General features: G+C 59.8%; 106 protein-coding genes, 2 tRNA genes and 1 pseudogene. 53 read left to right on the top strand and 56 right to left on the bottom strand.

What is annotated here, in order from left to right; translation table 11 throughout:
• Nucleotides 1–27: 27 nt before the first annotated feature.
• Nucleotides 28–699 carry a Bax inhibitor-1/YccA family protein gene (locus D8U69_RS04360; RefSeq protein ID WP_008006561.1) on the bottom strand — a complete coding sequence of 224 codons (672 nt, stop codon included), beginning with the start codon at nt 697–699 and terminating at the stop codon, nt 28–30.
• Between the two features lie 123 nt (nt 700–822).
• Between D8U69_RS04360 and D8U69_RS04355 the strand changes: the two genes are divergently transcribed.
• Both D8U69_RS04355 and D8U69_RS04350 read left to right on the top strand, forming a co-directional pair.
• Nucleotides 823–910, top strand: a tRNA-Ser gene (locus D8U69_RS04355).
• Between the two features lie 184 nt (nt 911–1094).
• Nucleotides 1095–1535: a TspO/MBR family protein gene (locus D8U69_RS04350; RefSeq protein WP_056856521.1), complete on the top strand. Its 441-nt coding sequence runs from the start codon at nt 1095–1097 to the stop codon at nt 1533–1535.
• A gap of 83 nt (nt 1536–1618) precedes the next feature.
• On the opposite strand, the gene D8U69_RS04345 is transcribed toward D8U69_RS04350, so the two are convergent.
• The 5 genes from D8U69_RS04345 to D8U69_RS04320 form a co-directional block, all read right to left on the bottom strand.
• Nucleotides 1619–2074, bottom strand: a complete 456-nt coding sequence (locus D8U69_RS04345; protein ID WP_056856522.1) for an Hsp20 family protein — start codon at nt 2072–2074, stop codon at nt 1619–1621.
• Nucleotides 2075–2742: 668 nt separating this feature from the next.
• Nucleotides 2743–4869, bottom strand: a complete 2127-nt coding sequence (locus D8U69_RS04335) for a TonB-dependent receptor (RefSeq protein WP_130906757.1) — start codon at nt 4867–4869, stop codon at nt 2743–2745.
• Nucleotides 4870–5521: 652 nt separating this feature from the next.
• Complete coding sequence (locus tag D8U69_RS04330; protein ID WP_130906793.1) at nt 5522–7000, bottom strand: DUF1254 domain-containing protein; 1479 nt, start codon at nt 6998–7000, stop codon at nt 5522–5524.
• 245 nt (nt 7001–7245) lie between these two features.
• Nucleotides 7246–8481, bottom strand: a complete 1236-nt coding sequence (locus D8U69_RS04325; protein WP_056856524.1) for a saccharopine dehydrogenase family protein — start codon at nt 8479–8481, stop codon at nt 7246–7248.
• A gap of 30 nt (nt 8482–8511) precedes the next feature.
• Nucleotides 8512–9609, bottom strand: a complete 1098-nt coding sequence (locus D8U69_RS04320) for a carboxynorspermidine decarboxylase (RefSeq protein ID WP_056856525.1) — start codon at nt 9607–9609, stop codon at nt 8512–8514.
• A gap of 340 nt (nt 9610–9949) precedes the next feature.
• On the opposite strand from D8U69_RS04320, the gene D8U69_RS04315 reads away from it, so the two are divergent.
• The 6 genes from D8U69_RS04315 to D8U69_RS04290 all read left to right on the top strand — a co-directional run bounded on the left by D8U69_RS04315 (nt 9950) and on the right by D8U69_RS04290 (nt 15273).
• Nucleotides 9950–10915 (top strand): amino acid ABC transporter permease, encoded by a 966-nt coding sequence (locus D8U69_RS04315; RefSeq protein ID WP_056856526.1) that lies wholly within the window; start codon nt 9950–9952, stop codon nt 10913–10915.
• Nucleotides 10916–10930: 15 nt separating this feature from the next.
• The gene (locus D8U69_RS04310; RefSeq protein ID WP_130905707.1) at nt 10931–11701 is read left to right on the top strand and encodes an amino acid ABC transporter ATP-binding protein; all 771 of its coding nucleotides are present in this window, start codon (nt 10931–10933) and stop codon (nt 11699–11701) included.
• Nucleotides 11702–11761: 60 nt separating this feature from the next.
• Nucleotides 11762–12601 (top strand): transporter substrate-binding domain-containing protein, encoded by an 840-nt coding sequence (locus D8U69_RS04305; RefSeq protein ID WP_130906756.1) that lies wholly within the window; start codon nt 11762–11764, stop codon nt 12599–12601.
• Between the two features lie 91 nt (nt 12602–12692).
• Nucleotides 12693–14000, top strand: a complete 1308-nt coding sequence (locus D8U69_RS04300) for an FAD-binding oxidoreductase (RefSeq protein WP_130906755.1) — start codon at nt 12693–12695, stop codon at nt 13998–14000.
• A gap of 20 nt (nt 14001–14020) precedes the next feature.
• Complete coding sequence (locus D8U69_RS04295; protein ID WP_056856897.1) at nt 14021–14491, top strand: Lrp/AsnC family transcriptional regulator; 471 nt, start codon at nt 14021–14023, stop codon at nt 14489–14491.
• Nucleotides 14492–14622: 131 nt separating this feature from the next.
• Nucleotides 14623–15273, top strand: a complete 651-nt coding sequence (locus D8U69_RS04290; protein ID WP_130906754.1) for a glycosyltransferase family A protein — start codon at nt 14623–14625, stop codon at nt 15271–15273.
• On the opposite strand, the gene D8U69_RS04285 is transcribed toward D8U69_RS04290, so the two are convergent.
• From D8U69_RS04285 to D8U69_RS04205, 17 genes are all read right to left on the bottom strand, one after another.
• Nucleotides 15274–15873, bottom strand: a complete 600-nt coding sequence (locus tag D8U69_RS04285; protein ID WP_130906753.1) for an SAM-dependent methyltransferase — start codon at nt 15871–15873, stop codon at nt 15274–15276. It abuts the gene before it with no gap.
• Nucleotides 15870–16586 (bottom strand): PIG-L family deacetylase, encoded by a 717-nt coding sequence (locus tag D8U69_RS04280; protein ID WP_241668637.1) that lies wholly within the window; start codon nt 16584–16586, stop codon nt 15870–15872. Before D8U69_RS04280 ends, D8U69_RS04285 begins: the two co-directional genes overlap by 4 nt.
• 53 nt (nt 16587–16639) lie before the next feature.
• Complete coding sequence (locus D8U69_RS04275) at nt 16640–17668, bottom strand: acyl-CoA dehydrogenase (RefSeq protein WP_130906751.1); 1029 nt, start codon at nt 17666–17668, stop codon at nt 16640–16642.
• Between the two features lie 161 nt (nt 17669–17829).
• A complete protein-coding gene (locus D8U69_RS04270; RefSeq protein WP_241668542.1) occupies nt 17830–18564 on the bottom strand; it encodes a DUF72 domain-containing protein in 735 nt (244 codons plus the stop codon).
• Between the two features lie 48 nt (nt 18565–18612).
• Nucleotides 18613–19614, bottom strand: coding sequence for a cytochrome d ubiquinol oxidase subunit II (gene cydB, locus D8U69_RS04265; RefSeq protein WP_130905712.1), 1002 nt, complete (start codon nt 19612–19614; stop codon nt 18613–18615).
• Between the two features lie 12 nt (nt 19615–19626).
• Nucleotides 19627–21003 carry a cytochrome ubiquinol oxidase subunit I gene (locus D8U69_RS04260; RefSeq protein WP_130906750.1) on the bottom strand — a complete coding sequence of 459 codons (1377 nt, stop codon included), beginning with the start codon at nt 21001–21003 and terminating at the stop codon, nt 19627–19629.
• A gap of 36 nt (nt 21004–21039) precedes the next feature.
• Nucleotides 21040–22281 carry a zinc-dependent alcohol dehydrogenase gene (locus D8U69_RS04255; RefSeq protein WP_130906749.1) on the bottom strand — a complete coding sequence of 414 codons (1242 nt, stop codon included), beginning with the start codon at nt 22279–22281 and terminating at the stop codon, nt 21040–21042.
• A 140-nt stretch (nt 22282–22421) separates the two neighbouring features.
• On the bottom strand, nt 22422–22868 hold the full coding sequence (locus D8U69_RS04250; protein ID WP_130906748.1) for a YetF domain-containing protein: 447 nt from the start codon (nt 22866–22868) through the stop codon (nt 22422–22424).
• A gap of 7 nt (nt 22869–22875) precedes the next feature.
• On the bottom strand, nt 22876–23394 hold the full coding sequence (locus tag D8U69_RS04245; protein WP_130905715.1) for a hypothetical protein: 519 nt from the start codon (nt 23392–23394) through the stop codon (nt 22876–22878).
• 6 nt (nt 23395–23400) lie between these two features.
• On the bottom strand, nt 23401–23901 hold the full coding sequence (locus tag D8U69_RS04240; RefSeq protein ID WP_130905716.1) for a CinA family protein: 501 nt from the start codon (nt 23899–23901) through the stop codon (nt 23401–23403).
• A 65-nt stretch (nt 23902–23966) separates the two neighbouring features.
• A complete protein-coding gene (locus D8U69_RS04235; protein WP_130905717.1) occupies nt 23967–24215 on the bottom strand; it encodes a hypothetical protein in 249 nt (82 codons plus the stop codon).
• A 124-nt stretch (nt 24216–24339) separates the two neighbouring features.
• Nucleotides 24340–25158: a DUF3618 domain-containing protein gene (locus D8U69_RS04230; protein WP_130906747.1), complete on the bottom strand. Its 819-nt coding sequence runs from the start codon at nt 25156–25158 to the stop codon at nt 24340–24342.
• Nucleotides 25155–25583 (bottom strand): phage holin family protein, encoded by a 429-nt coding sequence (locus D8U69_RS04225; protein WP_130905719.1) that lies wholly within the window; start codon nt 25581–25583, stop codon nt 25155–25157. Before D8U69_RS04225 ends, D8U69_RS04230 begins: the two co-directional genes overlap by 4 nt.
• Nucleotides 25583–26230: a hypothetical protein gene (locus tag D8U69_RS04220; RefSeq protein WP_056856540.1), complete on the bottom strand. Its 648-nt coding sequence runs from the start codon at nt 26228–26230 to the stop codon at nt 25583–25585. The genes D8U69_RS04225 and D8U69_RS04220 overlap by 1 nt, the downstream gene beginning before the upstream one ends.
• A 154-nt stretch (nt 26231–26384) precedes the next feature.
• Nucleotides 26385–28175: a sulfate permease gene (gene sulP, locus D8U69_RS04215; RefSeq protein WP_130906746.1), complete on the bottom strand. Its 1791-nt coding sequence runs from the start codon at nt 28173–28175 to the stop codon at nt 26385–26387.
• A 48-nt stretch (nt 28176–28223) separates the two neighbouring features.
• A complete protein-coding gene (gene ppk2 / locus D8U69_RS04210; protein ID WP_130906745.1) occupies nt 28224–29042 on the bottom strand; it encodes a polyphosphate kinase 2 in 819 nt (272 codons plus the stop codon).
• Nucleotides 29043–29177: 135 nt separating this feature from the next.
• Entirely contained in the window at nt 29178–29951 is a 774-nt protein-coding gene (locus D8U69_RS04205) for an AraC family transcriptional regulator (protein WP_130906744.1), read from the bottom strand.
• A gap of 301 nt (nt 29952–30252) precedes the next feature.
• On the opposite strand from D8U69_RS04205, the gene D8U69_RS04200 reads away from it, so the two are divergent.
• The 3 genes from D8U69_RS04200 to D8U69_RS04190 all read left to right on the top strand — a co-directional run bounded on the left by D8U69_RS04200 (nt 30253) and on the right by D8U69_RS04190 (nt 33606).
• Nucleotides 30253–31179 (top strand): 4-hydroxyproline epimerase, encoded by a 927-nt coding sequence (locus D8U69_RS04200; RefSeq protein WP_130906743.1) that lies wholly within the window; start codon nt 30253–30255, stop codon nt 31177–31179.
• Nucleotides 31180–31240: 61 nt separating this feature from the next.
• Entirely contained in the window at nt 31241–32188 is a 948-nt protein-coding gene (locus D8U69_RS04195; protein ID WP_130906742.1) for a dihydrodipicolinate synthase family protein, read from the top strand.
• Nucleotides 32189–32232: 44 nt separating this feature from the next.
• The gene (locus D8U69_RS04190; RefSeq protein WP_241668636.1) at nt 32233–33606 is read left to right on the top strand and encodes an FAD-dependent oxidoreductase; all 1374 of its coding nucleotides are present in this window, start codon (nt 32233–32235) and stop codon (nt 33604–33606) included.
• A gap of 27 nt (nt 33607–33633) precedes the next feature.
• Here D8U69_RS04190 and D8U69_RS04185 read toward each other — a convergent pair whose 3' ends face one another.
• Nucleotides 33634–34257, bottom strand: a complete 624-nt coding sequence (locus D8U69_RS04185; protein WP_130906741.1) for an NIPSNAP family protein — start codon at nt 34255–34257, stop codon at nt 33634–33636.
• A gap of 277 nt (nt 34258–34534) precedes the next feature.
• Here D8U69_RS04185 and D8U69_RS04180 point away from each other — a divergent pair, with 277 nt between their 5' ends.
• From D8U69_RS04180 to D8U69_RS04170, 3 genes are all read left to right on the top strand, one after another.
• Nucleotides 34535–34966: a hypothetical protein gene (locus tag D8U69_RS04180; protein WP_056856899.1), complete on the top strand. Its 432-nt coding sequence runs from the start codon at nt 34535–34537 to the stop codon at nt 34964–34966.
• An 85-nt stretch (nt 34967–35051) separates the two neighbouring features.
• Nucleotides 35052–35330: a hypothetical protein gene (locus tag D8U69_RS04175; protein ID WP_056856547.1), complete on the top strand. Its 279-nt coding sequence runs from the start codon at nt 35052–35054 to the stop codon at nt 35328–35330.
• Nucleotides 35331–35500: 170 nt separating this feature from the next.
• The gene (locus D8U69_RS04170; RefSeq protein WP_130906740.1) at nt 35501–37621 is read left to right on the top strand and encodes a TonB-dependent receptor; all 2121 of its coding nucleotides are present in this window, start codon (nt 35501–35503) and stop codon (nt 37619–37621) included.
• Between the two features lie 119 nt (nt 37622–37740).
• Here D8U69_RS04170 and D8U69_RS04165 read toward each other — a convergent pair whose 3' ends face one another.
• A complete protein-coding gene (locus D8U69_RS04165) occupies nt 37741–37965 on the bottom strand; it encodes a hypothetical protein (RefSeq protein WP_056856549.1) in 225 nt (74 codons plus the stop codon).
• A 618-nt stretch (nt 37966–38583) separates the two neighbouring features.
• Between D8U69_RS04165 and D8U69_RS04155 the strand changes: the two genes are divergently transcribed.
• The gene (locus tag D8U69_RS04155) at nt 38584–39501 is read left to right on the top strand and encodes a bifunctional helix-turn-helix transcriptional regulator/GNAT family N-acetyltransferase (protein WP_130906739.1); all 918 of its coding nucleotides are present in this window, start codon (nt 38584–38586) and stop codon (nt 39499–39501) included.
• Between the two features lie 20 nt (nt 39502–39521).
• On the opposite strand, the gene D8U69_RS04150 is transcribed toward D8U69_RS04155, so the two are convergent.
• Together D8U69_RS04150 and D8U69_RS04140 are read right to left on the bottom strand one after the other, a co-directional pair.
• The gene (locus D8U69_RS04150) at nt 39522–40286 is read right to left on the bottom strand and encodes a tetratricopeptide repeat protein (RefSeq protein ID WP_130906738.1); all 765 of its coding nucleotides are present in this window, start codon (nt 40284–40286) and stop codon (nt 39522–39524) included.
• An 889-nt stretch (nt 40287–41175) separates the two neighbouring features.
• The gene (locus tag D8U69_RS04140; RefSeq protein ID WP_130906736.1) at nt 41176–42132 is read right to left on the bottom strand and encodes an AraC family transcriptional regulator; all 957 of its coding nucleotides are present in this window, start codon (nt 42130–42132) and stop codon (nt 41176–41178) included.
• Nucleotides 42133–42332: 200 nt separating this feature from the next.
• Here D8U69_RS04140 and D8U69_RS04135 point away from each other — a divergent pair, with 200 nt between their 5' ends.
• Entirely contained in the window at nt 42333–43286 is a 954-nt protein-coding gene (locus D8U69_RS04135) for a diiron oxygenase (RefSeq protein ID WP_130906735.1), read from the top strand.
• An 82-nt stretch (nt 43287–43368) separates the two neighbouring features.
• Nucleotides 43369–43803, top strand: coding sequence for an MAPEG family protein (locus D8U69_RS04130; RefSeq protein ID WP_056856901.1), 435 nt, complete (start codon nt 43369–43371; stop codon nt 43801–43803).
• 123 nt (nt 43804–43926) lie between these two features.
• Here D8U69_RS04130 and D8U69_RS04125 read toward each other — a convergent pair whose 3' ends face one another.
• The 17 genes and pseudogenes from D8U69_RS04125 to D8U69_RS04045 form a co-directional block, all read right to left on the bottom strand.
• Nucleotides 43927–45069 (bottom strand): acyl-CoA dehydrogenase, encoded by a 1143-nt coding sequence (locus tag D8U69_RS04125; protein ID WP_130906734.1) that lies wholly within the window; start codon nt 45067–45069, stop codon nt 43927–43929.
• Between the two features lie 13 nt (nt 45070–45082).
• Entirely contained in the window at nt 45083–46276 is a 1194-nt protein-coding gene (locus D8U69_RS04120) for an acyl-CoA dehydrogenase family protein (protein ID WP_056856556.1), read from the bottom strand.
• A gap of 171 nt (nt 46277–46447) precedes the next feature.
• The gene (locus tag D8U69_RS04115; RefSeq protein ID WP_056856557.1) at nt 46448–47530 is read right to left on the bottom strand and encodes a Zn-dependent alcohol dehydrogenase; all 1083 of its coding nucleotides are present in this window, start codon (nt 47528–47530) and stop codon (nt 46448–46450) included.
• A 29-nt stretch (nt 47531–47559) separates the two neighbouring features.
• The gene (locus D8U69_RS04110) at nt 47560–48912 is read right to left on the bottom strand and encodes a coniferyl aldehyde dehydrogenase (RefSeq protein ID WP_130906733.1); all 1353 of its coding nucleotides are present in this window, start codon (nt 48910–48912) and stop codon (nt 47560–47562) included.
• A gap of 132 nt (nt 48913–49044) precedes the next feature.
• Nucleotides 49045–51219 (bottom strand): LuxR C-terminal-related transcriptional regulator, encoded by a 2175-nt coding sequence (locus D8U69_RS29925; protein WP_130906732.1) that lies wholly within the window; start codon nt 51217–51219, stop codon nt 49045–49047.
• 136 nt (nt 51220–51355) lie between these two features.
• Nucleotides 51356–52723 carry a DUF1329 domain-containing protein gene (locus D8U69_RS04100; RefSeq protein WP_130905736.1) on the bottom strand — a complete coding sequence of 456 codons (1368 nt, stop codon included), beginning with the start codon at nt 52721–52723 and terminating at the stop codon, nt 51356–51358.
• A 26-nt stretch (nt 52724–52749) separates the two neighbouring features.
• A complete protein-coding gene (locus D8U69_RS04095) occupies nt 52750–54582 on the bottom strand; it encodes a DUF1302 domain-containing protein (protein ID WP_056856561.1) in 1833 nt (610 codons plus the stop codon).
• A 167-nt stretch (nt 54583–54749) separates the two neighbouring features.
• On the bottom strand, nt 54750–55538 hold the full coding sequence (locus tag D8U69_RS04090; RefSeq protein ID WP_056856562.1) for a crotonase/enoyl-CoA hydratase family protein: 789 nt from the start codon (nt 55536–55538) through the stop codon (nt 54750–54752).
• 9 nt (nt 55539–55547) lie between these two features.
• Entirely contained in the window at nt 55548–56549 is a 1002-nt protein-coding gene (locus D8U69_RS04085) for an acyl-CoA dehydrogenase family protein (RefSeq protein WP_056856563.1), read from the bottom strand.
• Between the two features lie 21 nt (nt 56550–56570).
• Nucleotides 56571–57728, bottom strand: coding sequence for an acyl-CoA dehydrogenase family protein (locus tag D8U69_RS04080; protein ID WP_130906731.1), 1158 nt, complete (start codon nt 57726–57728; stop codon nt 56571–56573).
• Nucleotides 57725–58933 (bottom strand): lipid-transfer protein, encoded by a 1209-nt coding sequence (locus D8U69_RS04075; RefSeq protein ID WP_130906730.1) that lies wholly within the window; start codon nt 58931–58933, stop codon nt 57725–57727. Before D8U69_RS04075 ends, D8U69_RS04080 begins: the two co-directional genes overlap by 4 nt.
• A 31-nt stretch (nt 58934–58964) precedes the next feature.
• A complete protein-coding gene (locus D8U69_RS04070) occupies nt 58965–60104 on the bottom strand; it encodes an acyl-CoA dehydrogenase family protein (protein WP_130905740.1) in 1140 nt (379 codons plus the stop codon).
• A gap of 186 nt (nt 60105–60290) precedes the next feature.
• Entirely contained in the window at nt 60291–61814 is a 1524-nt protein-coding gene (locus tag D8U69_RS04065) for a long-chain-fatty-acid--CoA ligase (protein ID WP_056856567.1), read from the bottom strand.
• Entirely contained in the window at nt 61805–62221 is a 417-nt protein-coding gene (locus tag D8U69_RS04060) for a PaaI family thioesterase (RefSeq protein WP_056856568.1), read from the bottom strand. Before D8U69_RS04060 ends, D8U69_RS04065 begins: the two co-directional genes overlap by 10 nt.
• Nucleotides 62221–63780 (bottom strand): annotated as a pseudogene (locus D8U69_RS04055) (long-chain fatty acid--CoA ligase); the annotation flags it as partial. The pseudogene D8U69_RS04055 and the gene D8U69_RS04060, both read right to left, overlap by 1 nt.
• Before the next feature lie 57 nt (nt 63781–63837).
• Nucleotides 63838–64641 carry an enoyl-CoA hydratase-related protein gene (locus D8U69_RS04050; RefSeq protein ID WP_130906728.1) on the bottom strand — a complete coding sequence of 268 codons (804 nt, stop codon included), beginning with the start codon at nt 64639–64641 and terminating at the stop codon, nt 63838–63840.
• Between the two features lie 35 nt (nt 64642–64676).
• Nucleotides 64677–65831 carry a CaiB/BaiF CoA-transferase family protein gene (locus D8U69_RS04045; protein WP_130905743.1) on the bottom strand — a complete coding sequence of 385 codons (1155 nt, stop codon included), beginning with the start codon at nt 65829–65831 and terminating at the stop codon, nt 64677–64679.
• Nucleotides 65832–66028: 197 nt separating this feature from the next.
• Here D8U69_RS04045 and D8U69_RS04040 point away from each other — a divergent pair, with 197 nt between their 5' ends.
• From D8U69_RS04040 to D8U69_RS03970, 14 genes are all read left to right on the top strand, one after another.
• On the top strand, nt 66029–68848 hold the full coding sequence (locus D8U69_RS04040; RefSeq protein ID WP_130906727.1) for a LuxR C-terminal-related transcriptional regulator: 2820 nt from the start codon (nt 66029–66031) through the stop codon (nt 68846–68848).
• 315 nt (nt 68849–69163) lie between these two features.
• A complete protein-coding gene (locus D8U69_RS04035; RefSeq protein ID WP_236708514.1) occupies nt 69164–70264 on the top strand; it encodes an acyl-CoA dehydrogenase family protein in 1101 nt (366 codons plus the stop codon).
• 28 nt (nt 70265–70292) lie between these two features.
• Nucleotides 70293–71477, top strand: coding sequence for a lipid-transfer protein (locus D8U69_RS04030; protein ID WP_056856574.1), 1185 nt, complete (start codon nt 70293–70295; stop codon nt 71475–71477).
• 29 nt (nt 71478–71506) lie between these two features.
• Nucleotides 71507–71947, top strand: coding sequence for a MaoC family dehydratase N-terminal domain-containing protein (locus D8U69_RS04025; protein WP_130905745.1), 441 nt, complete (start codon nt 71507–71509; stop codon nt 71945–71947).
• 14 nt (nt 71948–71961) lie between these two features.
• Nucleotides 71962–72378 carry a MaoC family dehydratase gene (locus tag D8U69_RS04020; protein WP_130906726.1) on the top strand — a complete coding sequence of 139 codons (417 nt, stop codon included), beginning with the start codon at nt 71962–71964 and terminating at the stop codon, nt 72376–72378.
• A 30-nt stretch (nt 72379–72408) separates the two neighbouring features.
• Nucleotides 72409–73233: an SDR family oxidoreductase gene (locus D8U69_RS04015; RefSeq protein WP_056856577.1), complete on the top strand. Its 825-nt coding sequence runs from the start codon at nt 72409–72411 to the stop codon at nt 73231–73233.
• 139 nt (nt 73234–73372) lie between these two features.
• On the top strand, nt 73373–74020 hold the full coding sequence (locus D8U69_RS04010; RefSeq protein WP_130905747.1) for a TetR/AcrR family transcriptional regulator: 648 nt from the start codon (nt 73373–73375) through the stop codon (nt 74018–74020).
• Complete coding sequence (locus D8U69_RS04005; protein WP_130905748.1) at nt 74017–74649, top strand: SDR family NAD(P)-dependent oxidoreductase; 633 nt, start codon at nt 74017–74019, stop codon at nt 74647–74649. Before D8U69_RS04010 ends, D8U69_RS04005 begins: the two co-directional genes overlap by 4 nt.
• Nucleotides 74650–75363: 714 nt before the next feature.
• A complete protein-coding gene (locus tag D8U69_RS03995) occupies nt 75364–76950 on the top strand; it encodes an arylsulfatase (RefSeq protein WP_056856580.1) in 1587 nt (528 codons plus the stop codon).
• 252 nt (nt 76951–77202) lie between these two features.
• On the top strand, nt 77203–77478 hold the full coding sequence (locus tag D8U69_RS03990) for a metal/formaldehyde-sensitive transcriptional repressor (RefSeq protein WP_056856581.1): 276 nt from the start codon (nt 77203–77205) through the stop codon (nt 77476–77478).
• Nucleotides 77479–77497: 19 nt separating this feature from the next.
• Nucleotides 77498–78454 carry a CDF family Co(II)/Ni(II) efflux transporter DmeF gene (gene dmeF, locus D8U69_RS03985; protein WP_130906724.1) on the top strand — a complete coding sequence of 319 codons (957 nt, stop codon included), beginning with the start codon at nt 77498–77500 and terminating at the stop codon, nt 78452–78454.
• Between the two features lie 39 nt (nt 78455–78493).
• The gene (locus D8U69_RS03980) at nt 78494–78850 is read left to right on the top strand and encodes a hypothetical protein (RefSeq protein ID WP_056856583.1); all 357 of its coding nucleotides are present in this window, start codon (nt 78494–78496) and stop codon (nt 78848–78850) included.
• A 2-nt stretch (nt 78851–78852) separates the two neighbouring features.
• The gene (locus D8U69_RS03975) at nt 78853–79035 is read left to right on the top strand and encodes a DUF1289 domain-containing protein (RefSeq protein ID WP_056856584.1); all 183 of its coding nucleotides are present in this window, start codon (nt 78853–78855) and stop codon (nt 79033–79035) included.
• Between the two features lie 209 nt (nt 79036–79244).
• Nucleotides 79245–79805, top strand: coding sequence for a lipid-binding SYLF domain-containing protein (locus D8U69_RS03970; protein ID WP_130906723.1), 561 nt, complete (start codon nt 79245–79247; stop codon nt 79803–79805).
• Between the two features lie 46 nt (nt 79806–79851).
• On the opposite strand, the gene D8U69_RS03965 is transcribed toward D8U69_RS03970, so the two are convergent.
• The 3 genes from D8U69_RS03965 to D8U69_RS03955 form a co-directional block, all read right to left on the bottom strand.
• Nucleotides 79852–80547, bottom strand: a complete 696-nt coding sequence (locus D8U69_RS03965; protein ID WP_130906722.1) for a tRNA (adenine(22)-N(1))-methyltransferase TrmK — start codon at nt 80545–80547, stop codon at nt 79852–79854.
• A 66-nt stretch (nt 80548–80613) separates the two neighbouring features.
• Entirely contained in the window at nt 80614–80772 is a 159-nt protein-coding gene (locus D8U69_RS03960; RefSeq protein ID WP_082557668.1) for a DUF2986 domain-containing protein, read from the bottom strand.
• A gap of 119 nt (nt 80773–80891) precedes the next feature.
• Nucleotides 80892–81818 carry a Gfo/Idh/MocA family oxidoreductase gene (locus D8U69_RS03955; RefSeq protein WP_130906721.1) on the bottom strand — a complete coding sequence of 309 codons (927 nt, stop codon included), beginning with the start codon at nt 81816–81818 and terminating at the stop codon, nt 80892–80894.
• Between the two features lie 304 nt (nt 81819–82122).
• On the opposite strand from D8U69_RS03955, the gene D8U69_RS03950 reads away from it, so the two are divergent.
• Entirely contained in the window at nt 82123–83190 is a 1068-nt protein-coding gene (locus D8U69_RS03950; RefSeq protein WP_130906720.1) for an alpha/beta hydrolase, read from the top strand.
• A gap of 42 nt (nt 83191–83232) precedes the next feature.
• Here the strand turns inward: D8U69_RS03950 and D8U69_RS03945 are convergent, their stop codons facing one another.
• Both D8U69_RS03945 and D8U69_RS03940 read right to left on the bottom strand, forming a co-directional pair.
• Nucleotides 83233–83625 (bottom strand): GFA family protein, encoded by a 393-nt coding sequence (locus tag D8U69_RS03945; protein WP_130906197.1) that lies wholly within the window; start codon nt 83623–83625, stop codon nt 83233–83235.
• A 154-nt stretch (nt 83626–83779) separates the two neighbouring features.
• Nucleotides 83780–83854 (bottom strand) — tRNA-Gln (locus tag D8U69_RS03940).
• A gap of 394 nt (nt 83855–84248) precedes the next feature.
• On the opposite strand from D8U69_RS03940, the gene D8U69_RS03935 reads away from it, so the two are divergent.
• The 20 genes from D8U69_RS03935 to D8U69_RS29420 all read left to right on the top strand — a co-directional run bounded on the left by D8U69_RS03935 (nt 84249) and on the right by D8U69_RS29420 (nt 106941).
• The gene (locus D8U69_RS03935; RefSeq protein ID WP_130906719.1) at nt 84249–85655 is read left to right on the top strand and encodes an aldehyde dehydrogenase family protein; all 1407 of its coding nucleotides are present in this window, start codon (nt 84249–84251) and stop codon (nt 85653–85655) included.
• A gap of 61 nt (nt 85656–85716) precedes the next feature.
• Nucleotides 85717–86484 (top strand): metallophosphoesterase, encoded by a 768-nt coding sequence (locus tag D8U69_RS03930; RefSeq protein WP_130906718.1) that lies wholly within the window; start codon nt 85717–85719, stop codon nt 86482–86484.
• A gap of 335 nt (nt 86485–86819) precedes the next feature.
• Nucleotides 86820–87638, top strand: coding sequence for an alpha/beta hydrolase (locus tag D8U69_RS03925; protein ID WP_130906791.1), 819 nt, complete (start codon nt 86820–86822; stop codon nt 87636–87638).
• 37 nt (nt 87639–87675) lie between these two features.
• Nucleotides 87676–88800, top strand: coding sequence for an ATP-binding protein (locus tag D8U69_RS03920; protein ID WP_241667772.1), 1125 nt, complete (start codon nt 87676–87678; stop codon nt 88798–88800).
• Between the two features lie 17 nt (nt 88801–88817).
• A complete protein-coding gene (locus D8U69_RS03915; protein ID WP_130906200.1) occupies nt 88818–89006 on the top strand; it encodes a hypothetical protein in 189 nt (62 codons plus the stop codon).
• A gap of 22 nt (nt 89007–89028) precedes the next feature.
• Nucleotides 89029–89985: an MBL fold metallo-hydrolase gene (locus D8U69_RS03910; protein ID WP_056856902.1), complete on the top strand. Its 957-nt coding sequence runs from the start codon at nt 89029–89031 to the stop codon at nt 89983–89985.
• 109 nt (nt 89986–90094) lie between these two features.
• On the top strand, nt 90095–90394 hold the full coding sequence (locus D8U69_RS03905; RefSeq protein ID WP_056856594.1) for a hypothetical protein: 300 nt from the start codon (nt 90095–90097) through the stop codon (nt 90392–90394).
• 161 nt (nt 90395–90555) lie between these two features.
• On the top strand, nt 90556–92295 hold the full coding sequence (locus D8U69_RS03900; RefSeq protein WP_130906717.1) for a dipeptidase: 1740 nt from the start codon (nt 90556–90558) through the stop codon (nt 92293–92295).
• A 211-nt stretch (nt 92296–92506) separates the two neighbouring features.
• Nucleotides 92507–93961 carry a DUF3300 domain-containing protein gene (locus tag D8U69_RS03895; RefSeq protein WP_130906716.1) on the top strand — a complete coding sequence of 485 codons (1455 nt, stop codon included), beginning with the start codon at nt 92507–92509 and terminating at the stop codon, nt 93959–93961.
• 26 nt (nt 93962–93987) lie between these two features.
• Nucleotides 93988–94908, top strand: coding sequence for a DUF2950 domain-containing protein (locus D8U69_RS03890; RefSeq protein WP_130906789.1), 921 nt, complete (start codon nt 93988–93990; stop codon nt 94906–94908).
• Between the two features lie 116 nt (nt 94909–95024).
• Nucleotides 95025–96323 carry a sialidase family protein gene (locus tag D8U69_RS03885; protein ID WP_130906715.1) on the top strand — a complete coding sequence of 433 codons (1299 nt, stop codon included), beginning with the start codon at nt 95025–95027 and terminating at the stop codon, nt 96321–96323.
• Nucleotides 96320–96937, top strand: a complete 618-nt coding sequence (locus D8U69_RS03880; protein WP_130906714.1) for a hypothetical protein — start codon at nt 96320–96322, stop codon at nt 96935–96937. The genes D8U69_RS03885 and D8U69_RS03880 overlap by 4 nt, the downstream gene beginning before the upstream one ends.
• Before the next feature lie 32 nt (nt 96938–96969).
• Nucleotides 96970–99006, top strand: coding sequence for an alkaline phosphatase family protein (locus D8U69_RS03875; RefSeq protein WP_056856599.1), 2037 nt, complete (start codon nt 96970–96972; stop codon nt 99004–99006).
• 122 nt (nt 99007–99128) lie between these two features.
• Nucleotides 99129–100301, top strand: coding sequence for a GGDEF domain-containing protein (locus tag D8U69_RS03870; protein ID WP_177434545.1), 1173 nt, complete (start codon nt 99129–99131; stop codon nt 100299–100301).
• Between the two features lie 192 nt (nt 100302–100493).
• Nucleotides 100494–101867, top strand: a complete 1374-nt coding sequence (locus D8U69_RS03865; RefSeq protein ID WP_130904455.1) for a glutamine synthetase family protein — start codon at nt 100494–100496, stop codon at nt 101865–101867.
• 7 nt (nt 101868–101874) lie between these two features.
• Nucleotides 101875–103266, top strand: a complete 1392-nt coding sequence (locus tag D8U69_RS03860) for an aldehyde dehydrogenase family protein (protein ID WP_130904454.1) — start codon at nt 101875–101877, stop codon at nt 103264–103266.
• Nucleotides 103267–103269: 3 nt separating this feature from the next.
• Nucleotides 103270–104430 (top strand): iron-containing alcohol dehydrogenase, encoded by a 1161-nt coding sequence (locus D8U69_RS03855; protein ID WP_130904453.1) that lies wholly within the window; start codon nt 103270–103272, stop codon nt 104428–104430.
• Between the two features lie 88 nt (nt 104431–104518).
• On the top strand, nt 104519–106084 hold the full coding sequence (locus D8U69_RS03850) for an amino acid permease (protein ID WP_130904452.1): 1566 nt from the start codon (nt 104519–104521) through the stop codon (nt 106082–106084).
• Complete coding sequence (locus D8U69_RS03845) at nt 106084–106707, top strand: DUF4157 domain-containing protein (protein WP_241667771.1); 624 nt, start codon at nt 106084–106086, stop codon at nt 106705–106707. The genes D8U69_RS03850 and D8U69_RS03845 overlap by 1 nt, the downstream gene beginning before the upstream one ends.
• A 93-nt stretch (nt 106708–106800) precedes the next feature.
• A complete protein-coding gene (locus D8U69_RS29420; protein ID WP_177434356.1) occupies nt 106801–106941 on the top strand; it encodes a hypothetical protein in 141 nt (46 codons plus the stop codon).
• 4 nt (nt 106942–106945) lie between these two features.
• Here the strand turns inward: D8U69_RS29420 and D8U69_RS03840 are convergent, their stop codons facing one another.
• The 7 genes from D8U69_RS03840 to D8U69_RS03810 all read right to left on the bottom strand — a co-directional run bounded on the left by D8U69_RS03840 (nt 106946) and on the right by D8U69_RS03810 (nt 114223).
• Nucleotides 106946–108067 carry a carboxylate-amine ligase gene (locus D8U69_RS03840; RefSeq protein WP_130904451.1) on the bottom strand — a complete coding sequence of 374 codons (1122 nt, stop codon included), beginning with the start codon at nt 108065–108067 and terminating at the stop codon, nt 106946–106948.
• Between the two features lie 14 nt (nt 108068–108081).
• The gene (locus D8U69_RS03835; protein ID WP_130904450.1) at nt 108082–109026 is read right to left on the bottom strand and encodes a class I SAM-dependent methyltransferase; all 945 of its coding nucleotides are present in this window, start codon (nt 109024–109026) and stop codon (nt 108082–108084) included.
• A 17-nt stretch (nt 109027–109043) separates the two neighbouring features.
• On the bottom strand, nt 109044–110426 hold the full coding sequence (locus D8U69_RS03830) for an iron-containing redox enzyme family protein (RefSeq protein WP_130904449.1): 1383 nt from the start codon (nt 110424–110426) through the stop codon (nt 109044–109046).
• Nucleotides 110427–110779: 353 nt separating this feature from the next.
• Complete coding sequence (locus D8U69_RS03825; protein ID WP_056856608.1) at nt 110780–111022, bottom strand: hypothetical protein; 243 nt, start codon at nt 111020–111022, stop codon at nt 110780–110782.
• A gap of 106 nt (nt 111023–111128) precedes the next feature.
• A complete protein-coding gene (locus D8U69_RS03820; RefSeq protein ID WP_130906713.1) occupies nt 111129–112172 on the bottom strand; it encodes a nitronate monooxygenase in 1044 nt (347 codons plus the stop codon).
• 34 nt (nt 112173–112206) lie between these two features.
• Nucleotides 112207–112596, bottom strand: coding sequence for a tautomerase family protein (locus D8U69_RS03815; protein WP_130906712.1), 390 nt, complete (start codon nt 112594–112596; stop codon nt 112207–112209).
• 109 nt (nt 112597–112705) lie between these two features.
• Nucleotides 112706–114223: a CoA-acylating methylmalonate-semialdehyde dehydrogenase gene (locus tag D8U69_RS03810; protein WP_130906711.1), complete on the bottom strand. Its 1518-nt coding sequence runs from the start codon at nt 114221–114223 to the stop codon at nt 112706–112708.
• A gap of 561 nt (nt 114224–114784) precedes the next feature.
• Here D8U69_RS03810 and D8U69_RS03805 point away from each other — a divergent pair.
• Nucleotides 114785–115144, top strand: a complete 360-nt coding sequence (locus D8U69_RS03805) for a DUF6124 family protein (protein WP_130906710.1) — start codon at nt 114785–114787, stop codon at nt 115142–115144.
• Nucleotides 115145–115343 lie beyond the last annotated feature (199 nt).

Raw genomic sequence — 115343 nt, 5'->3', positions numbered from 1 at the left:
AAGCGGGTTTTTCGTTAGTGCCGACTTTTAGTCATCGCGGCTCATGATGCCGAACAGCTGCAACAAGCTGACGAACAGGTTGTAGATCGATACATACAGGCTGATGGTCGCCATGATGTAGTTGCGCTCGCCGCCATGGATGATGGCGCTGGTCTGGAACAAAATGCAGACCGAGGAGAACAGCACAAAACCTGCGCTGATCGCCAGTTGCAGGCCGCTGATCTGGAAGAAGAAGCTCGCCAGCGTCGCACCCAGCAGCACGAAGAAGCCTGCAGTGATGAAACCGCCGAGGAAGCTCATGTCCTTGCGGGTGATCAGTACGTAGGCCGACAAGCCGCCGAACACCAGTGCCGTCATCGCGAAGGCCGAGCTGACGACTTCAGCACCGCCCTGCATGCCAAGGTAACGGTTGAGGATCGGGCCGAGCAGGAAACCCATGAAACCGGTCAGGGCAAATGCCGACACCAGACCCCACGCGGAATCACGAAGTTTGTTGGTAAGGAAGAAAAGACCGTAGAAGCCGATCAGCACCACGAAGATGTTCGGGTAGCCAACACGCATCTGCTGGGCAACGAAAGCCATTACACCGCTGAAAGCGAGGGTCAGGGCGAGCAAGCCGTATGTGTTGCGCAGGACGCGGCTAACCTCTAGCTGCTCAGCCTGCACGCTGTTATTAACTGCGTAATCCTGTTCGCGCATGGCGACACTCCTGTTGGTTTGAAACGTTCAGTCGCAAAGATCATAACAGACGCCCTGTAACAAGCTATGCAGAGAGTTTGACAGTGTGTTTCATTCAGGTATTATGGCGCCCGCAACGCAAACGGAGGTGTGGCCGAGTGGTTTAAGGCAACGGTCTTGAAAACCGTCGACTGTAACAGGTCCATGAGTTCGAATCCCATCGCCTCCGCCATCTTTATACGACAAAGCCCTGATTATTCAGGGCTTTGTCGTTTCTGGGGTTTGGCAAAATCCATCAGCCCATACTTCAGCCCATCGACCCGTCCTTAAATTTCATCGCCCATCCAAACTTTTCGCATCACCAGGCGTCCTTTTCTTATAACTTCCCATCGGCTGGCTTCAGCCAAGGACTGGCAATGACATTTTTCATTTTTCTTCTGGCCTGCGCAGCAGCAGCAAGCACCGGCGTCATGTTCAAGCCGGGTGCATGGTACGAAGCGCTGAACAAACCTGGCTTCACCCCGCCCAACTGGGCGTTCCCGCTGGCCTGGACAACTATTTACCTGTTGCTGGCCTGGGCCGGTTACCGCTTGAGCCTGATCCCGGGCAGCCAGACAGTCCTGGCGTTGTGGGCGGCACAGATTGCATTGAACACACTGTGGACGCCGGTTTTCTTTGGCGCGCATCAGGTGTTGGCGGCGATGGTGATTCTGCTGGTGCTATGGTTGGTAGTCGCGGCGATGGTGGTGTTGGCGCTGCAGCTCGATGTAATTACGGGGTTGATCCTGTTTCCGTATCTGGCATGGCTGTGCGTCGCGGCCGCGTTGAATTTTTCGATTTTGATCAAGAATCGCTGATACCCCATCAAACCGCCTCGACGAGGAGGCTCAATCTGGGTAGATAAAAAAAGGCGCTCCGAAGAGCGCCTTGTTCTTGGCTATCAATTGAGTTGTTTCATATCCGCGTTACCCGAACCATCTATGTTGATGCGCTTAGGCTTGGCCTCTTCCGGCACAACTCGCAACAGATCAATACTCAATAGCCCATTAGATAACGATGCACTTTTGACCTCTATGTGATCCGCCAAACGGAAGGACAGTCTAAATGCACGCTGCGCGATTCCCTGATGAAGGTAAATCGCTTCCTTATCGCTTTCTCGCTTGCCGCCAGCGATGGTCAAAACCTCCTTCTCGACTTGTATCTCAAAATCCTCCTCCGTCAGACCCGCCGCCGCTATGACGATTCGATAATGATCGTCACCATGCTTTTCGACGTTGTGTGGAGGATAGGTAGTCGATGCCGCCTCGCTGCGAAGCGCGGATTCAAAAAGGTCGTTGAAACGATCAAAGCCTACCGACTGACGAAACAGTGGGGCCAACGAAAAAGTAGTAGCCATAGCTAAATCTCCTGAGTTTTCTCCAAGTGATTTATGACGCGGCCCGGTTTCGGCACCGCGTAAAAAATATATAGCGATGCCGGAAATACGATTCAAGAGGTTCAAAAATAATTTTTTGTTCTCAAGAAACAATGCAAAAAAATGCGATCTTCTAACTGTTGCGCTTTGCTGAAAACGCATTTCACTGGACTACTTCGTACGCCTTGAATGCAAGTCAGCAAAGCAATCCCGCCGTAGAAACTGGCCACAGAGCATGAGGTACACGTAAAGCCTTTTTCATGAGAACCCATGTGCTACGACGGTTCACCGCTGTCGCGTCGAAGGCGGCTGGCGTTCACCCTCTCGTCACGCGCCTTTGCTGGTTGCGGCAGGCGCGGCGCTGTTGCTGGGTGGCGCCCTGTTTGCAATCAACCGACCCCATCGCCAACCTTTCAAAAAAATACGCTAGTCACCCTCCAGAGAGTGCAAAAAGGCCCTCGATGGAGGTAATGCGTTGGCATCCTGTGACGAGGGAGCTTGTCGGATCGCCGCACCGTCCCGCGGGGCTGCGCAGCACTTCCTTTTAGGGCCGCTTCGCGCCCCAGCGGGACGGTGCGGCGATCCGACAAGCTCCCTCGCCACGGGTGTTTGTCCTTGAGAAAACAGCATTGCGCTCAAACACAACTCGATTACAACGTATATGAAATACCGACCTGTACCGTTCTTGGGGCTCCCGGATAGGCGTAAACGTTGCCGAACGCCCCTTCCTCATAGTCTTCATCCGTCAGGTTCTTCACATCCAGGTTGAGCCTGACCTTTTCATTGATTTTGTAATAGCTGAGCAGGTCGACGACGGTATAGCTGCCCATCGTGAAAGCCGTGTTGGCTGTCTGCCCTGCGCGCTCATCGACGTACTTCAGACCCGTGCCCAACCCCAGGCCCTTGAGTGCGCCATCCTGAAACTCGTAGACGTTGAGCAGGCTGAAGCTATTCTGCGGAATGTTCATCAGTCGGGTGCCGGACTTGATGACGTTGTCCTTGGTCACCTCGGCATCGACATAGGCATAACCGCCAATCATCCGCCATTGCGGAGTCAGGTTACCGGCCACGTTGAGGTCGAACCCACGGCTGCGCACATCGCCTGCCGCCACGCTGAACGTCGAGTCCAGCGGATCGGTGGTGAGCACATTGCGCTTTTCAATCTGGTAGATCGCCGCCTCGACGCTCAATTGGCTGTCCAGCGCATCCCACTTGATCCCAAGTTCATAGGACTTGCCCTTTTCCGGATCAAACCCTCCGCCCTGGCGACTGGCTCCGGTGTTGGGCTTGAACGAACGCGCCGTGTTGGCGTACAGCGCCACGGTCTCGGTCAGATCATAGGTGAAACCCAGGCGCGGGGTGACTGCATTGTCGCTGGCCTCCCAGCTCCTGCCGCCCGGGACAAACGTTTGGTAGTCATGCTCGAAGCGCTCGAAACGCGCGCCGGCCAACAGTTTTAAACGCTCGGTCAAGGCCACCTGATCCTGAACGAAAGCGGCGTAGGTCTTGAGGTTTTCCTTGTCATCCGTCGGTGTTCGGGTCAGGGCTGGGCGAGGCTGACCATACACCGGATCGAAGATGTCGATCGGGTAGGCACTCACCGCCCCGCTGGAGCGCTGAATGATCGACGTGTAGTCGTAGTCCTCGTACTCGACCCCGGTCAACAAGGTGTGATCGAAACCGCCGGCGGTGAAGTGGCCGGTGAGGTTGAGTTGGGTGTCCTTGTCGGTCCACTCCAGCTTGCGGTAATTAAAGTTGCGCCCCAGCGTGCGACCGTCTGCGGCGACGCCGTTGGCCTCGACGGCATTCCCCTGCAACGTGCCATCAAGCCATTGGAACCCGCCTCCCAACGTCCAGTTGTCACTTAACAGATGCTCGAACCGCAGTTGCGCCATGTTGTTGTCGTTGTGCAATTTGCCAACGTCTTTTTCGCCGAAAAAAGTGTCGCGAGACGCGGTGCCGACCTGGTTGGGATATCGCGTCAGGCCACGATCAAGCGGATGATTGTTGCGCATGAAATCGCCTTCGAAGATCACCTTGGTCTCATCGGTGACCTGCCAGCTCAGCACCGGCGTCACGCCGTAGCGCTCGGTTTCAACATGATCACGAAAGGTATCACCGCCCTCACCCACCACATTCAGGCGATAGGCCAGGCGGCCTTCTTCGTCCAGCGGGCCGGAGGCATCCAGCGTGCCGCGCTGCATTCCCTGGTCGTCGAGTTGACTGCCCAGCGTGACGGTGGGCTCGGCCAGAGGTTGCTTGGAAATGACGTTGAAAGTGCCACCTGGATCGCCTCGACCATAGAGCATGGTCGCCGGCCCTCGCAGCACCTCAAGCCGCTCGATGGTATTCGCATCGGGCATATTCGGGTAACCACGGTTGATGGGAAATCCGTTGCGATAGAACTCGCCGGTGGTGAATCCACGCACAGTGAAGGTGGTCAGGCCCTGGCCACCGAAATTGTTCGCCCGCCCCACACCGCCGGCGTAATCGAGCGCGTCCTGCAAACGAGTGGCACTGATGTCCTCCACGACATCCTTGGGCACCACGGTGATCGACTGCGGTGTCTCGTGGATCGACGTGTCGGTGCGCGTGGCACTGGCCGAGCGCGTCGCACGGTATCCATCCACCGGCCCCAACGCCGTTTCAAAGTCAGCGCTGCCAACGATGTCGGTCGCTTGCAACTCCAGACCGGGCTGATGGGTAGTCGCTTGTTCTGCCCAAGAGGAAGCGGAAAACGCCTGAAGCATGCAGATAGAAACCAGGGTACGACGCATTTAGGGAGCCTTGATAAACCAGCCAAATGGGGTGGCATACGTGCCAACAAATTGCGGCGCATGGTATATCAATTTTTTAGTGTTTGATACGTATTCGCATTTATATCTTTGTTTGGTGCTGTCTGATCAGGGTTTTCTGAGCTTGCGGATGACCTGCCGTCACACTACGTACTTGCAAAGTGGGTCGAGGTTTGTGGAACGGAACGGGAAAGCAAAGTGTCATTCCTTATAGACACATTGAGTTCGCCCATCCCGCTGAGATTGAGAGGTCATCTTCATGAACAACATCATCTACATCGTTGGCGCAGTCGTGATCGTCTTGGTGATCCTGTCGTTTGTCGGTCTTGTCTAGCTGCGCTTGGTAGACATTCCATCTCGTGAAGCGCCGGACATTCAGGCTTTGTGTCTTGCGCTTTTTTGCGATTCGATGCGCATCCCAATAATCTCGCAATGGCCGAAAACCAACGCCCCGGCAAATACCGTAATGTTGTTCACTCAGGGACAAACACTGAACTTGTAGCGAGGGAGCTAGCTCTCGCTCCGGCGCGAAGCGGCCCTAAAAGGGGCTGCTGCGCACTCCAGCGGGACGGTGCGGCGATCCGACAAATCCTCGCCACAGTTTGCTAACGGTGTACATGCATGCAGCCAGGTTTTATTTCGATACCACGACACCCGCCGGTTTCCAGCTGCCTTCACCCGCCGGCAGGACTGAAGGCGGTGTTTCTTTAGGCCAATAGAGGCGCATCACCAGATAAATCGGACCGTTGGGCGCTGGCAGCCAGTTGCTTTCGAGCGCCTTGCCGGGCGAGTTTTTCTGTATATAGAGCGTCAGCGACCCATCGGCATTCTTTTTCATGCCGGGCAGCATCGGCGAGTTCAACAGATAACGGTCGATCGGGTTTTTGATCAACAGCTGTGTTTTACCGTCATACATCGTCACCGACCAAAAGGCATTCACTGGCGGCAGTTGCCCCGCCGGGAACGTGAGCTTGTAGTCATGTTTGCTGCCGTCCAGTGGCTCGCCGGTCATGGTTGTGCGCGTAATGGGATAAGTGGCTTCCACTGAATCGTTCCCGTAGATGCCCCCCTTGGCGGCGCCTGCCCGCTTCAACCAGTCGCCGTTATAAAAATGGCGATCGCCAAAGTACGAGCCAATGCCCCATCCGTTGACATTCTTGAGCCCGCCGGCCAACCACTTGTCGACCTTTTCGTTCCCCTCCTTCATGCCGAGCAGGACTGCGGCCTTGTGCTCGAGCGAAAGCTCCTTGAACTCAAAACTTTTGCCCGGACCGATGCCGATTCGCGCGATTCGAGTCCGGATGCCCTTGTCTTCCGGCGTTACCGGCACGTACTGCAACGCGGTATCAAGATAATCAAAGAAGTTCTCTTTGATCCCTGTCGTGCTGATTGAAGTGAAATTGATGACGGGTGATGCAGGCGGTGCCGGCTGTTTCAAAAATGCCGACAGCGGCTGGACTTTATAGCCCGACTGCACCTTGACCACATTCGGCATGTCCTTGGGGTTGAACAGCTGGGTCCGGTAGCCCGCCAACGTGAAGGGCGTAGTCGAATAGAAGACTTTGTTGATGCCTGGCGGGGTGGTGCCCTTCCAGTCAGGTCCGACAACCATGTAGTTACCCGGACCATTACCCGTGGTGCGGCTGCCGATGTAACCGTAGTTGTAGGTATTGCCGTCAATCAATTGAACCGAGTAGTAACGCTTCTTCTCCACGGCCGGAACCGTGAGAACCATGGGCTCAGTGCGCAAATCCATCCAGAGGAACGAATAAGGGGTATCACTGTTGGGGGTGACAATAGCCGTGTCCTGGTAAGTGAAGACCCGGGGTTCACTCTTGATCTGGTTGAAAGGAGCCTTGAACTGCGGACTGCTTTTGTCCACGGCGTACTCATACATCACCGCGTGGTTCATCACGATGGGCAGCCCATAGATGAAGGCTTCTTCGGCAATGGCTTTCGTTTCGGCCAGGCTGGGTGCCGCAATGCCCTTGGCTGCATCGGCGGTCTCGGCCTGGGTCACAGGATCATTCTTGCTGGAACAGCCCGCTAAAAAAGCCACCGAAGCGGCAGCGATGGCGATCCATTTCATGCGGGTTGAATATTCCGATTTCATCATTCGTCGCTCCCGACCAACATCAACTTTGCCCTGGATGTCTTGATCAGATACGCAAATGTAGAGACACCCGCCGGTTTACTGCCGCGTTTGAGCGTAGGTCATTTAGCAGCCTCCTGCTATCAGGCGTCGGGCAGTGAACCTGAGCATGGGATTGCCACACACAAAAACGCCGCTCAAAGAGCGGCGTTTTTTGTAGGGAACCAAAGACCAGACTCACCTGTGTTCAGGGAGTCTCTGGCGTTTCAGTTCCAGGGACGGTCACCCTTTTCGTCCTTGATGCGGGTCGGCAAGCCCATTACATCCAGCGCCTTGAGGAACGGCTCAGCCGGCAGCTCTTCGACGTTGGCCATGCGCTGCACGTCCCACTCGCCGCGGGCGACCAACAGGGCTGCAGCGACAGGCGGCACGCCAGCGGTGTAGGAAATGCCTTGGCTGTCGGTTTCTGCGAAGGCTTCCTCGTGGTCGGCGACGTTGTAGATGAACACTTCGCGCGGCTGGCCATCCTTGGTGCCCTTGACCAGGTCACCGATGCAGGTCTTGCCGGTGTAGCCCGGCGCCAGCGAACTCGGGTCAGGCAGCACGGCCTTGACCACTTTCAGCGGCACGACTTCCAGGCCTTCGGCGGTCTTGACCGGTTGCTCGGACAGCAGGCCGAGGTTCCTGAGGACGGTGAACACGTTGATGTAGTGCTCGCCGAAGCTCATCCAGAAACGCACGTTCGGCACGTCGAGGTTCTTCGACAGAGAGTGCACTTCATCGTGACCGGTCAGGTACAGGTTCTGCGACCCTACGACCGGCAGGTCGTCGGTGCGCTTGACTTCGAACATGGTGTTGCTGGTCCACTGGCTGTTCTGCCAGCTCCACACCTGCCCGGTAAATTCGCGGAAATTGATTTCCGGATCGAAATTGGTGGCGAAATATTTGCCATGGGAGCCGGCATTGACGTCGAGGATGTCGATCGAATCAATGCGGTCGAAATACTGTTGTTGCGCCAGCGCTGCATAGGCGTTGACCACACCCGGGTCGAACCCCACGCCGAGAATGGCGGTGATGTTCTTCTCTTGGCATTCTTCGAGGTGGTTCCACTCGTAGTTGCCATACCACGGCGGCGTCTCGCAGATTTTGCCCGGTTCTTCGTGAATGGCGGTGTCGAGGTAAGCCACGCCGGTATCGATGCAGGCACGCAGCACCGACATGTTGAGGAAGGAAGAACCGACGTTGATGACAATCTGTGATCCGGTTTCGCGGATCAGCGTCTTGGTCGCTTCCACATCCATGGCGTTCAGCGCGAAGGCCTGGATTTCGGCGGGCACTTTGAGACTGCCCTTGGCCTTGACGCTTTCGATGATGGCCTGGCATTTGGAGATGTTGCGCGACGCGATAGCAATACGACCGAGTTCATCGTTGTGCTGCGCGCACTTGTGGGCCACCACCTTGGCGACACCTCCTGCACCAATGATAAGAACGTTCTTTTTCAATTGCTTGAGCTCTCCTTCAAATTGTCCGCTTTACGAAAGGCTGGACAGGTAGTCTTCATAACCAAATTCGCGAACCACTTCGACTGTACCGTCGAGTTGTTTCACTACGATGGACGGCATTTTCAGGCCGTTGAACCAGTTTTTCTTGACCATGGTGTAACCCGCGGTATCGATGAACGACAGTCGATCGCCGATGGCCAGCGGACGCTCGAACTGGTACTCGCCAAAGATGTCGCCGGCCAGGCAGGACTTGCCGCACACCATGTAGGTGTGATCACCCTCGCTCGGTGCCAGTTTGGCGTTGAGGCGATAGATCAGCAGGTCGAGCAGGTGAGCTTCGATGGAACTGTCCACCACCGCCAGGTGCTTGCCGTTGTACAGGGTGTCGAGCACGGTCACTTCCAGCGAAGCACTGTTGGTGATCGCCGCTTCGCCCGGCTCCAGGTAGACCTGCACGCCGTACTTTTGCGAAAAGGCCTTGAGCCGCGCGCAGAATGCATCCAGCGCATAGCCTTCGCCGGTGAAATGAATGCCACCACCCAGGCTGACCCAGCTGACCTTGTGCAACAGCGGACCGAAGCGCTCTTCGATAGTGCCGAGCATCTGGTCGAACAGGCCGAAGTCGCCGTTCTCGCAGTTGTTGTGGAACATGAAGCCGGAGATCTGCTCGATCACGCCTTCGATCTTCACCGGGTCCCACTCGCCCAGTCGGCTGAACGGACGCGCGGGATCGGCCAGCAGGTAATCGGAGCTGCTCACTTGCGGGTTGACCCGCAGGCCGCGGGTCTTGCCTTGCGAGCGTTCGGCAAAGCGCTGCAGCTGGCTGATCGAGTTGAAGATGATCTTGTCGCAGTTATCGAGCATCTCCTCGATCTCATCATCGGCCCAGGCCACGCTGTAGGCGTGGGTTTCACCGACGAACTTGTCGCGACCGAGCTTGAGCTCGTACAGCGACGAAGACGTGGTGCCGTCCATGTATTGCTGCATCAGGTCGAACACCGACCAGGTGGCAAAACACTTGAGTGCCAGCAAGGCTTTGGCCCCGGAATGCTCGCGCACGTAGGCAATCTTCTGCATGTTGAGCAGAAGCTTTTGTTTATCGATGAGGTAGTACGGTGTCTTGATCATTTCGAGGCCTCCGGCAAGGCCAGCCAAAAAAGGATGCGCATTGTGCCTTCACTGGCCGCATATCGAAAGAGCAGTGAGCAAAAGCTGCCTTTAACGGTCATTCGGTGAACGAGGTTCATGGCGCACTCTCGCCGCTGAAATTGACAGTCCCCTGGTGTTGACCGGCCTGGTCCCTGGCCCGCTGTAACTGTCGTTGGTTTCCGTCAGATGTAGGGGTGACACCCGCTGATATGCCAGTAAATACCGATAACTCCAGCATTTTGCAGGGTCCCGCCCGGCATTTCGCACACCCATAATTGGCTTACAACAATAAAGGGACTCACCCTGAGGTACGTAAGCCATGTACAAGGACCATATCGTCAAGGCCCGCATGACTGACAGCGCGCTATTCATGGGCGCAGTCGCAGCGGTCATCTTCATTATCACGCTGGTCTGCGGCGTCGGTGAAAGCCGGCTGTCCAATTTGATGGGGCCGATCGTCCTCGACTTGCAAGCACCTCTGGCGCGAGACATCGCGGTGGGCGGCACCTTCACCCTCACCGTTGTACTGAATCTGTTCATCCTTGGCCGGTTTCCGTTGCGGGCGCAGATCATTACGGTCTGGTGCGAACTGCTGGTGCTGTTCCTTTTATTCTTCGATACCTTCAATCTTTCCTACAGTTTCATCGCCACCAAAGTGGGCTTCATGATTACCCAAGGGGTATTCACCACGGTCTACGTGTCGGCGATTTCCATTGCCATTGCTTTTGTCCTGGCATTGTTGGGCGCTACAGCCCGCTTGTCTTCCAACGGCTTCGCCATCGCCATCGCGAGTTTCTACACCTCGTTTTTCCGCGGCGTTCCGCTGCTGATCCAGATCTATCTCATTTATCTGGGCATTCCACAGCTTGGTTATGTGGTGGGTGCCGTCCCGGCAGGGATTCTGGCGCTCTCGCTGTGCTATGGCGCCTATATGACGGAGATCTTCCGCGCGGGTATCAGCAGTATCTCGCGGGGACAGTGGGAAGCCTCCCGGGCGATTGGCCTGAACCCGTTTCAAACGATGACCCGGGTGATTCTCCCGCAGTCCATGCGCCTGATCATCCCGCCGACCGGCAACCAGTTCATCTCGATGCTCAAGGACAGTTCGCTGGTCTCGGTGATCGGCGTCTGGGAGCTGATGTTCCTGGCACGAACCCAGGGCCGCGCCGAGTTCCGTCACCTGGAAATGCTCATCACCGCAGCAGTGCTCTACTGGCTGCTTTCGATCGTGCTGGAAACCGTCCAGGCCCGCCTGGAAAAGCACTTCAATCGCGCCCACCGCTGAATCAGGAGCATCAGGATGAATCAGCCGTCAGCTTCCGCCGTCATTGCCCCATATCCCGCTGTATCGATTCACGAGATGCATAAATGGTATGGCGATTTTCATGTGCTCAAGGGCATCGACCTGCACATTGCCAGCGGCGAGATCGTGGTCGTGTGCGGACCGTCTGGTTCCGGCAAGTCGACATTGATTCGCTGCCTGAACCTGCTCGAAGACTTCCAGAAAGGCCAGGTGTTCATCGACGGCGTCGAGTTGACCCGCAATGCCGCCTGTGTGGCGAACATCCGGCGCCAGGTCGGCATGGTCTTCCAGCAATTCAATCTGTTCCCGCACATGACGGTGCTGGAGAACCTCATGCTCGGACCGCGTCTGGTGAGCAAACTCAGTCAGTCCGAGGCGCGCGAACTGGCTTGCGAATACCTTGATCGGGTGCGGATCGGCAACCAGGCGGACAAATACCCCGGCCAACTCTCGGGCGGTCAGCAGCAACGCGTTGCCATCGCCCGCGCCCTTTGCATGCGACCACGCATCATGTTGTTCGACGAACCCACCTCCGCGCTGGACCCGGAAATGGTCAAGGAAGTGCTGGATGTGATGGGTGAACTGGCCCACGACGGCATCACGATGGTGTGCGTCACCCACGAAATGGGCTTTGCCCGACGGGTTGCCGACCGAGTCATCTTCATGGATCAGGGCTGCATCCTCGAGCAAGCCAAACCCACCGAGTTTTTTGAGAACCCGCAGCACGAACGCACCCGGGAATTTCTCTCACAGATTCTCAGCCACTGAGAAGCATCGTCGTACCGACAAAAACAACAAGAAACGCACTCAAGCTACCTGGAGGCTTACATGATCTCGATTACACGCTTGTTCACCGCCGCCGCTGTCACTACCGCCGTTACGCTCAGCGCAGGCGCCGCCTGGGCAGGCTCGACCCTCGATCGCATCCATGAAACCAAGGTGATCAAAGTGGCCACCGCGGCAAACTGGCCACCGCAGTCGTTCCTGGGACCGGACAATAAACTGCAAGGTTTCGATATCGATGTCGCCACTGAAATCGGTCGACGGCTGGGAAGCAAGATCGATTTCGTGACCCCCGAATACGGGATCATCACCGCAGGTCGCTGGTCGAATCGCTGGGACTTGTCGGTCGGTTCGATGACGCCCACCACCGAGCGTTCCCGAGTCCTCGACTTCCCCGCAATCTATTACTACACGCCCTATGTATTCGCAGTGCACAAGGATGCGGCCGGAACGAAAGCGGCGGATTTGAACGATAAGGTTATCGGCGTCGAAGCCGGCACGACTTCGGAGGACTACATCAATCATCGGCTCAAGATCGACGCCGCCGATGTGCCGGCCTTCACCTACGATGTCACCGCCGGCGAGGTGAAAACCTATGGCGACAGCATGGGTCCACTCGATGACCTGCGCATGGGCAACGGGGTCAGAATCAACGCCACCCTGTCCGCGCTTCCTACCGTTGTCGCTGCCGTCAAAAATGGCTATCCCATCGTCAGAGTGGAAGGCAAACCCGCTTACTACGAACCGTTGGCCATCGCCGTGGATAAAGGCGATGAAGCATTCAACAGCGTACTGACCAAGACCGTTGCAGACATGAAAGCCGATGGCACGCTCAAGCAACTGTCTGAAAAATGGTACGGCGCCGATCTCACCAAAGTGCAATAAATTCCACAGGCAACAAGCCGAAGTACTGCAGGCGCCCGTCCTCGACGCGGCGCGCTGCATGTCTGCGCCGCGAAAAAGGACAACCGACCCCATGCACACCTATAACAACAACTACTACACCGCCACCATGAACGCTACGACTCAGCGCGCGGCGCTGTCGGCCAACGTCCAGGCCGATGTCTGCATCATCGGCGCAGGTCTGGCGGGGCTGAGTACTGCCTGGGAACTGATATCGCGGGGGCAGTCCGTCGTGCTGATCGAGGCCGGTCGTGTTGCCTGGGGGGCATCGGGGCGTAACGGCGGCTTCGTCCTTCAGGGCTGGTCCGAAGGCTTGTCATCCATCGAGCGACGCTGTGGAAAATCGACAGCCGCTGCGTTGTTCAAACTTTCCCTCGAAGGTGTCGACACGGTCCGCGAGATGATCGCCCGCCACCAACTGCCCGGCTGCGCACCAACACCAGGAAAACTGAGTGTGGTGCGTTACGAGGATGGCGATAACCTCAAGCGTCTGCGCGACAAAATGGCCACGGATTTTGACTTCCACCTCGACTACCTCGACCGCCAGGCCGTGCGTGAAACGTTGAAGACCGAACGATATTTCCAAGCTCTGCGCGATAACCACGGGTTTCACTTTCATCCGTTGAACTACTGCTTGGGTCTTGCTCAACTCATCGAAGGCCACGGCGGCAAGATTCATGAACACTCGCCCATGGTCCGGGTCGAGAGCCGCAATGGACGACATCGAGTCGTCACCGACAAGGGCACCGTCGATTGCGCCAACGTGGTGTATTGCTGTGGCGGTTACGGTGGTCCTGAGTTCGGCAAGCTGCGCCGCGCCTTTCTGCCGATCGCCACCTACGCGGTGCTGACCGAACATTTGGGCGAGCGCCTGGCCGATTCGGTTAGCACCACCGATGCCGTGGGCGATAATCGCCGGGCCTCGGACTATTATCGAATCGTCGAGGGTGACCGCCTGCTCTGGGGGGGGCGTATCACCACCCGGAACCTGCAGGATGAAAAGCGCCTGGGGCAGTTGCTGACCGACGACATTCTTGACGTGTACCCGCAATTGCGCGGCATCAAGATCGAAAAAGCGTGGTCCGGGCTGATGGGCTATGCAAGGCACAAAATGCCGCACATCGGCCCGCTCGGGAAAGGGCTATGGGCATGTACATCATTTGGTGGCCATGGTATGAACACCGCCCCTATCGGCGGCCGCGTCATTGCAGAAGCCATTTGCGGCGAGACCGATCGCTACCGCTTGTTCGATGCCTATGGGCTGGAGTGGAACGGCGGCCCGCTCGGCCCGGCAGCGGCGCAGACGGTATATGCAGGCCTGAAGATAATGGATATGTTCCAGGAGTCACGCTCTCAACGCAGGGCGACTCATAAACATTGAATCCGAGCGAGATCACGTTCATGGATGTGCAGCACGGCGGTCCACTGTTCAACCTGACTGAAAAGGACCGGCAATTGCTGGGCCTGCTGCAGGCCAATGCCCGCGAGCCCACCGCTTCGTTGGCACGCAAACTCGAGGTCTCTCGCTCTTCTGTCCAGGAGCGCATCAGCCGTCTGGAAAAGGCCGGCGTGATCACTGGCTACAGCGTGCGCATCGACCAGAACAGGCTCCAGCAGACCATCAACTGTTTCACCATGACCTCCTGCACCAACAAGAGCTATACCGATGTCATGACCTCACTGCGCAAGATGGATTCGGTGCAGGCCGTGTATGCAGTGTCGGGCGAGTCCGACTTCATCATTCATATCGCCACGCCGACCCTGAGCGAACTCAACGCCGAGCTCACCCGGATCAACATGATCAAAGGGGTTGCGCACACCGCCTCGCATATCGTGATGGAAACCAAGTTCAGCCGGAAATTGACGGTGTAGAGCGCTGTCGATAGCTGGCTTGCGGGCAGCTAATACAACACGCCTTCATACGTTCATTGCAACCAAACGTCATGCGCATCGGTCGACATCCAATAGCCAGATAATGAGCGCTGGCGTATGGAGGTCTTCAAATGATTGGAGTCATTGTCCCGGTGCACAATGAAGAGCGGCACTTGAACCAATGCATCGAGTCATTGCTGGAGGCGGCGTTGCATCGGGGCCTTGATGATGAAGAAGTAAAGATCCTGATCGTTCTGGATGACTGCACGGACACATCACTGCACATCGCCCGGTCGTATGACGTGATGACTTTGTCCTGCACCCACCGTAATGTCGGAAAAACGCGGGCACACGGCGCAGAACACTTGCTGGGAGTTGACGCACGCTGGCTGGCGTTCACCGATGCCGATACGGTAGTGCCCAAAGCCTGGCTGGCTGACCAGATCAGGTTCAACGCGGATGCCGTGTGTGGCCTGGTTGAGGTCAGCGACTGGTCCGAACACCCAAGCCGAGTGCGCGAACGCTACCACGCCAACTACCACACCATGGACGGCCACCGGCATATACACGGGGCGAACCTTGGTGTTTCCTCGGCGGCTTATCGCAGAGCTGGCGGATTCCAGGCCCTGGCCGCACACGAAGATGTGCAACTGGTCTCAGATCTTGAGCGCAGCGGTGCAAACATCATGTGGACAGCCAGCAACCGGGTAACCACCAGCGCACGGAAAAACTGTCGTTGTCGTGAAGGCTTTGGCGACTATCTGAAGTCGTTGGCCCTGTAATTATTCGCAGGTTTCGGCGAGATCAATCGAGGCGGGGTTGCGGCTCCAGTATTCCAGTAAAAAATCAGCTTCCTCATGACGCACCAGACGATGCAGCTGCAGATTTTGCGCAAGCGCTGCATGGACGTCTCGGCCGTCCTGTGAGCATCCCTCAAACGGATGCAGCCAATGACACGCCAGCACCCCGCCCTGCGCATCGAGACTGAGCAACGTGCGCTCGATCACCTGACGCCAGGCCCTGGTATCGAGAAAGTAGCCGACTTCACTCAAGACGATCAGGTCAAACGTACCGTCGGGCCAGTCTTCGGGAATGCGTGCCTGCTCGACCCGGACATGGGGCAAGTGACTGAGCCGACGACGGGCAAGCGTCACCGCCTTGTCGATGATGTCCTGGCACAGCAGCGATTCACTGCGCTCGGCCAGCAGCGCACTGAATTCCCCGTTGGCGCAGGCGGGCTCGTAAACGCGCTGATAACGCTGGCGCGGCAGACTCGCCAGCATCAGTTCGCGTTTGCGTTTTTCGTACCAGCGGGTGCGGAACGACCAGGGGTCATCACTGCCGTTGAACAGTTGCTGAAAATAATCAGGCGAAACGCTCATAGAAACACCAGTTCAAAGGGCTGCAAAAGTCGCTCAATGGTTTCTTGATCAAGGACTGCCGAGGACCGGCCTTCGGTACTGACTTGAGAAACGTGGGCGTAGATCGCCTGGCGTTTTTTCTCCACGAGCTGCGCATCAAGCATCAACTTGCGAGCACGCGCCCAGGGAATTCTCGGATCCTGTGGCCGTGCCCAGTGCCACGCCCAGACCGGCACCTCGATCAAACAGGCTTGGCGCTGTGATGTTGCGAATGCCACGGCCCTGCCGGTCGCTTCATGATCGCAGTGTCCGTCCGATTGCCAGGTGGTCACCACCCGATCGCCAGGATGAATCAGCGTCAGCAGCCGTTCGACCAACTGCGCCTCCCGCCCCGCCACCGCGCTATCCGGCAGCCCCAATCGTTGCCAGTTCAATGCTTTGGTGTCGAGCCCCAATCGCTCGAGGGCGTGCTGACTTTCCAGCGGGCGCTGTTGACGCAATCGAGAGGCAGTCCATTGCCGCGAACCGGGGTGACTGGCTTCGCCATCGGTGACTGCAACCATCACCACATCGGCCTCTCTGCCTTTCATGCCGGCCAAAATGCCTGCGCAGCCAAGGATTTCGTCGTCAGGGTGTGGAGCCACTACAACCACACGCCGCCCCTCGGGGATCAGTTGTTGATGGGTGATGGTCTGCACCTGAGCCAGCAACGGACAGGCCTGCCATTCAGCCACGGTGGTTCCCCTGCCTTGAATGAGATTTTCTGCCTGAGCGGCCGCTTCACCCCTCACAACAGCCACCCATCAGCCGGTTTCGCAGCGACCAGTTCACCAAGCGCCGCGAGGTCTTTATGCGCATGGCTTTGTCGGACGAACACCGGCAGGTCGGCCGCGAGCCTGGCAAAGTGCGGGTTGCGACAAAACGGTGTGGCGCCCAATGCACGCCCTACATGTTCAAGCACCACACTGACCGTCACTTCCACCTGGGCACGTAATCGCCGGACAGGCAGTTGCGCCGATTGCCCGGGGTTGGCATCGATCCACATCGCCGTATCTTTCAAGCAGGCCGAAGCACTGCACAGCGCCGCATCGACAGCGCCCAGGTGTGCGGCGGCATGTGCGTCGTGCCAGGGCTGGCGACAGTGTTCACGAAGGTAACCGGCAAGCGCACACGCCGCGCCGTACCAACAGGCGGCGATCCCTCCCCCGCCCTGCCAGAAACCCGGTCGATCCACATACTGGCCGGGCATGCCGACACATCGGCCCAAGGCACCCTTGAACGCAACATCGACGCTGGCCGTATTGCTCATGCCAACCGCCTGCCAGGCATCGGCCTCAATGCTGATCGTCGATTGCCGCAAATCCACGGCGACCAGTTGTGGTCGATGCTGCTCATCCCAGGTCGTCAGTAATGCCCAATCAAGCATTTGCGCACCGGAACACCAGGCTTTACGCCCGTGCAAATACACTTGGTCTCGCTGGCGATCCATGATGTTGACCCGGGCAAAGTGCGGCTCGGCAGCCCAGGTGCCCCAGATGCCGCTGGCGATGGGTTCGTCGGGGTCAAGCTCTGTCATGATCGCCAGTGCATCGGTATGTCCTTCGTACAACTTGGCCAGCGCCAGATCGCTGGCGGACACGGCCGCCAGCGTCCGCCATCGTTCCAGCGTCCGGCCTTGGCCGGGCATAGGCAAGGAGGCGAATCCGCTACCGATGAATTCCTGCATCAACTTTTGCAGCGCACTTTGCGCATCAGCGTTCACGGGCCGGGCGGCAAATCTGGCCAACAGGTTTTCGAAGTGTGCGGCGTTGTTCATGACCGACGTTCCCAGGTAATGACTCAATAGGCAGGTGCTTGTGCTAAGAGCGAAATGCAGCAGCTGAATGCGCGTTGACGAGCTCTTGATGTTCAGAGGCAGGTGGCTGGCAGGAGTTCATTGAACCTTCAGGTGTTGCTTAACGGCATGCGTGAACGGATTCAATCAGCCGATGCGAGTAACGTCTTCAGTTCCAACGCATTGCCCAGCGCGGCACCGCTGGCGGTATTGTCGAACAGGCAGTAAACGCTCATGCCCTTGGCAGCGGCAGCCCGCAGAGTGCGCGCAAGACTTTTCAGATAGCTCGGTTCGTAGGCGCTGAAGTACATGCGCGGCGAGCCATGCAGACGCCAATACTGCACGTCCAGTGTGCCCATCGGAGACACGTCAGTGCTGATCCTTGAGGGGTCAACGGCTGCCTGACTCACCCGGTATGCCATCAGCAAGGCGCCAGCCTCCACCCAGGACGGGTGCCGGGGTTCCAGTACCACGGGGCCTGAGTACTGCACTCTCAGTGCCGTCAAAAACACCTCTACGACTGCTTCGTCAAACGCCAGTGACGGCGGCAGCTGTACCAACAGGCAACCCAGCTTTTGGCCCAATCCGCAGCATTGACCCAGGAACTCTTCGAGCAACGGTTCACTATTCGCCAAGCGCAGTTCGTGGGTGATTTGCTTGGGAATCTTTACGCTGAAGCGAAACCCTGCCGGCACCGACTCAGCCCAGCGCACGTAAGTCTGATGCCGGTGCGGTCGGTAAAACGAGCTGTTGATTTCAACGCAATTGAACTGTGCGCTGTAGCGTTGCAGATGGGTGCCTTGCGCAGGAAATTGCGGTGCATGTTCGCGCCCGACATTCCAGCCCGCGCAACCTATGTAAATCGGTTGAGGGTTCAAAGGATCTCCTTCGCTGCTTCCCGCATGACAACCTCGACGGTTCAACCATCAATCTCGGATGGGGTGAATCTTGCCGCTGAACACCTTGAAGCCATAAGTGTTGTAGATGAGCGTCACCGGTATCAGCACGGCGAAGCCAACCAGCATGAACTTTTGGCTGGCGGGACTGGAAGCGGCGGCTTGAAAGGTCAGGTTGGGTGGGACGATCAACGGGTACATGGCGATGATCATCAAGGCGAATGCCAGGACAAAAACGCCTAATGCGGCAAACAGCGGAATACAATCCCAGCGGCTTCGCCAGCCGAGGGCGAAGGCAATTGCCAGGACAATGAACAGAACCGAGGCCGGTCCCCAGACAAGAGGTTGTGACAACCGCTGCGCATATCGAGCGTCCAGTGTCGTTGTCCAGGCGACCAGCACTGCCAGCAGCAAAACTGTAACAATCGCCAGGACCTGGGCCTGCAAACGAGATCGTCGCTGCAATTGATCTTCAGTGCGCCAATACAACCAGCAGGCACCCAGCCATGTGTAGCCCGTCACCAGCACGACACCGCAATACACTGGAAACAAACCCAACCACTCCCGTCCGTCCCCGGCGTACTGTCCATCCTGATTGGGTATGCCCTGCATGAGTGCACCCAGCACAATGCCCTGGGCCACGCCTGTCAACAGCGAACCACACAACAGCAAGCCATCGACAAAGCGTTTGATCATGTCGTTAGGCGCATAGTCACGAAACTCCAAAGCCACCGCGCGCAGGATCAAGGCCAGGAACATCACGATAAAGGGCAGATAAAGCGCCGGTAGCAAAATGGCGTAAGCCATTGGAAACAGCGCCAGCAGACCACCGCCGCCGAGCACAAGCCAGGTCTCATTGGCATCCCAGATCGGCAGGATAGTCACTACCATGGCCCGCCGATGCCTGGCACAACGGGTCAATCCCAGCAGTACCCCGACACCAAGATCGGTCCCGTCGAGAATCACATAGTTCAAGACCGAGAACGCCAAGGCTCCCGCTGCCAGCAATGTTATCCAGTCGATGCCCGACATCGTTGCGCTTCCTCAGGAATCACCGATCTCATCCGCCAACGTCGGTTGCGGCCCCGGTTGATCCTCGTGCGCAGGCTTGCGCAGGATTCGCAGGAGCACCCAGAGCCCAATGCCGAAGATCAGCAGGTAAAACAATAATATCGACCACGTCGAGGCCACCACCTGTTGATGCGACACCGGCGACAAACTGTCAGCCGTGCGCAGCAGGCCGTAGACCGTGAATGGTTGGCGGCCCACCTCCGTCACCACCCAGCCACTGAGCATGGCCACAAACCCGGCCGGCGCCAACAACACACAACCGCGCATCATCCAGCGCGTATTGAACAGCCGTTGCCGTCGCGCCAGCATCCAAGAAGCCATGCCCTGCCCCAGCATCAAAAGACCGAGCCCGACCATGAACCGGAAAGCGAAAAAAACAATCGGGACTGGCGGAATGTCCTGGGCTGGAAACTCATCCAGCGCGGCGATAGTGCCCGTCAAGTTGTAGTGCACATACAGCGAGCCTAATCGGGGAATCGCCAGTTCCCAGTGATTACGCCTTGCGGCCATATCCGGCACTGCAAACAAGCGCATGGGCTCGCCCGCCCCTTCAGGTGGACGCGTCCAGGAACCTTCGATTGCCGCCACCTTCTGCGGCTGAACGGTAAGGCTGTGCTCAGCGTGGAAGTGACCGACGACGATTTGCGCGGGCGCGAGCACGATGATCGTCCACAGCGCCATGGAATATTGAAGGCGAGCTCGCGGGTTCGCGGGCTCCCTCAACAGCTGCCAGGCACTGGCGCCGGCCACCAGAGTCGCCGTGCCAAGCATCGCCGCCAACGTCATGTGCGCCAACCGATAGGGAAACGATGGATTGAAGATAATCGCCCACCAATCCTGCGCAATAAAACGGCCATCGTGAGAGATGGCGTACCCGGCAGGTGTTTGCATCCAGGAGTTGGCCGAGAGAATCCAGAAGGCACTGATCAGCGACCCGCACGCCACTGCACAGGTAGCGAAGAAATGCACGCGGGGGCCTACCTTCTTCAAACCGAAGAGCATGATTCCCAGAAAACCCGCCTCGAGAAAAAATGCCGCCAGCACCTCGTAAAACATCAATGGCCCGAGAATGTCGCCTGCCTGCGTAGCAAGACGCGACCAGTTCAGCCCGAACTGATATTCCAGGATCAGGCCTGATGCGGTACCCACCGCCACGGTGAGTGCGAATATTTTCAACCAGTAGCGGTAGACATCCAGATAGATCTTTTTTCCACGCCACAACCAAAGACCTTCGAGCACCATCAGAAAGTTGGCCAGACCGATGGTGAGTGCGGCCAGCACGATATGGAAGCTGATGGTGATCGAAAACTGCAGACGTGCTGCCAGTAGCGCCGACTCAGTCGCTTCCATGAGGGTCACTCAACGTAAGCAAATTGAACTGATCATCTACAGGCTCGGCACTCCACGGTCAGCGAAACCCACGCCCGGTTCAATCGACGCCGTCAATGGTTCCACCGGTGCTCCGGGAATTAGGATGACCTTGCGGCAATCCTCCTGTCGCTTGTCGAAAATCTCGTAACCCTGAGCTACCTGCTCCAGCGACATACGGTGAGTGATGATCTCTTCGGGACGCAAATGACCCAGTTCGATATGTTCAAGCAGTTCTGGCAGATAACGTTGCACGTGCGTCTGGCCCATCTTGAATGTCAGGCCTTTGTCAAACGCATCACCAAACAGAAAGCCATGGATGAAACCCGCGTAGACACCCGGCACACTCACCACCCCACCGCGCCTTACGGCGGCGATGCATTGGCGCAATGCTTTACCGCTGCTGCCTTCGAGCTTCAAGGTCGCCAGGACGGTTTCGGTGGTACTGCCCTTGGCTTCGAATCCCACGGCATCGATCACTGCATCCACGCCACGCATGCCACGAGTCTGGCGAATCAAGGTGTCGGCCGGGTCATCATCGTCATCGAAATTAATAGGGATTACACCGTAGGTTTTCTCGGCATACGCCAGTCGGTAGTCATGGTGATCGATCACGAAAATCTGTTCGGCACCGAGCATGCGCGCGCACGCTGCGCTCAATAACCCCACCGGTCCGGCGCCGTAAATCGCCAGGCTTGAGCCTTTGCCAATCTGTGCATTGACCACCGCCTGCCAAGCGGTTGGCAGTATGTCCGACAGAAACAGCACCTTGTCATCGGCCAGTGTGCCGGGCACCTTGAAGGGGCCGGTATTGGCTTTCGGCACCCGGACCAATTCAGCCTGGCCACCCGGAACCCCGCCATACAACCGGCTATAGCCAAACAACGCGGCGCCCGGTGGAATGGCTTTCTTGTTGAGATTGGCGCCGCGCCCGTCATTGGTGGTTTCGCAGGCTGCGTACAGTTGCTGCTGGCAAAAGAAACACTCGCCACACGCAATAACGAACGGGATGACGACGCGGTCCCCGCGTTGCACTTGGGTCACCGATCGCCCGGCGTCTTCAACGATGCCCATGAACTCATGGCCGAAAATGTCGCCGTGTTCAACCGTGGGGATCTTGCCTCGATACAGGTGCAGATCGGAGCCGCAGATGGCCGTGGCTGTGACGCGCAGAATAATGTCGTCAGGTTGCTCAATGATCGGGTCCGGAACGGTTTCGATCTTGACCTTGTGGGCGCCGTGATAAGTCATTGCTCGCATGTCGGGTTCTCCTCGGCTGATGCAGGGATTCCTTTTCATAAAGGGCAATACGCGGCAAGCAACGGTTCCGTTTTCCTTGCTTGCAGCTGATCAATGGTTGACGAGGGGTCCCAAGGCAAACGGCTACATGAGGTGGCGGATCAGTTTTCTCGCGCGATGATTGAAATCTTGCCGTTGCGCTCAATGATCGCGAACTTGATTTCTTCCAGTTTCTCAATGCCCTGGCTGGAACGCGCAGCCTCCATGACGTCAGCCTCCACCAACCGGGCATGACGCAGTCGCCGATGCAGCAGCTTGCCGTTCTCCACGATGATTGTCGGCTCGCCGTCAATCAACCGTGATATCCAGCTGGATCGCTGTTTGAGCAATGAGAGCCCGACGTCGATGCCGATCAGGGTCACGATCACCAGTATTGAGTTGGTCAGGGAAAAATCGTCTCCGAGCAGCGCTTGCTGGGTGGCTTCACCAATCATCATCAACAGCACGAAGTCGAAGGTCGTCAGTTCGGCCAATGACCTTCGGCCGGCGATCTTGAACAGCACCAACAATGCTAAATACATCGCGGCCGCACGCAGTACCGAATCCATAAGTCACCTAGGGGAAAATGAACTGGGTGAGGTTCACGTCATGGGTGCCGGGCACAACGATGCGACTGCGGAATAATCCCAGCCCATCGCCTCGCAGAGTAATGAACAGATTCGCCTGGCCCTGGGGATCGGTTTGCACCCATAGCCGAATGCCTTGATCAGAACTGCGGGTGCGTGTCGGCTCAGGTTGTAGCGTTTCGATGCTGAAGCCTTGCAGCATCTCCCCCGCCAGCTCCAGCGCGATTGTCGATTCCGGAGCACCACTGACGCTGATTTTCATTGAGTTGGTGGAGCCATTGCGATGGAACATCTCGTATTCGACACTGACCCTGCCATCCTCGCTGCGAGCTTCTCTGGAACTGAGCAGCCCTCGGGAAAACAGGCCCGCCAGGCCCAACAGCATCAATAAAACCAGCAAGTACCAACCCAGGCGCTCAAAGCGCCAGACCCTCAATTGAAAAGCCATATCCTCACGGACAGGATATTTACGACTGCTCAAATCCGGATGTTCTGAATCGTCGTTCATCAGGCTTCAACCTTGTTCGCCACTCATCAGGCGACGATGAAAGTGCGGCAGCCATTGCAAAGCGTATTCAGTTGCCTGGGTTTGCACCTCACAACGAGAACCGATAAACCGATGCTCGTGGCTGAAAAGGCAATGTTCACCAGCGGACTGAAACGCCCAGGCAAAGCAAATGGTACCGGCGGGTATGCCGTCGACATCTTCAGGCCCGAGAATGCCAGTGGTGGCCACAGCGACATTGGCGGTACTGTCTCGCAGAGCACCCAGCGCCATTTCCCTGGCAACTTCCACGCTGGTCAGATTGAACGTTTCGATGGTGCGCGGGCTGACATGCAACACGCGCTGCTTGGCTTGTGGCGAATACACCACATAACCGCACTCGATGAATTCGCCGCTACCTTCAACTTCTGACAGCAACGTCACGATCTTGCCAGCAGTACAGGATTCGGCCGTTGTCAGCACCAGAGCGTTATCGCGCAAGTATTCAACGGTATCGTCAGCGATGGGCATGAGCAGCACTCACGAAATGATTGATCGGTTGATATGTGAAGGCGCCGAAGACTCCAGGAAAACCCTCAGTGGTAGTCTTCGCCGGCGACTGCACGCAGATACGCCTGGTCGGCCTCTCTGCGCAAGTCCCGCCATTCGGCCCAGTTGACTATACCCAGACGATCCATCTCATCGGACCGACGCAGCAGTTCTTCATGGTAGGCATCAGGACAATCCATGCGTAGCCGCTTGTTTTCCAGCGCGCGATGCCAGGCATCGAGTGCGCGCAATTTCAATTCCTGAGCCGGCGACAGCAAATCTTTGAAGGCATTCATTTCACTAGCCCATGGCAGATGTTTCCTGGTGGAGCCCGGACACTCGCGATTGGTTCACACCATCTGACGATGTCGGTTGCAAGGAAAATGGGAGGCCGTTACCGACCTCCCGCTGTTGAGACAATCAGGACGTCCCCAGTCCACTGGAAAGATCCGCCGGTGTGCCGGACGTGCGGGATGCCTGCATATCCGGCCTGGCTTCCACGTCCGTTTGCTCAGTGGTTTTAGTGACGGTGTCACGCACCGCTTCATAGCCTTCCTGCGCTTGCTTCTTCACTTTGTCGACCAGGCCTGCACTGGTACGTCCCAGGTAGCGCTGCTCGGTCGCGGTGGTCGGCAAGGCAGCACCGATCATTGCGCCCAGGGCGATGCCTGCCGCCGCCACCATCAGCGGTTGCTCCTTGAGCAGCTGACTGAACTGCTGACCTATCACCTGAGTGTTACGCGTCACGCGGTCACTTACGTCGTGCACGGCGTGGCTTAAGTGGTCAGTGGCGGCGCCGACGTTGTCAGACATGTGGACAGCCTTGTCTTTCAACGAACGATAACCTTCCTTCAAGGTATCGGTGGTCTGGTGCACATGCTCACGGGCGCTGTCGAAGCCTTCCGCTATATCATCGGCCCAATCACCCAGCTGATCCGGCCCGGTGCGATAGCTTGGGCGCGGTACTGGCGGACGGTTCTGGCTCATCATCAACCAGAGCAAGCCTACCGATGTGAGCACCGCGGGAACCGGATTGTTGCGCACACTGGTGCCGAGGTTGCTGAGGAATGTCGAGCCATTGTCCTGCATCATGCCCCACGCCTGGTCGATCATCTGTCCGGGAGTGAACTTACTTTCCAGGCGGTCGACGATGTTGCCGATGCTCGCGCGCTGCGCGTCAATCTCGCGTTCTATCTGTTCGGGGCACTTTTCCGATTCCAGCTCCAATTCGCTTTTCATGAAACTTTCCTCCGCAGCGCTTCCTGATCTTTATTCAGAGCGTCCAGTGTCCGGTCAGGCTTGAAGTGGGACGGCTCGAATTGTTTTTTCCCCGACTGCAACATGGCGAAGCCGATGATCATCACCACCACGCCAACAATCAGCGCGGCCAACCACGGTGCCATGAACAGGCTCAGGCCGTAGACGACTGCCATCAGCAGAATGATGAATCCCGCCAACAGCACGATCGCGCCCCCCGCTACGCCGGCGATGCCGGCCTTGAGCGTTGTCAGGCTGGCCTGCAGTTCGGCTTTGGCCAGTGCGAGTTCTTTGGTGAACAACGCGGGCACTTCGCGGGACAACTGCCTGAGCAAGCCGACAACCGATGCGTCATCAGCCTGGGTAACCGGTCTTACGCCCGGCAAATCTGATTCATCTCTGTTCATCACAGTTCTCCTTTGACGTTTGGCGAAGCGGTTGGCGATGCCGCAGCAAAGTCCGATGGATGGTCGTGCACATCCGCCGAAGCCGGCGTGATGCCCGTGGCAAGTCCCGGTGCCGGGTCGGTATGGGGGGGAGATGTTTCATAGGGGCGCTGGGCGCCAAAACCACCGGTTGGAGGCGTTGACGTGCCTGTTGCAGGATCGTGCCCGGCGTGCACGGTCATGGCCGCAGAACTGCCTGCCTTGAGAAACCGTGACAGGCCAAAACCCAACGCAATGCTGCCGGCAATGAACAGCGCGGGATTACTGCGAGCCAACTCAGCGCCGTCATGCAGAAGCTGCTCGGCACTTTTGCCGCGCAGGTTTCCCGCCAGTCCGCTCATGGACTCCGCCATGTCGGTGAGATAATCGGACATGCCGAGCGTGTCTTTATCCTCCAGCTCGGAGACGAAGCTTTTCGCTCCCTGAGCCAAGGCGTCGATCTGGTCAGCCGCCGTGTCACGGTATTGCCCGAACTGTGCATCGGCTTGTTGCCTTACATCGCCGAGCGCCTCGGTGACGTCCTCCTTTAAATGTTGAAACCCTTGCTGCGGATTACCGTTCCCTGGATTGCCCGTATCGGTGCCAGTCCTGCTGTCTGAAGTGTTCATGTCGTCCCTCGCCTTCTGAATCGAAAACGTGTCATGGGGACTACGCAGCTGTATTGCCCTGAGCCCCTCATAGCAGAGGACGGAAGAGCTCAGTTGGGAGTTCAACGCGGATGATGAGCGTGATGCAGAATTTATCGGACGAGGGCAATACCACTCACTGCCCGTCGATCTCCAAGCCCGTCAAATCCAGCGAATGACTTTGCAGATAGCGGCCGACCGCATCGTCTATTGTTGGAAAAAACGCCGCCTCCCCCAGCAAGGTGTAGAGGCCGAACCGCTTGAGCTTGTCCTTGACCGGGTCTTTCATCTCGGCCACGCACAATTTGATGCCCGCGGTGCGCAGGGTTTCGTCCAGTTCGGCGAGCATGTCGGCCGAGGTGACATCCACGCTGGTGATGGGTTCCGCGGCGATGACCAACCAGCGCACCGGCGTTGGCGAGGCCGCCAGGGCGTCGATGACCCGGTCGTGGAACAATTCGGCGTTGGCGAAAAACAAGGATGCATCCCAGCGAAACAGCACCAGGCCAGGAATAAGGGTCGCGTCGGGATAGCGTTGGGTATCGTGAAAACCCTTGACCCCTTGGGTACGTCCGAGCACGGCGGAGTAAGGACGCCAGCCATCCCAGAGGAATTCTATGACCGCGATCACGATAGCCAGGCCTATGCCTTCGATCGCGCCAAAAACTGCCACTCCAATGGTGCAGACGATCGACAGCCAGAACTCCCAGCGCTGCATGCGATAGATGCGCAACAGGTCAGTGACTTCGATCAGGCCGATGGCCGATGCGATGACCACCGCTGCCAGTGCGCTGTTGGGCAAGTCACGCAGCAGGTCGGGGGCAAACACCAGCAACAACGCAACGGCCACAGCCCCGACAACACCGGTCACTTGGGTTTTCGCCCCGGCAGCTTCGGCCACGGGTGTGCGCGACGAACTGCTGCTGATCGCAAACCCCTGGAAGAAACCGGCGGCCAGATTGGCGACACCCAGGCCGACCATTTCCTGGTTCGGATCCACGTAGGTGCGAGTCCGCGCCGCGTAAACGCGGGACAGTACGCTGGTGTCGGCGAATGAAACCAGGGCCACGGCGCAGCCGCCGATCAGCACCGGGACAATATCGGCGCGGGTGATCCAGGGAATGGCGAAACCCGGCAGGCCTTGCGGGAGAGAGCCGAGGACCGAGACCCCGGCGTTTGCCGCAAGGTCCAGAACCGCGACGACGACGGTCGCGGCCACCACAGCAATCAAGATGCCGGGCACGCGTTTGTATCCCTTGAGCAGCAGGATGACGACCAGCGTCGCAGCACCGACCGCAAAAGTGACCCAATTGGTTTTACCATCGATGATCGCGGTCACGATCGCCCAAAGACTTCTCAGCGGTCCCTCGGCCTCGATTTTGAAGCCGAAGAGTTTGGGCAGTTGGCTGATCAAGACCGTCAGGGCGATCCCGTTCATGTAACCGTAGCGAATCGGTTTGGACAGAAGCTCGGTCACGAACCCCAGACGGGCGATACCCGCCATTACACACACAGCCCCCGAGACGATAGCCATGGCCGCCGCCAGCGCGATGGCCCGTTGCGGGTCGCCCCCCGACAACGGCAAGACAACCGCGAGAATGACAGCCGCCAGCGATGAATCGGGACCCAGCACCAGAATCCGGCTGGGGCCGAACAGCGCATACGCCAGCAGCGGAACGATGGTCGCATACAGGCCATAAATGCCCGGCACCCCCGATGCCACCGCGTAGGCGATACCTACAGGCACCAACATGGTGGTCAACACCAGGCCGGCGACGAGGTCGTGGCGCAACCAGGCCATATGGTAGCCGCGCAATGTGCGCAGCCCGGGAAACCAGCGGCTCCAGCCAGACTGATCGCTGCCTGCGTCCCGACGTGCAATCCGACCCGGTTCCGGGTCGGGCGACGAAGCATCCGAATGGCTCATAGGACATTGGCCCTTCTGTGTGAGTCGCAGGTTCGCTGCCGTTAACGGTCAATACTTTTCCGGGATGCGTTTGAGCGGATAGTCAGGTTCGCGATAGTCACCGGGCTTCTGCCGTTTAGGCAATACGACCTTGTCGCGGGGCACGTCTTTGTAAGGGATGCGACTGAGCAAATCGCTGATGATGTTGAGCCGCGCCCGACGCTTGTCATTTGAATCGGCCACCAGCCACGGCGCATGATCGGTGTCGGTCGCTTCGAACATGGCGTCACGGGCTCGCGAGTAGTCATACCAGCGGCTGTATGACTTGAGATCCATCGGTGTCAGTTTCCAGATTTTTCGCCCGTCCTTGATCCGCGCTTCGAGCCGACGCGTCTGTTCCTGCGGACTGACTTCCAGCCAATACTTGAGCAGGATGACCCCGGAGTCGACGATCGCACGCTCTACATGAGGGACAGACTTGAGAAACGTCTCCACTTGTTCTTCGGTACAGAAGTTCATTACGCGCTCGACGCCCGCACGGTTGTACCAACTGCGATCGAAGATCACCACCTCGCCCGCCGCCGGCAGATGGGGCAAGTAGCGCTGGACATACATCTGGCTTTTTTCCCGCTCGGTTGGCGCAGGCAGCGCCATCACCCGAAAGACCCGCGGGCTGACCCGTTCGGTGATGGCCTTGATCGTCCCGCCCTTGCCCGCACCGTCACGCCCTTCGAACACAATGCAGATCTTGACGCCTTTCTCTTTGACCCATTCCTGCAACTTGACCAACTCGACGTGCAAGTGGCGCAACTGCTCCAGATAGTCTTTGTTCGTCAACTTTGCGGGTTCAGCAGAAACTTTAAAGGCTTTTTTCTTATCTTTTGCCATGACCAAACCTCAAAAATGCCAATGACGGATGTATTGGCAGCGGTTGCTGAAGAGTCGACGCTTCATCTGACGGCGTGAGTCTAGTCCAAGGTCAAACGCCCGGCATGGCGAGGCAGGTGAAAATCGTTCCCCCTATCAATTTCCCGTGGTTTGCCGATATTGACGAGGGGTAAACCCGGTCAACGCCTTGAACTGGCGGGTGAAAGCACTGTGGTCGGTATAGCCGCACTGCAAGGCGACCTCGGTGATCGGCATATCGGTGTGAAGTAGACGATGCGCGTGTTCCAGGCGGACTTTCTGGATCATCTGTCGCGGCGTCAGGTGGAACACGCGCTTGCAGTAGCGCTCCAGTTGCGCCACCGAAATGCCGGCGATTCGCGTCAGCTCGCCAAGGCTGACTCGACGGTGGAAATGCAGGCGGATGTGTTCGTCCACTGCCGCCAGGCGCTGATACGCCGGATGGGTGTCGCTTGCCGATTGCAGGTCGACTGAAATGCCCACCAGGCCCATGATTTCGCCACTGCGGTTGTACAGCGGGCGTTTATGCGTAAGGCACCAACCGGGCTCGCGGCTGCCATACAGATGCAGCTCCAGTTGGTCTTCCAGGACAAACCCCTGCTCCAGTACCCGGCGATCCTGTTCGGTATAGCCAGGCCCCAATTGCGCGGGAAAGACCTCGGCGCTGGTTCTGCCCAGCAACGGTTGCAGGTGCTTGAGGCCGCAACGCTGCACCAGCGTCTGGTTGGCCATGACGTAGCGGGCCTGAACATCCTTGATGAAGATCGCGGCGTTGGGAATGACGTCCAGCATCGGTAGCACAAGCGCTACGCCTGCCAACAATTGCTCCATGGTTTCGGGACGTTGCTCCTCGTTCCCCTGGCACAGGATCGCAAAGGCGTTCTGCGTCATGAGTCTCACTCTCCCACGGTCCGGATCGACGAAAGCCAAACAGATTGCCCCAAGGCTGGGGCAGTGTCGAGACGAGATCCGGACCAGGGATCAGCCACCGGCATTGTGCTGATTTCGTCATCGCGACCTGCACAAACCATCAATCGCAGCCGTTCCGGCACGTTCAATCTATCGCCATTGCTGCCCTCGGCGCCCCACGACGACAGCGTTATCAGTGACATCACAGCCGCTCTCCCGTTTGGCGCAACGATCCAGACTTCTCTCTGAACCGGCACCTGGTGCCTCTCAAATTGGACGGTTTATGAAACAGGTTCACATCATCGATTCCCACACCGGCGGCGAACCGACTCGTCTGGTGATGAAAGGCTTTCCACAGCTGCCAGGCAGCACCATGGTCGAGAAACGCGATGCCCTGCGCGACCAGCATGACCAATGGCGCAGGGCCTGCCTGCTGGAGCCTCGAGGCAACGATGTACTGGTCGGCGCGCTGTACTGCGAACCGGTATCGGCGGATGCCACCTGCGGGGTGATTTTCTTCAACAACGCCGGCTATCTCGGCATGTGCGGTCACGGCACCATCGGCTTGGTCAACTCGTTGCAGCATCTGGGTCTGATCGGCCCTGGCGAGCACAAGATCGACACGCCGGTCGGCCCGGTCAGCGCCACGCTGCATGCAGACGGCAACGTCACGTTGCGCAATGTCCCCGCTTACCGCTATCGCCAGCAGGTGCCGGTCGAAGTACCGGGCCATGGACGTGTCTTTGGCGATATCGCTTGGGGCGGCAACTGGTTTTTCCTGGTGTCCGACCACGGCAAGACATTGCAAATGGACAACGTCGACGCCCTGACCGAATACACCTGGGCGATGCTCCAGGCACTTCAAGCGCAAGGCATCCATGGCGAAGACGGCGCGCTCATCGACCATGTCGAATTGTTTGCCGACGACGATCAGGCCGACAGCCGCAACTTCGTGATGTGCTCCGGCAAAGCCTACGACCGCTCGCCGTGCGGCACCGGCACCAGCGCCAAACTCGCTTGCCTGGCGGCTGACGGCAAACTGGCCGCCGGTGAGCGCTGGGTCCAGGCCAGCATCACCGCCAGCCAGTTTGTCGGCAGCTTCGAATGGGAAGGTGAACGCATCCGCCCTTCCATCACCGGCCGTGCCTACATGACTGCCGATGCCACGCTGCTGATCGACGAACAGGATCCCTTTGCGTGGGGCATTTAAGCCCCTCGGCGGCGCCTACACCCTCAACCGATCTGAATAAACGCTGCAAGGAGTTACCACAATGAGCGACAACATCTTCACCGGCTGCATTCCTGCACTGATGACCCCGTGCACCGCCGATCGCAAACCGGACTTTGACGCGCTGGTGGCCAAGGGTCGCGAGTTGATCGACATTGGCATGAGCGCTGTCGTGTACTGCGGCTCCATGGGGGACTGGCCGTTGCTGACCGAAGCCGAGCGTCAGGAAGGCGTGGCACGCTTGGTTGCCGCTGGCATACCAACCATTGTCGGCACCGGTGCGGTCAACAGCCGTGAAGCGGTGTCCCACGCGGCACACGCTGCCAAAGTCGGCGCCCATGGCCTGATGGTCATTCCTCGCGTGCTGTCCCGTGGTGCTTCGGCAACCGCGCAAAAAGCTCACTTTGCCGCCATTCTCAAGGCTGCCCCGGGGTTGCCGGCAGTGATCTACAACAGCCCTTACTACGGCTTCGCCACCCGCGCAGACCTGTTCTTCGAACTGCGTCGCGAGCACCCGAACCTGATCGGCTTCAAGGAGTTCGGCGGGGCCGCCGACCTGCGCTACGCCGCTGAGCACATCACCTCCAGGGACGACGATGTCACCTTGATGGTCGGGGTCGATACCCAAGTGGTGCATGGCTTCGTCAACTGCAACGCCACCGGCGCCATCACCGGCATCGGCAATGCACTGCCGCGCGAAGTGCTGCAACTGGTGGCCCTGAGCAAACAAGCTGCCAAAGGTGACGCCAAGGCTCGCCGGCAGGCTCGGGAACTGGAAGCGGCAATGGCAGTGCTGTCGTCCTTCGACGAGGGTTGTGACCTGGTGCTGTATTACAAGCACCTGATGGTGCTCAACGGTGACAAGGAATACGCCCTGCATTTCAACGAAACCGATGTGCTCAGCGATGCCCAGCGCCGTTACGCCGAAAACCAGTACGCCTTGTTCCGCCAGTGGTACGAGCACTGGTCGGCCGAGCAGAACGTCGCCTGACGCTCCGTAATTGTTTCCGTCCTCTGCTATTTTCAGGAAATGCCATGACGCTCACAGGCAACATGCTGAACGGCCAGCAAGCCACGACGGGTCGCCACGAAGCGATTCGGGCGATCAATCCAGCTACCGACCTGGCGCAGGATGCTATCCACTCCACTGCAAACGATCGGCACGACATAACCGTCATCGGTGCCGGGATCATCGGCGTCGCCTGCGCGCTGCAATTGGCGCGTCAAGGATTGCGGGTGGTGGTCCTCGATCAGCAGGAACCCGGCCACGGCGCCTCGTTCGGCAATGCCGGGCATCTGGCGACCGAACAGGTGTTTCCCATCGCCGACCTGTCCATTGTCAAACGCTTGCCCGCCATGCTCTTGGACCCGATGGGGCCGCTGCGCCTGGACTGGAAGTACATGCCGCGAGCGCTGCCGTGGTTTGCCCGGCTGCTGATGAACCTGCGCCGGGCGCCTTTCCAGCGCACGGTGGCCGGCATCCGCGCGCTTAACGAGAGCAGCCTTGGCGCGTGGCAACGCCTGTTGCAGGCGATCGTGCGGCCTGACTTGCTCAAAGAAGATGGTTCGTTACTGGTATTTGAGCGCCCGGATTCGCAACCGGCGATCGAAGCGCTACAGGCACGCCTGCGCCAGCAGCAGGTGCCGGTCGAGCGCTGGCAGGCCAATGCCGTACGCGATGCCGCGCCGCAACTGAGCGAGCACATTCAGGGGGGATTGTTCTTTGAGCGCACCGGGCATTTCCTCGACCCTTATCGCGTCGTCTGTGAACTGGTACACGCCGCCAAGACCTGCGGTGTGCATTTCCTCAAGCGCCGGGTGCAGGGCGGACATCTGGACGCAGGCGGTGTATCGCTGGTCACCGATCAAGCCCAGGTCAGCAGTCGGCGAATCCTGATCGCCTGCGGTGCCCATTCAGCGAAACTCACCCACGCTTTGACCGGCAAAAAGGTGCCGTTGGACACCGAGCGTGGCTATCATTTGATGCTGCCCCATGAGCACGAACGGTTGCCGTTCGCCGTCACCTCGCTGGAGCGCAAGTTCATCATGACGCCCATGACTGACGGACTGCGGCTGGCAGGCACCGTCGAGTTCGCCGGTCTCGAGAGCCCGCCGAGCATGCAGCGCGCATGGCAGTTGCACCGTCTCAGCAAGGGCCTGTTCCGTCGTGACCTGAACGCAGACGCCGCCACGCCCTGGATGGGATTTCGCCCTTCCCTGCCGGACTCTCTGCCGATCATCGATAGTGCGTGCGGCGGCAAGGTATTGCTCGCCTTCGGCCACCAGCACCTGGGTTTGACGCAGGCGGCGGTCACGGCCGAAATGATCGCTCAATTGGTTTCGCCAGCGAGTGCTTTGCACAGCCTTGGATTACCAACGGTGGAGGCATACAGGCTGGAGCGTTTTTGAGCATCAATCGTCGATCGGACAGCCGCCTCATTGCAAAGGCGAAAACTTCGCCGGCAGGTAAATCGTCGAGCACATGTCGCGCAGTTGAGGGCCGGAGTTTTCCGGTGGCCAGACGCCGTCGGCTACGGCTTGGGTGCGCACTCGCAAGCGTTGTTCCAGTGTCGTCCAGGGCCAGATGTGCAAGTAACGCGGCAGCGAGCCGTCGGTGGCGTAAAACGCCGCGTAAACCGGTGAATACTGTTCGGCGGTTCGAGCTTCGATGGCTTTGCGCCAACCGTCCAGCGTGGGTTGCAGGCCGCTGCTGATCAGGTCATACACGCGCAGTTCGTAGAAAGGGCCGTGTCGGCCTGCGACCAGGGGCTCAAGAAAGGGAAACAGCGTGTAGTTTTCAATGCGCAAATCGGTGATGAACGGGCTGATTCCAAAGACGTCGCCAGCCAGCAGGAACCGCTCGCGCTCCGCCTGCCTTTGGCTTTCGTCCGCAAACCCGCGCAACACGGCGATCTGGTTCAGCTTGCCCAGTTCCGAAGCCCAACACCCCATCAGCGTTCCACCGACTTCAGGCTTTGCCAACCCGAGTTCGATGCGCGCCAGGGCGTCCGCCACCGTGCGTACGCGCACCGTAAAAGTGATCAATTCAAAAAAAACCATAACCCACTCCGACAATTTGCCCCAGCCTATGACAGCGCCTGCAACAAGGATATTGACGCGCCTCCCATTCGATGACGGCTTTTGCCGCATGGCCTAGGTAATAGCCTTATCACCAGGATGGTGAACAGTGAGCCACACTCCTCTCGTCTCACGACCAAGTGATAATGAATCCCATGAAGGGTCTGCTACGCTTTTTTATCCGGAAATGGAGTCGCACAATGAACCCGAAAAACTGTTGCGCACGGCGCATGCGGGGTGAGCTTTGAAAGGCAAAATGCTGGGTGTCGCCCTGACGCTCATCGTTGTGGGCGCTGCGTCCTATGGGCTTAACCGATGGGAGCGGGTCGAGAACCAGCGCCAGGCAGCGGTGTGCAAGGCAAACCAGGAGCATCTGAAAAACCTCGAAACCCAAGTCCGGGCCATGACTGCCGGTTTATCCGTGGAAGCCTATGCCGAGGCTGAAAAAGCCGAGGCCGGCAAACTGGTTCGCGCCCTGGATACCGCCCGCAATGAAGCGGAGGTCAACGCGGTGATCGACGAGCATTCCGCCGCCATCGAGAAGCAGATCGTTGCCGAGGATGCAGAGGTTAAATCCCGCGGCGAGCAACCGTTTCTGGGCCAGGAGCTGAAAAAACAGCGCATTACCACGGACATCAAGCAAGAACTCATACGCGCCGAGAAAGCCGTCGCCGATGCCTGTGACGAGTAGGCCATTACCGCTGGTCAGCTAACCAGCACGTTCCCACTCCCCGCCCTTCCAAAACTGTACATCCCTTCAATGGAAGACTCGAATCATGAAGCGTAAAGCCGCTGTGTTTCTGCTTGCGAGCTTGATGTCGACTAGTTCGCTATTCGCCTTCGCTGCCTACGAGACTGCTACCGACCCCGCTGTTCCGCCTGCCGCCCTACCGGGCCTGAACCAGGGTAAAGCGGCTCAATCCAACGAGGACAAGGCCGACAAAAAAGGCGAAGAGGCGTCAGGCTCCAACTCCGGAGCGGATACGAGTGCCGCAGAAAAAGACGCCGCGACATCCAGCGGCTCGCCAGATGAAGTCAAAGAACCGAAGCAGTAACAGGATTTGAAGATGCGCTCGGAATGGGTATTCCGAGCGTGGCTTTTGCTTCCCCGCCTTGCCGACGCCTCGGCTCCTGCCGCAAAAAAAGCAAATTCCCATGTGCTCCCTTCGTACATATCTACGTCGCAGTGTTCACTGCCCGTATCCATATGTCTGGAGTTCATTCGATGCCCTCGCCCAAAACCTTCCCCGCTGCGCTGTTGGGGCTGGCCCTCGTTTGTCCGGCCATGGCCCAGGGCCTGGAGTTGGGGCAAGTGTTGATCGGGGCTGAGGATCAAAGTGGCCAAGACCTGGAGATCGAACAGGCCAAGGCCCGTCTGGCAGAAGTCCCCGGTGGCAGCAATGTGGTCGACATGCGCCGCCCCCTGCAAGGCCGCGTGGCCAGTAACCAGGATGTGCTGGCCTACCAGCCGGGGATTTACGCCCAGTCTGCGGGCAACGAAGGGGTGAAGATTTCGATCCGCGGATCGGGGATCAACCGGGCTCCGGGTGCCCACGCTTCAGGGTTGTACGCCATGCTCGACGGTCTGCCGCTGACGGGCCCTGGCGGCACGCCCTATGAGTTGCTGGAGCCGCTGTGGCTCGATCATGTGGAAGTGCTGCGCGGCGCCAATGGGTTCGACAGGGGTGCACTGGCGCTGGGTGGCGCCATCGATTACGTCAGCCACACCGGTTACGACGCACCGAAGTTGCAAGTGCGCTACGCGACCGGCAGCCACGGTTATCAGCAGCGACAGGTCAGCTCCGGGCAGGTCTTGGGTGACTTCGATTACTACGTGTCGTTGACCGGCGCCAATGCCGATGGTTATCAGGATCACACCGCCAGCGACAGTCAGGGCGTGATTGCCAACTTCGGTTATCGCTTCAACCCGAACCTGGAAACCCGCTTTTACCTGCGCTATCGCCAGACCGACAACGACCTTGCCGGACGAGTGACCAAGCACTCCATCGAACACAACCCACGGGCCGCCAACCCCGCCTATGTGACGCGCGACGACCGCCGTGAGCAGCCGGGCAGCACCTTTATCGGCAACAAGACCACCTACTACATCGACGACGATTCGAGCATTCAGACCGGCCTTGTCTACCACGACTACCCCATGGACTTGCGTGAAGGACCCAATCGCCTGAAGGTTGCGTACACCGACGTCAGCGGCACGTTCGACTATAAGCGTCGCGATACGCTTTGGGGCCTGCAAAGCCAAAGCACGCTGGGCTTGCGCGTGACCAAGCACCTGCCCAATGCCGGCGCCAGCGAACAGGTGCGCATTCCCACCGGCAACACCGCTGGCTATGCGCCGGGCACGCACATTCGCGATTTCACCTATCAGGGTTCGGACACCGTGTTGCATCTGGGCAATGATCTGGAGATCGCCGACGACCTGTGGCTGACCACCGGCCTTGCTGCCATCTATACCCGCAGGGAAAGCGCTGTGACCTACCCGCAAGCCGGCGGCAAGACCAGCCTGAGCGATTGGGACTACGCTCCGCGCGTGGGTCTGCGCTATCAACTGACGCCCGATCTGCAGCTTTTCGGCAACCTCAGCCGCTCGGTTGAAGCGCCGCACCCCTGGTCGCTGATCTACAGTTCCAACGTGCGCTTCCCGGCAGGCAGCGGCCCGGCCACGGGTGCCCAGCGCGATCCGATCGAGCTGCAAAACCAGACCGCTACCACCCTGGAAATCGGCGGCCGCGGTGACAGCTCGCTGGGGCAATGGAGCCTGTCCTGGTATTACGCCCAGGTGCACAACGAATTGCTCTCGGTGTTGCCGGACGCCAATGCCACCACGCCCTATGAACTCAACGCCAGCCCTACCGTGCACCAGGGAGTGGAAGCCGGCCTGACGAGCAGCCTGTGGTCGCCGGACAGCGGTGGCCAACTGACCCTGCGCCAAAGCTATACCTTCAGTGATTTCCACTACCGCGACGACGAGCGTTTCGGCGACAACCGCCTGCCGGGCCTGCCGATGCATTACTACCAGGGCGAACTGCGCTTCGACTGGCCGCTAGGTTTCTTCGCAGCAGTCAACACTCAATGGGCGTCCAAGGTTGCGGTCGACTACGCCAACAGCTTCTACGCCGATCCCTACGCCATATTCGGTGCAACCCTGGGTTACAACGCGCCCAAGGGCGACTGGCAGACATGGCTGGACATGCGCAACCTGACCGACAAGCACTACGCCGCGACCGTCACCCCCGGCTACGACGACAAAGGGCTCGACGCGGCGCGATCCACCCCTGGTGAAGGCATGGCGATGTATGTCGGGGTGTCGTGGAGCCTGCTTTGAGGCTTTGGCAAAGAGCAATCGGCAGCCGGTGAATGGAGCGTGGAAAACGGCCGCTAAGCTACCTTCTAATCGGGTTTATTGGGCAGATTGCCTTTGACGTTGAATCGATGCTGTTCAACTCAAACCACCCTGATCCGGGTCAATCCAAGCCGTTCAGCCTGCGCCAGGATTTCTTTCGGAGTTGCGTCCGCTGAAGGCATCAGCAGGCTGTTCTCGCCATCTCCGAAATGCAGCTGCAAAAGATGCATTGTCGCCTCCTGTACGGAGAGTTGAGGTTGCTTGAGTTCGAGCTCGACCTCACGAGATTCGCCGTTGAACAGGTATTGCAGTGTGTAGAGGTGCATGGGCGGATTCCAAAATGAAAGAAGTACAACCGATGCCGCTGTCTTCAGGGCAGCAGCAGTGCTTCATGGACTTCGATTGAAGGAACAGCCCCCGCCACTCGCTGACTACTTAGCCAACGTCTGGTTTTGTTCACATCGAATATTTGCCCTTGCTCCATCAGCATCATGATGAGCTCATCCGACACGCGATAGCGACCACACTCTGGACAGTCCCGCTCTTCCCAGGGGCCAAGACATTGAATGCGCTGCGCAGTACCGACACATATAAGACAGTTCATCGCGATCACCATGGTCTGCTCAGACGGTCGCGAGATGATCGCGATCGTGCAGAAGAGACCGCTCGAGTGTTGAGAAACAGGTGATGGGTCGACAGGTAAACGCCTGGCAGAGTTCGATGACATGTCGCTTACAGTACAAACAGGTCGTATACACCGCTCAACGACTGCGCCTGGAAGCGGCGCCCCATGATCGGCTCCCGTTCGTTTAAAGGGCTCGCCCACATTCTCAAAAACGTGTCGTGAAAATCATTGGCATGCATCATTCAAATTCTCATCACACGATTGACATAGTTGCCTTGGTCAACCATATAATTGCCAAAAGCAAATATATGGAGCTTCCATGTCCGCCACCATTTTTGAGCGCGCCGAAACGGTACGCCGCTTTAACAGGTTCTACACCCGCCAGATCGGCGCCCTGCAAGAACACTTGCTCAAGGCCGAATTTTCCCTGACCGAGGCGCGTATCCTTTTCGAATTGGGCGCCAGTGCCGGCCTGAAGAGTTCAGACCTGTGTCAGATGCTCGGCCTGGACGCCGGTTACGTCAGCCGAGTCATCGGCGGATTCGAGAAAAAAGGCTTGATCGGCAAGACGCGTTCGACAAGCGATGCCCGTGCCTCTCAGATCCAGCTTACCGAGCCAGGTCGCACCGTGCTGGCCTCGCTGGAGCACGCCGCTCGTGAGGAAGTCGTGTTGATGCTGCAAGGCTTGCCTGAGCCACAGCAGGATCAATTGACCCAAGCCATGAAACAGATACAGACGCTATTGGGCGCCAGAGATCCCTCCTACCTCCTGCGCGATCCTGTAGCGGGTGACATGGGAATTGTCGTTCAGCAACAAGCTCAGCTATATGCTCGCGAATACGGTTGGAACTCGGAGTTCGAAGCGCTGGTGGCAGAAATCGTCGCCAAGTACCTTCGTGAATTCGATCAATCCTGCGAGCGATGCTGGATCGCGGAAAAAGATGGCAAGGTCATCGGTTCGGTGTTTGTCGTCAGGCATGACGAGACGACCGCCAAACTGCGAATGCTCTACGTGGATGCGAGTGCCAGAGGCATGGGAATCGGCAATCGATTGCTGGAAGAAAGTCTCAGATTTGCACGGGATGCGGGTTACACAAAGATGATGCTCTGGACCACCAGCGTGCTTTGCGATGCGCGAAAGCTCTATCAAAAGGCAGGTTTTCAGTTGGCCGAAGAGGAACCGGTACACAGTTTCGGAAAAGACCTGGTCAGCCAGACTTGGGCTCGGGATCTGTAGTGGTCTGAGCAGTCGGGAACTCAACCGCGCACCAAGTAAGCACCTGAAGGAACCCGATCACGCAACTTCTTGCATTTACCCGGTGGGGGCTGATGCCCCGGCGGGCGATCAGGGAACCAGATTCGGCATTTGCCCGGGGGTGGCATGTGGCCGCGGGGAATTTCAAATTCAGCAGGCGCGGGCTCTGGGACGACATTAGACTGTTGGAACGCCCCTGCGGTCCCGGCTCTGCCAACTGTCGGTGCAGCCGAAACCCGATTGTCCTCTGCGTGACTCAGGTTGCCAGCGTCACGCCCGATTTCCGAAGCGGACTGCTCAACAGCCGCCATGTCCGCTACGCGGCGCCTTTGGGCCTCCTCTTCCAACCCCTTCTGTACCGCAACCACGTCTGCGTTGGCCTTGGGTGGGGTACCCGACGATTGGGCCTGCTGCGCCGCCTGAATCAATTGGAAGTTGCGGTTGCGCAACTGGACGTTGTTACCCACCCGCATGTTCGAGCGCGCCGCCAAGGTTTCAGCCTGCTGGTACTGCCCTTGTTGAAGTCGCAAAACACCCAGGTAATGCAGCGTCGCGGGATTGTTTGGCTGGATGTGCAGGGCTCGCTCCAGCGTGGCGGCAGCCTGGTCCAGTTGGCCGTTTTCATACTGGCGCGAGGCTGTTTCGATCAGGGTGGTCGACGCGCTATTGCTTTGCGCGGTCGCTCGTCGCTCGGCAGCGACAGAACCGCACGACGCGAAGGCACAGAGCACCAGGATGAGACCTGACAAATAGTTATTGATTGGCATCAGGGGACTTACTCGACTGAACTCGGAAGGTACTGCCGTAAACAGCGCTGTTCGGCGCTTCCGATACAGGGCCGCTATTGACCAAGCCAAACACCGGAAGTTCCTGCTGTAACGACCGCGGCAACTGTTCTTGTTTTTTTCTCTAGCGAGTGAAAACCGCTGGCTATTTAAGTAACGGTTCCCTAGAACTTTTCTCTGTATATCGGTCTATGTGGATAGGCAGATGCGCTGATTAAGCACGCGGTCTTCAAGCGTCGCAGTCATAGGCCACACGTCCAATCTTCCCTCAGAGGTTGTCTTCACTCATGAAATTCCATGTCCCACGGTTGGTGCTCTTCGGCCTGTTGGCATTTGCGGCAGTGGGCTCGGCATCCGCCACACAGATGAAGGCCTCAGACCCCGTTTTCACAAAGCAAGCCACAGCCGTTGAGGCGCCTGTCCAGACCGCAGACAACCCTTGGCCGGCCTTGGCCAGTATGGCCGGCAAGCAACCGGCAACGTTGCTTGCCCATGACGACCGATACTGGCATGACGGCCGTTGGCACGATCGTAGACACGATTGGCGCAGAGACGACTGGCGCCGGGATAACTGGCGCAGAGAGCAAGCCCGCCGAGAAGCTGAACGCCGTCGTGATTGGGAGCGCCACCAGGACCGCGCCATGCGGCACCGTTACGAGGACGGCCACCGTTACTATCGTCGCTGATGCGAAGCCTGTGATTCCACGTCTTCCGCGTGGAGTTTCAACGCGGGCATCCGTACATCCAATCGGCGCCAAAGTTGTTTGCAGGGCTTAGGCGCTGGATCAACCCCAGCCTGACGAATTGCGCACGGCTCTATCAAACATTTTCTGCCTGCCTTGATGTGAGCGTCCTCAGGCGCCAGCCCCTCTCATGCTGATTGCCTGCGCCAGATACCGGGGGATGTGCCGAACTGTCGTTTGAATGCACGACTGAACGCGGCCTCGGATTCGTAGCCCACTGAAAAGCCGATTTGCGCCACATTGCCGCGACCCTCGCGTAGTTGTTGAGCCGCCACGTGCATGCGCCAGAACGTCAGGTATTGCATGGGTGGCTGTCCGACCAACGCCGTGAATCTCTCCGCGAATACCGAGCGCGACATGCCCACTTCAATCGCCAGCGCTTCTGCCGTCCAGCCCTCGGTTGGACGAGCATGGAGCAGCGCCAGCGCGCGCCCGATATGTGGATCTCGCAAGCCCGCCAGCCACCCGCGCCGTTCAGCGGGGAGGTTGGCGACATACTGGCCGACGGCTTCGACGAACAGTAATTCGGAGAGTTTGGCGATGACCGTTGCCGAGCCGACGCGCCCCGCCGCAATTTCACTGACGGCGAAACGAAATGAACTTTCAATCCAGGCACCCGAAGGCGTCGCACGGACGTCCAGTTTCAATAAGGATGGCAACGACGAAAGCAACGGACTGAACGGTGTTTCAGAGCCGAGGAAACCGCACAACAACTGTGTGGCCTCGCCGCCCCCGCCGCATTTGATTCTTGATATGCCACCGACTTGCGGCGGCTGAATGACTTCGCGCGCCGACATCGGGGCAACGCTTAGATCACTGCCAAACGTATGAACGTCATTGCGCGGTAGCAGAATGAGTTCGCCTGCCTGCACGTCGAGGGTGGCACCATCGTCGACCCGCAATTGCATGTGCCCCGCTGCGACAAAATGCGATGCAATGATGTGTCGCGGGGCCGCCAGGAACGGTTTGCAATCGTCCGCAGAGATTCTTCCACTGAGACACCAGGGCGCAGTGAACTCTGCCTCGAGGAAGATCCCCCCGGACAGCCGAATCACACGCAGCACATCAGATAGCGCATCCAGCAATTGCCAGCCCTCCTTTCCGGAGTTTGGAGCAAGTAATCAGGCGCACTGGTCATTCGCCGCCTGAGCGGCGAGGCCTAGATTAGCACCAACGAGGACTCAGTGATCGAGACGATCCACAGACGCTACACCGATGGTCATTGACTCCCGCGTTAACCGTAATTGGCCCTATTGCAACTCGACCACGCCAGCCGGAGATCAGTATGAACGCTGCCACTACCCTGCCCCGCCCGGATCCAGGCAATGCCGCCCGTTATGCTCAACTTGTCCGCTCATCGAAGAAAGCGGAATGGCAGATCGATCGCGACTTGCTGCAGGACCGCGGCTTCGACTTCTCGCGAAAATTCTTGCCCGACGGCCTCTCGCATATCGACCGTGTGACCTTTCTCGCCGCAGACGACGCCCGCCTGCTTAGCCAGATTCAGGGCCGGACCTATGCGTATATCTTTGGCCTGGTCGAGCGTTTTATCAGTGCCAAGATGCTCGATCAGGGTCGGGCCCATGTATTTGACGATCAGCTTGCCCTCGAAGCGTTGGTTCGCTTTTCCAACGACGAGATCAAGCATCAGGAGCTGTTCCGGCGCATTGAGACGATGATGGGTACTCAATTGCCGGCAGGCTATCGCCAAGTTGCCGATCCGAACGATGTGGCGCGCGCGGTACTGGCGGCCAGCACTTGGGCGGTGCTGGCGCTGACCTGTCATATCGAGCTGTTTGTCCAGACGCACTATGTGCAAAGCATCGCCCCGCGTGAGGAGTTGTGCCCACTGTTCAAGGACGTCTTCAAATTTCACTGGAAGGATGAGAGCCGGCACGTCGTACTCGATGAACTGGAGTGGCAGGCAGAGCACGCAAAACTCTCGCTGGCCGAGCGCGACCATGCCGTGAACGACCTGATTGGGCTGGTGGCGGCGGTAGACGCCATCCTGCAGGCGCAATCGACAGCCGATGCCGACTACTTCATTGGAAATGCCTCACGATCGTTCATTGTCGAGCAGACCGCGCAAATCAAAGCCTGCGTGCTGCGAGCCTACCGCTGGCAATACATTGTCTCGGGTGTGCAGCATCCACACTTTGCACGGCTGCTTGCACGCATGACAACGCCAACACAGATGTCCAGGATTCAGACCGCACTGGCACCGATCATGAGCCATTGATCAATACGTGGCGACCGACCGCGTGTCGGTCGCGCGACAGTGGAATGACGTGCTGAAACATGATTGATTGAGGATGGCAGCCATGACGATCGCGATGTGGATGCTGCTTGGATTTGCGACCTGGACCCTACTATTGTTGATGGCAACCGTTGGCGTCTATCGCTGGGTCAGAATCCTGTTGTCGAATGTCCCGATCGCTTCTTTCCGGAGCGATCAGCTCGAAGGCGAGGATTGGTATCGGCGCGGGACCAGAGCTCATGCGAACTGTGTGGAAAATCTGCCGGTCTTTGGCGTCATCGTGTTCGTGATTTCAGCCCTTGGGTTGGACGGTCCTGCGGTGAGCTACTTGTCCATAATCGTCCTGATCGCTCGTGTGTGTCAGTCTCTGGTTCACGTATCCCATGTGCAAACCGATACGTTCGTCGCGGTTCGGTTTACCTTCTTTTGCATACAGTTGATCTGTTTTCTCGCACTCATTGTCATTGCCGTTTGTTACGGCGCAGGAATGCTCAAATAGAGAGATGAATTCGTACGGGGTCTGCCTTACAACATCACGCCCGGTGGTGTGCTGATTGCACAGGTCCGTTCGAAGGCGCCGGGGCGGCTATCGCCGCCACCGTCTTTCTCAGTTGAAACTGCCTTACGCTGCCGGCATCAGCTTCGCAAAAGCCTGCAAATGGTGATCGTCATCGCCAAACTGACGCGCCACCATCAGCAAATGCTTGGCGTGGTGCGACAGCATGTATTCCCAAGTCAGGCCGATCCCGCCGTGCAACTGGATGCCCTGGTCGGCGACAAAACGGCTGGCGCGGCTGACGATGAATTTGGCCGCCGCCAAGACCCGGCGGCGCTCGTCACTGTCTGCCTGATCGGCCACACAGGCGGCGTACAGGGTCATCGAAGTGGCTTGGTCCAGCTCGATGCGCATATCGACCATGCGGTGCTGCAAGGCCTGGAACTTGCCGATCGGTTGGCCGAATTGCTGGCGCGTCTTCAAATAATCGAGGGTCAACGCACAGGCAGCCTCCATGCTGCCGATAGCTTCGGCACATTGCGCGGCGATGGCGCGGCCCTGCTGGTAGCGCAGCGCTGGCAACGCCTGGCCCGGTTCGCCGAGGAGCGCGGCGCTGGCGACGAACACGTCTTCGAGAAACAGATCGCAGGCCTTGCGCCCATCCACTGTATCGAAGACGCACCGCTGCACGCCGCAGGCTTGCGGATCAAGCAGGAACAGGCTGATGCCATTTTCATCCCGCGCACCCTCGCTGGTGCGGGCCGAAACCAGTATCAGCCCGGCGCTCTGCCCGCCGATGATCACTGACTTGCGGCCATTGAGTTTCCAGCCACCGTCTACCGGCTCGGCCAAAGTCTGCACGTCATGCAATTGGTAATGACCCTGCGGCTCATCGACCGCCACCGCCAGTTGCAGGCTGGCATCGGCGACTTGTGGCAACAATCTGGCCTTCTGCGCTTCGCTGCCCAATTGCGCGATCAGGCCACCGGCAAAGATCACCGAGTGCAGGTAAGGCTCCAGGCACAGTCCGCGCCCCAGCTCGGTCATGATCAGCATGTTATCCACGCCGCTGCCGGCATAGCCGCCATAGGCTTCGGCAAAGGGCACTGCGCATAATCCCAGATCGCCCAACTGCTGCATGAATGGCACGCTGAAGCCGTGCGTGCTCTGGCGATACTGTTCTCGTTGCTCGAAGCCGTAAACATCACGCACCAGGCGCCCGGCGGTTTCCTGCAGCATCAGCTGCTCTTCTGTCAGTTTGAAATCCATGATCGGGGGCGCCTTAGAGTTCTAGGATCATTTTCGCGATGATGTTTTTCTGGATTTCGTTGGCACCGCCATAGATCGAAGCCTTGCGCGCATCCAGATACTGATAGGTGGCCGCGCTGCTGTAATCGGTGTACAGCAACGGTTCGGTGCCGTAACCCAGTTCATCCTCGATGAACGGCATGGCGTAGGGGCCTACGGCTTTACTGATTAACCAGGTAATCGCCTGACGAATTTCGGTGCCCCTGATCTTCAGGAACGAGCTCTCCGCGCCTGGAACTCCCCCATCGCGAACGGCCGCCAAGGTCCGCAGGCTACTGATTTCGGCGGCAATCAATTGCATCTCGACTTCGGCGATCTGTACGCGAAACAGCGGGTCATCGATCAATGGCCGGCCATCACGCCGCTCTTCACTGGCAATCTGTTTCAGACGATTGAGCAGCGCCTTGTTGTGGGCGATTCCGCCAATGCTGGTGCGTTCATGGGTCAGCAAATACTTGGCGCAGGTCCATCCCTGATTTTCCTCGCCAACCAGATTGGCCACCGGCACCCGCACATTATCGAAGAACACCTCGTTGACTTCATGCTCACCGTCGAGGGTGATGATCGGTCGTACGGTGATGCCCGGCGTCTGCATGTCGATCAACAGAAAGGAGATGCCCCGCTGCTGGCGAGCCTCGGGGTCGGTACGTACCAGGCAGAACATCCAGTCGGCAAAATGCGCCAGGGTGGTCCAGGTTTTCTGACCGTTGACCACATAGTGATCGCCGTCGCGCACGGCGCGGGTTTTCAATGACGACAGATCAGAGCCCGCACCCGGCTCGGAATAACCCTGACACCACCAGTCGTCGCAAGTGAGAATGCGCGGCAGGAAGTGGGCTTTCTGTTCGTCCGTGCCGAACTTCATGATGACCGGAGCCACCATTTTCAGGCCGAACGATGAGACCTTCGGCGCACCGGCGGCGAAACACTCTTCGTCGAAAATATGCTTTTGCACGTCAGTCCAGCCGGTACCACCGAACTCGACCGGCCAGCCAGGGGCCAGCCAGCCCTGGCGGTTGAGTGTGCGCATCCACTGCACTTGGTGCTCTTTGCTCAGGCGCTTGCCCTGGGCGATGCGCGCAGCGAATTCGCTGGGCAAATGGTCGCGCAACCAGGCACGAACCTCCTCGCGAAAGGCGCGTTCGTCCGCTGTGAAATCAATGTCCATCCATCCACTCCAAAAAAACCGAATGCTCAGGCACTTATTCGAATGCAGCAAAAAAACCTGTAGGAGCGAGCCTGCTCGCGATGGTCGCCGACGATGACGCTGGCGGCCTGACACCCCGTGGCGGTCTCTGGTTTTTCGCGAGCAGGCTCGCTCCTACCGGAATTACGGCAATTACTCGAAAATGATCACCGAACGCGCCAACTCGCCACGGCGCAGCTCGTCGAACGCATCGTTGATCTGCTCAAGCCGGATGCGCTGGGAAATCATTTCGTCGAGCTTGAGTTTGCCCGCCATGTAGAAGTCCACCAGCCGAGGCATGTCGACCGGGAAACGGTTCGAGCCCATCAGCGAGCCCTGGATGCGGCGTTCATGTAGCAGTTGCAGGGGGTCCAGCTCGATTTTCAGGCCGGGCTTGAGCATGCCGATCACAGTGGCAGTGCCGCCGCGAGCCAACATGGCGAACGCTTGCTCGGCGGTCTGCTTGAGGCCGATGCACTCGAAAGCGTGATGCACACCGCCTCGGGTCAGCTCCATCACCTGTTTGGCGGCGTCGCCGTTTTTGCCATTGATCAAGTCGGTGGCACCAAACTGCTTGGCCAACTCCAGTTTCGAATCAAGCATGTCGATGGCAATGATGCGCCCTGCCCCGGCCAGTGCTGCGCCATTGATGGCCGCCAGACCGATCCCGCCACAACCGATCACGGCCACGGTTTCACCCGGACGCACTTTGGCGGTATTGAACACCGCGCCGGTGCCGGTGGTCACCGCGCAACCGAGCAGGGCGGCACGGTCGAGTGGCATGTCGCGGCGAATCGCAACGCAAGCGTTTTCGTGCACCAGCATCTGTTCGGCGAAGCCCGACAGGTTGACGAACTGCGGTATCGGCTTCTGCACATACGTGAGCCGCGACTCTTCATCCGCGCCGCGCTTGGTTTCTGGCGATACGCAACGTGCCAGGTGGCCAGTCACGCAATGTTCGCAATGGCCACAGAACACGGTCAGGCAGGTGACGACATGATCGCCCGGCTTGACCGAACGCACTTCGGAGCCGACCTGTTCGACCACACCGGCCGCTTCGTGGCCCAGCACCAATGGCCCCGGATACGGGAACGAACCGTCAATCACATGCAAATCCGAATGGCAGACACCAACCGCTTTGGTACGGATCAGCACTTCACGCGGGCCCGGTTTGCTGATGCCCACTTCTTCAATGACCAGCGGAGCTCCAACCTGGTGGAATACAGCAGCTTTCATGGCAGTTCTCTCAAAAATTAATCAGGGGTTCAGGCCGGGTTTGGCGCGGTGCGCAACACGGCTTTGGCATGACTGAAGGTGCGGAAACCGTCGATACCGTGATAGGCACCCATGCCGCTCTGGCCGACGCCGCCGAACGGCAAGCCTTCGGTGCTGGCGTGACTCAATACGCCATTGAGGGTCACGCCACCGGAACAGGTACGGGACAGCACTTGCGTTTCCTCGGCGGCATCGTTGCCGAAGTAATAGAGAGCCAGCGGACGTGGCCGCGCGTTGATCCAGGCAATCACTTCGGTGATGGTGTCGTAGGGTTTGATCGGCAGTAACGGGCCGAAGATTTCGTCCTGCATCACCCGTAGATCGTCGCCGGGATCGCGCAACAGGGTCGGCACGATTTTGTTGCGCGTCGCGTTGCTGAAGTCTTCAGCGCCGGCATTCAATTCGACTAGCTCGACACCGGCCTCGCGCGCTTCACTGAGGTAGCCCAGCAAGCGCTCGTAATGCCGACTGTTGATGATCGAGGTGTATTCGGGATTGTCCTTGAGCGTCGGCAGAAATCCGGCGACCACCGCTTTTGCGATGCCGATGAAGGTCTCCACCGATTCCCGTGGCACGAACACGTAATCTGGCGCGACGCACAACTGACCGGCGTTGAGCAACTTGCCGATGACAGTCTTGGCCACCGCGTCCTTGAAGTCCGCCGTGCGGGAAATAATGGTCGGCGATTTACCGCCCAGCTCCAGGGTCACCGGCACCAGATTTTCCGCCGCGGCACGCAGAACGTGCTTGCCGATGCTGGTGGCGCCGGTGAACAACAGATGGTCGAAAGGCTGGCCGCAAAACGCCTGGCCAACGTCGGCACCGCCCAGCACCACCGCCACTTCGTCTTCGGCGTAGACCGAACGAATCAGGCGCGCGATCAGGGCCGATGTCTTTGGGGTGAATTCCGAGGGTTTGATCATCACCCGATTGCCGGCGGCCAGGGCGCCGGCTAGACCACTGAACACCATGTAGCCAGGGACGTTCCATGCCGTCACGATGCCCACCACGCCGAGCGGCTGGTATTGAACCCAGGCTTCACCGGCTCGGGCCTGCCGTTGCTGCGGGCGCATCCACTCGGCCAGTTCGGCCTGGGTCTGTTTGAGGGTCGCCAGTGGCGAAAGCACTTCACTGCCTTTGGAGAAACCGGGGCTGCGATGGCCGAAATCCGCCGTCAGCGCGTCGATGATTTCCCGTTCGTGATTGACCAGCAGACCGATCGCCCGCTCAAGCAACTCACAGCGTTGCTCGACACTCCAGGGTTCGCAGGCCAGGAAGGCCGCCCTCTGTTTTTCCAGCACCGTGCGGATGTCCGTGCTCGTCCAACTCTCGATGGCGCTCATCACTACCTCTCTTGTTGTTGTCTGGACGCCACCGCGATTGCGCAGCATTGCGTCGGGTTCACTGCATGGTTGACCATCGGTCGCGCCACGCCGCCACCCGGATCAGGTGGGTGGCGTTTCAAGTGGTGTGGTTCAGGCCAGAATGCCCATGGCCTTGGCGCTGTTGATGGCCTGGGTGCGACGACAGGCGCCGAGCTTGACGTTGATGTTCTTGGCGTGGGTCTTGACGGTATTCACCGAAATGAACAGGCGATGGCCGACCTCGCGCACCGACATGCCCTCGGCAAGCAACTTGAGCACTGACACTTCGCGGGGTGTCAGACCGTCCTGATAATCCGGCATGCGTGCCACGGCGGGGACGTCAATGTCGGTCCCCTGATCGCGAAATCCATTGCGGTTTCTCTGCAACTCGATCGGGCCCTGGTAGCAGGCGCTGTCGATCCTGCCCCAATGCATGCGTCGCTCGGCTTCACACAACAGCTGCTGCGCCTGTTCCTGGTCATGCCTGCGCGAAGCGATCTCGGACAGCAACAGATAGGCATTGAGCACAAATGGCGCGCAACAATCGCGGACCTGCATCAGTCCCGCCTGCACCACTTGCTCGGCTTCATCGGCGCGGCCTTGCTGTAACAGCAACTCGCCTTGCAGGAACAGCAGCCGCCCGAGCAGTGGATAGGGCTGGGTTCTGCTGCCCGTCAGTTGCGCAACTTCAGTGCGCAACAGCGAATGCGCCAGCGCCGGTTTTCCCTGAAGCAACAGCAACCGGACTCGATCTGTGTTCACCAGCACCTCGGCTTCGCGGCTGCCCTGGCGCCTTGCAAGCTCCAGCGAGTGTTCCAGCAACACCTGGGCTTCGTTGAGTTCTCCGGTCTGCATGTCGATCCGTGCGAGGGTGCAATGACACAACAACACTGACAGCCAGTCCTGCACGGTCAGGTATCGCAGCGCTGCGTGGCAATGCAGGCGCGCCTGTTCGACGTTGCCGCGCAGGGTGTGCAGGGTGCCGTACAACGCCTGCCAGTTAGCCAGCAGGCGTTGATTGCGTTTTCGATCGGGCAGCGGGCAAAAACGCCCCAGCCGTTGCAGGCACTCCTCGGCCTCGTCCAGTCGACCACTGAACAGCAGCGCCTTGGCGCACAAATAGATCAGCCGCGAGCTGCTTTGCAGCAATTGCGGTTCGATACGCTCGCGCCAATCAATAAAGCGGTCCAGATGCCGTTCGCTGAGGATCCAGCTCAGCCACAAGCGCTCCATGTAGCTTGCGGCCACTTCTGGCTGATCAGCACTGAGTGCTTGCTCGACCGCATCGTCGACCTGCCCCAGTACGCCCAGCAACTGACAGGCGCGCAAGCGCAACCGATTCAACGGCACGCCGCTCAACCTGTCTTGCAGCGCCTGCGCCACGGCAGGCAACAACCGGAACCAACCGGGTTGGTGGTCGATCGGGACAAGAAAAACCTGGGCGTCGAGCAGACTTCTGAAGACCCTGGCGCCCTGCTGTTCTTCCCAGAGTTGCTGGCAGAGATCGGCGCTGGCCTTGGCCAAATGAGCCAGTCCGTAGAGGACTTCGCGCTGTTCGTCGTTCAGACGCGCCAGCAGTTCACGCTCGAGGTAGGCGCCGAGCAAAGCAGACGGCAGCAGACGAACACCGGCGCACCACCCCGCCGTTTGATGCCACAGTTTTTCCCTGGACCTGATGTCCGCGGTCGGCATGAGCACACTGACCAGCGACTCGAATTCATCAGGCCGCAACGCCAATTGCCGGGCATCCAGCTCCAGCAATTGCCCGCCGAGCATCAGCTGCGGCAAGTTCCATTCGGGGCGTTGGCGGCAGGTGACCAGCACCTGCAAGCCCGGATTTCGCAGGGATAGGAGTTGGTCGAACCAGTGATTGAGGTTTGCCGGCATTTGCGCTGGCAAGTCATCGAAGACCAGGCGAAGTGTTGGATTTTCGCTGCCTGGACTGGCCCTATCACTGGTAGGCAAGCTCCCACAGTTGATCGCATTTCCCTGTGGGAGCTGGCTTGCCAGCGATGACGGTTGAGCAGTCAGCAGGTCCCTTGAGTCGAGCAACGCCAGCAAGGCATCAGGCACCGTTTCGGGCGCCAAGCCCAGCTGACCGGCCAGCATCTTGCTCAAACCTTCCAGTGTTTGCGGCAAGCCACCCAGGCTCATCCATACCGCCTCACCGCGCAAATACTCGCGCAGCAATGCTGTTTTCCCATAACCGGCAGGCGCGCAAAGCAGTTGCAAGCGACACTGCTCGCGCTTGAGTACGTCGCACAGATGCGGCCGTGGCACAAACATGGCGGACCTCGCTGATGGTGTGAGGATGCCATCATTGGGCGAGCCGACTGTTTGCGCGCCACCCGCATCAGGTGGGGCCTGCCTGAAAGCACAACGCCCTGCGAACAGGGCGTTGGATTCAAGCCAGGGCCCGACGTCAGCGAATGCCGGCGTTACGCAGCGCCGATGGGGTGAAGTCGGTCATTTTCGCGGTCATGCCATAGGTCGTTGCATGTTTGGCCTGATTGGTCATGGCCAATACGTTGTAGCGACCCGCGATCAGGTCATAGATTCCGAGCATGGCGAAGTTGGAAGCGCCGCGCTCGTAGTCATTGATCGCATAGCCTTCGGCAACTCGCCACAGCTGTCCGCGACCATCGTAGTGATCGACCTCGGCAAGCTGCCAGGTGTCTTCGTCGAAGTACATGTCACGCTTGGCATATACATGGCGCTGGCCCGGTTTCAACGTGGCCTCGACATGCCACACGCGGTGCAACTCATAACGGGTCAGGTCCTGATTGATGTGCCCCGGCTTGATGATGTCGTCGTACTTCACTTTCGGCGACTGCAAGCGATAGTTGTTGTACGGGATGTACAGCTCCTTTTTGCCCACCAGCTTCCAGTCATAACGATCCGGCGCGCCGTTCATCATGTCGGTGTTGTCGGCGGTACGCATGCCGTCGGAGCCATTGCCCGGCCCGTCGTAAGCCACTTGCGGTGCACGGCGTACGCGGCGCTGTCCGGCGTTGTAGACCCATGCCAGGCGCGGTTCCTTGACCTGATCGATGGTCTCGTGGATCAGGATCACACTGCCGGCCATGCGCGAAGGTGCGGTGATTTCCTGTTTGTAGTAGTACAGAACGTTGTCACCTGCCCCACCTTCGACCCCTTCCATCAGCTGCGGGAATGCCAGCTTGTCGTCGTACTCGACGATCGAGTACGACCCGTTGGCCTGCGGTGCAGCCTGAGCCGCCTGCCGCTCCATGTTGCCGCCGCGATAGCGGTTGGTGTGGTTCCAGTAAACCTCGACGCCATTCTTTGGAATCGGGAACGGGTAGTAACGGGTTTGCGTGAAGTTCTGCAGGCCATTACCGTCAGGTGTCAGCTCGGTGGTCACCGCGCTCTTTTTCGCAATGTCGTAAATGTTCTGCGGTGACGCCGCGGTGCGCTGAGTCTTGTACACCGGGATCCTGTAGCTGTCCGGATAGCGTTTGAACATCGCCAGTTGGCCCGGCGTCAGCTTGTCCTTGTACTGGTCGGCGTTGGCCGCGGTAATCACCATTAGTGGCTTGTCACCAGCGAAAGGATCGCCGAGAAAGCCATTCTCGAGTGCCGCCGCACCGGGCTTCAAACCACCGGCCCAGGCCGGAATGCTACCGTTGGCGTTACCTTCTTTCTGTGCGCCCAACGGTGTCAGCGTGGTGCCCAACTGGGCGGCTTCCTGGGGCGAAACGGCGGCCATTACAGCACTGGCCAGCAACGACAGACTCAGTGCGCCGGCGCGCAGAATAAAACGTGCGTTCATGTTCAGTTTCCTCTGGCAGGGTTGCATCAGAAATTCACGCCGAAGCTGAGCGCAACGTAGTCGCGATCGACGTTGGTATTGAAATCGCCACCGAAGTAATTGGTGTAACTGAGGCTGGCGTTGTAGGTGTTCAGGTAATCGGCATCTACCCCGACACTGACCGCTTTGGACCCTTCATCGAAGTTCGGACCGTAGCCGGACACGTCATGGGACCAGGCCAGGTTCGGCGACAGGTTGATGCCGGCGATCACGTTCTGGTAATCGAGCTTGCCGCGCAGGCGATAGCCCCAACTGTTGCTGGTATAGAAACCATCGTCGTTGCATTCCTGCGCCGGGTTACTGGCAGTCGGCGTGCCGGCGGCAGTGCCCAGGCAAGTAGCCGGTCCCGCTGCACCTTGCAGTTCGCCACTGCCAAAGGCCGGACTGCGACCGAAACGCAGGTCGGAACCGTCGGCCTTGCCCAGGCCGTTGATATGGTTGTAACCGACCTCACCCACCACAGTCAGGCGACTGGCACCGAGTACCTGGTCGAAGAACTGGGTCGCGGTGACCTGGGCCTGGGTCACTGGCATGCGCTTGTAGCCGTTGACCTCGGCGCCCAGATTGCGGCCGGCAAAACCGGTAGTGATCAGCGGCGAAGTTGCACCGAACGTCGCCGCAGACAGCAAATCAGCCGTGTTCAGTTGCAACGGCATGTTCGGCCGGTAGCTGACTTCGCCACCCAGCGATACGCCTGAAACGTTGGTCTGGAAGCTCAAGCCGTAAAGGCGAATGTCTTCCGGATAGTCGACGAAATAACGGACACTGCGCGCCGAAGTCACACCGCCAGCGGCACTGCTCATCTGATTGATGCTCAGGTAAGGATTGCGGCTGTGGTAGTTCATTGCGTAGGCACCGAACTCGGTGTCGTTCGCCTCCGGCACGTACCAGCGCAGGGCCAGGCCATACTGTCCGCTGTCGCGCGCATCGTTATCTTTCAGACGTGGAATAAAGGCGTCGTCGGTCCCTGCCGCGACGGCAGCCAGACCGCCGGTGTTGCGTGCCGCACCCGGTGGCAAATCCAGCCCGGCAACCACCAGGCGGTCGTTACAACCTTGCGGTACGCCGTCATTGCCGAAGAACGTGCCGCAGTTGTCGACCACCGACTTGTCCCACTCCAGCTGATAAAACGCTTCGGCGGTAATGTTATCGGCCAGCCCCTGGGACACGTAGAGCAAGTTGACCGGAATCAGGCCTTCCTTCACTTCCGCGCCCGGACGACGCAGGGCTGCGACGTCGATCGGGTTGATGCTGTTGATCGAGTTGCCGATAAATGTACTTTCGCCCCAGCTCACCACTTGTTTGCCCAAGCGAACGTTGCCGACCTGATCACCGATGTTGTAGTTGTGGTAGACGAAGCTGTCGAGGAACATCGCCCCGGACGATTTCGCCGCGCGATCACGTCCCGAGTCGTTGATGTCATAGAACGGACGGCTCTCGTCCATCAGTTCAAAGTCATACCAATATTTGCCACGCACGAATGCGCCGCTGTCTGCGTACTTGAGCTCCAGGTCGTGCACGCCTTTGAAGATCTTCGAGAAGGTCTCCCCTTTCTTGAAGTTCAGGCGGTTGTCATCGGTCGTCCGCGACGAGGACTCGCCGCCAGTGACACCTTGGGAGTTGAAGTTGGAAATGAACTGCTTGTCCGGGTCGGCCGTCGACCAACTGGCCCCTACCGACAGCGACGAGTCGAACGTCCCTTGAATCTCCCCGATGTTGAAATCCACAGCATGAGCCTGATTGCTCGCGCAGGTGGCAACCATCACAGCGACGGCCAGCAGACTTGGCTGAAAGACTCCGCGCATTGTTGTTTTTGTCATGCGGTTTCCCCGGTTAAGGATGACGTGGTGAGAGCCCATGCTAGCGAGGCTCCCGGGATGCCCTCACACCCGAATGGGTGATTTGAAGGACGTGTTTCTTGCACTTTTCATTGCCGCGTAACGACCCGTTTCGAGATGCGCTCGACGGGCGTTACGCCTGGTGACACTTACCCGGTGAAAGTCGGGGAGCGCTTTTCGATGAACGCCGTTACCGCCTCCCGGTGATCGGCCGTCTGGTGCGACAGCACCTGGAAGGTCGCCGACATTTCCAGCAGCGTGTCGAGTCGCGTATGCAAGGCTTCGCGCAACAACCGTTTGGCCAGACGCACGGCGTGGGGTGGGTTGGCAGCGATCGCCGCGGCAATTTCCCTGGCGTTGTCCAACAGTTGCCCGGCCGGGACGACGCGGGACACCAGGTTCCATTGCTCGGCCTGGCGGGCATCGATCGTTTGCCCGGTCAGGGTCAGTTCGGTGGCCCGCGACAAGCCGATGATGCGCGGCAACAACCACGCACCGCCGTCGCCGGGAATGATCCCGAGCTTGACGAAGCTTTCAGCAAACCTGGCCTGCTCGGATGCCACGCGGATGTCGCACATGCAGGCCAGATCGAGGCCTGCACCAATGGCGGCGCCGTTGACCGCGGCGATGACTGGCACTTCCAGATTGAACAGCGCCAGTGGCAGTCGTTGAATGCCGGTGCGGTACTCCTGACGCAACTGCATGCCCGACATCTGCGCGTATCGGTCCATGTCGCGAACGTTACCGCCGGAGCAAAACGCGCTGCCTGCGCCCGTGATGATGACCGCGCGCACACTGCTGTCGCGCTCGATCCGTTCGATGGCTTCGAGGAACTCGGGAACAGCGCTATTGCCCGTCAAAGGGTTGCGGCGCTCGGGGTCGTTCATCGTCAGGGTGACAACATGCCCCTGTTGTTCGTACTTCAGAAACTCACTCATGGGGTGTCCTCAAGCAGTTTGTGACGGGGTAACAGTGCGCACGAATTCACTGGCGGTAACCTTCGGTTTCTCCAGCAATGCCTGGCCGACGATGTTGTTCCACCAAGTCTCCGAACCTTCGCTGACCCGCCATTGGTGCAGGCGCCGAGTGAACAGTTGCAGATCCAGCTCTTCGGTCACGCCGATAGCGCCGAACAATGCATGGGCAATGGCGGTCACCTGTGGAACGGCCATGCTGGTGCGGGCCTTGGCGATGGCCGCGGGAATCAAATCGGGCACCGGACGGTCGCCTGCAAAGGCCAGTTCGGCAGCAATTCGGGAAGCGGCCACCTGCTCCGCCATGACGCTGAGCTGATGCTGGACCGCCTGGAATTTGCCGATGGCCTTGCCGAACTGGATCCGGTCATTGCAGTACTCAAGCGTCATGCCGAGCACCTTCTCCATCGCGCCGGCAATGGACGCTGCATGGATGGCAGCGTTAAACAGGCGAGCCTCTTGCCCCTTGCTTCCAAGAGACACGCCGCCGGCGTCCTGCGGCCAATACAGCGTGGCGCACTGGCTGCCATGCACACCGTCGGGCTCGCGCCGTGCCTGACTGCAGTCAAGCAACAACAACTCGCCCTGCAGGTTCACCAAGGCAAAATCGGCAAGGGTGCCGTAGGCCAGGCGCGGTACGCACAAGCCATCATCGGCCTGCCGGAAAGCCGCGCCCGCCAGGGTCAACATGCCGCTCGGCGGTGCATGCGGGCAGTCACGCATCAGTGCCCGTGCGGCAATGCTTTGGGCTACCGGAAGCGGCAGTGCATGACGGCCGAAAGCGAGGAAAATCGGGAACAACGACTCCAGTGTCAGCCCCGCGCCATCCGCCACTTCCGGGGTCAACAACTCGAGAAACCCGCCGTTCTCCAATGCGCTCCATAGCGCCGTGGCGCGGTCGCCGTTTTCAACCGCGCGAACCAGCGCCGGGGTGCACAAGTCAGTCAGTATTTTCTCAATGGCTTCAGTGAACATGACGATGTTTCCTATTCGATATCAGCGCAGGCCAAGGCCTCGGGCAATCATGCCGCGCAGGATTTCCCGGGTGCCGCCGCGCAACGAAAAAGTCGGCGCGACCTGGTTCAGGTAGGCGACGGTGCGGTACAGCTCATCGTCAATCGGGGCATCCGGATTCGCGCTGATGGCTGCGGCAATAGCGGCCGGAATCGATTGTTCGAATTCGGTACCGATGTCCTTGACCAACGCCGCTTCCACCACCGGACTCTGCCCTTGGGCGAGCAATGACGTCAGCGCCAACGATAAATTGCGCAGGCTGGTCAGTTGCGTAAGGAAACCGCCGAGCAACGCTGTCTCGGCGACGCTGGCACCGTTGCGGCGCAGGGTCTCTGCCCACAGGTCGAGCAGCACCACGCTGGAATAGAAGCGCTCGGGCCCGCTGCGCTCGAACGCCAGTTCGGCATTGACCTGTTTCCAGCCACTGCCCTCCTCGCCCACCAGCGCGTCCTCACCCAGCAGCACATCGTCGAACGCCACTTCGGAAAAATGCGCATCCCCGGCGAGGTCAACAATGGGCCGTACGCTGATGCCCGGTTGCTTGAGATCGATGATGAATTGCGACAGCCCGTTATGGCGGTCTTCCGGCGAACCGCTGGTGCGCACCAAAGCGATCATGTAATCGGCATGGTGGGCATTGGTAGTCCAGATCTTGCGACCGCTCAGGCGCCACCCGCCTTCGCAACGGCTGGCCCGACTGCGCACACTGGCCAGGTCGGAGCCTGAGTTGGGTTCGCTCATGCCGATGCAGAAAAACGCTTGTCCGGCACAGATGCGCGGCAGGTAAAAATCTTTCTGTGCGTTGCTGCCGAACTTCAGGATCAACGGCCCGCTCTGGCGGTCAGCGATCCAGTGCGCCGCCACCGGGGCACCGGCCGACAGCAACTCTTCGACCAACACAAAGCGGCTGAAGGCATCGAGCCCGGTGCCACCGTAGGATTCGGGCAAGGTCAGACCGACCCAGCCACGCTGTGCCAGTTTGCGACTGAAAGCGGCGTCGAAACCGGTCCAGCTGCGTGCCCGCACATCGGCCGCAACCATTGGCAAGTGCTCGGCCAGAAAGCTTTTGACTTCGGCCCGAAAGGCCTGCGCGTGGTCGGGCAACGCGGTCAAGCGGAAGGCGTCGAGCAGGCTGCTCACTGGGCACCCCCGTTGACTTTACCGTACAGCGTCACCACGCACGCCCCACCCAGACCGAGGTTATGCGCCATGGCCAGGCGTGCGCCCTCGACCTGTCGCTGATCGGCGTTGCCGCGCAATTGCTGGGTCAACTCGTAGCACTGCGCCAGACCGGTGGCGCCCAGTGGGTGGCCCTTGGAAAGCAGGCCACCGGATGGGTTGACGACAATTTGTCCGCCGTAGGTGTTGTCGCCGTCCATGACGAATTTTTCCGCGCCGCCTTCGGGGCAAAACCCCAGCGACTCGTAGCAGATCACTTCGTTCTGGGCGAAGCAGTCGTGCAGCTCGCAGACGTCGATGTCTTGTGGTCCGACGCCCGCCTTTTCGTACACCTGGCCGACGGCGGCATGGGTCATGTGCGTGCCGACCCAATCGAGCATTGACGGTTTTTCGAAGTTGAAGGATTGCGGCGTGTCCGTGGTCATCGCCTGGGCGACGATTTCCACGTCACGACGCAAGCCATGCTTTTTCGCGAAACGTTCGGAGACCAGAATCGCCGCCGCGCCACCGCAGGTCGGCGGACATGCCATCAGACGGGTCATGACGCCTGGCAGGATTACCGGGTCGTTCATCACGTCTTCGACACTGAGCACCTTGCGAAACAAAGCGAGCGGGTTGTTGGCGGCATGACGGCTGGCCTTGGCGCGTACCGCGGCGAAGGTTTCCATCTTGCAGCCGTATTTGTCCATGTACTCGCGCCCGGCACCGCCAAAGGTACGGATGGCCTGCGGCATGCCCTCCATATCGGCGGTCAGGCCACGCAGAATCGGCAGGAAACGCTCGCGGGTCGGCGGGCGGTCGTCCCAATGGGATTTCAAAGCGCCGGCCTGCATTTGTTCGAAGCCGACCGCCAGCACGCAATCGGCAGAACCGGATTCAATGGCCTTGCGCGCCAGGAACAGCGCAGTGGAGCCGGTCGAGCAATTGTTGTTGACGTTGATCACCGGAATCCCGGTCATGCCGATTTCGTACAGCACGGTCTGACCGCAGGTGGAGTCGCCATAGACGTAACCGGCGTAAGCCTCCTGGATCAGGCTGTAATCGATCGCCGCATCGGCCAGGGCGAGACGTATCGCTTCGGCCCCCATCTGCACGTAGGTCGGGCTGTCGCTGGGCTTGCGGAACGGGATCATGCCGACGCCGGCAACCAGTACTTTTTCGCTCATGGTGTCACCTGGAAGAATGAGGGGGAAAGGATCACAACTGGCGCGCGATGAGTTCGCGCAGCACTTCGCTGGTGCCACCGAAAACCCGGGTCACGCGCATGTCGACGAAGGCGCGGGCGATCGGGTACTCCATCATGTAGCCGTAACCTCCATGCAACTGGACCATGTCGTCGATGCACTTCCACAGGGTTTCAGTGGCCAGGAGCTTGGCGATGGCCGACTCCTGGACCGTGAGGCGACGACGCATGTGTTCGCCGATGTAGTGATCGATGGTCAGGCGCACGGCCGTGGCCTGGGCCTTGATGTCGGCGAGCTTGAATTTGGTGTTCTGGAAGTCCCAGACGGTCTGGTTGAACGCCTTGCGATCCTTCACGTACTCGACGGTCTGTTCCAGCAGGCGTTCGAGTTTGGCGGCGCTGTACAACGCGATCACCAGGCGCTCCTGCGGCAGCTCTTCCATCAGGTGCATGAAGCCTTTGTTTTCTTCACCGAGCAGGTTGCCCACCGGCACGCGCACGTTGTCGAAGAACAGCTCGGCGGTGTCGGCGGCATGCTGGCCGACCTTTTCCAGCTTGCGCCCACGACGGAAACCTTCGCGGTCGCACTCGACCATGATCAGGCTGCAGCCCTTGGCGCCGGCACTCGGATCGGTCTTGCAGACGACCACCACCATGTCGCAGGTCAGGCCGTTGCTGATGAAGGTCTTGCTGCCATTGATTACCCATTCGTCGCCGTCACGCACGGCGGTGGTGCGGATCGCCTTGAGGTCCGAACCGGTGCCCGGTTCAGTCATCGCCACGGCCAGAACGGTTTCGCCGGTGCAGATTTTCGGCAGCCATTTGTGTTTCTGCTCTTCGGTGCCCAGACGCACGATATAGGGCGCGACGATGTCCGAATGCACACCCAGGCTCCAGCCCGAAACCCCGGCGCGGTACAGCTCTTCGATCAACACCGCAGAGTGACCGAAGTCACCGCCGCCACCGCCGTATTCGGTCGGCACGGTGAGGCACAGCAGATTGTGGCGGCCAGCCTTGAGCCAGGTTTCCCGGTCAACCTGCCCGGCCTCGTCCCACTGAGCCTGTTTGGGCAGGCATTCACGTTCGAAAAAACGCCGCGCAGTTTCACGCAGCATTTCGTGGTCTTCACGGTAGACGGTACGGTTGATATGCATCGGGCTCTCCAGTGGGTTGCCAGGCAAGGCTTGCGCCTGGTTCGTGAGTCCACTGTATTGACGCGGGCGGGTGGTGCAGCCACCCGGATCGGGTAGCGATTGCGCGATGACTGGAGAAGCGAAATTCACGCAACAACGCAATACCCTGTGGGAGCCAGCTCGCTCCCACAGGGGTTCAGGGTGTGGTTATTTGCGCAGTTCGCGCTTGAGCACTTTGCCCGCAGCCGACAGCGGCAGTTCGGCGCGGAATTCGACGGTTTTCGGGCATTTGTAGGGCGCGATGAACTCGCGGCAGTATCGGCGCAATTGTTCTTCGTCGACCTGCGCATCAGGCTTGCGCACCACGACCGCGTGCACCGCCTCACCCCATTGTTCATGGGGAATGCCGATCACCGCGCACAGCGCCACGGCCGGGTGCCGGGCCAGGACGTTTTCGACTTCCGCCGAGTAAACATTTTCGCCGCCGCTGACGATCATGTCCTTGAGGCGGTCGACTATGAACAGGTAGCCCTGTTCGTCCATGTATGCGGCGTCACCGGTGTACAACCATCCGTCACGCAATGCCTTGGCGGTTTCTTCGGGTCTGTTCCAATAGCCCTGCATGATGTTCGGCCCACGCACGATGATCTCGCCGACCGTGCCACGCGCAACCTCCCGGCCTTGCGGATCGACGATCTTCACATAGACCCCCAACCCGCCACGCCCGACCGAGCGCGACAAACCACGCTTGCGCGCGTCCGGCGTGTGGTTCCAGGGCAGATTGCTCGACACCACCGGGCACGCTTCAGTCAGCCCGTAGGAATGGGAAAGTTCGATATCCGGAAGCCTGGCCAACACGTGCTCGACCATTTCACCGGCGCTGGGAGACGCGCCGTAGGTCAGTCGCCTCAAGCTGCTGAGGTCACGCCGAGCAAAGTCTGGATGGGCCAGCAGCGCGAGAATCATGGTCGGCACCAGTAGCGTTTCGGTGATCTGTTCACGCTCGATCACCTGCAGCACTTCACCCGCGTCGAAACTCGCCACCAGCACATGGCTTTCACCGGCCAGCAACTGAATCAGCGCCCGCGCCATGCCGGCGACATGGAACAGCGGCGCCACATGCAACAGTCGACCGTCACGGATTGGCGGCATGTCAACCATGCGCGGCATGCATGCCGACCACAGGTTCAGGTGCGATTGCATGACGCCCTTGGGAAACCCGGTGGTACCGCCGGTGTACATGATGCAGGCAAGGTCTTCACCCCCGCGTCCGGCATCTTCGACCGGTGCCGCCTGTGCCAGCAGTTGCTCGAAACCGAGCATGCCCACCGGCACCTGGCCCTCCCCGGCGTAGATGAAGCGCGGCGCGTGGCGGGCGCTCTTGCGGATGTTCTCGGCCAACGCGGCGAAGTGCTCATCGACGATCAGAATCCCGGTCGCACAATCGTCCAGCGAAAAGACGATCTCCGGCACACTCCAGCGCGTGTTGATCGGGTTGAGCACGCCACCGCCCCACCAGACGCCCATGATGTACTCCAGATAACGGTCGCTGTTGAGTGCCAGCATGCCAACCCGGTCACCCGCTTGCATTCCCAGCTGTTGCAAGGCGCCCGCCAGGCGAGCCACGCGCTCACCAAACTGGCGGTAGGTCTGACGCCGATCACCGAATACCGTCGCAAGCTGATGCGGATTTTGCTGCAGGGTGCGTTGCAGGCATTGGGTCATGTACATGGTGTCTGGCCTTTCCAGGTGGTGAAGACGCCATTGGCACGCAGGACCAGACGCTCGCCGACCTTCAACAGGCAGCAGGCGCTTAAAAACGTGCCGCTGCTCTTGAGCACTTGCACATGCGCCTCGAGCCAGTCGCCTTCGCGCACCGGGCCGAGGTAATCGACATTCAGATTGACCGTCACCGCCACCGACTGCGACACCGAATGGCGCCGCAAAATCACGCCGAACGCGCTGTCAGCGACGGTGGCGAGGAAGCCGCCGTGGGCGATGCGCACGTAATTGAGGTGCTGCGGTTCCAGGCGCACCGCCAGGATCGGCAGCACTTCATGCAAATAAAATTCGCCACAGCTGCGCAGGAACCCCGAGCGTTGTTCCAGCGCGGTGAAGCCCTCGGGGATCGTCGCCATCAGCTCACCCCTCGATCCTTGCCAGCCCAAAACGGCTCACGCAGATCGCGCTTGAGCACTTTGCCGGCACCGGACAGCGGCAACGCGGCGCGGAACTCGACCGATTTCGGCGTCTTGTAGCCGGCGATCTGCCGTCGGCAATGTTCGATAATCTCTGTGCCAGGCACTTCGTGATCGGGCTTGAGCACGATCACTGCGTGCACCGCTTCGCCCCATTGCGCGCAGGGAATGCCGATCACTGCACAGGCGGCGACGGCCGGATGACTGGAAATCGCGCTCTCGACTTCACCGGAGTAAACGTTCTCGCCACCGCTGACGATCATGTCCTTGAAGCGGTCGACGATGTAGATGTAACCGTCGTCGTCCATGTAAGCGCCGTCGCCGGTGTGCATCCAGCCGCCACGCAAAGCCTTGGCGGTTTCCTCGGGTTTGTTCCAGTAACCGAGCATGATGTTCGGGCCACGCACCAACACTTCGCCCACCGTACCGCGCGGCACTTCGTTGTCATGTTCGTCGACGATGCGCACGGTCACGCCCAGCCCGGGGCGCCCCGCCGAACGCAGTCGGCCATTGGCGATACCTTCGGGGCCGTGATTTTCCGGACCGTTCGCTGAAATCGGCGGTGCGGCTTCGGTCATGCCGTAACCCTGGGTGAACTCGACATTCGGCAAGGCCTTGAGGGCCAGTTCCAGCAACGGCACGGCTATCGGCGACGCACCGTAGGTCAGGCTGCGCAGGCAACTGAGGTCATGGCGAGAGAATTGCGGGTGCATGATCAAGGCCTGGATCATGGTCGGCACGATCAGAATGTCAGTGATGCGCTCGCGCTCGATGGTTTGCATCACGTTCAGCGGGTCGAAGGCGGGGACGAAAATGCTCGGCAACCCCAGCAACGAGATCAGGATCACCCGCGACAGCGCTGCAAGGTGGAACATCGGCGCGATGTGCAGGGTCAGTGCATCGGCCGGCACCGGAACATCGGCGGCACGCGCGACGGCGGCGGTCCACAGGTTCATGTGTGACTGCATCACGCCCTTTGGCAGGCCGGTGGTGCCGCCGGTGTACATGATGCTCGCCAGGTCGTCGCCGCCACGAAAGGCATCGTCCACCGGCTCGGCATCGGCAATCAGCTGCTCGTAGGACAACATGCCGTCAGGCGTCGGGCCTTCGCCGATATGGATCAGCAGTGGCCGCACCCTGGCGCTGCCGGCAATGCTTTGGGCCATCGCCAGGAATGTGTCGTCGATCATCAGGATCCGCGTGTCGCAGTCGTCCAGCGAATAGACGATTTCCGCCACGCTCCAGCGAATGTTGACCGGGTTGACCACGCCACCGCCCCACCAGGTGGCCAGGTAATACTCAAGAAAGCGGTCTGAGTTCAGACCGAGCAGGCCCACACGGTCGCCGGTGTGCATGCCCAGTTGCTGCAAGGCGCCAGCCAGGCGAGCGACGCGCCCGGCCAACTGTGCGTAGGTGTGGCGCCGGTCACGAAAGACCGTGGCGAGGGCATGAGGGCGTTGCTGCAAGACACGGTGCAGTCCTTGGGTCAGATACATGGTCGTTTCCTGTGAATTATTGTTGTCAGGCCGGGACGAATGCGAGGGTGAAGAACGCCGTCAGGCGCCGGTGTATTTGGGGACGCGCAGTTCGTTGCTGGCCGCACGCCCTTCGGCGTGGTCCTTGCTATCGCGCAATAGCCCCCAATGAAGATGAGCCAGGGTGACGAAGTCGCGGGGGGATAAATGCGCGGTCTGCAGCGCCAGACGCTTGATCGACTGCACCGCCAGCGGACCGTTGGCAGCGATTGATTCGGCCAGGGTCAAGGCCGCCGACAGCAGTTGCTCCCGGGGCAGCAGGTCGACGATCAGGCCGATGCGCAAGGCTTCCTGCGCGCTGATCGGCTCGCCGGTCAGGGCCATTTTCATCGCGTGGGCGGCGGGTACCGCCCGCAGCAGGTACTGCACACCACCCGCGGCCGGAATGCTCGCATCGCGCACTTCGGGCAAACCGAAGGTGGCGCCGTGAGCAGCAAGACGCAGATCACATTGCAATGCCAGTTCAAGACCGCCCCCCAGGCAAGCACCATTGACCGCCGCAATCAGTGGCTTCCAGACCTCAAGATCAGTGAGATCGAACAAACGTGTGTAACCACCCTCTTCGGCTTCGGTCTCGCGGCTCTTCATGGCGCTGGCGATGTGACCGACTGTCGACAGCGACGATTCCTTCTGGCTCGCACCGCAGCAAAACGCGCGATCTCCGGCACCGGTGAGCACGATGACCCGCACCTGCTCATCATCCTGGCAAGCCACCAGTGTCTTGCGCAGGTGCATCAGCTCGCTGACGGTCAGTGCGTTGTTCGACGGTTGCGCATCGAGCGTGATCAGCGCCACGTGATCGATGATCTTGAACTGAATGGCCATGGACTAACCTCTTCGTTGTTTTTATGGGTGGGAGGTCAGGCCTTGAAGCCCAGGCCAAGCGCATGCAGACGCTCGATGGCGAGGTTGTCGAAACCCCAGTCACGCAGCGCATCGTGCCCGTGTTCGCCGCGTTGCGGCGCCGTTCGTGGCGGGGCCGAGGGCGTGCCGAGAAAACGCGGGGCCGGCACTGGCTGGACCACGCCGTCAACCTCAATGAAGCTGCCACGGGCCACGCTGTGCGGGTGTTCGGCGGCTTCGGCCAGGCCCAGCACCGGCACCACGCAGGCGTCGCTGCGGGCAAACGCTTCGGCCCAATCTGCCCGGGTACGGCTGAGGAAAGCTGCGGTAAACGCCTCACGCAAGCGCGGCCAACCGGCGCGATCGTGCTGCCCCGGCAGATCGGCGTTTGCCAGCCCGAGAATCTCCAGCATGTCGGCGTAGAAGCGCGCCTCGATCGGCCCGATCGACATGTGCTGGCCGTCGAGGGTTTGGTAGGTGTCGTACCAGGGCGCACCGCCATCGAGCAGGTTGCTGCCACGCTGCTCGGTCCAGTGACCGCCGGCCAACAGGCCCCAGATCACCGAGCCCAACTGCGCCGCGCCTTCGGTCATGGCGGCATCGACCACCTGTCCCGCCCCGCCACGCTGCACGTTAACCAGCGCCGCCAGCACGCCCATGGCCAGCAGCATGCCGCCACCGCCGTAATCGCCGACCAGGTTCAAGGGCGGCACTGGTCGACCACCGGCCGGACCAATGGTGGACAGCACGCCCGACAACGCGATGTAGTTCAGGTCGTGGCCGGCGCGGTCGGCCATCGGCCCGGTCTGGCCCCAACCGGTCATGCGTGCGTAAACCAACTGCGGGTTACGCGCCAACACCACCTCCGGGCCCAGGCCCAGGCGCTCCATGGTGCCGGGACGGAAACCTTCGATCAGCACGTCGGCGCGCTCGATCAGCTCCAGCGCGGCGGCGACACTTTCCGGGCGTTTCAGATCCAGAGTGACCGAGCGGCGGTTGCGGCCGGTGATGTCAGCGCGCTTGCCTTCAAATTTCGGCCCCAGGTCGCTGGCCTTGACCGGACGGTCGATACGCACCACGTCGGCGCCCATGTCCGCCAGCAGCATGGTGCCGAAAGGCGCCGGGCCGATGGCCTCAAATTCAACTACTCGAATGCCGCTCAGTACGCCCATTGCCGCCGCTCCTTGTTCTGACGGAGCGCCAGTCAGCACCCCTATTTTGTGCCATCCAGTAAATCAATCCGTTATCCGGGGACCACCACCCGCATCGGGTGGCGAATGCCAAACACAGGGTCATGACTGCCCGGTGGTGCGTTACACTCCTGTGGATTCAATGCAATCCCATAACAAAAAAAGATTCGGACAGCCCCATGGACAAACCCCGCAAGTCCAATGCCCTGGACACGCCCGCCCGCCTGGTCTTGAATCCGACTCAGTCGCCGATCGTCAGCACCAAACTGATTCCGCCGCGCAGTGCCGGACGCCTGATTTCCCGCGAGCGCCTGCAAGATCAGATGCTCAAGGCCCGCCGCCAGCGCTGCATCGTGCTCAAGGGGCCGGCAGGCTGCGGCAAGACCTCGACGTTGATTGCCTGGCGTCAGGCGCTGCTGCCGCTGGGCTTCGATGTGGCCTGGTTGACCCTGTCGGCCGACGACAACGAATTGACCCGTTTCCTCGACTATTTGCTGGCCAGCCTCGGACAGGTTGACCCTGTGCTTGTTCACGAGGCCACCCAGCTGGAAGGTCGCGGGATCGACAGCGAAGCGGTGGAACGTACGGTCATCACCCTGGTGCGCAGCATTGCCAGCCGTTCGCGGGAATTGGTGCTGGTGCTCGATGACCTGCACCATTTGACCGATGTCGGCATTCACCAGGCCTTGCAATGGCTGATCGACTACGCCCCGGCCAATCTGCATCTGGCCCTGGTATCGCGCAGTGCCGTGCCGTTGTCGCTGGCGCGGTTGCGCAGCCAGGAACTGGTGCTGGACCTGAACCTGCGGGATTTGCGCTTCACGGCCACCGAATCGGAACAGTTTCTCAAGGCACAACTGGGCGATATCAGCACCCAGGAGGCCAAGCGCATGCATGAGCTGACCGACGGTTGGGTGGCCGGGCTGCAACTGCTCGCGGTCAGTCGCAAGAAAAACCGCTCGCTCGTCACGTCCATCGACCAGACACAAATGCGCGACGACCAGGCGTTCGCGAAGTTCTTTGAAGTCGAGGTGTTGTCCCACCTGTCGCCGACCGATCTCGACTTGATGTTGCTGATGGCGGTCTGCAACCGCTTCTGCGCCTCATTGTGCGCCGCCCTCAGCGGCAACCCGGAAGCGGTGCGCGAGGCCAACGCCTTGCTGGCGCGACTGGAACGGGACAACCTGTTCCTGATTCCGGTAGACAGTGCCGCGCCGGAAACCTGGTATCGCCTGCACCCGCTGCTGCGCGAAACCCTGCTCAAGTATTTCGATTCGCGCAGCCCGGCCGAACAACAGGCGGTGCACGCCCGCGCATGGGCCTGGTTTCGTGATCACCAGCATCTGGATGAGGCGGTGCACCATGCGGTGATGGCCGGCGCCCCGGATGCCGCCGCCGACCTGGTGCAGCAACATGCTGAAGCGCTGTATGCCCATGGCGACCTGCGGATGTTGATCGAACTGGTTCGCCTGCTGCCTGTCGAGCAAGTGCAGGCGCGGGTGAAACTGCGCATTCTCAAGGCGCGGATGCAACTCTATGCCAGGGATTTCGTGGCCTGCGCCAATAGCCTTGATCAGTTGTTCCTCGACGTGCCCGAAGCTGACGTCCACGATCGATTCATGATCGCGATCCTGCGGGCCTCACTGGCGCTGCAACGGGATGACACCGATGCGGCGATGACCGTCCTGCCGCAATTGCTCGATCCGCCACCAGGCAGCAACAGTGTCGCCCTTGGCTCATGCGCCAACATCCTTTCCTGGCTCTACATGCACCGGGGTGAATACGAGAAGGCGCGTCAGGTGCAACTCGAGCGCCCCCTGCTGCTGATCAATGGCGAACCGCTGCTGGGCACCACCGCCGGCAGCCTTCAGGGCCGCTGCATGATTGGCTTGAGCCATGCCCTCGAAGGCCAGATGAAGCAGGCCGAGCGGGTGTATCGGGATGTGATGCATGAGGCCGCACACTGTGGCAAGGCCGGCGCCGATGCAACCTACCTCTCCGCCGCGTTGCTGGGTGAGGTGCTGTACGAAACCAATGACGTCGATGCTGCCTTCAAGCTCTTGTCGGGATGGGTCGATATTCTCGAGCGGATTTCCATTCCGGATTCGGTGTTGCGTGTGTTGCAGGTGCTGTGGAACGTGCAATGGCTGGCGGGCAATCATCAGGAAGCCCTGGCTTATGTCGAACGGCTCGATGAGTACGCCATCAAACTCGGTCTGGAACGCCTGCAAGCCTACTGCCTGACCTGGCAGGTGCGATGGCTGATGATTCTCGGAGAGCACTCGCAGGCCCGGACCAAACTGGCGCGCCTTGAAGCCATCGATGCGCGCCACCCGGATGCCGGGCACAGTGCACTCAAGGAAATCCACATCCTGGCCGAGAATGCGCGGGCGCGCTGGCAAATTCAGCAGGGCGACCTGGACGGTGCGTTGAAACGCATCGAGCAACTGATCGAAACCTGTGAACGGCACCGCCGTCAGTTGGGCACCGTTCGCCTGTTGGTGTTGAGCGCAGTGATCGAGTCTCAGCGCGGCAATACCGATGCCGCCCGTGATCACGTCATGGAAGCACTGCGCCGCGGTCAACGCTTCGGCCTGTTGCGCAGCTTGCTCGACGCCCACCCCGATGCGTTGATGCTGATCTCGGACATCGCCAGCAAAGAAACCCTGGACCCACTGCTTGCCTTTTACGTCGAGCGCCTGCAGGCGGCGCAGGTCACTACGCCCGCCGTGCCAGGCGACAAACCCTCCCCGCCCCCGACAAACAAGCCTCTCGCCAGCGGCATGGAGCCCCTGAGCGAACGGGAAATCGAAGTGGTGCGTTTGCTCGCCCAGGCCCTGCCCAACAAAAAAATCGCCCGTGCTCTGGGGCTGTCTCCGGAAACCGTGAAATGGCACCTGAGCCATATCTACAGCAAACTCGGGGTCAACAGCCGCGACGAAGCGGTGGCGCGGGTGCGGGATCTCGAATCCCAGGAAAATGCCGCAAGCCGACACTGAATCCTGCAGGAGCGAGCCGGCTCCGGGCGGCGTTCCGACGATGGGCGTGAACGATGACGCGTCCTGCCCGAATGATCGCGATGTCCGGGCGTTATTCGCGAGCTGGCTCGCTCCTACAGGGGCTTGGGCTGCTTTCTGATTTTCCTCCCGCCACCCACCTCGGGTGGCGTTCCGGCCAGCCCCCGACCCTATCGTAACCCTCAGTTCAAAGGCGCAGCTCGCGCCTTGCATCAGCGCCCGGCCCAGGCCGGGCCCGTGATCATTGAGGAGTCTTGCGTGCATATCGCCCGAACCGTTTTCCGCGACGACCATGAGATGTTTCGCACCACCGTGCGGCGTTTTTTCGAGCGCGAATGCCTGCCGCGCCAGGCAGCCTGGGACAAGGCCGGTCAGGTCGACCGGGAAACCTGGCTCAAGGCCGGGCGCGAAGGCTTGCTGGGCATCACCCTGCCCCCCGAGTACGGTGGAGGCGGCGGGGATTTCGGCCACTGTGCAGTGTTCAACGAAGAGTTCGCCCGGGCTGGCGTGAGCGGTGCTTACTTCAGCATGCACTCCGACGTCATTGCTCCTTATATCAATCGTTGCGGCAACGAAGAACAGAAACAGAAATGGCTGCCGGGCATTTGCTCCGGCGAGACCATCCTGGCGATCGCCATGACCGAACCCGGCACCGGCAGCGACCTCAAGGCTGTGCGTACCACCGCCGTGCGCGACGGTGACGAATACGTCATCAATGGCAGCAAGACCTTTATCAGCAACGGCCTGACCGCCGATCTGGTGATTGTCGTGTGCAAGACCGATCCGTCCGCGGGCGCCAAGGGCATCAGCCTGATCGCCGTGGAAGCCAGCCGTGCCGGCTTCAAGCGCGGGCGCAAGCTGGAGAAGGTCGGCCAGGCTGCAGCCGATACCGCCGAGCTGTTCTTCGACAATGTCCGCGTGCCAGTGGGCAATCGCCTTGGTGAAGAAGGCCTGGGCTTCACCTATCTGATGGGTGAACTGCCGCAGGAGCGGTTCTCCATCGCCGTGTCCGCTGCCGCCAAGCTCGAGCGCCTGCTGGAGCAAACGCTCGAGTACGTGAAGGACCGCAAAGCGTTCAACCAGACCGTATGGGACTTCCAGAACAGCAAGTTCAAACTCGCCGACATCAAGGCCCAGGCCACCGCCATGCGCGTGATGGTCGACTACTACCTGGGCGAGCACATGCGCCGGCGCCTGACCCTCGAAGAAGCGGCGATCGCCAAGCTCTACACCACCGAAACCCTGTGGAAATGCATCGACGACATGGTCCAGCTGCATGGCGGCTACGGCTACATGATGGAGTACCCGATCGCCCGAGCGTTCGTCGACTGCCGCGTCAATCGCATCTACGGCGGAACCAGCGAAGTCATGCGCGAACTGATTGCGCGCAAGCTCTGATCCTCAAAAACAAAAAAGGAAATACACGATGAGCCATAAGGTATTCGTTGCTGGCGTCGGCATGATCCAGTTCAAGAAACCGGGGACCAACGAGCCCTACGACGTCATGGGTGAACAGGCGATCCGCCAGGCCCTGGCTGACTCGGGCGTGGACTTCGCTGACATCCAGCAGGCCTACGCCGGCTACGTCTACGGCGACTCAACCTGCGGTCAGAAAGCCTTGTACCGCGTGGGCATGACCGGCATCCCGCTGATTAACGTCAACAACAACTGCGCCACCGGTTCCAGCGCCCTGTTCCTCGCCCGTCAGGCCGTGGCCAGCGGCGCCGTGGACTGCGCCCTGGCGTTTGGTTTCGAACACATGAACCCGGGCGCGTTGAAATCTGCCTGGCCCGATCGCGCACCGGCCACTGAGCGTGCCCTGGTGTTGGCCAACGAACTGATCGGCATGCCTGACCTGCCCAATGCCATCCGCCAGTTCGGCGGCGCCGGCTACGCGCACATGCAAAAGTACGGCACCCGACTGGAAACCTTCGCCAAGATCCGCGCCAAGGCCAGCCGTCATGCGGCCAATAACCCGCTGGCGGTGTTCCGCAACGTGGTGAGCGCCGAAGAAGTCATGGCCGCGCCGATGCTGTGGGAAGGCGTGATGACCCGCCTGATGGCCTGCCCGCCGACCTGTGGCGCTGCTGCCGCCATCGTGGTGTCCGAGGCCTTCGCGAAAAAACACGGCCTGCGCACCGACGTGTTGATGGCCGGCCAGGCCCTGACCACTGACCTGCCGAGCACCTACGACACCAAGGACATGATCCGCGTGGTCGGTTTCGACATGACGCGCATGGCTGCCGACATCGCCTACAACCAGGCCGGTATTGGCCCACAAGACATCGACGTGATCGAGTTGCACGACTGCTTCGCGCAGAACGAATTGCTGACCTACGAAGGCCTGGGCCTGTGTGCCGAAGGCGCAGGCGAGCAATTGGTCAACGACGGCGACAACACCTACGGCGGCAAATGGGTCACCAACCCGTCCGGTGGCTTGCTCTCCAAAGGACATCCGCTGGGCGCCACCGGCCTGGCCCAGTGCTACGAACTGACCCATCAACTGCGCGGTACCGCCGAGCAACGTCAGGTGCAGAACGCGCGAATTGCGGTGCAGCACAACCTCGGGCTGGGCGGCGCCTGCGTGGTGACCGTGTACCAGAAGAACTGACACGGCCGGCAATCCAGGGAGACATTTCGATGATCGACAAGAAACACATCGGCAGACAACTGCCCACCTTCCTCGTCAACGCCGAAGCAGGTCAATTGCGCTTCTTCGCCAAGGCCACCGGGGAAACCAACCCGATCTACTTCGACGAGCAAGCTGCACGTGATGCCGGCCACCCCAACCTGCCACTGCCGCCGACCTTTCTGTTCTCGCTGGAGTTCCAGATTCCGTCGAACGCCTGGCGTGACGAACTGGGCATCGTCACCGCGCGCATCCTGCACGGTGAAGAATCCTTCCGCTACCACCGTATGGCCTACGCCGGCGACACGTTGCGCTTCGAGGTGCGCATCGCCGACATCTACGACAAGAAAGGCGGTGCCCTGGAATTCGTGGTGCGCGAAACCCGAGTCACCAATCAGCACGGTGAGCACGTCGCGGATCTGCGCAGCGTGCTCGTGCAGCGCAACAGCTGAAGCGGAGAACACTGATGAACGCCATAAGCCTGGAAAAAATCAACATCGGCGACACCCTGCCGCCACTGGCCCTGCCACCGATCAACCGCACCACCCTGGCTCTGTTTGCCGGTGCGTCGGGTGATCACAACGCCATTCACATCGACACCGATTACGCGCGCCGGGCGGGCATGCCCGATGTGTTCGCCCACGGCATGTTGTCGATGGCCTACCTCGGTCGCCTGCTGACCCAATGGGTCGACCAGCGCCAGTTGCGCGAGTTCGGCGTGCGCTTTCTTGGCATCACCCACCTGGGTCACCAGATCACCTGCAGCGGCACTGTCGTCGACCGCTTCGAGGTCGAGGGCGAACAACGGATCAAGGTCGAAGTGCGCACCACCAATCAATACGGCGAGACCAAGATCGTTGGCGACGCCGTGATCGCTCTCTAAACAAAACCGATAACTGAGGAGCAACACCCCATGGCAAAACTCGAAGGCAAAGTTGCACTGGTCACCGGCTCCGGTCGTGGCATCGGCCAGCAAATCGCCCTGAAACTGGCGAGCGAAGGCGCGCGCATCGTGATCAACGACCTGGACGCCGATCCGGCCCACGAGACCGCTGAAATAATCCGCAAACTGGGTGGCGAAGCTGCCGTGTGCCACGGCAACGTCAGCGCCCCGGACTTCGGCGACCGCTACGTCAAGACCGCAATGGACAACTTCGGCGCCATCGACATCATCGTCAACAACGCCGGCTACACCTGGGACGACGTGATCCAGAAGATGACGGACGAGCAGTGGTACGCGATCCTCGATTGCCACATGACCGCGCCGTTCCGCATCCTGCGTGCCGCCTACCCGATCATCAAGGCGCAAGCCCAGGCCGATGCGGCAGCCGAGCGTGAAGTGTTCCGCAAAGTGGTGAACATCTCCTCGGTTTCGGCCCTCAAAGGCAACGCCGGGCAGATGAACTACTCCTCGGCCAAGGCCGGTGTCCTCGGCATGACCCGAGCGCTGGCGCGTGAATGGGGCCGTTTCAAAGTCAACGTCAATGCCGTGGCATTCGGTTTCATCGAAACCCGCATGACCAGCGCCGATGCCCATGCCGGTGCGACTGTGAGCATCGAAGGTCGTGACATTCGTGTCGGCATCAGCCCGGAGGCGGCCAAGTCGTTCAGTCAGCGCAACCCATTGGGTCGCCCGGGCACCGTGAAAGAGGCAGCCGACGCCGTGTACCTGTTCTGCTCGCCGGAGTCGAACTACATCACCGCGCAAACCATCGCTGTGGCCGGCGATCTGCAATAACCGTAACTGCACTTGTAGGAGCGAGCCTGCTCGCGATGGTCGTCAACGATAACGCTGGCTGCCTGGCACCCCGCGGTGTCGCGGACATTTTCGCGAGCGGGCGCGCTCCTACAGGGACGCAGAAACGCAGGATCACACCATGAACATGACTGAAAGCAATATCCGCCTGGCCGCCATCAAACTGATCTCGCGCAATGGCTACGGTTCGATGAGTCTGCGTCAGCTTGCCAGCGAAGCAGGCATCAATGCCTCCACGCTTTACCTCTACTACAAAGGCAAAAACGAACTGCTGCTGGAGCTGATCCTCGAGTATTTCCAGGGAGTGTCCCGGGAGTGGGCGCGGCGTCGGCCGAAAAAGGCAGCGAGCGCCGATGTGAAATTGCTCGCCTTCATCGCCTGCCACGTACGCTATCATCTGGAACATCAGGACGAGGCGATGCTCGGCAATCTGGAGTTGCGCAGTCTCCCCGAAGAGGATCTGGAGCAGGTCCGCCAAGCCCGGCGCCAGTATTTGAAAGCCTTGCAGGAACTACTAGAACAAGGGGTCAAGGAAGGTTCACTGAGCTGCGCCGAACCCAAGTTGATGGCGCGCACCCTGTTCAACATGCTGACCCATGCTTGCGTCTGGTACCGCACCGATGGCCGCTGGGACATCGATGCCGTCATCCGCCATTACTCGGTACTGGTAATGAAAATGCTCGGCGCCGCAACCATCCCGTCGCCTCGGGCGCCTGTGCCGCAAGCCATGATCACCCGCCGTGCCATGCCTGTGGAGGTGCGTCCATGAGCGATCTGATGCAGCCCTTTTCCATGACCGGCAAGACGGTGCTGGTGGCCGACGCCACCACTCGACTGGGCGCGCATTTCGCCCGGCTGATCAGCCGTGCCGGAGCGCGTGTGGCCCTCGGTGGGCAACACCCGGCGCAGTTGGAGCAACTGGCAGCGGATTTGCGCTGGGAAGGGGGCGAAGTCTTGATCATCAGCCTCGACAATGCCCGCCGGCCGAGTATCGAAGCCGCCCTGGACACCGTCCAGCAACGCTTTGGCAGCGTCGATGTGCTGATCAACAACAGCGCCGAGCGCGATCATGTTGCCTTGAACAATCACATCGTCCATTGCACCAGCCTGCACATGATCAGGGCCGAACGCGGAGGCAGCATCGTCAATATCGATCCGCCACCGCAGCCCATCAGCGAGCCTAACCCGTGCCTGCGCCCCAACAGCAGCCTGATCCGCATGAGCCGCGCCATGGCCCAGTCACTCACACCACACCGCATACGCATTAACGTCATAGCCCCAGGCCGAGACAAGGACGCCGGACTGCAGGAGCTCAATGGCCCCATGCTGTTGCTGGCCAGCGGCGCCGGGGCGAGCGTGACCGGTGCCGTGCTGCACATCGATAACCCGGGGCTCTGAGCGCGGTTTTCTTGTGGGAGCAACTGTCTTCCCCATGCCACTCGTCACCGCCTTCGCGAGCAAGCCCGCTCCCACAGTGGTTTGTGATGCACACAGATTTCGTGAGCGACTCACACCCTGTGGGAGCTGGCTTGCCAGCGATGGCGGCCTTGAAGACACCCATGATTTTGCGCCTGAACCCATTCCTCTGTGGGCGGGCTTGCTCGCGAAAGCGCCGGCACATCCAGCATTAGTGGCGACTGATACTCCGCCTTCGCGGGCAAGCCCGCCCCCACAGGGTAATGGGTCTGGCCGGACGTTCAGGGCTGGCTGTCAGGCCGTCATCGCTGGCAAGCCAGCTCCCACAGGAATCGCATTCCGACAGGAGGAATGCGTAATTGCCGCAGCCAGGTCGGCTACCAGGCCCCCTCGGTTGCTGTGGCGGGCCCACGGAGCAGGACCGGAGCGAGGGCATGCCGAGCCTAGGCGAGGCACCGAACGAAAGGGGCAAGGGCGTTTGGTTACTTTGCGCCGGGCGGCGTTCCGCTTTTCAAAGTAACCCGCTGTAAAAGCGGAATCATAAGTCGCCGTTACCGCAGCAACGGATATGTCCACCAGCAAAACATCGCAACCCTGTAGCCGGCCACCTGATACGGGTGGCGCGATCCTTTTGACGACGCTTGAAGATCGGGCCCGGTCGCTGTTTGCGACGCCCGTCAACAAGGAGCCAGTCAGATGACTCGCATAAAAAAGTGGCTGCCGAAACTCGCCCTGCTGGCGACAACGGTCATGGCATTGTCGGCAACCGCCGGGGCTGCCGACAAACCCAACATTCTGGTGATTTTCGGCGACGACATCGGCCAGACCAACATCAGTGCCTATTCCATGGGCGTGGTCGGGTACAAGACGCCGAACATCGACCGCATTGCCCATGAAGGCATGATGTTCACCGACTACTACGCGGAGAACAGCTGCACCGCCGGACGCTCGTCGTTCATTACCGGCCAGTCACCACTGCGCACCGGCCTGACCAAGGTTGGCGTGCCGGGCGCCCCGATCGGTATCCAGAAGCGTGACCTCACCATCGCCCAGGCGCTCAAGTCCCAAGGCTACGCCACCGGGCAGTTCGGCAAGAACCACTTGGGCGACAAAGACGAATTCCTGCCGACCAATCACGGTTTCGACGAGTTCTTCGGCAACCTTTACCACCTCAACGCCGAAGAGGAACCCGAGCGTCCTTATTGGCCCAAGGATGACCCGGACTTCGTCAAATCCAGGACACCCCGTGGCGTGATCCATAGTTTTGCCGACGGCAAGATCGAGGACACCGGTGCCCTCACCTCAAAACGTATGGAAACCATCGACGACGAAACCACCGCCGCAGCACAGGCGTTCATCGAGAAACAGGCCAAGGCCGACAAGCCGTTCTTCGTCTGGATGAACACCACGCGCATGCACCTGTTCACCCACGTGCGCGAGTCGATGAAGGGCCAGAGCGGCATGCCCGGCAACGACTATGCCGACGGTATGCTCGAACACGACGGCGACGTCGGAAAACTGCTGAAAACCCTCGACGACCTGAAAATCGCCGACAACACCATCGTCGTCTACACCACCGACAACGGTCCCAACCAGTTCTCCTGGCCGGACGCGGCGACCACGCCGTTCCGCAACGAGAAGAACTCCAACTGGGAAGGCGCCTATCGCGTGCCGGCGATCATCCGCTGGCCGGGCAAGATCAAGGCCGGTGAAGTGTCCAACGAGATGTTCTCGGGCATGGACTGGTTCCCGACGCTGCTGGCTGCGGCTGGTGAAGCCGATGTAAAAAACAAGCTGCTCAAAGGTTGGGCACCGACTTCCGGCGGTACCAACTTCAAAGTGCACCTGGACGGCTTCAACCAATTGCCCTACCTGACCGGGCAACAGCCTAAAGGCGAGCGCCGGGAGTTCTACTATTTCAACGACGATGGCGTGCTGGTCTCGATGCGTTACGACAACTGGAAAGTGGTCTTCGCCGAGCAACGCGATCCCGGTGGATTCACGGTCTGGAGCAGCCCGTTCGTGCCGTTGCGCGTGCCGAAACTGTTCAACCTGCGGATGGACCCCTATGAGCGGGCGGACATCGTGTCTGACCAGTATTACGACTGGACCGTGAAAAACTCCTACCTGCTGGCAGCGGGAGTGGCCAAGGCCGCAAGGTTCCTGCAGACCTTCATCGAGTACCCGCCCAGCCAGAAACCGGCCAGCTTCAGCATCGACCAGATTCGTGCGGTGGTCGACGCGAAAATCGAAGAGAAAGCCAAAGCACAAGCCAAGCCATGAGCAAAGGCCGCCGTCGACCTGGCGGTCGGCGGCGGCCTTTTGCGCGGCTATACGTGGGGGACCCACCTCTGCTGGGTGCCCCATGCCTCTGCCTATGAGTAAACGCAGTGCCTTGCCCTGCAACCAGCAAGTTATCTGTCAGTAGCCACCACCTCCAGTCGATGATGTGTAGGCAAATCTCCGCTGAATGGCCCTTGTATAGGTATAGGGGGTATACCTATGATTCGATCAATACGGATCGAGGGTTATCCAATGGGTCATATCGCAGCCAACAAAGACGATCTTCTCAAGCGCGTCAAACGCATCGCCGGACAAATTCAGGCCGTTGAGCGGGCACTGGAATCTGATCTCGATTGCGCCAGGACGCTGCACCTTGTCGCCGCCACCCGCGGAGCCATCAACGGGCTGATGGAAGAAATCATTGAAGACCACGCCCGGGAGCACGTCGCGAACCCGGCACTCAGTGAAGAGGCGCGTAACAAGGGCGTCGAAGAGCTTCTTGAAGCGATTCGCCGTTACTCCAAGTGAAGAACGCAGGTACAGAGTCATGAGCAGCACCCACATTAATCACGCGCACGACCACGTGTTCCTTGGCTCAGCGCACGACGAAAATGCCAAGCGCACGCTTTGGGTCGTGGCGCTGACGGTGGTGATGATGGTTGGCGAGATCATCGCTGGCTACATCACAGGTTCGATGGCGTTACTCGCCGATGGCTTTCACATGGCCACCCATGCCGGCGCCTTGGGCATCGCGGCGCTCGCTTACGGATACGCCAGACGTCACGCTACCAGCCAGCGTTACAGCTTCGGCACGGGAAAAGTCGGAGACCTGGGCGGGTTCGCCTCGGCACTGATTCTCGGCATGGTAGCCCTGACCATAGGCGTTGAATCTGTGTTGCGCCTGTTGCAGCCAACGCAAGTTCAGTTCGGCACCGCTACGCTCATTGCAATAGTCGGTTTGATCGTCAACGTCATCAGTGCCCTGCTCCTGGGCCACGGACACAGCCATGACCATGACCATGACCATGACCATGACCATGACCATGACCATGACCATGACCACCACGATGATCATGCCCCTCACGGAAACGACAACAACCTGAAATCGGCCTACCTCCACGTCATCGCCGACGCGCTGACGTCGGTTCTGGCCATTGCTGCGCTGCTCGCGGGCCGGTATCTCGGCTGGGTGTGGCTGGACCCGGTCATGGGCATCGTCGGCGCCATCGTTATTGCGCGTTGGGCATGGACCTTGATGGGTGATACCGCAGGCGTATTGCTGGATCAGACAGATGCGCACGTTGCCGAGGAAATCCGCGAACGGGTTGAAAGCCCGGGGGATGCCACCATCACGGACCTGCACGTGTGGCGAATTGGGCCACAAGCCCACGCGGCCATCGTCAGCGTTCTGGGTAATGCCACTGCGAACGCCGACAGCATTCGTGAAAGACTCAAGCCGGTTCACGAAGTCAGGCATCTGACGGTCGAGTTTCGTCCGGTCTGATTGCACAGCGCCCTTCCATTGTCTCCCAAGGAAACTCCAATGCCCCCAGGCAAACGTGAATTGGCGCGGGTCGAACGCCAATTGATAACCACGCTCACCGACGCGTGCGAAACAGCCAAAGGTGAAATCAAAGGTTTTACCTGGCTCACCCACACCGCCGATTTGAACAAGCTGATTGAAACACTGAGGATCACCTGGGTGTTCGAAACCCAGGCCGATAAAAAACTCGCTGAGGTCAACGCAAAGGCGCGCATCTTCGAGCTGACGGCCATGGCGTTGAACGAGGCAAACATCGACCTGACGCCATCAGACCTCACTGTCCGCTTCGATTCTGAGGAGGAATGTCAACGCACTCATCATGGCGACTGGCAGAAGCGTCTGGCTAAAGGTAATTGACGATGGCAAAAGAAATCGAAAACCCTTGCATCTCGGTGTGCCAGTTGAGCGGCGAACTGTGTGTGAGTTGTGGAAGAAGCAAGGAGGACATCAGGAAGTGGAAACGCATGAAGCGGCCGGAAAAAATGGCCGCAGTGCAAAGGGCGAAAGTGCGCTTGAAGGGGCTGAAGAAGGCGCACGGATAAGCTCAACCGGAACCCCGCCAATGCGCAGAGGTCACTACCAATGATGGCCTCGCAACCGATCCCGAAACCTCGGGCCGACTTCAATGAAGAGCGAAGCTGCATTTCACACACTTTAGGGTGCGCCGGATAACATTCAGCGCATTCGGTTCCTGCCGGCGGCAGGGGTCGAACGCTGAGTCCATCCAATGCTCCCTTTTCGGAGTACGGAAATGACTCAATCATCGCGATTCATCCTGTCGTTGTTCTTCGCCCTTGCATCTCTGGCATCCGTCAGTCTCTTGAACAATGCAGGAGCAGCCACTGCCGAAGACTTGAATACCGACTCCCGCCAAGCCTTGGAAACGCTCTACAAGGCCAATCCGGTTTCCAAAACCATCTCGCAGCAGGCCAAGGCCGTGCTGGTCTTTCCGAAAATCATCAAGGCCGGGCTGGTGTTCGGCGGCAGCTACGGCGAAGGCGTGCTGATGAAAGGCAAACAGGTCCAGGACTATTACAACTCGGTCAGCGGCTCGTGGGGACTACAGGCAGGCGCCCAATCGTACGGTTATGTGGTTTTCCTGATGACCGACAAAGCGGTGAAATACATCGCAGACACAAAGGGTTGGGAGATCGGCGTAGGGCCTACGGTCGTGGTAGTCGATGAAGGGGTTTCAAAGAACCTCTCCAGCTCGACACTCAAGGACGATGCCTACGCGTTCATCTTCGACCAGCAAGGTCTGATGGCCGGGATCAGCATTGAAGGTACGAAGATTTCCCTCATCAAGCGTTGAACTGGCTGTTCTCACGAAGCCGTGCAGATGTGCGGCTTCGTTAGTTCTAAGCCAATAATTCGGCAATCCACCGGGCCTGTCGGGAGACGTCCTCGACCTTCTCCTCGGGTACGGTTTGTCGCGCGCTGGCGAAGCTGCCAAGTGTCTTGTGCTTCTGCCGCAGCATTCGTTGCCACTTGCCAAGAAACGCTGGGCTTCGCTGCTGCATTTGCAACGGACCGAAGTACAGCTCCTCGGGGGTATACAGCACCCGCTCGGCACGTTCGGCGACGATGATTTCGTAATAGAAGCGGTTTTCTCGCAACACCTCTTCACTGAGGATGCAATAGCCATTGTCCATCAGCCATTGACGCAACGGCTGCTCGCCACCGTTGGGTTGCAGGATCAGCCGTTCCTGACCGCTCAGGCGTGCCTTGCCGGCGTCGAGGATGTCGCGGATCGTCTCGCCGCCCATGCCGCAAATGCTCACCGCCGTAATCCCGTCTTCCGGCTCGATTGCCGACAGGCCATCGGCCAGACGCACAGTGATCTGCAGATCCTGACCATTCTCACGTACGGTGCGTTCAGCCGCACGGAACGGCGTCAAGGCCACTTCGCCGGCCACCGCCATCGCGATGACGCCACGACGCAGCAGCGCGACCGGCAGGTAACCGTGATCCGAGCCGATATCGGCCAGTCGCGCACCTACCGGCACCTGCGCTGCCACGCGCTCCAGGCGCGTGGACAATGTCTGTTCGTTCAAAAGCAGCCCTTTTCACTTCCAGCGATGCTTCAGGCCGCAACCGGCCGGTTTCCAATACGTCGTTACTCAGCTCTCAGCAGACACCGATGAGTCCTGGCTGGACTCGGCTGCCAATTTCAACCGGTCGGCCTTACTGATGTACTTAGGCTTTTTCGGTGCCAATTTGGCACTGGCCTTTTTCGCCTTTTCCTTGAACAACTGCTGTAGTTTCTTTTGACGATTCATGTTTTTTACTCGGCGATTCTTGGGCAACTGAGCGTCACTTTAACAAACGTACCGGACGGCTGGGAAACCCAGTGAGCCATTTGCAGGCTCACGTGCGTGTGCCCTCGCCCGAACGGTCGTTAATCGTAGAATGGCTTGACCAGGGTCCGGCTGCCGACAAAAAAGCTGTCGGCCACCAGTCGCAATGGCTGGAGGTCCAGATCACTGGCTTTGTCGCCAATCAACTGTTGGAAGTGTCGATACACCGCCGCGTACTCGCCCTCCTCCGATACCGCCCGGGGCACGCCGTCGATGCTCAACAGCGCGCCACCGTTATCCAGTCGCAGGACGCCTTCGGCGCAGCGAATCTCGATGCTCCAGAGCTCATCATGACCGTGATCGAAATCGAATTCCGCGCGGACGTCGAGGTAACGTGCATCGGACATCTTGATCGAAGCGGCAATCGGTGACTGGCAGTTGTCGGGGACGCGCAGCTCGGCGGACTCGACAAACAGCGGCAGCGCCAGCAGATGGGTGACAATCGACAAGGCGTTGATGCCCGGATCAAAGACGCCCAGACCGCCGGGTTGCCAGATCCACGCTTGGCCGGGGTGCCACTTGCGCACGTCTTCCTTCCAGTCGATCTGCACGCTTTGCAGGGTGCGTGTGGCCAGCCAGTCACGGGCGGCTTCAATGCCGGGCGCGTAGCGGGAATGCCAGGCGAACAAACCGCTGACGCCTTGCTCGGCGACCTGGCCAACCAACGCCATTGCTTCACCCAACGTGGCGCACGGCGGCTTTTCCACCAGCACGTGTTTACCCGCGGCCAGCGCTTGTTGAACCAGGGCGAATCGCCCTTGCGGTGGAGTACAGAACGCAATCGCATCGACGTGCGGGCCGTTTTCCAGCAGCTCGCCCAGGGAGCGGAAATTCTCTACTCCCGCGCAGGGTTGCCCTTGCGTGGCGACAGACACCAACTGGAACGCGGGGTTGGCGGTGATGGCTGGAACGTGTTGATCCTGAGCAATCTTGCCGTAGCCCACCAGACCGAGACGGATTGGATGCATCAATGACTCCTGATTTTTTCGTGTTGTTTTGATCAGCGAACTGGCGAGATTACGTTTGAATCACAAGGAAGTCATTGACGACGTGTTGGCGGTTCAAAGCGACCTATCCTCAAAGATCTGTTGCATGGCGCATCGAAGCAGTCGCTCTGTATCACTGTGTATCTGAATCCCGTCACGATACACAGGCTTTCACCTGATCAGCGATTCGACACAGGCCAGATACGTCAGCGCATTCAAATGCAAGCAAGGTTTGAAGGGGCTCAGCCAGAACCCTTGGCCAATGGCTTGCAACGGAGACATCACGATGAAGATGGCACTGCAGAACAACACCCATGGCAAAATCCGCCGTCGACTGGTGGGTTCGTCGATCCTCGCATTCACCTTGCTTGGCGCTTTCGGTGTGGCCTACGGGCAAACAACCACCAGCGGACAACCCGCTGCAGCCAGTGCCGGCACCCGCTATTCGGCACCTTCTCCATTCGGCCCGCTCAAGCATGTCAACGCCGGCTTGCTGAGCGTGGCGTATGCCGAAACGGGTCCGACCGATGGCCCGGTGGTGATTCTTCTGCACGGCTGGCCGTACGACATTCACAGCTATGACGACGTCGCTCCGCTGCTCGCAGCCAAGGGTTATCGGGTGCTGATGCCGTATGCGCGGGGTTACGGCGATACGCATTTCCTGTCGGATAAAACGCTACGCAACGGCCAGCCCGCTGCCCTCGCCAGTGATGTCATCGACTTCATGGATGCGCTGAACATCAAGCAAGCGGTGCTCGGTGGCTACGATTGGGGTGCACGCTCGGCTGACATCGTCTCGGCACTGTGGCCGGAACGGGTCAAGGCACTGGTTTCGGTCAGCGGCTATCTGATCGGTAACCAGGCGGCCGGCAAGAACCCCTTGCCGCCCAAGGCCGAGCTGCAATGGTGGTATCAGTTTTATTTCGCCACTGACCGTGGCCGCGCGGGTTACGAGAAAAACACCCATGACTTCGCCAAGTTGATCTGGCAGTTGGCTTCGCCGAAATGGGCGTTCGACGACGCCACCTTCGATCGCAGCGCCAAGGCGCTGGAAAACCCGGACCATGTCGATATCACCGTGTTCAACTACCGCTGGCGCCTGGGTCTGGTGCAAGGTGAAAGCCGATACGAAGCGTTGGAGCAGAAACTCGCCACGGCGCCTTCCATCAGCGTACCGACCATCACGCTCGAGGGCGACGCCAACGGCGCACCGCACCCAAATCCAGAGGACTACGCCAAACGCTTTACCGGCAAATACGAATTCCGCCTGATCAATGGCGGTATCGGCCACAACCTGCCGCAGGAAGATCCAAAAGCGTTCGCCAAGGCTGTGATTGACGCAGATCACCTCTGACGGCAATCCGAAACGCGCAGAGGCCGTGGCTTCTGCGCGGTTTCACGGCTCTTCACGGCCAGGATTCTCTCGATCTCGCTCGTACTGCCGCGCAAGGGCAAACGCAGGCAGCCAGGACTCGCGACGAATGGTCCAGAGTTCGTAGGTGGGCTTCAGTTGGTTCGGAGCATCGAATGCCCCCAGGCTCACCTCGACTTCATCGCCGCTGCGACCGAAAACGGACGAGCCACAGCGCGGGCAGAAATGCCGCCCGGCGTAGTCGCGGGTTTCACCCTCGACACTCACCGCATCCGCAGGAAAAATCGCCGACGCCTGAAACAACGCGCCGCTGTGCTTGCGGCAGTCAAGGCAATGACAAATACCCACCCGGTACGGCAGCCCCGACGCCACAATCCTTACGTTGCCGCAAAGGCAACCACCAGTGAAACGCTGCATGCCGTGCCTCCTGTGAAATAAAGCCTTGCAAGCCGCTGAGTCCAGGCCAACGCCCTACTTTGAGGAGACACTACAGAGATGAATATGTTGCAGAGACAATCATCCAGAACTCGGGCCTGATTGGCCGAGTGATTGAAGCTGGATGTGGAAAAAATGGCAGGGGCGGCTGGATTCGAACCAACGCATGGCAGGATCAAAACCTGCTGCCTTACCGCTTGGCGACGCCCCTGTAGCTGTTGCTGCGAGTGCCTGGCACTCGTTTTTGACTTCGGAGCTTGCAAGCCCTGGGAGAGCCCCTGCGAAAGTGCGCGAAATTTAACAACTTTCGTTACGTCTGGGAAGCCCTTCGTAAACATTTATTTGATTTAAAACAGCCAGTTACTGGCAAATCAAGTCGCGCAATTAGCCTTGCGACGAGGCGATACGTGGTCCTGGCCGAAATCCGGAGTAAAAAAGGCAGGCGACAAATTCGAGAGTGCGCACCCTGAGTGTTCTCATAAACTGAACATAAGCTTCTCAATTATTCATTTTTTCAAACAACCACCAACGTTTACCTTGGCGCCAGGTTTGAAAGGCACAGCAGCCTGAATCGCCCCTTTTTCGTTTGACTCGAGGTAGCTCCCATGTCTGAACAATCCCTGGCAGTGCACGCCCCTTTCGATGGCGCTATCGTCGGTCACGTGGTGGTCTCCACCGAGGCCGATGTCGAGCGGGCACTGAGTGTTGCCCATGGCATTTTCCGCGACCGCAGCCAGTGGTTGTCCAAGCCTCGGCGGATTGAAATCCTGCAGCGCGCCGCCCAATTGATCGGTGCGCGCAAGGTGGCGATTGCCACCCAGGCGGCCAGCGAAGGCGGTAAGCCGTTGAAGGACTCGATCACCGAAGTCGAGCGTGGCATCGACGGCATCCTCAATTGCATCGAGGTGCTGCGCACCGAAGGCGGTCATGTGATCCCGATGGGGCTGAACGCCACCTCGGCCAACCGGGTGGCCTTCACCCAGTACGAACCGATCGGCGTGGTTGCGGCCGTCTCGGCATTCAACCATCCGTTCAACTTGATCGTGCATCAAGTGGTCCCGGCCATTGCCGTCAGTGCGCCCGTGGTCGTCAAGCCCGCGGCCAACACGCCGCTGAGCTGCCGGACATTGCTCGATATCCTGGCCGAAGCCGGCCTCCCCGAAGGTTGGGCGCAGATGGTGCTGCCGACTGACAACGCGATCACCGGCAAACTGGTGGCTGACCCACGGGTGGGTTTCTTCAGCTTCATCGGCTCGGCGGCGGTGGGCTGGATGTTGCGTTCGACCCTCGCTCCGGGAACCCGCTGCGCGCTGGAGCACGGCGGCGTGGCGCCAGTGATTCTCGCGGCGGATGCCGACCTCGACGATGCCCTGCCGCGCATTGCCCGTGGCGGCTTCTGGCACGCGGGACAGGCTTGCGTGAGCGTGCAGCGGATTTTCTGCCATCGCAGCATCGCCGAACAGGTTGCCGTGCGACTGGGCCAATCGGGCGATGCGATGGTCGTGGGAGATCCGACCGATATCACCACCGATGTCGGCCCGCTGATCGCCGAGCGTGAAGTGAACCGTGTCAGCCAATGGGTGAACGACGCCGTTGCCGGTGGCGCCCGTTTGATCTCAGGTGGCCGCGCACTCGGCAACAACTGCTACGCGCCCACTGTCTTGCTCAATCCGTCCATCAATTCGAACGTGATGCAGAAAGAAGTCTTCGGCCCGGTGGTGGCGGTGTACGCCTACGACGACCTGGCCGATGCGATCCAGCTGGCCAACGCCCTGCCCTATGCCTTCCAGGCGGCGGTATTCACCCGCGATCTGGACACCGCCATGCAGTGCTATCAGGACCTCGACGCCACGGCGGTGATGGTCAACGAAAACACCCTGTTCCGCGTCGACTGGATGCCGTTCGCCGGCGCGCGCCTGTCCGGCCATGGCGTGGGCGGTATTCCTCACACCATGAAAGAGATGCAGGTCGAGAAGATGATGGTCTGGCGGTCCCGGGCGGTGCGTGGATAAACGGCTTGATCGGCTTCGATCTCGTACGCTAGCTTCTATTGCAAATACAGGAGCTGACCCCATGCGCATCGCCTTGCTGTCCGACATCCACCTGTCCGTCAACGCGATACCGTTTCCCGACGTGCAGGCCGATGTCGTCGTGCTCGCCGGGGACATCTCGCGGCCCGCTGCTGCCATAGAGTGGGCCAGGGCATGTCCTGTTCCGATTGTGTACGTGGCCGGCAATCACGAGTTTTACGGCAGTGACCTGATCTCGACCCATGACCAGTTGCGCACGTTGACGCAAGGCACACAGATCCACGTGCTGGAGCGCTCGGAATACATCCACCAAGGTGTGCGATTCCTGGGATGTACGTTGTGGTCCGACTATCGGCTTTACGATGACGCGCAAGAACGGGCGCATGGCATTGATCTGGCGACAGCGTTGGTGCGGGACTTCAGCCGCATCAGAATCTCGCCCGATTTCGCAGACCTGTTCAGCCCGGCGGTGTCGCAGTTGATTTTTCTGCAGACCGTTGCCTGGCTGGATGACTGTTTCACCCGCGACAGCACCACGCCCACGGTGGTGATTTCTCACTTCGCCCCGACACGGTCGAGCATCAGCCCGATGTTTGCCGAGTCGCCGATCAATTCGAGTTTTGTCTCCGACCTTGAGCAGCGGATCAAGGCGTGGCAACCGGCCCTTTGGCTGCATGGACATACCCATGGCAGCTTTGATTATCGGGTGGGCGATACCCGCGTTGTGTGCAATGCCCGGGGCTATGCGAAAGAAGGGGTCAATGAGAACCCGGAATTTGATCAAGCGTTGGTCATCGAGCTGCCAGCCTGAATCACTTGCAACACGCCCTCGCCCGGCCGCTTTTCATACCAAAGCGTTAGTTTCAAACACCCATGTCTGGTGGTCAGTAACCTGCTTGGCCGATAAATTTTCCACAGCCGTGGAAACGTACTCGGGCCTTGCAGGTGCCCCCTCCTCCAGAACCTACATGAGTAATGACGATGACTGACGAGACAAGCGGAACCACACGTCGTGGCTTGATCACCACCGGCGCCATGGCTGCGGCCCTGGCGGTGACCCTGCCTGCGCTGGCAGCGCAGCAGACACAGGGATCGGCAACCGCCGCTGCGCTGGGCAAAAGCGACGGCCATGCCAGTGGCTCGGGGATGCTCACCGTCAAGGACGGTACGCAGATTTTCTACAAGGACTGGGGCAGCGGCCAACCGATCGTGTTCCACCACGGCTGGCCACTGTCCAGCGACGACTGGGATGCGCAAATGCTGTTTTTCCTCAGCAAGGGCTTCCGTGTCATCGCCCACGATCGCCGTGGTCACGGTCGGTCCTCTCAGACCGCTGTCGGCAACGAAATGGACACCTACGCCGCCGACGTCGCTGAACTGATGGCGCACCTGAACATCAGGAATGCCGTACACATCGGTCACTCCACCGGAGGCGGTGAAGTGGCCCGTTACGTGGCGCGCCATGGCCGTGGTCGCGTGGCCAAAGCGGTATTGATCGGCGCGGTACCACCGATCATGCTGCGCACTGCGAAAAATCCGGGCGGCATTCCGATGGACGTCTTCGATGGCTTGCGCAAGGCCGTGGCGGACAATCGCACACAGTTCTATCGCGATTTTCCGAGCGGGCCGTTCTATGGGTTCAATCGCCCCGGCGCAAAACTGTCCGAAGCGATCGTCGACAACTGGTGGCGCCAGGGTATGAACGGCGGGGTCAAGGCGCAGTACGATTGCATCAAGGCCTTTTCGGAAACCGACTTCACCGACGACCTGAAAAACATCGAGGTACCGACCCTGGTGTTGCACGGTGAAGACGACCAGATCGTACCGATTGCCGACTCGGCGCACCTGTCGATCAAACTGCTGCGCCACGGCACGCTGAAAACCTACCCCGGCCTGCCCCATGGCATGTGCACGACCCATGGCGACGTGATCAACGCCGACCTTCTGGCGTTCATCAAGGCTTGACGCCCTTGGGCGGCGAGCGCATCGCAGGAGCCGGATCATGCTGAACGTCATGTCCGGCTCCCCCCGCGCCAAGGCAAAATGCCTGGCGCTTTGGGCAACTACCTTCGCGATATTCATCGTCGATACCCTCACGGAACTGGATATCGCAGTGGCAGTGCTTTATGTCCTGGTCATCATGATGGCCATGGGCACATGCTCGATCCGCGGGCTGCGTCGGGTTGCACTGATCTGTGCGCTGCTGACGGCTGCCGCGTTCTTTTTTTCTCACCTCGATCATCCGTTCAGTGCCGCCCTGGCCCGTTGCCTTGTCAGTCTGACGGCCATTGGTATTGCCACCTGGCTGGCATTGAAAAATCGTCGCACCCGCGATGAACTTCAGGAGCAATTCAGTTTGCTGGCCCATACCCATGATGTCGAAGCGCGGCTGCATCGCGCGCAAATCGAACTCGCCCATATATGCCGAATCACCACGATGGGCGAGCTGTCAGCGTCGATTGCCCACGAAGTGAATCAGCCCCTGGCCGCGATAGCTTCCAGTGCCGAAGCGGCCCAGCGCTGGCTCGACCGCCCGAGTCCCGATCTCAAGGAAGCCGGCGCCGCCATCGCCAGGGCGGCCAGTAATGCGCGTCGAGCAGCCGAGGTCATCAAGCGTATTCGTGATCTGACTCGCAAAAGCGATTCGCTCTACGAAGAACTCGATCTGCAATCGGTAGTAACCGATTCGCTGGCCCTGCTTGACCGGGAAATCCAGAGCCATAAGGTGCGAGTGGCTTGCTCGTTTGCATCCCCGTCGCTTTGGGTGTCGGGCGATCGAATCCAGCTGCAGCAGGTGGTGATCAACCTGATCATGAACAGTCTGCAGGCCATGAACGGCCACAAGAGTTCACCCCGAGAGCTGCAAGTTCGAATTTATCGGCAAGAGAGTCATGCAGTGGTGGAGGTGCAGGATAACGGCCCGGGAATTGATCAACATCATCTCGCGCTGCTGTTCGATGCGTTTTTCACCACCAAGGAAAATGGCATGGGGATCGGCCTGTCCATCTGCCGCTCTATCATCGAGTTGCACGGTGGACGCATCCGGGCAGACAGTCAGCCCAACCTGGGCGCGACCTTCTCGTTCTCCCTGCCGGTTTCCCCAGCCAACGGCCAACCATCGAATTAACACCGAGCTGATCTTCCATGAATCTGCCAACCGTGCTGTCCGGCGCGCAGCACTTCGACCTTTGGTTGGGAACGATCACGCTAAAGCCCTACGGTTCTATACCTGCGTATGGTATCGAGCGCGGTGCGTCGAGATGCACACTCTTTCTCCAGGCGATCCGTCGCTTTAGCAGCGAACAATCGGCATTGGCCAACGATTTTTTTTGACCCAGGCAATCGGAGAATGAGCATGACAACGCATCTGGATTACCCATCCCAAAAGGCTGGCGCACATCAGACAGGCAATGGTCAGCAGCAGCCAGGCTTGCTTGACACCGAACTGGTTCCTTCGCGCTATGCCGTGCGGGTCGGCGAGATTGACGTGCTGGTGATCAGCGATGGTGTCCTGCCACTGCCGACCTCGACGATGTCTACCAATGCCGACCCCGCCGCCCGCGCCGCCTGGTTCAAGGACATGTTCCTCGGGCCGGACGCGTTCGACTGGGCGCTGAACGTGCTGGTGATCCGCAGCGGCGACCAGACCATACTCGTCGACGCAGGCCTCGGCGGGCAGTTCCCAGGGTTTCCAAGGGCCGGGCAATTTCCCAAGCGCCTGCAGGCCGCCGGCATCGATCTTGGATCCGTGACCGATGTGGTGATTACCCACATGCACATGGACCACATCGGCGGCCTGCTCGTCGACGACGTGAAGAACAAGTTGCGGCCAGACGTGCGCATCCACGTGTCGGCGACTGAAGTCGCTTTCTGGGAGACACCTGATTTCACCCACACCGACATGCCGGCGCCGGTGCCGGACGTGCTGCGCGCCACCGCCAACCAATTCATCAACGATTACCGCAGCAACGTGCGAACTTTCGAAGACCAATACGAGGTGGCCCCGGGCGTCGTCGCCAAAGTCACCGGTGGCCACACCCCGGGGCACTGCGTGGTCTACGTGAACTCCGGTGGCGAACGCTTGACCTTCGCCGGCGACGCCCTGTTTCCGGTGGCCTTCGAGCACCCCGACTGGCACAACGGCTTTGAACATGACCCCGAGGAATCGGTTCGCGTTCGGGTCCGACTGATGCAAGAAGCGGCAGCGAGTGGTGAACTGTTTGTCGCCACGCACCTGCCGTTTCCTTCCGTTGGCCGCGTAGCCATCGACGGCAAAGCGTTTCGCTGGGTAGCGGCGTTCTGGGATTACTGACCGTTTGCTGGTGCATCCGGCCTCTACAATCAAATAGAGGCCGGACGGTAAGCCTGATCCCGTCTAAGCTGAACGATACACATCTGAGCCTCTTCACAGGGGAAGCGCGATGACGGGTAAACACACGCACCACTGCTCGTCATGGCTGCTGCCTTGCCTGCTCGCCATCAACCTGGCGCTCACCGCCGGATGTTCGAGCAAAACCGCCACAGCTCGCTATTCGTCCGCAACCATCGGTTCGGCCTGCTATGCCAAAGCCCTTCCCACTGTCGGCGAGGGTGGCCTGGCCTGGGGCGACACCCTGAACATGGCTCGCCAGAAATCGATGAGCAATTGCGCACGCTATGCGGGGCGGTCCGGTGGTACGCCAAGTACCTGCCAAGTGGTGCTGGCGGAATGCAAGCATTGATAAATCGGATGTTTCGTTTCTGCGCCGCTTTTGCATTTCTGTGCGACAGATCCCACTTAGGGGGCTCCCGTTTCACACGCTCGCGGTGTTAGCTTGGGAACGTTTCTGATTAAACGATCAGATATTTCCCACACACTGCCTGCAAAGGAATGCCCCCAGCAATGGACTTTTCACTCAAGCACCTGGCCGCGACCACACTGATGATCGCCAGCCTGTCGACGTTCACCTCCGCTGCCCACGCCAACATCACACCGCAACAGAGTGCGATCATTCTCAAGGCTTTCAATGATGCCTCGGTCAAGGATTTCCGGCAGTTCCTTGGCAGCCTGGCCAAGAGCGATATCGCCAAGGCCGACAATCTCGGACCTGCTATCAGCGCCTTCCTGAACAACAAGGCACTGACGGCCGATCAACAGAACGAAATCCATCGTTTGCTTGGCCTTTATGCGCGGGTGAAATACGGCAGCGCGGCGACCGAAACCTTGAAGGAACTGGTGGCCATCCCGACCGTACGCGTCGACGGTGTGGAACAACATGACAACCCTGAATTCATCAAGATCGCCGATAAGATCAAAAGCCTTGCCAAGGCGTTCAACCTGAACTTTCGCAACATCGACAACCGCGTTTATGAAATCTCCCTGGAAGGCAATGGCGATGAAGTCGTGGGCATTCATGCCCATGCCGACGTGGTGCCGGTGACCCCGGAGAACTGGGTCTTGCAGGATGGCACCCGCCTCGACCCGTTCAAGGTCACGCTGATCGGCGACCGCATGTATGGCCGTGGCACCGAAGATGACAAGAACGGCATCGTAGTGGCGATGTACGCGATGAAAATCATCAAGGAAGAGAACCTGCCGCTGGCCAGAAACTTCAAGCTGCTGGTCGACACCACCGAAGAAACCACGGGCGATGCCATCCCCTACTATTTCGAACGCTACCCGACGCCCAACTACAACCTGGCGCTGGATGGCGGCTATCCGGTAGTGATCGCCGAAAAAGGCTACGGCACGGTCATGGCCAGCTTCGCCAAGCGTGCCGGCCAAGGCAAAGGTGCCGAAATCACCGCCATGACCGGCGGCCTGGCCACTAACCAGATTCCGTCGACATCGGTCGCCACGCTGGTGACAGGCCAGCCCGCTGAGCTGGCCGCCAGCCTGCAAAAGGCCGGCACCGAATATGCCCAGCGCAATGGTGGCAACTTCGACATCGCCGCCAAGGTCGTCGGCAAGGACGTCAAGCTGACGGTTACGGGTGTGTCGGCACACTCCTCCGAACCCGAGTCCGGGGTCAATCCAGTGGCGAGGATGCTCGATTTCATCAACGGCCTCGACGGCAAGGTTGCGCTCAAGCACAACCACATCACTGACGCCGCTCGCTACGCGGCCGACAACTGGGGCCTGGATTACCTGGGTGGCAAATTGGCGGTCGGGTTTTCCGATGAGTTCATGGGGCCGCTGACCACTTCCCTGACCTATGTCGGTGAGGATGAAAAAGCGTTCAAACTCGCGGTCAACCTGCGCGTGCCGAAAGGCAAATCCCCGCAAGTGCTTAAATCGGAAATCGCCGGGAAGCTCGACACCTGGAGCAAGAAAAGCAACATCGCTGTGGCCTTCGACTATTCGATCGCCGAACCGATGTACCGCAACCCTGAAGGGGAATGGGTCAAGGCCCTGCTCGCCGTGGCCAGTGAAAACCTTGGCATGGAACACAAGTTCGGTACCTCCGCTGGCGCCACCTCGGTGCACGAACTGCCCAACGGTGTGCAATTCGGCCTGGCAATGCCAGACGTCAAATACACCGGCCACAACGATAACGAATTCAAGACTACCGAGCAGTTTTTGCTCGACTTGCAGATCGTCACCGAAATGATGGGCCGTATCGGTCAGTTGCCGAAACTCTGATGCACCTTCGGACCCGCCGTTCTGGCGGGTCCATTTTGCGCACCACCGCGCAAGATCTCAGAATATTGTTGCGCAAGGCATGGCAAATTCCGGCTGACTGCTACGATTAAAAAGCGCCAACGAACTGAGGTCTGCCGCCTGCCAGGTCGGTATTGACCTCGCTGAAACTGATCCACTCATTCCAGGCCTGCCCGACCCCAGGGAGGGAGCAATGCGTATTCCATTGTTTTACGCGATGTCGGCATTGCTGCTTTTAAGCGCAGGTCCTTGCCTGGCGCAAGCGACGCAGACAACCGCACCGGCCCCGGCAAACGCTGCCGACACCGCGCCCGTAAAAGAGGCGGTGTTCAATCAAGAACAACTGGATCAAATGCTGGCGCCTATTGCGCTTTATCCTGATCCCTTGCTGGCGCAGGTGCTGATGGCGACCACCTACCCTGGCGAAGTCGCCGAGGCCGTCACTTGGTCCAAGGCTCACCCGGATGCCAAGGGCGATGATGCGGTCAAACAAGTGGCGAACCAGACCTGGGACCCGAGCGTGCAGGCGTTGGTCGCCTTTCCGCAGGTGCTGGCCACGCTGGGCCAGGACCCTGTCTGGGTACAACGCCTGGGTGATGCCTTCCTGGCGCAGCCCGACGATGTGATGAACGGCGTGCAACGCCTGCGTCGTCAAGCCCAGGCGGCGGGCAACCTGCAGAGCAACCAGTATCAGAACGTCACGGTTCAAGCGCCTGCGCCCGCACCCGCCTCTGCCCCAGCCCCGGCCCCGGCCAGCAGCACGTCCACCATCATCATTCAGCCTGCCGATCCACAGGTCGTGTACGTGCCCACGTATAACCCGACAACCACTTACGGCACCTGGGCCTATCCAGCGTCGCCTCCCGTGTACTACCCGCCACCACCGGCCTATTACCCCGGTTCGGCATTGATGGCTGGACTGGCGTTCGGCACCGGTGTGGCGATCATCGGTTCGTTGTGGGGTGATTGCGACTGGAACGACAACGACATCGACATCGATGTCGACCGCTATAACAACATCAATCGCAATAACCAGATCACCAATAACAAGTGGCAACACAACGCCGTTCACCGCGATGGGGTGCCTTACCGGGACAGCCGCAGCCGTGAACAATACGGCCGCCAACTGAACGGTGCGAATCAGCGTGATGCCTATCGAGGCGACAACGCGCAACGCGCCCAGGCACGTGAAAAAGCCCGTAGCTCAATGGACAGACACGGTATCGAACGCCCCGCCACCAGCAATCGCGAAGCCCGCGATCAAGCCCGCCGAGCCCAGTCGGACAACATAGCCGGCAACCGCATGCAGTCCGGCGCAGACCGACCAAGAACGTCTGACAGAGCCCAGAACACCGCCAGGAATACTCGGGAGAATCAACAGCCCCGTAGAGACGCCGGCCAGGTCAATCAGCGTTCACAAGACCGTTCACAAGTGCGCCAGACGGCGCAGAACAGACCGGCCGCCAGTGCAGGCAGTGCCCGCAACAACGCATTTGCCGGCGCACGTTCACCGTCTCAGAGCAATGTACAAGCGGCTCGTGGCCGAGCCAGCCAGGCATCTGCCATGCGCCCCAGCGCGGCGCGGTCTGCCGGCCACCAGATCAGTCGGCCATCCGCACCAGCGCGTCAAAGGGGGGGCCGCCGTTGAAAAACCATCGTCGCGTAAAGGCCTTCATGGGCTTGTTGCCACATGTCCTGGCAATCACCACCGGCGTTGTCTGGTCGTGCATGGCTATGGCACAGCAAGCGTTTCCTACACCCGAAAAAGCCGCGCAAGCATTCGTCGAAGCACTGGGCACGGAACACGCCGATCAGGCGCGCCTGACAGAACTGCTCGGTGACGACTGGCGCAGTTACATCCCGCGTGAAGGCGTACAACGCAGTGACGTGGATGCGTTCCTCAAGCAGTATCACGAGCAACACAGCACTGAAAAAACCAACGAACGCAAGGCGCACCTGGCCGTTGGCAGTGATCACTGGACGCTGCCTATTCCCATGATCAAGAACGCCAAGGGTTGGCATTTCGATCTCAAGGCTGGCAGCGGGGAAATCCGCGCACGCCGAATCGGCCGCAACGAACTGGCCGCCGTGCAATCGGTGCTGACGTACCACGACGCCCAGATGGACTACGCCTCAGTCGATCACGATGGTGATGGCGCCCTCGAATACGCGCAGAAGATCTTCAGCACTCCCGGCCAGCACGACGGCCTCTATTGGGATGACGACGACAGCGGCCAGATCAGCCCGCTGGGGCCGTTGTTCGGCAAAACCATTGCCGGCGAAGACTGGCACGGCTACAACTTCCGCATCCTCGATGGCCAAGGCCCCTCCGCACCGGGTGGCGCCTACAGTTATCTCATTGGCGACAAGATGAGCCGAGGCTTTGCCCTGATTGCCTGGCCGGCGAAATACGATGACACCGGGGTCATGAGTTTCATGATCAGCCATGATGGCCAGGTGTTTGAAAAGGACCTCGGACCCGGGGGCGAGAAATTGGCAAGAGCGATGAAGCGCTTTGATCCGGATGACAGCTGGAAGGAAGTGACCGACGATCAGGAGCAGATCGGATCCACCGCTGCTCAAGGCCTGCACTAGCGTCCTAGAGCCTCCAACACATCTACTTACAAATGAGTGGCTCGCTGAAATCCTGATCGCCTACTACAACTGATAGGTTATCGCGCTTTATTGGGCCAAGAGATGCCTAGCCTTATATGCGCATCAAACTTCCCGGTGTCCCTGCCGTCGGTGCTTATTTCGCACTGGTGTGCCTCTTTGCGACCGCATGGTTCCTCAACCCTGCCAGTACTCATTCTTCTTTTGCCCTGATGAAACCGGCGATGGCGGTGGCCAATCAGGTCGCCAAACCCATCTACACCAGCCGTTTTGCCTCGTCCGGGCTGGTCGACTTCGTGCATTCCTCGGCCGTCACCGCTTTGCCTGACGGCAGCCTGATGACCGCCTGGTTCGCCGGCTCGCGCGAAGGCGCAGCCGATGTAGAGGTGCGTTCCGCCCGTTTCGACGCGAAAACCGGTGAGTGGGGTGAAGAGCAAGTCTTGGCCACACGCCATTCAACCCAACAAGGCACCCAACGCTATATTCGTAAACTGGGCAATCCGGTGATCGCCCTGGCGCCGGATAATCGTCTGTGGCTGTTCTATGTCTCCGTGTCCATGGGCGGTTGGGCCGGCAGCGCGGTCAACGTGATGGTGTCTGACGACTTCGGTAGACAGTGGTCCGCTCCGCGCCAACTGATCACGTCGCCCTTCTTGAACATCAGCACGCTGGTCCGCTCGGCGCCGGTATTTCATGCCGACGGCTCGATTGGTTTGCCGGTCTATCACGAGTTCCTGGGCAAGTTTGCCGAATACCTCTACCTGAGCGCAGACGGCGATGTGATCGACAAGTACCGCATCAGCCACGGCAAGAATTCATTGCAGCCGACGGTGGTCCCGCTCGATGGACAGCGCGGTATCGCCTTGTTGCGATATGCCGGCAACACCCATCACCGTGTACTCGCCACCCGCACTGAAGATGCCGGACAAACCTGGAGTGAGCCTTATCCGCTCGACCCATCGAACCCCAACTCTTCGCTGGCGGCCGTGGCGACACCCGAGCACGGCTTGCTGGTAGCACTCAATGACCTGCAGGAGGGTCGTTTCAAGCTGAGTCTGTATGGCACCGATGCCAAGATGGACGACTGGCGCTCGTTGCGCGACCTGGACAAATCACCTGACCCAGCGGGGGCTCCGTTTTCGCCCCAGGCCTACAAGGAAATCATCGGCAAGGAATTTCGCGGTTCCAGCGGCGCCCTGCGCCAACCGTTGGAGGCGAAGTTCCTGAGCAATCTCGACAACCGTGTCTGTTCCCCCCTGGGATGCGAGTTTGAATACGAATACCCCTATTTCATCCGCAGTCCCGACGGTATGTATCACTTGGTCTACTCCTGGAACAACACCTTCATCAAGCACGTTACTTTCAACGATGCGTGGCTGTCCGAGCGTCTCAAATGATCAATCTCTGGCAAGCCCACGTCAGCTTCGCGATGATCATTTTCCTGTTGTTGCCATCGTTCGGTTTGAACCGCCATGGGCGGATCGCCCTGCTGGTGGCCTTGTTGGCCGCCAGTTTCATCCCGCTGGACGGGCTGTCACTGGCCGTGTACTTACGCAGCCACATCGATGACCTGGCGATCACCACATTGGTATTCATGGCATGGGGCTGCTTGCGCCGGCTCGACATACTGCCGCCTGCGCAGCAGAACAAGACCGGTGTATTGATCCTCTTCGCGGTGTTGGGGCTGGTGCTGTATCCGGCGACACTGGGGCTCAGTGATCTGGACCCTTACCGTTTCGGCTACAGCCCGCGACCGATGCTGGTTTTCTTCGCGCTGCTCACACTGGGCCTGTATTACCTGCGCAACCCTCTGGCCGTGGCGATGCTGGCCAGCGCAACCCTGGCCTTCATCGCCGGGATAAAACCTTCGCAAAACTACTGGGACTACCTGGTTGATCCGCTGCTGGGTCTGTACTGCTGCGCTGCACTTGTGCTGCTTTTCACGCGCGGACTGTATGGCCGCCTGAACAAGTGGCGAGTTCCGGCACGCAACGTATCCCGGTCTCATTAAGCTTCGACGACATTATTAACAGGGGAACATGGATGGGTTGGCTGCAATCGAGACGTCTGCACTACTGGCTGGGCGCCACAGCGATACTGTTTGCGCTGTTTGCCCTGCTACGGGTGATGTTCTTTTCCGGCTTCTCCGGGTTCGACGCCAAAGCGCTGTCCGGCGACGATGCCGTCCTAGAAACCTTGGGCATCGGCTTTCGCTTCGATCTGCGCCTGGCCATCCTGGTGATGCTGCCGCTGGCCCTGCTGGCCTGGATTCCGCGCTGGAACCTCATCGGCAGTCGCCTGCTGCGCTGGGTCGCACGCCTGTACATCGTGCTGGCGCTGGGTGCCCTGCTGCTGGTCTACATCATCGATTTCGGGCACTACGCGTACCTGGGCATGCGAATCAATGCCACCGTTCTGCGCTTTATCGAAGACGCACAAATCTCCCGTGACATGGTCTGGCAGACCTATCCGGTGGTGTGGATTACCCTGGGCTGGCTCGTCACGCTGGCACTGGTGACACTGGCCCTGGTTCGTCTGGAACGCGTGACGCTGGACCGCGACCGCAAATCGATCCACCCGCTCTCTGCCACATGGGGCGGTGCGGTGATGGTGGTATTGGTATTGCTGGGCATTCTGGGGCGTGTCGAGAACATGAACCTGGAGAACCCCGTCCCGCTGCGCTGGAGCGATGCCTTTTTCTCGGGCAACAACCAGATCGCCGCCCTGGGGCTGAATCCGGTGATTTTCCTCTATGACACGGTCAAGGTTGGCCAGTCCCGCTATGACGAAGCGCAGGTGCGTGAACACTATTCGGTCATGGCCAACTATCTGGGGGTCGATCAGCCTGACCCGCAATCGCTGAATTTCGTCCGCCACCAGGCACCTCAGCCCTACAAGGTAGCGGGGTCACGACCGCCAAACGTGATGTTCGTCATGCTTGAGTCCCTGGGCACCAGCGCGGTCGGTGCCTATGGCAACCCGATCAATCCGACCCCCAACATCGATCGCCTGGCCACCCAGAGCTGGTTCTTCAAACACTTCTACGTGCCGGTGACCGGCACCGCCAAAACCGTTTGGGCCAGCATTACCGGGGTGCCTGACGTCACGCGTCAGGAAACCGCGACACGCAACCCGTTGATCACCAGGCAGCACTCAGTGATCAACGCCTTCACCGACTACGAGAAGATCTACACCATCGGCGGCAACTCCGGCTGGGCCAATATGAATGCCTTGATTCGCCAGAGCATCGACGGTGTTCGCCTGTTTGAGGAGCGTGACTGGAAATCGCCGGTGGTGGACGTCTGGGGCATTTCCGATCTGGACCTGTTCAAGGAAACCGACCGGATCCTGCAAGCGCTGCCCAAGGACAAACCGTTTTTCGCCTATGTGCAGACGGCCGGTAACCATCGTCCTTTCACCATTCCCAAAAGCAATGATGGATTCGAGGTCAAGCACCCTACCCTCGAAGAAGTCCAGGCCGCTGGCTCGCGCAGTGTCGAGCAATACAACGCCGTGCGCCTGCTGGACTTCAACATCGGACGCCTGATGGAAATCGCCAAAGCCGGCGGTTACTACGACAACACCATTTTCGTGCTGTTTGGCGACCACAACACCCGTATCGCGCAGATCCCTTACCTGGCCCCCGCTTATGAGCAGTTGGGTCTGGAAAGCAACGCCGTGCCCATGATCATCCACGCCCCGGGTCTGCTCGGCTCGCGCAAGGTCGAGGAAGCGGTGGGCCTGGTGGACTTGCTGCCGACCGTGGCAGGCATGGCCGGTCTTGAGTTCCGCAACGGCGGCATGGGGCGTGACATCCAGCAGCCGGCGCCCGAAGGTGAGCGCGTGGTACCACTGGTATTGCGTGAGGGAACGTTCCCGTTGATTGCTGGCGTAACTCAACATTACATGGTGCAGATGGAACACGACGGCAGCTCGCCAACACTCCACGACCTGGCCTCGATGACCCCCACGGACAACGTCGCCGAACAGAATCCGGAAGAATTCAAACGCCTGGTGCAGCTGACCCGCGGCATGCATGAAACCTCGCGCTTGATGCTCTTTCAAAACGTGCGGGAGTAACCCTCCAAACCCTGTGGGAGGGGGCAAGCCCGCTCCCACAGTGGCTTTATGCCATGCACAAAAAACCGCTGCAAACGCTTACAATCCCGCCTTTTGACCGTAAACAGAAAGGCAGCAAGGCTATGGCGCTCGACCCACCCACGATGTTGACCCTCTCGATTGCCCTGGCAGCGGCCGCCGCGCTGTACCTGGCGGTCGAGTGGCGGAGCATCCGGGAGCCCTCGCTGCTGTTCTGGAGCGCAGGCTTCGCGACAATCACTGTGGGCTCGACCCTCGCCTTGCTGCGTGGCATAGGGCTGTTGCTGGTCGGCATCTGGTTCGCCAACGGACTGTTGGTGGTGGCCCACTGGTTTTTCCTGCTGGGTGTGGCGCACTTTACCCAGGCGCGCCTGTCCCGTGCCTGGTATTTGATGTTCGTCGTCTGGCTGGCGCTGCTGTTGTTGCCGGATGAGCCGTCGTGGTCAAAGATCATGTTGCTGGCCAATTCACTGCTGGTCGCCCTGCTCTCGCTCCGGGCCAGTTTCCTGTTGCGCCCCCACGGCAAGTCATTGAGTGTGGGGGCAGGTCAGCTGCGGTATGTGCTGCTGGGTCATGGCCTGTTCTATCTCATCAAATCAATGACGGCGGTGGTACCGGGCACGCTGATAGATCTCGCGGCTTTTCGTGGCGAGATCATTCAGATCTCCCTGGTCGAGGGCGTGATGGCAATCATGCTGATCGCGCTGTCGATGACCGGAACCGAGCGATACCGGCGTGAGAAGCACATCTCAAGTCTGGCCGAACGCGACCCGCTGACCGCTTTGTACAATCGCCGCGCCCTGGAGGTGCGGGCTCCGCGCCTGTTACGCGACGTTTCCAGCGCTCGACCAGGCGCCCTGCTGCTGATCGATATCGACAACTTCAAACCGGTCAACGACCTGTTTGGCCATACCGCTGGCGACAAACTGCTGGTTGCACTGAGCGAGATGATCCGTTCGGTAGTGCCCGAAGACGCCCTTGCAGCACGGCTGGGCGGTGACGAGTTCCTCATCCTGTTCAACAACGCCTCCAACGAACGAATCGTGGCGATGGGCAATGCGTTGCGTGAGCAGTTCCACAGCGCGGCGGTACAGTCATTCAGCACGCCGCAAGCCGTGACCCTGAGCATCGGCGCCAGTCTGTTCGACCAGCCGCCGAGCAGTCTGGCGGCATTGATCGAGCAAGGCGACGCCGCACTTTACGAATCCAAGCGTGGTGGACGCGACAGTATCCGTCTGGTGGATCGGACGCTGGCAAGTCCTGGAGTTGTGCGTTGATGAGTGTTTGCACTGGCCTGGGTGGCCATCCCGCAAAATCTGCACGGCTGAGAACTTGCGAAAAGCGACAGTAGGCTAAGCTTAGGATCAGCTTATTGCCCACGATGCTCGCGGCGGCAGTTGTTGGAATTTCTGGAGAGCGTCTGCAACAGCTATCTCAGACAGTTTCAGACAATGCGCAGGATTGCCGTGATGACCGAGCCATTCCTCAGTTTTGACGAACTCAAGCGTGCTGCCCTTTCCGGCGAGATCGATACCGTGCTGGTGTGCATGGTCGACATGCAGGGACGGCTGGTGGGCAAGCGATTCCAGGTCGAATTCTTCATCGACAGTGGCCATGAAGAAACCCACTGCTGCAACTACCTGCTGGCCGACGACATCGACATGGAGCCGGTGCCAGGTTACGCCGCTGCCAGTTGGAGCAAAGGCTACGGCGACTTTGTCCTCAAACCCGACATGCGTACCTTGCGCAAGGTGCCGTGGCTGGAATGCACGGCGCTGGTGCTGTGCGACGTGCTCGACCATCACCACCGGCAAGATTTGCCCCACAGCCCAAGGGCAATCCTGAAAAAACAGGTCGAGCGCCTGCGTGAGCGCGGCTATGTCGGCATGTTCGCTTCCGAGCTTGAGTTCTACCTGTTCGATGAAAGTTACGAGGCCATCCACAAGCGCAACTACCACAAGCCGAAAACCGCCGGGCATTACATCGAGGATTACAACATCCTGCAGACCACCCGCGAAGAGCCGGTGCTTCGGGCGATTCGCAAGCATCTGCAAGCCTCGGGCATTCCCGTGGAAAACTCCAAGGGTGAATGGGGGCCTGGCCAGGAAGAGATCAACATCCGCTACGCCGACGCCATGACCATGGCCGACCATCACGTCATCATCAAGCACGCCTGCAAAGAGATCGCCCAGTTGCAGGGCAAGGCGATCACCTTCATGGCCAAATGGCGTTATGACGCCGCTGGCTCCAGCAGCCACATCCATAATTCGCTGTGGGACAAGAACGGCAAAAAACCGCTGTTCTACGACCCCAAGGCCGAGTTCGGCATGTCCAAGCTGATGCGTTCATGGGTGGCCGGGCAACTCAAGTACGCCAATGACATCACCTGTTTTCTCGCGCCCTACATCAACTCCTACAAGCGCTTTCAGGCCGGCACCTTCGCCCCGACCCGCGCGGTATGGAGCCGCGACAACCGCACCGCCGGTTTCCGTCTATGCGCCGAAAGCAGCAAATCGATCCGCATCGAATGCCGCATCGGCGGCGCCGACCTCAACCCATATCTGGCCTTCGCCGCACTGATCGCCGCGGGGCTGGCCGGAATCGACGAAAAACTCACCCTCGATCCTCCTTTCGAGGGCGATGCCTACGTCGATGAACAGCTGCCTGAGGTTTCCAAAACCCTGCGTGAAGCCAGTGCCGCACTCAAGGGCTCGAGCATGTTGCGCGAAGCGTTCGGTGATGAGGTGGTCGAGCATTACGTGCACACCGCCGAATGGGAACAGAAAGAGTACGACCGGCGGATCACCGACTGGGAGCTGCAGCGCGGTTTCGAGCGCTATTGAGATCGACATGACTTCGACTATTGAACTCGTTTCACCGGTCGATGGCCGGGTTTACGCTGAACGCCAAGCTGTCGATGCGGAACAACTCGAGCAGGCACTGGCGGCAGCCGCAATCGCCCAGGCGCAGTGGAAACGTCGGCCACTGAACGAACGTGCGGCTTTTTGCAGTGCTGCGGTGGACGCAATGCTGGCCATGAAAGACCAGATCGTCCCGGAACTGGCCTGGCAAATGGGCCGGCCGGTACGCTTCGGCGCGGGAGAACTGCGCGGTTTCGAAGAACGCGCGCGGTATATGATCGCCATTGCGCCTGAAGCTCTGGCAATGGTCGAACCGGCGCCGATCAATGGTTTTCGCCGGCATATCAAGCGTGAACCGCTGGGCACGGTGCTGGTGGTCGCACCGTGGAATTATCCGTACCTGACCGCGGTGAATACGGTCATCCCGGCGCTGATGGCGGGCAACGCCGTCATCCTCAAACATGCCTCGCAAACGCTGCTGGTCGGTGAACGGTTCGCCGAGGCTTTCCGCCGCGCCAATCTGCCAGAAGGCGTGTTCCAGAACCTCTTGCTCGATCATGCCCAGACCGCCGCAATCATTGCTTCTGCACGTGTGCAACAGGTGAATTTCACCGGCTCGGTGGACGCCGGCAAGGCCATGGAAAGCGCCGCCAGCGGAAGGTTTCTCGGCATGGGCCTGGAACTCGGCGGCAAAGACCCCGCCTACGTCCGGGCAGACGCCAATCTTGAGCATGCCGTGGAAAACCTGGTGGACGGCAGCTTTTTCAACTCCGGACAGAGTTGCTGCGCGGTGGAGCGCATCTACGTCGATCAATCAATTTACTCAGCGTTTGTCGAGCGCTTCGTGGAGTTGACCCGCCAATACGTACTGGGCAATCCGCTGGACGAGGCCACCACCCTCGGTCCGCTGGTGACACCCGGCGCGGCGTTTTTTGTCCGTGGCCAGATCGCCGAGGCCGTGGCCCAGGGTGCAAAGGCGTTGATCGATCCGCAGGCATTTGCCGCCGATGTGCCGGGCAGCGCCTACCTCGCGCCGCAGGTGTTGGTCGATGTCACCCATCAGATGTCGGTCATGCGTGATGAAAGTTTCGGTCCGGTGGTCGGCATCATGCCGGTGGCCAGCGATGACGAAGCGATTGCCTTGATGAATGACAGTGAGTTCGGCCTCAGCGCGTCGATCTGGACCCGCGATCTCGCCGCGGCCGAACACCTGGGCGATGCCATCGACACGGGCACTGTGTTCATGAATCGCTGCGATTACCTGGACCCCGCCCTGGCCTGGACCGGGGTGAAGAACAGTGGGCGCGGCGTGACCCTGTCGCGCTTGGGCTATGAACACCTGACCCGCGCCAAATCCTTCCATTTGCGCCACGAGATCTGAGCCATGAGCCTGACTGGAAACTGGAACTACCCCACCAGCATTCGCTTCGGTGTCGGCCGCATCAGCGAGCTGGCCGAAGTCTGTCGCAGCCAGGGCATCGAGCGACCGCTGCTGGTCACCGACAGTGGCCTGGGGCGGGCGCCGATCACTACTGCCGCGCTGGATGCCTTACGCGACGCCGGGCTGGGCGCTGCGCTTTTTTGCGACCTCAAGCCCAACCCGGTCGAAGCGAATCTGGCCGGCGGGCTCGATGCCTGGCGCGCGGGCAACCATGACGGTGTAGTCGCCTTTGGCGGCGGCAGCGGCCTGGACATGGGCAAGCTGATTGCGTTCATGAGCGGTCAAACGCGCCCAGTCTGGGATTTCGAGGACATCGGCGACTACTGGACCCGCGCCGATGAAAGCCGGATTGCCCCGGTCATCGCGGTGCCGACCACCGCTGGCACGGGCTCCGAAGTGGGTCGTGCGGCGGTGATCATCGACGATCGCAGCCACACCAAGCGCATCATCTTTCACCCGAAAATGATGCCACGCGTGGTCATCAGTGACCCGGCCCTGACCGTCGGCATGCCGGCCAAAGTCACTGCCGGCACCGGCATGGATGCATTGGCGCACTGCCTCGAGTCGTACTGCGCGCCCGGTTTTCACCCGATGGCCGATGGCATTGCAGTGGAAGGCATGCGCCTGGTGGCGAACGCTCTGGTGCGCGCCGTGCACATGCCTTCCGATCTGGATGCACGGGGGCAAATGCTGGCCGCGGCAGCGATGGGCGCCACGGCGTTCCAGAAAGGGCTTGGCGGGATGCACGCCCTCGCCCATCCAATCGGCGCTCTTTACGATACTCACCACGGCATGACCAATGCGACGCTGATGCCGTATGTGTTGAAGTTCAATCGCCCGGCCATCGAGGAGCGCATCTCGCGCCTGGCGGCTTACCTGCACCTGCCCTCCCCGGGCTTCGACAGCTTCATGGCCTTCGTCCTCAAACTGCGCAAGGACATTGCCGTCCCGCACACGCTGTTTGAGCTGGGCGTGGACGACAAGCAGGCCGAGCTGATTGCAGACATGGCCGTTGTCGACCCTTCGGCGGGCGGTAATCCGTTGCCGCTGACACGGGACGGCGCGTCACAGATTTTCGCAGCGGCATATCACGGCCGTCTGTAGGAGCGAGCCTGCTCGCTCCTACAGAAAACCAGGTCGAGCCTACGGCGGCTCAGTTCGGCCTGTCTCAAAACCTGAAGGGGCACACGACATGAACCCAGCAAGCCAGCCCGGCACCGATGCGCCGCACGACGATGACATCAAGGTGCTGCACAGCATGGGCTATGCCCAGCAGCTCTCGCGACGGATGGGCGTTTTCTCCAACTTTGCGATTTCCTTTTCGATCATCTGCATTCTCTCCGGCGGCATCAACTCACTCGCCCAGGGCACCTCGGGCGCAGGCGGTGCCTCGATCGGCATCGGCTGGCCGATCGGCTGCCTGATTTCCGGGGTGTTCGCCCTCGCCATGGCGCAGATTTCCTCGGCCTACCCCACCGCAGGCGGCCTGTATCACTGGGGCTCGATTCTCGGCAACCGCTTCACCGGCTGGCTCACGGCCTGGTTCAACCTGCTGGGTCTGGTGACGGTGCTTGGCGCGATCAACGTCGGCACTTATTACTTTTTCTTCGGTGCCTTCGGTCCGGCATTGGGCATGGAGGACACCACCACGACCCGGGTGATTTTCCTGGCGATCCTCACCGGCCTCCAGGCCTTGTGCAATCACCTGGGAATCGGCTTGACCGCGAGACTTACCGACTTCTCCGGCTACCTGATTTTCGCAACCGCACTGGCGCTGACCATCGTCTGCCTGATTTCGGCGCCCAGTTACGAATTCGCCCGGCTGGTGACGTTCGGCAACTATTCCGGCGAGGCTGGCGGCAACGTCTGGCCATCGGTGTCCAATGGCTGGGTGTTCATGCTCGGCCTGCTGTTGCCGATCTACACCATCACCGGCTATGACGCCTCCGCGCACACTTCCGAAGAGACCCGCAATGCCGCCCTGTCCGTTCCAAGAGGCATGGTCATGTCAGTGGTCTGGTCGCTGTTGTTCGGTTGGGTGATGCTCAGCTCATTCGTGCTGATGCTGCCGAATCTGGACGAGGCGGCGAGCAAAGGCTGGGGCGTGTTTTTCTGGGCCATGGACACTCAAGTCAACCCGACTTTGAAGCTTGCGTTGTACGTGGCGATCTTCATCTCGCAGGTGCTCTGCGGCTTGGCCACGGTGACCTCGGTGTCGCGGATGATCTTCGCCTTTTCCCGCGACGGTGGCCTGCCCTTCTCCAAAGCCCTGTCGTCGGTGTCGCCTACATTTCGCAGCCCGGTAGCCGCCATCTGGACCGGGGCGACGCTCGCCGTATTGTTCGACTGGGGCTCATCGGTGATTTCGGTCGGTGAGACACCGGTCTACACCATCGTTGTGTCCTGCACGGTGATCTTCCTGTTCTTCTCGTTCATCATTCCCATCGTGCTGGGCCTGTTTGCCTACGGCACCTCGAAATGGCCAACCATGGGGCCATGGAACATGGGGCGCTTCTGGTACACGGTGTTCGCCTTGCTGTCGGTGCTTTCGATGGTGATCATTTTTGTCATCGGCATTCAGCCACCCAACGATTGGGCGCTGTACATCACCATCGGTTTCCTGGTGCTGACGGCCATCGTCTGGTTCGGCTTTGAGGCCCGACGCTTTCAAGGGCCGCCGGTGGGGGATGTCATCCTCAAGCGCCAGGCAGAAATCGCCGCGGCTGAAGCGGCGTTGAACAGGCAATCAAAAAGCTGATGCCACAATCGCTTGTGGGTCGAATTGCCCGGTCAGCGCTGCTGCTGTTTTGCGTCGGCGCTCCCTGCGCTGCGATCGCCTGCCCGGCCGGGCAATATCAGGTCTGCGTGGTCGCTTGTTTTTGTGCCCCGGGCGCCGAGGGGGAGCTAGGGACTGTCTTCGAAAACATGAACCAGATGGCGGCCGCCGGGCTGGAGAACTGGATCGTGCAATCGCGCGATACCGCCGCCATGGGTGACGTGCAGACTATCCCGCTGAATATCCGGGCGCAGCTCGAACCCTACTACGACCTTCAGGTGCTCGATGCCGTCCGCTATAAAGTCGGCGATGACGTAGAGCTGAATGCCGCACACACCATGCTGCAGAATCCCGATATAAACGCCGTCACGCTCGTCGATATCATCGTCTTTCGCAGCGCCGACGATGCGCAGAACAATGTCGCGCTGTGGGCCCATGAGCTCAAGCACGTGCAGCAGTATCAGCAATGGGGCGTTCACGAGTTTGCCAGTCGTTACACCCGTGATTACAACGCCGTCGAAGCGCCTGCCTACGAGATTCAAACCCGCGTAAGCCGAGACCTGCGAACCGGCACAACACCAACGGAGTCTGCGCGCTCACCTTGAACGGCCAGCGACGTCCATCGGAAACCTGCCGAGGTTTCTCGAACTCGCGCACATGCGCCGCTTCCAATGGGTATATCACTGGAGGCGCGCGCCATGAACGATGAAGACCGAAACACCGCAGACCACGAGGATGAATCGACACCCCCCGCGGCACCCGAGACGGCGGAACAGGAAGACGAGGCGTTGCGTCGAAAAATTGATGAGATTGAACGCAAAGTGGCGGACGGCAACTGATCGATCAGCCCGCCGTTTCCTCGAGTAGATGGTCAACCACCGCTTGCAGGCTGCGCTGTGGGTCAGGCTCCTGGGCGCTGGCCCTGGCGTGGCAAGCCAGCTGACGCGTGGCGCTGTTGCCATTGAGCAACAGTGCTTTGGCCTGCTCGAATATCTGCGGTTCGCCGATCTGCTCGGCCGTTTCGGCAAATAGCATTTGTGCCCGTTGCAACCACTGGCCGGCACTCAGCGCTGTGCCTTCGGCATCGACAACAAAGCGCCCTTCCGATCCGTGTCGCTTGGCCTGCCAGCGGTTCTCCTCAAGTAGCCAGCGGGATGTTGCATCATGGCCGGCGCCGGGGTTGGCGCAGGTGATGGCGAACGCCACCATCACCCGGAACAGATTCGCCAACAGCAACGCATCAGCGAGTCGCGAGCAAGCATCGGTCATGCGCAGCTCCAGCGTTGGGTAGCGGCTCGCCGGGCGCAACCCCCACCAGCCATTGCCACCCTGTTCAATCGCGCCAATGCGCTGCATTAGTGCCAAATAACGCTGATATTCACGCTCGTTCTCGAAGTGCTCCGGGATGCCCATGCGTGGCCAGCCGTCGCAGACCACCTGGCGATAACTCATGAAACCGCTGGCAGCCCCCTGCCAAAACGGTGAAGAACAACTGAGCATGAGCAACAGCGGCAACCACGGGCTCACTTCGTTCATCACGGCAATCCGGTCGATGCCTTCGGGGATTTCAACATGCACGTGCAAGCCACACAGGACGCTGCGTTGCGCCACCGTTTGATATTCGGCAAACAGCTGAGCGAAGTGCGGCAACGGGGTGGCGCGCTGATCGCGCCAAAACGCCAAGGGATGAGAGCCTGCGCAGAGCAACCCCAATCCGTGGCCGCTCAATGCCCGGTTCAGGCGCGTGCGAACACCGTGGAGATAGTCAGCCGCCTCGGCGGTCGAGGTGAAGATCGGCGACGCCACTTCAATTTGGCCCTGGAACATTTCATAGGCAAACCCTTTGCCGACGGCTTCCCGGCATTCGACCAGCAGCGGGTGAGCGGGCTCGGCAAGCATCTGCCGGGTGGTCAGGTCAGTGAGGAAGTATTCTTCTTCAATGCCGAAACGTGGCCCGCGCTTCATGTCGACAGTTCCGCTCAGTGCCGACGGGTCACGGTCAATGCCACGACGGCGATGCGCTCCACGCGTTCATAACCGGGTTTGAGCAGCTCCTCGCCAAACACGTCCGGGTCCAGCTCTCGATAGGTCCAGCCGACGGCATGACCAGCCAGCAACGCCTGTATGACTTCGAGAAACGGATCTTGCCCGTCAACCATCGCCACACCGGTGTACAGCAGCAAACTGCCGCCCTTGTGCAGTCGCGGCAACGATTCACGAACAATGCGCAGCGACAAGGCTTCGCCCAGAGCGCCGCCGCCATGGCGATAGGCGCGATGCTGGCTGTCGTTCATGTAAGGCGGATTGGCAATGATCAAGTCGAATTCACCTTCGACGCTGCCGAGGATATCGCTCTGGTACACGCTGACGTTGTCGACCCCGGCCAGCTCGGCATTGACGGCCGACAAGCGCAGCGCTCGCGGGTTGATGTCCACCGCCAACACCTCGGCCTGCGGATGAGCGTGAGCAATCACCAACGCGCCGACCCCGGCCCCGCAACCAATGTCCACGGCCCGGCGCACAGGCTCGAAACGCTGCTGCAAATGCGCGTCGATCAATTGCGCAAAACGGTAGCTGTCCGGGCCGAAAAATACCGCGTCGGCTTGCGTGGTCGGGTACGCCGAATGGGCAAACAACCCACCCTCCAGGCTCGACCAACGCACGGTGCTGCGCCACAGCGGGCCTTGCCGCTCAACGATCTCCGCTTGCTCCAGCCCTGCCAGGACGTCTCGTGGAAATAGCGTGTGATCAAACGGCATCGACCAGCCGAAGACATCCCGCAGGTTTTTCGCCAGCGGCGGAGAAAAGCGTTGATATACGCGCTCATGGGTCAACGGCGTTGGGGTGATGAAGCGATAGTCTTCACTGAGCAAATGTCTGCCGAGCTCAAGCAGGGCTCGATCGGCAATTTGTTGTTTCGACATGCAAGTCTCTCCTGGGCTCAGCGCAAGCGGGCTACCGAATCGATAAAACGCCGGGTAGCGTAGAGCCCCGCCGGACGAAAATGCCGCTGGGCCGAGAGCCAAGGGATCAGCGTTTGAAGCTGTTGCTGCGGCGACTTATCACTCAGGGCACTGCGCAACGCGACGAGTTCCGGGTCGTGCGCTTCGCTTGCCTCGCAGGCGTCACCGTTGGCTTGGTCCCGGGGTATCGGCCTGGGCCGCTGCTCGTCCTGCCAGTTGCCGGCAATCCAGTCGCGCAGCAATTGTTTTTCATAACCACTGAACACCCCGAACATGGCGGCCGTGTTGCCTTCGATCAGGCGCCAGAACCGGCTGTCTTGCGGCGACTGGTTGCGCTTGATCCAGCCCTTGCGCTGCAAGGCATCGAGAAACTCGCCGATCTGGCCCGGCGTCGCCAGCCACTGATTGACGGTCTTGCCTTCAATCTGACAAAAGTCGGAGTGCATGTGCTGGCCAAAACAGCGTTTACGCTCGAGCATGCCAACCACTTCCTGTTGCAAATCGAACCCGGCAATCACCGACGTCGAGCCAATGCCCAAATCATTCAAGCGATAGCCCACGGCGACACGCCGGAAGAACTCGTCGCGGCCCTCGTCCATGGGCAACAATTCCAGCAATGACTGCACAGCCTTGTGGCCATGGCCGCTGCTGGAATTGTCGATGGTCACATGCAACGTGAAGTAATACGGATCGATGCCCAACTCGCGCAACTCATAAGCGCTGATCAGCAGGTGCAACGGCAATTGCTCATAGCCGAGGTTGTAGCCGATGACTTCCGGCATGAACGCCGTGCTGCATTGTCCCAGTGCCAATTGAATCGTGCCTTGCAGGAAACACTCATCCGACAGCCCCTGTTTATCGCCGCAGTCGTGGGCGGCCAGCAGATTGCGGTAGATCACCACATGATTTTGCCGAGGATCACCCCTGCCAAGTTCCTCCAGATACGTGTTCAGCAATCCGTCGTAACGCACGTCTTGCCAATGTTCCAGCACACCGGCCAGCCAAGCGCCGTCGACCTCTTTGGTCGGTGCTACGCATTGCAGGAAATACAAGGCATGAGCCTTGTTTGAAAAATATCGGCGCGCCCCACCCTGCTTGCGCTCTTCGAGGTAAGCGGCATAGTCCCGCGCCACTGCCGAGCACCGCTCTTGTGCCCACGATGGCAACTGCTCCGTCGTTTCGGGCAGGTCACAAGGCAATTCGGCGGCGCGGGCCAGTTGCTGGCGCAGGAAAATCTCTGCCTGCTGCCTGGCATCAGGCGCATTGGCGTAGAGCAGTTCGTACAACGCTCGATAGCGCCCGGCGGCGACGGGGCCTGAAAGCGCTGAAGGTGAGCTGGACAAGGGTTCGAACAAAGTCATGGGCATTTCTCTCCTGGGCAGTGCATTTGGCTGTGCCCCTGACATCAGGTGCCGACAACACGAAACGCTCGCTCGTTGAATAGAAGATTTAGCCCTGAACGGAAAATTCAATCGGCTTGCAGGAGAGCGGGACCGGTGGCATGTGCCGCGCCAAAAAAGCCCGGTTCACAAACCTGCGCTGTTCACTTGAGGACGAACACACGTGGCGAGGGAGCTTGCTCCCGCTGGGGCGCGAAGCGGCCCTAAAAGGGACTGCTGCGCAGCGGGACGGTGCGGCGATCCGACAAGCTCCCTCGCCACGGGTGTTCGTCCTCATGTGAACAGCATCAGGTTCATAGACCGGACTCCTGTCGTCAACGCCTGTCGTCCGACAGCGGGGATTGCTCATCCGCTTCGGGAACGTCCCTGGGCGGCTCGTTCCAATCCTCCGGCCGCTGGTCCTCTTCGCGGTCAGGCTGTGTCAGCGGATCGTACTTGCCCGGGTCGTTTGGATTGGGCAGCGAATCGTCGCTGCCAGGCTCAGGTTTGGAAGGAACAGAGCCTTGTGGCTTGTTCGGATCTTGCATGTTTTCCTGGAAACTCGAGTCGCTGGTCATAACCCACCTCACAACAGGGGTCCGGACTTTCCGGGCCGTACTCTTGTGAGACAGGCAAAGGGAATGACGTGCGATCGAGTGGACGAGCGGCCTGCTCCGGGCTGCGCTACATCTCTGCCGCCAGCAACTTGACCAAGGCCGCCGCCGGCATCTCCCGCGCCAACGGCGCGCCCTGCCCGGCCCACTGCACGGCGAATTCGCTATTGGCCTTGGCGGCTGCCGCCGCGTTGAGCGCCTTGTTGGCGTCGTAGGCAATCGGATAATCGGGCAAGGCCGGGGCATTGGCCTCGAGGCTGGTGAAATTGCGATTGACCATGCCCCGGGCAGGTCGGCCGGAAATGACGCTGGTGACTCGAGTCAAATGGGCGCGAGGGCTTTTGAGGGCTTCGCGATAGGCAACGTTGGCCGAGGATTCGGGACACAGGATGAACGCCGTACCCAATTGCACGGCACTGGCGCCCAGTTGCATGACCGCGGTGATCCCCGCGCCGTCCATAATCCCGCCCGCGGCGATCACTGGCAGCCGGCAGGCCTCGGTCAGCACGCGCACCAGGGCGAACGTGCCCATCTCGCTGTCCTGCTGCGGGTCGAACACCCCACGATGCCCGCCTGCTTCATAACCTTGCGCCACCAGCACGTGCACCCCGGCATGCTCCGCAACTTGCGCTTCGGCCAGGCTGGTTACAGAACACAACAGCACGATGCCGGCGTCCTTGAGCGCATCGATGGCCGATTGCGCCGGCAAGCCGAAATGGAAACTGACCACCGCCGGTTTTTCTTCCAGGAGCATGTGCAGCATGCCGGGGTCTTCGACGAACGAGGTGTAGATCTCGCGCAGTGCCGTTGGCGCAGCGACATCGAACTCAGCGAAGAACGGTGCGAGAAACTTCAGCCACTGCGCTTCACGCGCAGCGTCATGAATGGCCGGTGCGTGACAGAACAGATTCACGTTAAAGGGTTTGTCGGTCAGTGCAGCCGTCTCACGCAACATGGCCCGGGCCTGTTCGACATTGCTTGCCCCGATCCCGATAGAGCCGAGCCCACCGGCATTCGACACCGCCGCGGCGAGTTTGGGCGTGGAGACGCCGACCATCGGCGACTGAATGATCGGCAATTCAATGTTCAACAGTGACAACAGAGGATTGGACATGGCGGCACCTGAATGTGATGAGTGAACGCGAACCCTAGAGCTCGCCGGTTAAAAACTGCGCGCGCCCCCCTCCGAACGACCAATCCGCATCGCTGTTTTCCACCAGCGAGACGATCAGATCGTCCGGAGAAAGGTCGCAATCGACTTGCAGTCGTTCGGCCAGCAAGCGGTAAAACGTGACTTTCTGCGCCTGCGTGCGCGGCCGTGAAATCACCGTCAACAACACCACGTTGGCCGAGCGCGGGTACCCCAATCCGGTGTCATGCAGGATCAGTTCTTGCGCACTGTGTTGCGTGACGCTTTGGTAGCGATCACTGAACGGCACATCGAACGCCTCGACCATGGCCTGGTGTGCCGCATCCAGCAACGTGCGCAACTGTTGATCGCTGCGCCCGCGGATAATGTCGAACTTGAGCATTGGCATTTCGATTCACCCTGGTAAAAAAATGGGAGCGAAGAGCTCGCCCCCCGGGACAAAAGAATGGCGTACAAGCCCGCGCCAGCACGCCTTCCAAACCCGAAAGCGTCAAAGTCTATTTGGAGGTGGGCATGGCAAACTCGGCGCCCTTGGCAATGCTGTTCGGCCAGCGCTGCATCACCGATTTCTGCTTGGTATAGAACCGCACGCCTTCTTCGCCATACGCGTGCATGTCACCGAACAGCGAACGCTTCCAGCCACCGAAACCGTGCCAGGCCATCGGCACCGGAATCGGCACGTTGATGCCGACCATGCCCACCTGAATGCGGGTGGCGAATTCACGGGCGATGTGGCCGTCACGGGTATAGCAGGCGGTGCCGTTGCCGAATTCATGGGCATTGACCAGGTCCACCGCCTCGGCAAAGTCCTTGACGCGCATGCACGCCAGCACCGGGCCGAAGATTTCCTCTTTATAGATTTTCATCTCGGGGGTGACATGGTCGAAAATCGTGCCGCCCAGCCAGAAGCCTTCGGCACAACCGGCACCGGCCTGCGAGCCATCAAAGCCACGACCGTCGACCAGCATTTCGGCGCCTTCGGCGATGCCCTGTTCGATGTAACCGGTGATGCGCTGCAAGGCGGCGGATGACACGATCGGACCCATTTCAGCCGCCAGATTCATGCCTTCAAGAATCTTCAAGGTGCGGGTGCGTTCCACCAGTTTCGGCATGACTTTATCGGCCACATCGCCGACAAACACCGCCACCGAAATCGCCATGCAGCGCTCGCCGGCCGAACCGAAGGCTGCGCCAATCAGCGCATCGACCACCTGATCGATATCGGCGTCGGGCATCACCACCATGTGGTTCTTCGCCCCGCCCAATGCCTGCACACGCTTGCCATGACGGGCGCCGGTTTCGTAGATGTAGTTGGCAATCGGCGTCGAGCCGACAAAGCTCACGGCTTGGACTTGCGGGTGATCAAGCAGTGCATCCACGGCTTCTTTATCGCCCTGCACCACGTTGAACACGCCGTCGGGCAACCCGGCTTCCTTGAACAGTTCGGCAATCAGCAGCGAGGGCGACGGATCGATCGGGCTCGGCTTGAGCACGAAGGTGTTGCCGCAAGCGATGGCCACCGGGAACATCCACATCGGCACCATCACCGGGAAATTGAACGGCGTGACACCGGCCACCACGCCCAGGGCCTGGCGCACGGTCCAGTTGTCGATGTTGGTGGAGACTTGCTCGGTGTAGTCGCCCTTGAGCAGTTGCGGAATGCCGCAGGCGAACTCAACCACTTCGATACCGCGCGTGACTTCGCCCTGGGCATCGGTGAACACCTTGCCATGCTCCGCGGTAATCATCCGCGCCAGGGTGTCACGGTGCTCGTTGAGCAACGCCAGAAACTTGAACATGATGCGCGCACGACGCAGCGGCGGCGTCGCCGACCAGGCGGGAAACGCCGCCGCGGCTGACTGAACCGCTGCGTCGACTTCAGAAACATTGGCCAGGGCCACGTGGCCGACCACCGCACCGGTGGCCGGATTGGTGACGTTCTGCGCGCGCCCGGAAGTACCCGGCACTGCGCGGCCGTGAATGTAATGTGCGATGTCTACTGGCTGGTTGCTCATGGCGGGTGTCCCCTGCTGGTGGATAAGAGCCATCTCTTTTTGTTGTTCTGCAAAGTGCCAGGCGCAGCGTCGGCGCGGCTGGTAGAGCCAAAGTAGGCCAGCCGCTGGATCATGTAAAATGATGATTAATGATCTTGTGGATCAGAAATGGTGAACGTAGATTCGCAGCGTTTGCGGGGGATGAGCGCTTGCCTCTGTTCATTAAACATTCGGTGAGCACGCGTGTTTAAAGGCGTAGGCGGTTACTGGATGAGAGCTACAAAACCTTGCGTCATTGCCTACGGGTACGCCAGAATCCGCCGGCTTGTGCGCCCTGGGTCCGCTCGGTAACTTGATTCGCGTCACTGCTCATCAGTGATCGGGTTTAGTCGCTCGATGGTTTCACGAGGCGCATCTGCTTCCAGATAGTCACGTCATTTCATGCCTGCACTTCATGGTAGCTGTGCGCAGGGCGCCTTCGGGCGCGCCGGATTCGTGACTCCCCGGTCGACTAACCTGCGTACAGCTGCCACCCTTGTTTAGTCGCAAGCCGGTGACGGCTCCATAATTCTGGAGTCCGAAATGATCAAACCTACGCCGAACCCGCCAGACACCGATCCAACCTCCCCATACGAACCCGACTCAAAAAAACTCAACGAAGCCGCCGAACGCGCCCTCGACTTCCACTTCCCCTCGACCGCCGACATCAAAGCCACACCGCGCACCGTCAGCACACTGTTCACCGTCGACCCCGAAGTCACCACCGAAACCCTGATGGTGTACCTGGTGGAAACACTGGCCTCGGTCGATGTCATGGTCCACCAACTGGTCGATCATCTGGAGGGCGGAGATCGCAATGCCCTGCTGGGCATTTCCAACAGCGTGATGCTGGCAGAGATCACCGCGAACCGAGTGCTGGACCAAATCGACCCACCGGAATAACACAAGCCCAACTGACAACCAGGTCGGCTGTCAGGCCGCCTCGCTTTGGCTTTGGCTGTTGATCTTCTTGCCCCCTAGAGAGGCCGAGCGCAGGTTCTGCGCAGTGGGCAACCCGGCAAGGAAGCCGGGTTAGCCGCCCCCGGACATGGATGGCCGATGGCGGCGGGCCCACGGAGCAGGACCGGAGCGAGGGCATGCC

It is taken from the genome of Pseudomonas sp. Sample_16 (assembly GCF_004307665.1).
Taxonomy (GTDB): Bacteria; Pseudomonadota; Gammaproteobacteria; order Pseudomonadales; family Pseudomonadaceae; genus Aquipseudomonas.
This window is presented reverse-complemented; position numbering and strand designations above follow the sequence as displayed.

Excerpts from the sequence above, each read along its gene's own strand:
- D8U69_RS04360 (WP_008006561.1), bottom strand. The coding sequence starts at position 699 with ATGCGCGAACAGGATTACGCAGTTAATAACAGCGTGCAGGCTGAGCAG.
- D8U69_RS04350 (WP_056856521.1), top strand. The coding sequence starts at position 1,095 with ATGACATTTTTCATTTTTCTTCTGGCCTGCGCAGCAGCAGCAAGCACC.
- D8U69_RS04345 (WP_056856522.1), bottom strand. The coding sequence starts at position 2,074 with ATGGCTACTACTTTTTCGTTGGCCCCACTGTTTCGTCAGTCGGTAGGC.
- D8U69_RS04335 (WP_130906757.1), bottom strand. The coding sequence starts at position 4,869 with ATGCGTCGTACCCTGGTTTCTATCTGCATGCTTCAGGCGTTTTCCGCT.
- D8U69_RS04330 (WP_130906793.1), bottom strand. The coding sequence starts at position 7,000 with ATGAAATCGGAATATTCAACCCGCATGAAATGGATCGCCATCGCTGCC.
- D8U69_RS04320 (WP_056856525.1), bottom strand. The coding sequence starts at position 9,609 with ATGATCAAGACACCGTACTACCTCATCGATAAACAAAAGCTTCTGCTC.
- D8U69_RS04315 (WP_056856526.1), top strand. The coding sequence starts at position 9,950 with ATGTACAAGGACCATATCGTCAAGGCCCGCATGACTGACAGCGCGCTA.
- D8U69_RS04310 (WP_130905707.1), top strand. The coding sequence starts at position 10,931 with ATGAATCAGCCGTCAGCTTCCGCCGTCATTGCCCCATATCCCGCTGTA.
- D8U69_RS04305 (WP_130906756.1), top strand. The coding sequence starts at position 11,762 with ATGATCTCGATTACACGCTTGTTCACCGCCGCCGCTGTCACTACCGCC.
- D8U69_RS04300 (WP_130906755.1), top strand. The coding sequence starts at position 12,693 with ATGCACACCTATAACAACAACTACTACACCGCCACCATGAACGCTACG.
- D8U69_RS04295 (WP_056856897.1), top strand. The coding sequence starts at position 14,021 with ATGGATGTGCAGCACGGCGGTCCACTGTTCAACCTGACTGAAAAGGAC.
- D8U69_RS04290 (WP_130906754.1), top strand. The coding sequence starts at position 14,623 with ATGATTGGAGTCATTGTCCCGGTGCACAATGAAGAGCGGCACTTGAAC.
- D8U69_RS04285 (WP_130906753.1), bottom strand. The coding sequence starts at position 15,873 with ATGAGCGTTTCGCCTGATTATTTTCAGCAACTGTTCAACGGCAGTGAT.
- D8U69_RS04275 (WP_130906751.1), bottom strand. The coding sequence starts at position 17,668 with ATGAACAACGCCGCACACTTCGAAAACCTGTTGGCCAGATTTGCCGCC.
- cydB (WP_130905712.1), bottom strand. The coding sequence starts at position 19,614 with ATGTCGGGCATCGACTGGATAACATTGCTGGCAGCGGGAGCCTTGGCG.
- D8U69_RS04260 (WP_130906750.1), bottom strand. The coding sequence starts at position 21,003 with ATGGAAGCGACTGAGTCGGCGCTACTGGCAGCACGTCTGCAGTTTTCG.
- D8U69_RS04255 (WP_130906749.1), bottom strand. The coding sequence starts at position 22,281 with ATGCGAGCAATGACTTATCACGGCGCCCACAAGGTCAAGATCGAAACC.
- D8U69_RS04250 (WP_130906748.1), bottom strand. The coding sequence starts at position 22,868 with ATGGATTCGGTACTGCGTGCGGCCGCGATGTATTTAGCATTGTTGGTG.
- D8U69_RS04245 (WP_130905715.1), bottom strand. The coding sequence starts at position 23,394 with ATGAACGACGATTCAGAACATCCGGATTTGAGCAGTCGTAAATATCCT.
- D8U69_RS04240 (WP_130905716.1), bottom strand. The coding sequence starts at position 23,901 with ATGCCCATCGCTGACGATACCGTTGAATACTTGCGCGATAACGCTCTG.
- D8U69_RS04235 (WP_130905717.1), bottom strand. The coding sequence starts at position 24,215 with ATGAATGCCTTCAAAGATTTGCTGTCGCCGGCTCAGGAATTGAAATTG.
- D8U69_RS04230 (WP_130906747.1), bottom strand. The coding sequence starts at position 25,158 with ATGAAAAGCGAATTGGAGCTGGAATCGGAAAAGTGCCCCGAACAGATA.
- D8U69_RS04225 (WP_130905719.1), bottom strand. The coding sequence starts at position 25,583 with ATGAACAGAGATGAATCAGATTTGCCGGGCGTAAGACCGGTTACCCAG.
- D8U69_RS04220 (WP_056856540.1), bottom strand. The coding sequence starts at position 26,230 with ATGAACACTTCAGACAGCAGGACTGGCACCGATACGGGCAATCCAGGG.
- sulP (WP_130906746.1), bottom strand. The coding sequence starts at position 28,175 with ATGAGCCATTCGGATGCTTCGTCGCCCGACCCGGAACCGGGTCGGATT.
- ppk2 (WP_130906745.1), bottom strand. The coding sequence starts at position 29,042 with ATGGCAAAAGATAAGAAAAAAGCCTTTAAAGTTTCTGCTGAACCCGCA.
- D8U69_RS04205 (WP_130906744.1), bottom strand. The coding sequence starts at position 29,951 with ATGACGCAGAACGCCTTTGCGATCCTGTGCCAGGGGAACGAGGAGCAA.
- D8U69_RS04200 (WP_130906743.1), top strand. The coding sequence starts at position 30,253 with ATGAAACAGGTTCACATCATCGATTCCCACACCGGCGGCGAACCGACT.
- D8U69_RS04195 (WP_130906742.1), top strand. The coding sequence starts at position 31,241 with ATGAGCGACAACATCTTCACCGGCTGCATTCCTGCACTGATGACCCCG.
- D8U69_RS04190 (WP_241668636.1), top strand. The coding sequence starts at position 32,233 with ATGACGCTCACAGGCAACATGCTGAACGGCCAGCAAGCCACGACGGGT.
- D8U69_RS04185 (WP_130906741.1), bottom strand. The coding sequence starts at position 34,257 with ATGGTTTTTTTTGAATTGATCACTTTTACGGTGCGCGTACGCACGGTG.
- D8U69_RS04175 (WP_056856547.1), top strand. The coding sequence starts at position 35,052 with ATGAAGCGTAAAGCCGCTGTGTTTCTGCTTGCGAGCTTGATGTCGACT.
- D8U69_RS04170 (WP_130906740.1), top strand. The coding sequence starts at position 35,501 with ATGCCCTCGCCCAAAACCTTCCCCGCTGCGCTGTTGGGGCTGGCCCTC.
- D8U69_RS04165 (WP_056856549.1), bottom strand. The coding sequence starts at position 37,965 with ATGCACCTCTACACACTGCAATACCTGTTCAACGGCGAATCTCGTGAG.
- D8U69_RS04155 (WP_130906739.1), top strand. The coding sequence starts at position 38,584 with ATGTCCGCCACCATTTTTGAGCGCGCCGAAACGGTACGCCGCTTTAAC.
- D8U69_RS04150 (WP_130906738.1), bottom strand. The coding sequence starts at position 40,286 with ATGCCAATCAATAACTATTTGTCAGGTCTCATCCTGGTGCTCTGTGCC.
- D8U69_RS04135 (WP_130906735.1), top strand. The coding sequence starts at position 42,333 with ATGAACGCTGCCACTACCCTGCCCCGCCCGGATCCAGGCAATGCCGCC.
- D8U69_RS04130 (WP_056856901.1), top strand. The coding sequence starts at position 43,369 with ATGACGATCGCGATGTGGATGCTGCTTGGATTTGCGACCTGGACCCTA.
- D8U69_RS04125 (WP_130906734.1), bottom strand. The coding sequence starts at position 45,069 with ATGGATTTCAAACTGACAGAAGAGCAGCTGATGCTGCAGGAAACCGCC.
- D8U69_RS04120 (WP_056856556.1), bottom strand. The coding sequence starts at position 46,276 with ATGGACATTGATTTCACAGCGGACGAACGCGCCTTTCGCGAGGAGGTT.
- D8U69_RS04115 (WP_056856557.1), bottom strand. The coding sequence starts at position 47,530 with ATGAAAGCTGCTGTATTCCACCAGGTTGGAGCTCCGCTGGTCATTGAA.
- D8U69_RS04110 (WP_130906733.1), bottom strand. The coding sequence starts at position 48,912 with ATGAGCGCCATCGAGAGTTGGACGAGCACGGACATCCGCACGGTGCTG.
- D8U69_RS29925 (WP_130906732.1), bottom strand. The coding sequence starts at position 51,219 with ATGTTTGTGCCACGGCCGCATCTGTGCGACGTACTCAAGCGCGAGCAG.
- D8U69_RS04100 (WP_130905736.1), bottom strand. The coding sequence starts at position 52,723 with ATGAACGCACGTTTTATTCTGCGCGCCGGCGCACTGAGTCTGTCGTTG.
- D8U69_RS04095 (WP_056856561.1), bottom strand. The coding sequence starts at position 54,582 with ATGACAAAAACAACAATGCGCGGAGTCTTTCAGCCAAGTCTGCTGGCC.
- D8U69_RS04090 (WP_056856562.1), bottom strand. The coding sequence starts at position 55,538 with ATGAGTGAGTTTCTGAAGTACGAACAACAGGGGCATGTTGTCACCCTG.
- D8U69_RS04085 (WP_056856563.1), bottom strand. The coding sequence starts at position 56,549 with ATGTTCACTGAAGCCATTGAGAAAATACTGACTGACTTGTGCACCCCG.
- D8U69_RS04075 (WP_130906730.1), bottom strand. The coding sequence starts at position 58,933 with ATGAGCGAAAAAGTACTGGTTGCCGGCGTCGGCATGATCCCGTTCCGC.
- D8U69_RS04070 (WP_130905740.1), bottom strand. The coding sequence starts at position 60,104 with ATGCATATCAACCGTACCGTCTACCGTGAAGACCACGAAATGCTGCGT.
- D8U69_RS04065 (WP_056856567.1), bottom strand. The coding sequence starts at position 61,814 with ATGTACATGACCCAATGCCTGCAACGCACCCTGCAGCAAAATCCGCAT.
- D8U69_RS04060 (WP_056856568.1), bottom strand. The coding sequence starts at position 62,221 with ATGGCGACGATCCCCGAGGGCTTCACCGCGCTGGAACAACGCTCGGGG.
- D8U69_RS04050 (WP_130906728.1), bottom strand. The coding sequence starts at position 64,641 with ATGGCCATTCAGTTCAAGATCATCGATCACGTGGCGCTGATCACGCTC.
- D8U69_RS04045 (WP_130905743.1), bottom strand. The coding sequence starts at position 65,831 with ATGGGCGTACTGAGCGGCATTCGAGTAGTTGAATTTGAGGCCATCGGC.
- D8U69_RS04040 (WP_130906727.1), top strand. The coding sequence starts at position 66,029 with ATGGACAAACCCCGCAAGTCCAATGCCCTGGACACGCCCGCCCGCCTG.
- D8U69_RS04035 (WP_236708514.1), top strand. The coding sequence starts at position 69,164 with ATGTTTCGCACCACCGTGCGGCGTTTTTTCGAGCGCGAATGCCTGCCG.
- D8U69_RS04030 (WP_056856574.1), top strand. The coding sequence starts at position 70,293 with ATGAGCCATAAGGTATTCGTTGCTGGCGTCGGCATGATCCAGTTCAAG.
- D8U69_RS04025 (WP_130905745.1), top strand. The coding sequence starts at position 71,507 with ATGATCGACAAGAAACACATCGGCAGACAACTGCCCACCTTCCTCGTC.
- D8U69_RS04020 (WP_130906726.1), top strand. The coding sequence starts at position 71,962 with ATGAACGCCATAAGCCTGGAAAAAATCAACATCGGCGACACCCTGCCG.
- D8U69_RS04015 (WP_056856577.1), top strand. The coding sequence starts at position 72,409 with ATGGCAAAACTCGAAGGCAAAGTTGCACTGGTCACCGGCTCCGGTCGT.
- D8U69_RS04010 (WP_130905747.1), top strand. The coding sequence starts at position 73,373 with ATGAACATGACTGAAAGCAATATCCGCCTGGCCGCCATCAAACTGATC.
- D8U69_RS04005 (WP_130905748.1), top strand. The coding sequence starts at position 74,017 with ATGAGCGATCTGATGCAGCCCTTTTCCATGACCGGCAAGACGGTGCTG.
- D8U69_RS03995 (WP_056856580.1), top strand. The coding sequence starts at position 75,364 with ATGACTCGCATAAAAAAGTGGCTGCCGAAACTCGCCCTGCTGGCGACA.
- D8U69_RS03990 (WP_056856581.1), top strand. The coding sequence starts at position 77,203 with ATGGGTCATATCGCAGCCAACAAAGACGATCTTCTCAAGCGCGTCAAA.
- dmeF (WP_130906724.1), top strand. The coding sequence starts at position 77,498 with ATGAGCAGCACCCACATTAATCACGCGCACGACCACGTGTTCCTTGGC.
- D8U69_RS03980 (WP_056856583.1), top strand. The coding sequence starts at position 78,494 with ATGCCCCCAGGCAAACGTGAATTGGCGCGGGTCGAACGCCAATTGATA.
- D8U69_RS03975 (WP_056856584.1), top strand. The coding sequence starts at position 78,853 with ATGGCAAAAGAAATCGAAAACCCTTGCATCTCGGTGTGCCAGTTGAGC.
- D8U69_RS03970 (WP_130906723.1), top strand. The coding sequence starts at position 79,245 with ATGACTCAATCATCGCGATTCATCCTGTCGTTGTTCTTCGCCCTTGCA.
- D8U69_RS03960 (WP_082557668.1), bottom strand. The coding sequence starts at position 80,772 with ATGAATCGTCAAAAGAAACTACAGCAGTTGTTCAAGGAAAAGGCGAAA.
- D8U69_RS03955 (WP_130906721.1), bottom strand. The coding sequence starts at position 81,818 with ATGCATCCAATCCGTCTCGGTCTGGTGGGCTACGGCAAGATTGCTCAG.
- D8U69_RS03950 (WP_130906720.1), top strand. The coding sequence starts at position 82,123 with ATGAAGATGGCACTGCAGAACAACACCCATGGCAAAATCCGCCGTCGA.
- D8U69_RS03945 (WP_130906197.1), bottom strand. The coding sequence starts at position 83,625 with ATGCAGCGTTTCACTGGTGGTTGCCTTTGCGGCAACGTAAGGATTGTG.
- D8U69_RS03935 (WP_130906719.1), top strand. The coding sequence starts at position 84,249 with ATGTCTGAACAATCCCTGGCAGTGCACGCCCCTTTCGATGGCGCTATC.
- D8U69_RS03930 (WP_130906718.1), top strand. The coding sequence starts at position 85,717 with ATGCGCATCGCCTTGCTGTCCGACATCCACCTGTCCGTCAACGCGATA.
- D8U69_RS03925 (WP_130906791.1), top strand. The coding sequence starts at position 86,820 with ATGCTCACCGTCAAGGACGGTACGCAGATTTTCTACAAGGACTGGGGC.
- D8U69_RS03920 (WP_241667772.1), top strand. The coding sequence starts at position 87,676 with ATGCTGAACGTCATGTCCGGCTCCCCCCGCGCCAAGGCAAAATGCCTG.
- D8U69_RS03915 (WP_130906200.1), top strand. The coding sequence starts at position 88,818 with ATGAATCTGCCAACCGTGCTGTCCGGCGCGCAGCACTTCGACCTTTGG.
- D8U69_RS03910 (WP_056856902.1), top strand. The coding sequence starts at position 89,029 with ATGACAACGCATCTGGATTACCCATCCCAAAAGGCTGGCGCACATCAG.
- D8U69_RS03905 (WP_056856594.1), top strand. The coding sequence starts at position 90,095 with ATGACGGGTAAACACACGCACCACTGCTCGTCATGGCTGCTGCCTTGC.
- D8U69_RS03900 (WP_130906717.1), top strand. The coding sequence starts at position 90,556 with ATGGACTTTTCACTCAAGCACCTGGCCGCGACCACACTGATGATCGCC.
- D8U69_RS03895 (WP_130906716.1), top strand. The coding sequence starts at position 92,507 with ATGCGTATTCCATTGTTTTACGCGATGTCGGCATTGCTGCTTTTAAGC.
- D8U69_RS03890 (WP_130906789.1), top strand. The coding sequence starts at position 93,988 with ATGGGCTTGTTGCCACATGTCCTGGCAATCACCACCGGCGTTGTCTGG.
- D8U69_RS03885 (WP_130906715.1), top strand. The coding sequence starts at position 95,025 with ATGCGCATCAAACTTCCCGGTGTCCCTGCCGTCGGTGCTTATTTCGCA.
- D8U69_RS03880 (WP_130906714.1), top strand. The coding sequence starts at position 96,320 with ATGATCAATCTCTGGCAAGCCCACGTCAGCTTCGCGATGATCATTTTC.
- D8U69_RS03875 (WP_056856599.1), top strand. The coding sequence starts at position 96,970 with ATGGGTTGGCTGCAATCGAGACGTCTGCACTACTGGCTGGGCGCCACA.
- D8U69_RS03870 (WP_177434545.1), top strand. The coding sequence starts at position 99,129 with ATGGCGCTCGACCCACCCACGATGTTGACCCTCTCGATTGCCCTGGCA.
- D8U69_RS03865 (WP_130904455.1), top strand. The coding sequence starts at position 100,494 with ATGACCGAGCCATTCCTCAGTTTTGACGAACTCAAGCGTGCTGCCCTT.
- D8U69_RS03860 (WP_130904454.1), top strand. The coding sequence starts at position 101,875 with ATGACTTCGACTATTGAACTCGTTTCACCGGTCGATGGCCGGGTTTAC.
- D8U69_RS03855 (WP_130904453.1), top strand. The coding sequence starts at position 103,270 with ATGAGCCTGACTGGAAACTGGAACTACCCCACCAGCATTCGCTTCGGT.
- D8U69_RS03850 (WP_130904452.1), top strand. The coding sequence starts at position 104,519 with ATGAACCCAGCAAGCCAGCCCGGCACCGATGCGCCGCACGACGATGAC.
- D8U69_RS03845 (WP_241667771.1), top strand. The coding sequence starts at position 106,084 with ATGCCACAATCGCTTGTGGGTCGAATTGCCCGGTCAGCGCTGCTGCTG.
- D8U69_RS29420 (WP_177434356.1), top strand. The coding sequence starts at position 106,801 with ATGAACGATGAAGACCGAAACACCGCAGACCACGAGGATGAATCGACA.
- D8U69_RS03840 (WP_130904451.1), bottom strand. The coding sequence starts at position 108,067 with ATGAAGCGCGGGCCACGTTTCGGCATTGAAGAAGAATACTTCCTCACT.
- D8U69_RS03835 (WP_130904450.1), bottom strand. The coding sequence starts at position 109,026 with ATGTCGAAACAACAAATTGCCGATCGAGCCCTGCTTGAGCTCGGCAGA.
- D8U69_RS03830 (WP_130904449.1), bottom strand. The coding sequence starts at position 110,426 with ATGACTTTGTTCGAACCCTTGTCCAGCTCACCTTCAGCGCTTTCAGGC.
- D8U69_RS03825 (WP_056856608.1), bottom strand. The coding sequence starts at position 111,022 with ATGACCAGCGACTCGAGTTTCCAGGAAAACATGCAAGATCCGAACAAG.
- D8U69_RS03820 (WP_130906713.1), bottom strand. The coding sequence starts at position 112,172 with ATGTCCAATCCTCTGTTGTCACTGTTGAACATTGAATTGCCGATCATT.
- D8U69_RS03815 (WP_130906712.1), bottom strand. The coding sequence starts at position 112,596 with ATGCCAATGCTCAAGTTCGACATTATCCGCGGGCGCAGCGATCAACAG.
- D8U69_RS03810 (WP_130906711.1), bottom strand. The coding sequence starts at position 114,223 with ATGAGCAACCAGCCAGTAGACATCGCACATTACATTCACGGCCGCGCA.
- D8U69_RS03805 (WP_130906710.1), top strand. The coding sequence starts at position 114,785 with ATGATCAAACCTACGCCGAACCCGCCAGACACCGATCCAACCTCCCCA.